Origin of the sequence: Janthinobacterium sp. DSP2-3-3 (assembly GCF_049897325.1) — a bacterium.
In the GTDB taxonomy this organism is placed as follows: Bacteria; Pseudomonadota; Gammaproteobacteria; order Burkholderiales; family Burkholderiaceae_D; genus Janthinobacterium.
The window spans coordinates 1-109223 of record NZ_JAFCWA010000001.1; the positions used below are offsets into that span (position 1 = coordinate 1).

120 protein-coding genes, 2 tRNA genes and 2 pseudogenes (1 of these 124 running past the window's edge) are annotated in these 109223 nt (G+C 61.6%); 48 read left to right on the top strand and 76 right to left on the bottom strand.

Going from position 1 to position 109223, the window contains the following annotated elements; translation table 11 throughout:
• The 6 genes from ACP7DE_RS00005 to ACP7DE_RS00030 form a co-directional block, all read right to left on the bottom strand.
• A partial coding sequence (locus ACP7DE_RS00005; RefSeq protein ID WP_426070162.1) for a hypothetical protein occupies window positions 1-1446 on the bottom strand: 1446 nt, incomplete at its 3' end.
• Complete coding sequence (locus ACP7DE_RS00010; RefSeq protein ID WP_426070163.1) at window positions 1443-2915, bottom strand: hypothetical protein; 1473 nt, start codon at window positions 2913-2915, stop codon at window positions 1443-1445. The genes ACP7DE_RS00010 and ACP7DE_RS00005, both read right to left, overlap by 4 nt.
• Entirely contained in the window at window positions 2912-8581 is a 5670-nt protein-coding gene (locus ACP7DE_RS00015) for a hypothetical protein (RefSeq protein ID WP_426070164.1), read from the bottom strand. Before ACP7DE_RS00015 ends, ACP7DE_RS00010 begins: the two co-directional genes overlap by 4 nt.
• 431 nt (window positions 8582-9012) lie before the next feature.
• Window positions 9013-9642, bottom strand: coding sequence for a hypothetical protein (locus ACP7DE_RS00020; RefSeq protein WP_426070165.1), 630 nt, complete (start codon window positions 9640-9642; stop codon window positions 9013-9015).
• Window positions 9639-10646 (bottom strand): BRO-N domain-containing protein, encoded by a 1008-nt coding sequence (locus tag ACP7DE_RS00025; RefSeq protein ID WP_426070166.1) that lies wholly within the window; start codon window positions 10644-10646, stop codon window positions 9639-9641. Before ACP7DE_RS00025 ends, ACP7DE_RS00020 begins: the two co-directional genes overlap by 4 nt.
• A gap of 68 nt (window positions 10647-10714) precedes the next feature.
• Window positions 10715-10879 (bottom strand): Arc family DNA-binding protein, encoded by a 165-nt coding sequence (locus tag ACP7DE_RS00030; RefSeq protein ID WP_426070167.1) that lies wholly within the window; start codon window positions 10877-10879, stop codon window positions 10715-10717.
• Window positions 10880-10969: 90 nt separating this feature from the next.
• Here ACP7DE_RS00030 and ACP7DE_RS00035 point away from each other — a divergent pair, with 90 nt between their 5' ends.
• On the top strand, window positions 10970-11431 hold the full coding sequence (locus ACP7DE_RS00035; RefSeq protein WP_426070168.1) for an Arc family DNA-binding protein: 462 nt from the start codon (window positions 10970-10972) through the stop codon (window positions 11429-11431).
• A 125-nt stretch (window positions 11432-11556) separates the two neighbouring features.
• Here the strand turns inward: ACP7DE_RS00035 and ACP7DE_RS00040 are convergent, their stop codons facing one another.
• The 35 genes from ACP7DE_RS00040 to ACP7DE_RS00210 form a co-directional block, all read right to left on the bottom strand.
• Entirely contained in the window at window positions 11557-12003 is a 447-nt protein-coding gene (locus tag ACP7DE_RS00040; RefSeq protein WP_426070856.1) for a phage tail assembly chaperone, read from the bottom strand.
• Window positions 11901-12368: a hypothetical protein gene (locus ACP7DE_RS00045; protein ID WP_426070169.1), complete on the bottom strand. Its 468-nt coding sequence runs from the start codon at window positions 12366-12368 to the stop codon at window positions 11901-11903. The genes ACP7DE_RS00040 and ACP7DE_RS00045 overlap by 103 nt, the downstream gene beginning before the upstream one ends.
• A gap of 130 nt (window positions 12369-12498) precedes the next feature.
• Window positions 12499-13701 carry a phage tail tube protein gene (locus tag ACP7DE_RS00050; RefSeq protein ID WP_426070170.1) on the bottom strand — a complete coding sequence of 401 codons (1203 nt, stop codon included), beginning with the start codon at window positions 13699-13701 and terminating at the stop codon, window positions 12499-12501.
• A gap of 59 nt (window positions 13702-13760) precedes the next feature.
• Entirely contained in the window at window positions 13761-14162 is a 402-nt protein-coding gene (locus ACP7DE_RS00055; RefSeq protein ID WP_426070171.1) for a DUF4128 domain-containing protein, read from the bottom strand.
• Window positions 14159-14653 (bottom strand): hypothetical protein, encoded by a 495-nt coding sequence (locus tag ACP7DE_RS00060; protein WP_426070172.1) that lies wholly within the window; start codon window positions 14651-14653, stop codon window positions 14159-14161. The genes ACP7DE_RS00055 and ACP7DE_RS00060 overlap by 4 nt, the downstream gene beginning before the upstream one ends.
• Window positions 14643-15386 carry a GIY-YIG nuclease family protein gene (locus ACP7DE_RS00065; protein WP_426070173.1) on the bottom strand — a complete coding sequence of 248 codons (744 nt, stop codon included), beginning with the start codon at window positions 15384-15386 and terminating at the stop codon, window positions 14643-14645. Before ACP7DE_RS00065 ends, ACP7DE_RS00060 begins: the two co-directional genes overlap by 11 nt.
• A 102-nt stretch (window positions 15387-15488) precedes the next feature.
• Window positions 15489-15863 (bottom strand): hypothetical protein, encoded by a 375-nt coding sequence (locus ACP7DE_RS00070; protein ID WP_426070174.1) that lies wholly within the window; start codon window positions 15861-15863, stop codon window positions 15489-15491.
• 3 nt (window positions 15864-15866) lie between these two features.
• The gene (locus ACP7DE_RS00075; protein ID WP_426070175.1) at window positions 15867-16238 is read right to left on the bottom strand and encodes a hypothetical protein; all 372 of its coding nucleotides are present in this window, start codon (window positions 16236-16238) and stop codon (window positions 15867-15869) included.
• Window positions 16235-16747 carry a DnaT-like ssDNA-binding protein gene (locus ACP7DE_RS00080; protein ID WP_426070176.1) on the bottom strand — a complete coding sequence of 171 codons (513 nt, stop codon included), beginning with the start codon at window positions 16745-16747 and terminating at the stop codon, window positions 16235-16237. The genes ACP7DE_RS00075 and ACP7DE_RS00080 overlap by 4 nt, the downstream gene beginning before the upstream one ends.
• Window positions 16748-16807: 60 nt before the next feature.
• Window positions 16808-18256 carry an SGNH/GDSL hydrolase family protein gene (locus ACP7DE_RS00085; RefSeq protein WP_426070177.1) on the bottom strand — a complete coding sequence of 483 codons (1449 nt, stop codon included), beginning with the start codon at window positions 18254-18256 and terminating at the stop codon, window positions 16808-16810.
• 62 nt (window positions 18257-18318) lie between these two features.
• Window positions 18319-18693 carry a hypothetical protein gene (locus tag ACP7DE_RS00090; RefSeq protein WP_426070178.1) on the bottom strand — a complete coding sequence of 125 codons (375 nt, stop codon included), beginning with the start codon at window positions 18691-18693 and terminating at the stop codon, window positions 18319-18321.
• Between the two features lie 72 nt (window positions 18694-18765).
• The gene (locus tag ACP7DE_RS00095) at window positions 18766-19938 is read right to left on the bottom strand and encodes a P22 phage major capsid protein family protein (RefSeq protein ID WP_426070179.1); all 1173 of its coding nucleotides are present in this window, start codon (window positions 19936-19938) and stop codon (window positions 18766-18768) included.
• A 161-nt stretch (window positions 19939-20099) separates the two neighbouring features.
• The gene (locus ACP7DE_RS00100; protein WP_426070180.1) at window positions 20100-20909 is read right to left on the bottom strand and encodes a DUF6651 domain-containing protein; all 810 of its coding nucleotides are present in this window, start codon (window positions 20907-20909) and stop codon (window positions 20100-20102) included.
• 124 nt (window positions 20910-21033) lie between these two features.
• Window positions 21034-22119 carry a hypothetical protein gene (locus tag ACP7DE_RS00105; RefSeq protein WP_426070181.1) on the bottom strand — a complete coding sequence of 362 codons (1086 nt, stop codon included), beginning with the start codon at window positions 22117-22119 and terminating at the stop codon, window positions 21034-21036.
• Window positions 22120-23484: a DUF4055 domain-containing protein gene (locus ACP7DE_RS00110; protein WP_426070182.1), complete on the bottom strand. Its 1365-nt coding sequence runs from the start codon at window positions 23482-23484 to the stop codon at window positions 22120-22122.
• A 14-nt stretch (window positions 23485-23498) separates the two neighbouring features.
• Window positions 23499-24824 (bottom strand): hypothetical protein, encoded by a 1326-nt coding sequence (locus tag ACP7DE_RS00115; protein WP_426070183.1) that lies wholly within the window; start codon window positions 24822-24824, stop codon window positions 23499-23501.
• Complete coding sequence (locus ACP7DE_RS00120; protein ID WP_426070184.1) at window positions 24793-25269, bottom strand: DUF2280 domain-containing protein; 477 nt, start codon at window positions 25267-25269, stop codon at window positions 24793-24795. The genes ACP7DE_RS00115 and ACP7DE_RS00120 overlap by 32 nt, the downstream gene beginning before the upstream one ends.
• 32 nt (window positions 25270-25301) lie before the next feature.
• Window positions 25302-25952 carry a putative metallopeptidase gene (locus ACP7DE_RS00125; RefSeq protein ID WP_426070185.1) on the bottom strand — a complete coding sequence of 217 codons (651 nt, stop codon included), beginning with the start codon at window positions 25950-25952 and terminating at the stop codon, window positions 25302-25304.
• Window positions 25953-26047: 95 nt separating this feature from the next.
• Entirely contained in the window at window positions 26048-26293 is a 246-nt protein-coding gene (locus ACP7DE_RS00130; RefSeq protein ID WP_426070186.1) for a hypothetical protein, read from the bottom strand.
• Between the two features lie 136 nt (window positions 26294-26429).
• On the bottom strand, window positions 26430-26576 hold the full coding sequence (locus tag ACP7DE_RS00135) for a hypothetical protein (protein ID WP_426070187.1): 147 nt from the start codon (window positions 26574-26576) through the stop codon (window positions 26430-26432).
• A gap of 77 nt (window positions 26577-26653) precedes the next feature.
• Window positions 26654-26728, bottom strand: a tRNA-Gly gene (locus tag ACP7DE_RS00140).
• A gap of 271 nt (window positions 26729-26999) precedes the next feature.
• The gene (locus tag ACP7DE_RS00145) at window positions 27000-27257 is read right to left on the bottom strand and encodes a hypothetical protein (protein WP_426070188.1); all 258 of its coding nucleotides are present in this window, start codon (window positions 27255-27257) and stop codon (window positions 27000-27002) included.
• 181 nt (window positions 27258-27438) lie between these two features.
• The gene (locus ACP7DE_RS00150; protein ID WP_426070189.1) at window positions 27439-27969 is read right to left on the bottom strand and encodes a hypothetical protein; all 531 of its coding nucleotides are present in this window, start codon (window positions 27967-27969) and stop codon (window positions 27439-27441) included.
• A gap of 77 nt (window positions 27970-28046) precedes the next feature.
• Window positions 28047-28472 (bottom strand): hypothetical protein, encoded by a 426-nt coding sequence (locus tag ACP7DE_RS00155; RefSeq protein ID WP_426070190.1) that lies wholly within the window; start codon window positions 28470-28472, stop codon window positions 28047-28049.
• Window positions 28472-28804 carry a DUF1064 domain-containing protein gene (locus ACP7DE_RS00160; protein WP_426070191.1) on the bottom strand — a complete coding sequence of 111 codons (333 nt, stop codon included), beginning with the start codon at window positions 28802-28804 and terminating at the stop codon, window positions 28472-28474. Before ACP7DE_RS00160 ends, ACP7DE_RS00155 begins: the two co-directional genes overlap by 1 nt.
• An 11-nt stretch (window positions 28805-28815) precedes the next feature.
• Entirely contained in the window at window positions 28816-29175 is a 360-nt protein-coding gene (locus tag ACP7DE_RS00165; protein ID WP_426070192.1) for a hypothetical protein, read from the bottom strand.
• A 36-nt stretch (window positions 29176-29211) separates the two neighbouring features.
• Window positions 29212-30105, bottom strand: a complete 894-nt coding sequence (locus ACP7DE_RS00170; RefSeq protein ID WP_426070193.1) for an ATP-binding protein — start codon at window positions 30103-30105, stop codon at window positions 29212-29214.
• A complete protein-coding gene (locus tag ACP7DE_RS00175) occupies window positions 30047-30862 on the bottom strand; it encodes a YdaU family protein (RefSeq protein WP_426070194.1) in 816 nt (271 codons plus the stop codon). The genes ACP7DE_RS00170 and ACP7DE_RS00175 overlap by 59 nt, the downstream gene beginning before the upstream one ends.
• Window positions 30859-30990: a hypothetical protein gene (locus ACP7DE_RS00180; RefSeq protein ID WP_426070195.1), complete on the bottom strand. Its 132-nt coding sequence runs from the start codon at window positions 30988-30990 to the stop codon at window positions 30859-30861. Before ACP7DE_RS00180 ends, ACP7DE_RS00175 begins: the two co-directional genes overlap by 4 nt.
• Complete coding sequence (locus tag ACP7DE_RS00185) at window positions 30987-32174, bottom strand: DNA-methyltransferase (RefSeq protein WP_426070196.1); 1188 nt, start codon at window positions 32172-32174, stop codon at window positions 30987-30989. The genes ACP7DE_RS00180 and ACP7DE_RS00185 overlap by 4 nt, the downstream gene beginning before the upstream one ends.
• Window positions 32171-32620, bottom strand: coding sequence for a nuclease domain-containing protein (locus tag ACP7DE_RS00190; RefSeq protein ID WP_426070197.1), 450 nt, complete (start codon window positions 32618-32620; stop codon window positions 32171-32173). The genes ACP7DE_RS00185 and ACP7DE_RS00190 overlap by 4 nt, the downstream gene beginning before the upstream one ends.
• A gap of 280 nt (window positions 32621-32900) precedes the next feature.
• On the bottom strand, window positions 32901-33806 hold the full coding sequence (locus ACP7DE_RS00195) for a phosphoadenosine phosphosulfate reductase family protein (protein WP_426070198.1): 906 nt from the start codon (window positions 33804-33806) through the stop codon (window positions 32901-32903).
• Complete coding sequence (locus tag ACP7DE_RS00200) at window positions 33803-34105, bottom strand: hypothetical protein (RefSeq protein WP_426070199.1); 303 nt, start codon at window positions 34103-34105, stop codon at window positions 33803-33805. The genes ACP7DE_RS00195 and ACP7DE_RS00200 overlap by 4 nt, the downstream gene beginning before the upstream one ends.
• A complete protein-coding gene (locus tag ACP7DE_RS00205; RefSeq protein ID WP_426070200.1) occupies window positions 34102-34809 on the bottom strand; it encodes a hypothetical protein in 708 nt (235 codons plus the stop codon). The genes ACP7DE_RS00200 and ACP7DE_RS00205 overlap by 4 nt, the downstream gene beginning before the upstream one ends.
• Entirely contained in the window at window positions 34806-36956 is a 2151-nt protein-coding gene (locus tag ACP7DE_RS00210; protein ID WP_426070201.1) for a DNA cytosine methyltransferase, read from the bottom strand. The genes ACP7DE_RS00205 and ACP7DE_RS00210 overlap by 4 nt, the downstream gene beginning before the upstream one ends.
• Window positions 36957-36991: 35 nt before the next feature.
• Between ACP7DE_RS00210 and ACP7DE_RS00215 the strand changes: the two genes are divergently transcribed.
• Window positions 36992-37597, top strand: coding sequence for a hypothetical protein (locus tag ACP7DE_RS00215; protein ID WP_426070202.1), 606 nt, complete (start codon window positions 36992-36994; stop codon window positions 37595-37597).
• Between the two features lie 47 nt (window positions 37598-37644).
• On the opposite strand, the gene ACP7DE_RS00220 is transcribed toward ACP7DE_RS00215, so the two are convergent.
• The 8 genes and pseudogenes from ACP7DE_RS00220 to ACP7DE_RS00255 form a co-directional block, all read right to left on the bottom strand.
• Window positions 37645-38049: a hypothetical protein gene (locus tag ACP7DE_RS00220; RefSeq protein WP_426070203.1), complete on the bottom strand. Its 405-nt coding sequence runs from the start codon at window positions 38047-38049 to the stop codon at window positions 37645-37647.
• Entirely contained in the window at window positions 38046-38846 is an 801-nt protein-coding gene (locus tag ACP7DE_RS00225; RefSeq protein WP_426070204.1) for a KilA-N domain-containing protein, read from the bottom strand. The genes ACP7DE_RS00220 and ACP7DE_RS00225 overlap by 4 nt, the downstream gene beginning before the upstream one ends.
• Window positions 38847-38873: 27 nt before the next feature.
• On the bottom strand, window positions 38874-39038 hold the full coding sequence (locus ACP7DE_RS00230) for a hypothetical protein (protein WP_426070205.1): 165 nt from the start codon (window positions 39036-39038) through the stop codon (window positions 38874-38876).
• A 20-nt stretch (window positions 39039-39058) separates the two neighbouring features.
• Window positions 39059-39301 (bottom strand): annotated as a pseudogene (locus ACP7DE_RS00235) (helix-turn-helix domain-containing protein); the annotation flags it as partial.
• 76 nt (window positions 39302-39377) lie between these two features.
• A complete protein-coding gene (locus ACP7DE_RS00240; RefSeq protein WP_426070206.1) occupies window positions 39378-39593 on the bottom strand; it encodes a hypothetical protein in 216 nt (71 codons plus the stop codon).
• Window positions 39594-39610: 17 nt separating this feature from the next.
• Window positions 39611-39901, bottom strand: coding sequence for a hypothetical protein (locus ACP7DE_RS00245; RefSeq protein WP_426070207.1), 291 nt, complete (start codon window positions 39899-39901; stop codon window positions 39611-39613).
• Window positions 39902-39971: 70 nt separating this feature from the next.
• Window positions 39972-40109 (bottom strand): hypothetical protein, encoded by a 138-nt coding sequence (locus ACP7DE_RS00250; protein WP_426070208.1) that lies wholly within the window; start codon window positions 40107-40109, stop codon window positions 39972-39974.
• Entirely contained in the window at window positions 40106-40318 is a 213-nt protein-coding gene (locus ACP7DE_RS00255) for a hypothetical protein (RefSeq protein WP_426070209.1), read from the bottom strand. Before ACP7DE_RS00255 ends, ACP7DE_RS00250 begins: the two co-directional genes overlap by 4 nt.
• 45 nt (window positions 40319-40363) lie before the next feature.
• Here ACP7DE_RS00255 and ACP7DE_RS00260 point away from each other — a divergent pair, with 45 nt between their 5' ends.
• The 34 genes and pseudogenes from ACP7DE_RS00260 (at window position 40364) to ACP7DE_RS00425 (ending at window position 63873) form a co-directional block, all read left to right on the top strand.
• The gene (locus ACP7DE_RS00260; protein WP_426070210.1) at window positions 40364-41125 is read left to right on the top strand and encodes a S24 family peptidase; all 762 of its coding nucleotides are present in this window, start codon (window positions 40364-40366) and stop codon (window positions 41123-41125) included.
• On the top strand, window positions 41122-41433 hold the full coding sequence (locus tag ACP7DE_RS00265; RefSeq protein ID WP_426070211.1) for a hypothetical protein: 312 nt from the start codon (window positions 41122-41124) through the stop codon (window positions 41431-41433). Before ACP7DE_RS00260 ends, ACP7DE_RS00265 begins: the two co-directional genes overlap by 4 nt.
• Complete coding sequence (locus ACP7DE_RS00270; protein WP_426070212.1) at window positions 41430-41912, top strand: hypothetical protein; 483 nt, start codon at window positions 41430-41432, stop codon at window positions 41910-41912. The genes ACP7DE_RS00265 and ACP7DE_RS00270 overlap by 4 nt, the downstream gene beginning before the upstream one ends.
• Window positions 41913-42027: 115 nt before the next feature.
• Window positions 42028-42345 carry a hypothetical protein gene (locus ACP7DE_RS00275; RefSeq protein ID WP_133250785.1) on the top strand — a complete coding sequence of 106 codons (318 nt, stop codon included), beginning with the start codon at window positions 42028-42030 and terminating at the stop codon, window positions 42343-42345.
• On the top strand, window positions 42342-42941 hold the full coding sequence (locus ACP7DE_RS00280) for a hypothetical protein (protein WP_116744710.1): 600 nt from the start codon (window positions 42342-42344) through the stop codon (window positions 42939-42941). Before ACP7DE_RS00275 ends, ACP7DE_RS00280 begins: the two co-directional genes overlap by 4 nt.
• 86 nt (window positions 42942-43027) lie before the next feature.
• Window positions 43028-43306 carry a hypothetical protein gene (locus ACP7DE_RS00285; protein ID WP_426070213.1) on the top strand — a complete coding sequence of 93 codons (279 nt, stop codon included), beginning with the start codon at window positions 43028-43030 and terminating at the stop codon, window positions 43304-43306.
• A 161-nt stretch (window positions 43307-43467) separates the two neighbouring features.
• A complete protein-coding gene (locus ACP7DE_RS00290; protein ID WP_426070214.1) occupies window positions 43468-43650 on the top strand; it encodes a hypothetical protein in 183 nt (60 codons plus the stop codon).
• 91 nt (window positions 43651-43741) lie between these two features.
• Window positions 43742-44014 carry a hypothetical protein gene (locus ACP7DE_RS00295; protein ID WP_426070215.1) on the top strand — a complete coding sequence of 91 codons (273 nt, stop codon included), beginning with the start codon at window positions 43742-43744 and terminating at the stop codon, window positions 44012-44014.
• Between the two features lie 44 nt (window positions 44015-44058).
• Complete coding sequence (locus tag ACP7DE_RS00300; protein WP_426070216.1) at window positions 44059-44580, top strand: HNH endonuclease; 522 nt, start codon at window positions 44059-44061, stop codon at window positions 44578-44580.
• A gap of 148 nt (window positions 44581-44728) precedes the next feature.
• Window positions 44729-44908 carry a hypothetical protein gene (locus ACP7DE_RS00305; RefSeq protein ID WP_426070217.1) on the top strand — a complete coding sequence of 60 codons (180 nt, stop codon included), beginning with the start codon at window positions 44729-44731 and terminating at the stop codon, window positions 44906-44908.
• Window positions 44909-45143: 235 nt separating this feature from the next.
• The gene (locus tag ACP7DE_RS00310) at window positions 45144-45458 is read left to right on the top strand and encodes a hypothetical protein (RefSeq protein ID WP_426070218.1); all 315 of its coding nucleotides are present in this window, start codon (window positions 45144-45146) and stop codon (window positions 45456-45458) included.
• Window positions 45455-45586, top strand: coding sequence for a hypothetical protein (locus ACP7DE_RS00315; RefSeq protein ID WP_426070219.1), 132 nt, complete (start codon window positions 45455-45457; stop codon window positions 45584-45586). The genes ACP7DE_RS00310 and ACP7DE_RS00315 overlap by 4 nt, the downstream gene beginning before the upstream one ends.
• On the top strand, window positions 45583-45828 hold the full coding sequence (locus ACP7DE_RS00320) for a hypothetical protein (RefSeq protein WP_426070220.1): 246 nt from the start codon (window positions 45583-45585) through the stop codon (window positions 45826-45828). Before ACP7DE_RS00315 ends, ACP7DE_RS00320 begins: the two co-directional genes overlap by 4 nt.
• A gap of 112 nt (window positions 45829-45940) precedes the next feature.
• The gene (locus ACP7DE_RS00325; RefSeq protein ID WP_426070221.1) at window positions 45941-47062 is read left to right on the top strand and encodes a RecT family recombinase; all 1122 of its coding nucleotides are present in this window, start codon (window positions 45941-45943) and stop codon (window positions 47060-47062) included.
• On the top strand, window positions 47059-47706 hold the full coding sequence (locus tag ACP7DE_RS00330; protein ID WP_426070222.1) for a lambda exonuclease family protein: 648 nt from the start codon (window positions 47059-47061) through the stop codon (window positions 47704-47706). Before ACP7DE_RS00325 ends, ACP7DE_RS00330 begins: the two co-directional genes overlap by 4 nt.
• On the top strand, window positions 47703-48974 hold the full coding sequence (locus tag ACP7DE_RS00335) for a hypothetical protein (RefSeq protein WP_426070223.1): 1272 nt from the start codon (window positions 47703-47705) through the stop codon (window positions 48972-48974). Before ACP7DE_RS00330 ends, ACP7DE_RS00335 begins: the two co-directional genes overlap by 4 nt.
• A 30-nt stretch (window positions 48975-49004) precedes the next feature.
• Entirely contained in the window at window positions 49005-49715 is a 711-nt protein-coding gene (locus ACP7DE_RS00340) for a KTSC domain-containing protein (RefSeq protein ID WP_426070224.1), read from the top strand.
• Entirely contained in the window at window positions 49712-49960 is a 249-nt protein-coding gene (locus tag ACP7DE_RS00345) for a hypothetical protein (protein ID WP_426070225.1), read from the top strand. Before ACP7DE_RS00340 ends, ACP7DE_RS00345 begins: the two co-directional genes overlap by 4 nt.
• Window positions 49957-50592: a hypothetical protein gene (locus ACP7DE_RS00350; protein ID WP_426070226.1), complete on the top strand. Its 636-nt coding sequence runs from the start codon at window positions 49957-49959 to the stop codon at window positions 50590-50592. Before ACP7DE_RS00345 ends, ACP7DE_RS00350 begins: the two co-directional genes overlap by 4 nt.
• 28 nt (window positions 50593-50620) lie before the next feature.
• Complete coding sequence (locus ACP7DE_RS00355; RefSeq protein WP_099376061.1) at window positions 50621-51034, top strand: recombination protein NinB; 414 nt, start codon at window positions 50621-50623, stop codon at window positions 51032-51034.
• 9 nt (window positions 51035-51043) lie between these two features.
• Window positions 51044-51934, top strand: a pseudogene (locus ACP7DE_RS00360) (recombination-associated protein RdgC); the annotation flags it as partial.
• Window positions 51935-52204: 270 nt separating this feature from the next.
• On the top strand, window positions 52205-52513 hold the full coding sequence (locus tag ACP7DE_RS00365) for a DNA translocase FtsK (RefSeq protein WP_426070857.1): 309 nt from the start codon (window positions 52205-52207) through the stop codon (window positions 52511-52513).
• Window positions 52510-52770 (top strand): hypothetical protein, encoded by a 261-nt coding sequence (locus tag ACP7DE_RS00370; protein WP_426070227.1) that lies wholly within the window; start codon window positions 52510-52512, stop codon window positions 52768-52770. Before ACP7DE_RS00365 ends, ACP7DE_RS00370 begins: the two co-directional genes overlap by 4 nt.
• A complete protein-coding gene (locus ACP7DE_RS00375; protein WP_426070228.1) occupies window positions 52767-53087 on the top strand; it encodes a hypothetical protein in 321 nt (106 codons plus the stop codon). The genes ACP7DE_RS00370 and ACP7DE_RS00375 overlap by 4 nt, the downstream gene beginning before the upstream one ends.
• Entirely contained in the window at window positions 53084-53698 is a 615-nt protein-coding gene (locus ACP7DE_RS00380) for a hypothetical protein (protein WP_426070229.1), read from the top strand. Before ACP7DE_RS00375 ends, ACP7DE_RS00380 begins: the two co-directional genes overlap by 4 nt.
• The gene (locus ACP7DE_RS00385) at window positions 53623-54333 is read left to right on the top strand and encodes a hypothetical protein (RefSeq protein WP_426070230.1); all 711 of its coding nucleotides are present in this window, start codon (window positions 53623-53625) and stop codon (window positions 54331-54333) included. The genes ACP7DE_RS00380 and ACP7DE_RS00385 overlap by 76 nt, the downstream gene beginning before the upstream one ends.
• A complete protein-coding gene (locus ACP7DE_RS00390; protein WP_426070231.1) occupies window positions 54330-54452 on the top strand; it encodes a hypothetical protein in 123 nt (40 codons plus the stop codon). Before ACP7DE_RS00385 ends, ACP7DE_RS00390 begins: the two co-directional genes overlap by 4 nt.
• 9 nt (window positions 54453-54461) lie before the next feature.
• Window positions 54462-54683 (top strand): hypothetical protein, encoded by a 222-nt coding sequence (locus tag ACP7DE_RS00395; protein WP_426070232.1) that lies wholly within the window; start codon window positions 54462-54464, stop codon window positions 54681-54683.
• A gap of 101 nt (window positions 54684-54784) precedes the next feature.
• Window positions 54785-55027: a hypothetical protein gene (locus ACP7DE_RS00400; protein WP_426070233.1), complete on the top strand. Its 243-nt coding sequence runs from the start codon at window positions 54785-54787 to the stop codon at window positions 55025-55027.
• Window positions 55024-56667: a hypothetical protein gene (locus ACP7DE_RS00405; RefSeq protein WP_426070234.1), complete on the top strand. Its 1644-nt coding sequence runs from the start codon at window positions 55024-55026 to the stop codon at window positions 56665-56667. Before ACP7DE_RS00400 ends, ACP7DE_RS00405 begins: the two co-directional genes overlap by 4 nt.
• Entirely contained in the window at window positions 56664-56945 is a 282-nt protein-coding gene (locus tag ACP7DE_RS00410; protein WP_426070235.1) for a DUF4224 domain-containing protein, read from the top strand. Before ACP7DE_RS00405 ends, ACP7DE_RS00410 begins: the two co-directional genes overlap by 4 nt.
• Before the next feature lie 33 nt (window positions 56946-56978).
• The gene (locus ACP7DE_RS00415; protein ID WP_426070236.1) at window positions 56979-58058 is read left to right on the top strand and encodes a tyrosine-type recombinase/integrase; all 1080 of its coding nucleotides are present in this window, start codon (window positions 56979-56981) and stop codon (window positions 58056-58058) included.
• Between the two features lie 117 nt (window positions 58059-58175).
• Window positions 58176-58270: transfer RNA gene (locus ACP7DE_RS00420), tRNA-Leu, on the top strand.
• Between the two features lie 560 nt (window positions 58271-58830).
• Window positions 58831-63873: a diguanylate cyclase domain-containing protein gene (locus ACP7DE_RS00425; protein ID WP_426070237.1), complete on the top strand. Its 5043-nt coding sequence runs from the start codon at window positions 58831-58833 to the stop codon at window positions 63871-63873.
• Window positions 63874-63916: 43 nt separating this feature from the next.
• On the opposite strand, the gene ACP7DE_RS00430 is transcribed toward ACP7DE_RS00425, so the two are convergent.
• From ACP7DE_RS00430 to ACP7DE_RS00505, 16 genes are all read right to left on the bottom strand, one after another.
• A complete protein-coding gene (locus tag ACP7DE_RS00430; protein WP_426070238.1) occupies window positions 63917-65416 on the bottom strand; it encodes a nucleobase:cation symporter-2 family protein in 1500 nt (499 codons plus the stop codon).
• Window positions 65417-65889: 473 nt separating this feature from the next.
• Window positions 65890-66012 (bottom strand): hypothetical protein, encoded by a 123-nt coding sequence (locus ACP7DE_RS00435; RefSeq protein WP_426070239.1) that lies wholly within the window; start codon window positions 66010-66012, stop codon window positions 65890-65892.
• 209 nt (window positions 66013-66221) lie between these two features.
• Window positions 66222-66572: a hypothetical protein gene (locus ACP7DE_RS00440; RefSeq protein WP_426070240.1), complete on the bottom strand. Its 351-nt coding sequence runs from the start codon at window positions 66570-66572 to the stop codon at window positions 66222-66224.
• On the bottom strand, window positions 66569-67066 hold the full coding sequence (locus ACP7DE_RS00445) for a glycoside hydrolase family 19 protein (protein ID WP_426070858.1): 498 nt from the start codon (window positions 67064-67066) through the stop codon (window positions 66569-66571). The genes ACP7DE_RS00440 and ACP7DE_RS00445 overlap by 4 nt, the downstream gene beginning before the upstream one ends.
• 14 nt (window positions 67067-67080) lie before the next feature.
• Window positions 67081-67509, bottom strand: a complete 429-nt coding sequence (locus ACP7DE_RS00450; protein ID WP_426070241.1) for a hypothetical protein — start codon at window positions 67507-67509, stop codon at window positions 67081-67083.
• 67 nt (window positions 67510-67576) lie between these two features.
• Entirely contained in the window at window positions 67577-69409 is a 1833-nt protein-coding gene (locus tag ACP7DE_RS00455) for a hypothetical protein (RefSeq protein WP_426070242.1), read from the bottom strand.
• Window positions 69409-70239, bottom strand: a complete 831-nt coding sequence (locus tag ACP7DE_RS00460; protein ID WP_426070243.1) for a hypothetical protein — start codon at window positions 70237-70239, stop codon at window positions 69409-69411. The genes ACP7DE_RS00455 and ACP7DE_RS00460 overlap by 1 nt, the downstream gene beginning before the upstream one ends.
• Window positions 70236-70724 carry a DUF4376 domain-containing protein gene (locus tag ACP7DE_RS00465; protein WP_426070244.1) on the bottom strand — a complete coding sequence of 163 codons (489 nt, stop codon included), beginning with the start codon at window positions 70722-70724 and terminating at the stop codon, window positions 70236-70238. Before ACP7DE_RS00465 ends, ACP7DE_RS00460 begins: the two co-directional genes overlap by 4 nt.
• The gene (locus ACP7DE_RS00470; protein WP_426070245.1) at window positions 70724-72652 is read right to left on the bottom strand and encodes a hypothetical protein; all 1929 of its coding nucleotides are present in this window, start codon (window positions 72650-72652) and stop codon (window positions 70724-70726) included. Before ACP7DE_RS00470 ends, ACP7DE_RS00465 begins: the two co-directional genes overlap by 1 nt.
• The gene (locus tag ACP7DE_RS00475) at window positions 72649-74118 is read right to left on the bottom strand and encodes a hypothetical protein (RefSeq protein ID WP_426070246.1); all 1470 of its coding nucleotides are present in this window, start codon (window positions 74116-74118) and stop codon (window positions 72649-72651) included. The genes ACP7DE_RS00470 and ACP7DE_RS00475 overlap by 4 nt, the downstream gene beginning before the upstream one ends.
• A complete protein-coding gene (locus ACP7DE_RS00480; protein ID WP_426070247.1) occupies window positions 74115-78707 on the bottom strand; it encodes a phage tail length tape measure family protein in 4593 nt (1530 codons plus the stop codon). Before ACP7DE_RS00480 ends, ACP7DE_RS00475 begins: the two co-directional genes overlap by 4 nt.
• Before the next feature lie 51 nt (window positions 78708-78758).
• On the bottom strand, window positions 78759-78998 hold the full coding sequence (locus ACP7DE_RS00485; RefSeq protein ID WP_426070248.1) for a phage tail assembly chaperone: 240 nt from the start codon (window positions 78996-78998) through the stop codon (window positions 78759-78761).
• Between the two features lie 104 nt (window positions 78999-79102).
• A complete protein-coding gene (locus ACP7DE_RS00490) occupies window positions 79103-79546 on the bottom strand; it encodes a hypothetical protein (protein WP_426070249.1) in 444 nt (147 codons plus the stop codon).
• An 84-nt stretch (window positions 79547-79630) separates the two neighbouring features.
• The gene (locus ACP7DE_RS00495; RefSeq protein ID WP_426070250.1) at window positions 79631-80836 is read right to left on the bottom strand and encodes a phage tail tube protein; all 1206 of its coding nucleotides are present in this window, start codon (window positions 80834-80836) and stop codon (window positions 79631-79633) included.
• A gap of 342 nt (window positions 80837-81178) precedes the next feature.
• Window positions 81179-81721 carry a hypothetical protein gene (locus ACP7DE_RS00500; RefSeq protein ID WP_426070251.1) on the bottom strand — a complete coding sequence of 181 codons (543 nt, stop codon included), beginning with the start codon at window positions 81719-81721 and terminating at the stop codon, window positions 81179-81181.
• Window positions 81722-81745: 24 nt separating this feature from the next.
• Window positions 81746-82159, bottom strand: coding sequence for a hypothetical protein (locus ACP7DE_RS00505; protein WP_426070252.1), 414 nt, complete (start codon window positions 82157-82159; stop codon window positions 81746-81748).
• 149 nt (window positions 82160-82308) lie between these two features.
• Between ACP7DE_RS00505 and ACP7DE_RS00510 the strand changes: the two genes are divergently transcribed.
• A complete protein-coding gene (locus ACP7DE_RS00510; protein ID WP_426070253.1) occupies window positions 82309-83022 on the top strand; it encodes a S24 family peptidase in 714 nt (237 codons plus the stop codon).
• Between the two features lie 44 nt (window positions 83023-83066).
• On the opposite strand, the gene ACP7DE_RS00515 is transcribed toward ACP7DE_RS00510, so the two are convergent.
• The 9 genes from ACP7DE_RS00515 to ACP7DE_RS00555 all read right to left on the bottom strand — a co-directional run bounded on the left by ACP7DE_RS00515 (window position 83067) and on the right by ACP7DE_RS00555 (window position 95001).
• Window positions 83067-84953 carry a propionate--CoA ligase gene (locus ACP7DE_RS00515; protein ID WP_426070254.1) on the bottom strand — a complete coding sequence of 629 codons (1887 nt, stop codon included), beginning with the start codon at window positions 84951-84953 and terminating at the stop codon, window positions 83067-83069.
• Between the two features lie 103 nt (window positions 84954-85056).
• Window positions 85057-86289: a hypothetical protein gene (locus tag ACP7DE_RS00520; RefSeq protein WP_426070255.1), complete on the bottom strand. Its 1233-nt coding sequence runs from the start codon at window positions 86287-86289 to the stop codon at window positions 85057-85059.
• 9 nt (window positions 86290-86298) lie between these two features.
• Window positions 86299-87855 (bottom strand): MBOAT family O-acyltransferase, encoded by a 1557-nt coding sequence (locus tag ACP7DE_RS00525; protein ID WP_426070256.1) that lies wholly within the window; start codon window positions 87853-87855, stop codon window positions 86299-86301.
• A 174-nt stretch (window positions 87856-88029) separates the two neighbouring features.
• Complete coding sequence (prpF, locus tag ACP7DE_RS00530; RefSeq protein WP_426070257.1) at window positions 88030-89220, bottom strand: 2-methylaconitate cis-trans isomerase PrpF; 1191 nt, start codon at window positions 89218-89220, stop codon at window positions 88030-88032.
• Between the two features lie 61 nt (window positions 89221-89281).
• Complete coding sequence (acnD, locus tag ACP7DE_RS00535) at window positions 89282-91876, bottom strand: Fe/S-dependent 2-methylisocitrate dehydratase AcnD (protein WP_426070859.1); 2595 nt, start codon at window positions 91874-91876, stop codon at window positions 89282-89284.
• 23 nt (window positions 91877-91899) lie between these two features.
• Window positions 91900-93054: a bifunctional 2-methylcitrate synthase/citrate synthase gene (gene prpC, locus ACP7DE_RS00540; RefSeq protein WP_426070258.1), complete on the bottom strand. Its 1155-nt coding sequence runs from the start codon at window positions 93052-93054 to the stop codon at window positions 91900-91902.
• 69 nt (window positions 93055-93123) lie between these two features.
• On the bottom strand, window positions 93124-94011 hold the full coding sequence (gene prpB / locus ACP7DE_RS00545; protein ID WP_071076691.1) for a methylisocitrate lyase: 888 nt from the start codon (window positions 94009-94011) through the stop codon (window positions 93124-93126).
• Window positions 94012-94392: 381 nt separating this feature from the next.
• Complete coding sequence (locus tag ACP7DE_RS00550) at window positions 94393-94641, bottom strand: hypothetical protein (RefSeq protein WP_426070259.1); 249 nt, start codon at window positions 94639-94641, stop codon at window positions 94393-94395.
• A 123-nt stretch (window positions 94642-94764) separates the two neighbouring features.
• On the bottom strand, window positions 94765-95001 hold the full coding sequence (locus ACP7DE_RS00555; protein WP_426070260.1) for a hypothetical protein: 237 nt from the start codon (window positions 94999-95001) through the stop codon (window positions 94765-94767).
• 188 nt (window positions 95002-95189) lie between these two features.
• Here ACP7DE_RS00555 and ACP7DE_RS00560 point away from each other — a divergent pair, with 188 nt between their 5' ends.
• The 3 genes from ACP7DE_RS00560 (at window position 95190) to ACP7DE_RS00570 (ending at window position 97951) form a co-directional block, all read left to right on the top strand.
• The gene (locus ACP7DE_RS00560) at window positions 95190-96047 is read left to right on the top strand and encodes an MBL fold metallo-hydrolase (RefSeq protein WP_426070261.1); all 858 of its coding nucleotides are present in this window, start codon (window positions 95190-95192) and stop codon (window positions 96045-96047) included.
• A 141-nt stretch (window positions 96048-96188) separates the two neighbouring features.
• Window positions 96189-97631, top strand: a complete 1443-nt coding sequence (locus ACP7DE_RS00565) for a T6SS effector phospholipase Tle3 domain-containing protein (protein ID WP_426070262.1) — start codon at window positions 96189-96191, stop codon at window positions 97629-97631.
• Window positions 97616-97951 (top strand): hypothetical protein, encoded by a 336-nt coding sequence (locus ACP7DE_RS00570; protein ID WP_426070263.1) that lies wholly within the window; start codon window positions 97616-97618, stop codon window positions 97949-97951. The genes ACP7DE_RS00565 and ACP7DE_RS00570 overlap by 16 nt, the downstream gene beginning before the upstream one ends.
• Before the next feature lie 16 nt (window positions 97952-97967).
• Here the strand turns inward: ACP7DE_RS00570 and ACP7DE_RS00575 are convergent, their stop codons facing one another.
• Complete coding sequence (locus ACP7DE_RS00575; protein ID WP_426070264.1) at window positions 97968-99416, bottom strand: M20/M25/M40 family metallo-hydrolase; 1449 nt, start codon at window positions 99414-99416, stop codon at window positions 97968-97970.
• 174 nt (window positions 99417-99590) lie between these two features.
• On the opposite strand from ACP7DE_RS00575, the gene ACP7DE_RS00580 reads away from it, so the two are divergent.
• The 3 genes from ACP7DE_RS00580 (at window position 99591) to ACP7DE_RS00590 (ending at window position 101823) form a co-directional block, all read left to right on the top strand.
• Entirely contained in the window at window positions 99591-100133 is a 543-nt protein-coding gene (locus tag ACP7DE_RS00580) for a GNAT family N-acetyltransferase (protein ID WP_426070265.1), read from the top strand.
• A gap of 122 nt (window positions 100134-100255) precedes the next feature.
• Window positions 100256-100729: a glycine zipper domain-containing protein gene (locus tag ACP7DE_RS00585; RefSeq protein WP_426070266.1), complete on the top strand. Its 474-nt coding sequence runs from the start codon at window positions 100256-100258 to the stop codon at window positions 100727-100729.
• Between the two features lie 143 nt (window positions 100730-100872).
• Window positions 100873-101823 carry a PP2C family protein-serine/threonine phosphatase gene (locus tag ACP7DE_RS00590; RefSeq protein WP_426070267.1) on the top strand — a complete coding sequence of 317 codons (951 nt, stop codon included), beginning with the start codon at window positions 100873-100875 and terminating at the stop codon, window positions 101821-101823.
• Here the strand turns inward: ACP7DE_RS00590 and ACP7DE_RS00595 are convergent.
• Window positions 101804-102223, bottom strand: coding sequence for a DUF2177 family protein (locus ACP7DE_RS00595; protein WP_426070268.1), 420 nt, complete (start codon window positions 102221-102223; stop codon window positions 101804-101806). The genes ACP7DE_RS00590 and ACP7DE_RS00595 overlap by 20 nt on opposite strands.
• Before the next feature lie 346 nt (window positions 102224-102569).
• Between ACP7DE_RS00595 and ACP7DE_RS00600 the strand changes: the two genes are divergently transcribed.
• The 5 genes from ACP7DE_RS00600 to ACP7DE_RS00620 all read left to right on the top strand — a co-directional run.
• Window positions 102570-104138: an FHA domain-containing protein gene (locus tag ACP7DE_RS00600; protein ID WP_426070269.1), complete on the top strand. Its 1569-nt coding sequence runs from the start codon at window positions 102570-102572 to the stop codon at window positions 104136-104138.
• 392 nt (window positions 104139-104530) lie between these two features.
• Window positions 104531-105133, top strand: coding sequence for a metal-dependent hydrolase (locus ACP7DE_RS00605; RefSeq protein WP_426070270.1), 603 nt, complete (start codon window positions 104531-104533; stop codon window positions 105131-105133).
• 138 nt (window positions 105134-105271) lie between these two features.
• The gene (locus ACP7DE_RS00610) at window positions 105272-105748 is read left to right on the top strand and encodes a sigma-70 family RNA polymerase sigma factor (RefSeq protein WP_426070860.1); all 477 of its coding nucleotides are present in this window, start codon (window positions 105272-105274) and stop codon (window positions 105746-105748) included.
• Window positions 105748-106710 (top strand): FecR domain-containing protein, encoded by a 963-nt coding sequence (locus ACP7DE_RS00615; RefSeq protein WP_426070271.1) that lies wholly within the window; start codon window positions 105748-105750, stop codon window positions 106708-106710. The genes ACP7DE_RS00610 and ACP7DE_RS00615 overlap by 1 nt, the downstream gene beginning before the upstream one ends.
• A gap of 115 nt (window positions 106711-106825) precedes the next feature.
• On the top strand, window positions 106826-109223 hold the 5' portion of the coding sequence (locus ACP7DE_RS00620; RefSeq protein WP_426070272.1) for a TonB-dependent siderophore receptor. The gene runs 80 nt beyond the window's last position; only the first 2398 of its 2478 coding nucleotides appear in the window; its start codon is at window positions 106826-106828; its stop codon lies off the right edge, out of view.

A 109223-nucleotide genomic window follows, 5' to 3' on the forward strand; every position in this document is an offset into this window, starting at 1 on the left:
TCGAATTCCCTCCCTCGGATTCAGCGAGGTGTATGAGCCAACCGAAAGAATTGCCGGGCCAACCATACCCATCGTTACCAGCGGCTCAACTCCGTTGCCCCCCACATCGCCATACAAAATCAACTGGTTCTTATTACTCTCATTCAATGCAATGCGCTCGCCGCTCGCGGCCGTCTGCACCAGTCCTCCGGTGATGGTCGTGCCCAAAATCGTCACGCCGCTGATCGTTCCTGCCGTCATATTGCCGAAATTGGCACTGAGGGCCGACAGACTGCCCACCTTCAGGTTCGACAGGTACGGCACGCCCCATACCGTATTGACCCCATCGTAGATGCCCACCGACTGAAACCATGCCTGGCCGGCCGCCGGTGCGGTCGTCGGCTGCGCCACCCAGGCGCGTGTCTCGCCCCATGTGCCGATAGCCGGATAGGCGGTGCCGGCGCGGGATGCCGTCGCCGGCGTGAGGTTGAGCGTAAAGGCATCCGCCAGTGTGTAGGCGATAGCGACCGATGCGCCCGGCGTCCCGTTCGTTCCTGCATAGCCGATTGCCGCCACCGATGCGGTTGACCAGTTGATCGGCGAGGTGGTGGCGCCGGTGCCGTCGACCAGATTGACCGCGCCTTCGTACAGCGTATATCCCAGCGCTGGCGCCGCCGGCTTGGTCGCGCTCCAGCCCGTCACCGGCACGGTGTTGTAACTGGCTGTTGCCCACGTCCAGATCGCGCTGCCCGTGATCGTCGGCGCGCTCGTCGCCCATTGGTAAGCGCGCGCGGTTCCACTCTTCACACCCGGCACACCCTGCGGCCCGACAGCGCCATTCACCGCAATCGAGGCAATGGCGGCGGTCGCATAGCCGACCGTCGATACAGCGGTATCCCCCGCGACGGTCAACACCCGCGTTGCAGTGAATAATTGCAGCCCAGGCGTGCCAGGATTGGCCGGGACCGACACCGACCAGCCATCACTGACGGAATAAGCCGAATTAATGCCGGTGGCCCAAGTGAATTTCGTCACACCGTCTGGCACCGCTGGTACCGTCGCCGCCCACTGGTACAGATATGCCGTTGCAGTTTTGCTTCCGGCCGCCCCCGTTACTCCATCGAAAGCCTTAGAAATGACCCGGCTTTGCGTGTACGTCACACCATCATGGGAGATTTGTGCGGTCACGGTCACGGAATTCGCACCCATCGCCGTGAACGCCAGGCTGCGGGCGTTACCCGTGCCCGTCAACACGCTGCCGTCGGTGGCGCTCCAGATGACGACGCCCGGAATACCGATCAGCTGCGCGCGCAAAATGATGGCCTCCGGCGAGCCGATGCCGGTCTCCGTCACACGGAAGGCCTGCGTATCTGCCTGCAAAATCAACGCCTTGCCGGCACTGGGATCAATATTGCGCGGCACCGTGCCTTGCAACATCGCATCACGATCATTCAACACAATGCTCATACGAGAATCCCCACTTTGCAATGCGCGCTTTCCCAGTTCGGCGCCAGGGAAATCACGATCCCAGGCACACCGGCTTCCATTCCAAAGCGCTGGTTATAGATCACGATGGGCTGGCCCAGCTCCAGCATCAGCATTTCCGGCAGCCCCTCGAACTCGTAGACCATGCGCGGTGACGACCACAAGGCCAACTGGCGCGCCGCTTCGGCTTCCGCATCAACGCGGCGCAGCAGCATCGTGTCTTGCTGGGCTGGATCGAGCGTCTGACGATAAATGGTCTGCGCCGAGGCGTTCGTACTTGTCGCTGTCAGCCATTCAGTCGCGAACAATTCCTTGTGCTGGGCGGGGATCGACGTTTGCAGGCCTGGCTGCACGGTCCAATTTTTGCAGAAACCCAGCTTGACAGCCGCAACGACCTCGGGACGCACAGTCGGCTCCAGGGTATAGCCCACAATATGTGCCGGCCGGATCTCGGTCGGCGTGCCAGGGGCCGGCAGCGCAATCTGGATCAGGCGCAGCTGGCCAAGCCGTGACAGCGCCATCTGCGCGCCGACGCTGGCCGTAAGCGACTGGCAGGCGCTGATCACATTGGTGCGGCCTTGCAGGTACAGGCCGACGGGCTGCTGGTGCGCCGCGTCGAATGCCGCCAGGCTGGCGATATCCAGATCGGCGCTGGTGAACCTGTCGGCCGCGCTGCCGTACCCCGTGACCAGGCGCTTCACCAGCGCCGCGATGGTGTTAACGTAGGCGCCCGGCTTGTCTCCCTGTACCGATACGGTGATGGCGCCGACCGGGTTGGCATTGAGCGTCAATTTCCCTGTGCTGTTGACCGCCACGGCCGCCACTGGCAGGCCGTTGTCACGCACCTCGAAAATACTCTCGCACGCACCGTCATGCACCTGATACTGCAGCATGACCGGATCGACCAGCAAGGGCGTGATGTTGTGCACCTCGCCAAAGGACAGCGGCAAAACGGCGTCGGCATTCAGCGAGCTGGCCAACTTGCTTTCAGTGGCCGGCGCGTTGAGGCGCTGCATCTTATCGCGCAGCTTCAGGGCAAGCATGTCGCGCCCCTTCGGTGCGATATCAGCCACGATGCCGTTAAAGATCATGCGGAAGTCCGCCCTTGGCCAGCGCGGATCACCTATCCATGCCCGCACCGGCCGGTTCGTCCAGACGCTGCCGGCACCGAGCCAGCCGTCACGCTCGCCATTGGCGTTGCTCAACTCAATATCCCCGGTAGAGAGGCTGGCCTCGCCATCGAGCGACAGCTGTTCGCTGAACTGGACGCCCGTCGACACGATGGGCTCATAGGCGAGGTTGGACGGCGTGTCGGCCGGACCAGTGACGAAGACGCCAGTGGAAAAATACTTGGTCGTCTCCACACCCGAGACGCGCACGGCCACCTCGATCAGAACCAGTGGAATCGCCAGCGGGTTTTTCAGCCAGGCCAAGAAATTTACATCGTTCATGCTAATTTAGCCCTCATCTTTTCCGCATAAATTGGTGCCATTGCCGCAGATTTGGCACCGGCCACTTGCTTGTTGGCGGCTTTGTCCGACGCATCGTAATTTCCCAGAATGATGTCGCCGGTTTGCCTGGCCTGATCGGCACGTAAGCCCCTGAGCTCTTCGCGCGTTGCCTTGTTCTCTTCGCGCAGGGCGCGGATCTCGGCCACGAGAGCGTCCGTATTCCCGCCGCCCTGACTTGGCGCACCACCAAAATAGCGGCGCATGGCGGCCGCCGCTGCGGCGTCCACCACCACCTCGCCCTGGTGCAACTCGGCCGCATAGCCGTTGAACGGCACACTGACCAGGCCGCCGGCATGGGAGCCATCGAACGGCACCCCCAAGCGAGTAGCCACACCCATCGCCGCCCGCAGCCCGGCGATGGCCTGTGCCACCGTCAGCACGCTGGCATTGACCGTGATCAGGCCCGACACCTGGGCCTTGAGCGCGTCCAGGCTGGCCTGCTGCATGTTGACCTGCGCAGCCGCATACTTCAGCGCCTCAGCATTGGCCGCCTGCACCAGCGCGTAATCTGCCGCATACTTTGTGCTACTCGCATTCACCAGCTGGGATGCCGCCAGGAATGCCTGCTCTGCGGCCGACAGGCCCGATTGCGCTTCCGCATCCCCACCCCTGGCTGCCGCCAGCGTTTTCTCGAATTGCGCCCTTGCCTCGGCATATTTCTGCTCTGGCGTCAGGGTGGAGAGATTGCCAAGGGCGAGACCGGCGCTCATGCTATTGAGGCTCGAAACCCAGTTCTTCACCTTATCGAGCGCACTTTGCGCCGCCGAGCTTTCGGCTTGGTAGGCGCTGGTCAACGCATCCTTGGCGGTCACCAAGCTCTTTGCCGCCGCATCACGTGCGGCCGCCGCCGCTTTTTCCGCCTGCACCTGATCGAACAGTGCGCGGTTGACTGCGGCGATGCTGGAGCGCTGGATGGCCAGCAGTTCCGATTCGCTTTTGGTCAATTCGTTCAGCTGCTGCTGCAGGTCGCGGTGCTCGCTGGCGATTTCGCTGGCAGTTTTCGCCACGGCAGCAAAGTCGCCGGTTGCCGCCGCCAGCTCAGCCGCGTAGTCAGCGGCCTTCTTGAATGGTTCCGCAATGGCGATCAACTGCGAATACATCGCCTGGCCGGCTGCCGTGTTCAGGTCCTGCGCCAGCACGAGCGCTTTGAACTGATCGACCGTGGTCACGCCCGAAGCCCCAAGCTTGCCCATGGCATCGTTCACCGATTTCGTGATCGGTGCCATGCGCTCCGCTTCCGACAGAAAGTTTTCGACGAAGAAGCCGGTACCGCTGGTCAGCTTGTCAAGGCCGCCGGCCGCCGCGATCAGGCTTTCGCTCAGCGCCACAGCGCCCAGGCCTGTGGTATTGAAGGACTTGCCCAGCACGGCCAGCACGTCGGACACCTGCATGTAGTCGTTGGTGACACGCACCAGCGTCTCCAAGTAGCCCTCGCCCACGGCCTGATATTCCTGCAGGCCAGCCACGCCAAACTTGGCCATGTCGTCGCCGAGCTTGGAAAATGCTGTTTCCAGCGCTTTCTGCTGCTCTTCGCCGGACAGGCCCTTCAAGCTGATCCTGCCCAGATCGATTACAAACGAATTAAGCCGAGCGTTGAATGCTGCACCACCCATCCCCAACGCATCGGCAGCATTGCGGATGGTCTGCCCCATGCTGCTGATGATCATGGTGAACTGGTTATTCATTTCCCCCGATAGCGCGGCGGTTCGTGTGCTGTCCTTGTCCTTATAGGTGATACCGAATGCCTTTTTCTTCGTGTTGACATCGGCATAGGCCTGGGCCGTGAAGCCTAGTGCATCGACATTCCCCAATGACATGGCTTTTCCGGTAATGCCTTGGTCCTTGATTGATGTCGATGTACCGAACAACTTCGACACGACACCTCCGAGCACGGATCCAAGCACTGCGCCAATGGCAAGGCCAAGCGGACCACCAATGGCCGCCATGCCCATCCCCAGATACGTTCCGAGTGCAGCACCGCCGACACCGCCGGCTACCGCGCCGGTAACAGTGCCCAGGGTTCCACCAAGCACCTTCGTACCGGTTTGCACGCCAGCAGCTGCGCCGCCACCTTCGGCAACGACGCCGGAGCGCGCCAGCAGGCTAGACAAATTGCCAATGCCGGACACCATCTTCCTCAGCGACGAATCCATAGAAATGGTGTGCGCCAGGCCCAGGCCGGAGTTTTTCTCCATGATGGCCAGGCTGTGCGCGATAGATTCGGATTTCGCGGACGAGTCGCCCAGCACCGAACCGGTACCAGTGGCCGTTTGGCGCTGCTGAGTCAGGCTAATCGATGATCCGCCGCCCCCGCCACTGGCCAGGCCGATGGCAGCAAGCATGGCAGCCACAATGCCGACCGCAACCAGATTGCCAGGGAATGGCACGGCGATAGCGCCGGCCATGGCAGTCGTCGCCAGGGCGCCTTGCTTCACGCCCTCTGCGGCCACGGTAACTGGCACGGTCGCTACGGTTGCGGTCATCTCGGCGGCTTTTGCCGTGACAAACAGCCCGGTGAATGCGGTAAGCAGGCCACTTTTAGTAAACATGCTCTGGACGGCCATAGCCATTTCATACGCGCGGTACGCTTTCTCGACGCCCTCCATGGCCTTGTAACCAGCCGAGTTCTCTTTGAAAAATCCCTTGGCCGCACTGGCCATGTCGCCGTAGCTCTTGACCTGCGCTTGGGCACCCTGCTGCGCGGCAGCGGCTTGGGCCTTGGCGACTTTGGTCGGCTCGCCATAGGCATCCTTAGTGGCGGCGGCCAACTGGGCAGCGATCGCCTGCTGTTGCATGGCATAACCGGACAATGCGGTCGTCAGCCCACCGATGGCAGTGCCGACCGCGCCGAACGACGCGGCCATACCTTGCGCCGCCGACTTCGTTGCGGTGTCAACAGCCGTCAGGATGTCCAGTAGCTCTTTGGCCTTGGCCACGTCGCCGCCCTGCTCTTGCGTCGAAGCCTTGCCTTGCACAATGCCTAAGCGTTTCATCGCATCAATCTTGCGATTGATGCCATCAATGACTTTCTCGTTGCCCTCGAAACTTGCATGAGCAGCTTTTTGCTCTTCAAGGTCGGCGACAGCCAAAGCGGTCTTTTGCGCCGGCAACAAGCCGTAGGTACGAATTTGCTCCTCAACAGCGGCAACCTGGGCGTTAATGGCCGCGATTTCCTTGTTTGCAGCATCGGATGCGGCGGTGGCGATCGCTGCTTGGCGCAAGCGCTCCTCTTCGTCCCGACGGAAGCTCTCGTCAAAGAAGGCTTTCTCGGCCGCGTCACGTTTTCCGAGGATCTCGTTGATCTGCTTTTCGTGTTTCGCAGCCTCGCCGTTGGTGCGGCTGTTGTGGCTGGTCAACGCATCGAGCTCCAGGTCATACGCGTCAATCTGGGCTTCATATGTTTTGGTTGCATACGAGCGCTTGTTCTCGTATGCCTGTTGAACTGACAACTCTCCGCCCTTCAGATACATATCGTCAAGTTTGCCCAATTCATCGTAATGCGCCTTGGCTACCGCAGCCACTTTCTCATACTGCTTGATCTGGTCGGCGAGATGCGTGTTTTCGACCTGGTCGGCCTTTGGCTTTGGCTCGCGGCCTTCGGTGTCGCGGTAGGTGGGCGTGCCGGTAAAGGTGGCGTAGTGCAGAGCGACGACTTTCTTGCGCGCCTCCTCTTGCGCTGCCGCTCCTTTGTTGAGCGATTTCATCAAAATATCGGTGGCGGCCTTGCTGTACTGCTCCGTCACTTTCAATTTTGCATCGGCCTCATCCTTGCGCTTCGTGAGCTGAATGGCAGCTCGTTCTTCATAAGCTTTTTGAAACTTATCTTCACCTGCGAGGATCTTGTCCTTCGTATCGCCAAGCAGTTTAGCGTTAGCCTCCATTGCCGCTTGCATCTTTTTATATGCATTAATTTGGCCTGTAATGCTAAAACCTGCCTCCGAGCGATCAATCGTGTATTGGGTATGAATGTCAGAAGCTTTGCTGGCATATGCACCAGCTGCACCCAACAGCTTCATTGCCGAAAATGCATTGTTGACGTTGTCGGCGACTACAACGAACACCTGGGCAAGCGTGGTACCCCACTCATGCAGCTGATTATTCCGCGACATTTCACTAACCTCGCCATTTGCGTCTTTGAGGCCTTTGGTCAACGCCATCACGGAAACAGTCAAGACTTCAAGCCCGATCTCGCCTAGGGTTGTTTTCAGATCTTGCGTATAGCGCTGCATCGACGTGATCTGCTTGCTCGCGGTGTCCATAGCTGCAGTGTATGTCCCGTGAATATCGGCGAGTCTTTCGAGTACTGCACCAGTCCGGGCCTGGACGCGCTCGTTCTCCGTAAGTTCCTTGGTTGACTTGCCAAGTGAATCGGCCATTTGCCTATATGCTGTCTGGAGATTCACATTAATGCCCAGATTGCGAAGAATCAGGACATTGCCGCGAGCAATACCGTTGACCATACGGTCAAACGCTTCCGATGAATTGATGTGTCCAATAACTGCGGCGTCCTGCGCACCACGCGCCAGCGCTGTCGCGTGCTTTAGATCGACGTGCGCCTGGACTAACTTAATTGCTGATTCGCGCGACTCGGTCATGGTAATGCCTTGGGCTGCGATCGCTTCGGTGGCGGTGATCATTTGCGTTTTGGTGTAACCGGCATTCCGGCCAACAACCTCCATCACCACGCCAAGCGTCTCGTAGCGGGCGGCCAGCATTGTCGAATCCTTAACGTATTCAGCCACTTTTAACGCGGCGTAGGCTTTCACCAGGAAGCCCAGCGCGTCACTCAATGTGAAGGCAGCACGTTCTTGTTCACGCTTTGCCGCCGCCGCCGCGCGGCTGGCTTCGGTGGCCGCCCGCGTTTGATCCTCAAACTGCTTCAGCTTGGCGATGAGCTTTTCGGTTTCCAGCGTCACACCCAGCTCGGCCGCCTGATAGGCGAGCAGTTGCGAGCGGCTCATCCCCAGCACAGCGACCTGGTCACGCAGCTTATCGACAAACAGCTGCTGCCCGAGCGTCATTTGCGTTGTTGTGTTGCCCAGCGCGACATTCGCTTGAGCGGTCGCTCGCGCTTGCTCAGCCTGCGCGCGCATGATTTTGGACGTGTCATCCATCTGTCCATTGCTGACAGCCGACCGCTGGCCGGTGCGCTGGGCAGCATCGCCAAGGGCCTCCACGCTTTTGGCGGCATCGCCACCACGGCGCCACACACCCGCTGACGCATTGGTAAAGCCATCCAGCGCGCTCGCGCCCTCAGCTGATGTCGAACGCACGCGCACGGCTGCCGCGCTCAGCGTATCGACAGACGCGGTGGTGCCGGCCACTTTTTGAGCTGCGCGCACGCCAGCCTCGCCGACAGCATCGACAGCTGCGGCGCTTTCTGCGACCTTGGTCTTGGCGGCTGCATTGGCTTCGCCCAATTTGTCGACCGCAGCCGTGGCGCCAGCGGTCTTTTGCTCGACGCGAACCGCCGCCTCTCCGAGAGAATCCAGTGCTTTGCTGCCATCTACCACTTGGCGCGTGTCGATGGATAAGCCTAGTTGAGCAATATCAGGCATGTTTGTCCCATAAAAAAACCGCCCAAAGGCGGCAATGTCCAAAAACAAGAAAGGCCCCTTGCGGGGCCTGCTGGTGCTATTTTTTTTTGGCGACTAGCCTGCCTAGCGCCCTACCAAACTTTTCTGCGCTTGAGTAACCGCGATGCGGCACCTGGGCGGAGTATCCGACCTCCGACGCCAACTTGGTACCGATTGGAGTGCTAATCGGAACGATATTTTTGCTCCCGCATACAGGGCAGCCATCGTAGCGAGAAGTAAGGCGCCAGATCGAGTAAATTAATCCAGGAATCAAAAAACAAATCCACAAAATTATTTCTATAAAAATAGATCCCTTTGTGAATCGCTTCGGGTCATCAACCGTGCCGCAATCTTTGCAAATCTGGTGCATTTCTTTCCCCAAGTCTATTATTGGAGAGATATTACACCAGCACCAATAGCCGCCGGCATTTCTGCGGGCAGCTGATTTCATTCCAAATTACTCACTCTAGCTTTTCAGGCGGATCATCCAGGTTGAGCTTCAGTTGAAGCTCTTCGCCAAAAACCTCGCGCATTCCCTTTTCCAGCAATGCTCGATCTTGGGGTGTTGCGCTGCCATCCCCAATTCGCTCACAAATTGGTATCGCATTATCTAGTCGCTCCAGCGTCATGTCACGGTAATGTTTGGTTCCCGCGATAGCGTTGTTGATCTTATGGGCTGCCGAGAACAGCATGCCCGTGTGGCTGACCAAATTCAGGGCCGCGTGATGCAACGGTAGTCGGTCACGGTGGCCGCTCAGCCTAGCACGCGATAGCTCGGCTTCCAGGGCAACCATTCTGTCCCAAACTTTGGCCTGCAACTGGTAGCTGTAGCTCATGGCCATCAGACAGGCCTCGCGCTTCGGGAAGTAGAAGCACGGTCGGTCCTGGCCATTGCCGCCGCGATAGACGCCCGAAAATTTTTGGGCGTCTACTTTGCCAAGCACCTTCGATACTTTTGCCATCAAACTATCATGCCGAAGCTCGACAAACGGCTTTTCCTCCGTCGCGCGTTCCTTGCGATCTGCGTTGATGAAGTCCACCATCTCCAAGCTGGACATGGTGGGCTCGAAATCGCGGATTGGACCGCTCATGCCGGCACTCCCATCGCTGCGAGCTGGGCGCTATACACGTCACGCTCCAGTGGGCTTCTTCGATTCGGTGACCGGTCGAACAGAACCCCGAGGCCGCATTCGCGCTTGTAGGCCTCCAGCTCACTGGTCAACGCAATGAGCCGCTGCTGCCAATTATCCATCCGGATTTGAGCGCGAAGGTAGCGCTCCAGCCCTTCCCGCATCGCAGTCACACGAATTCGTGCACCTGAAACATCATGACCGTCGCGCGCCAACTGGTCCAGCAACTCCACCTCCAGGGCGCGATTACGCGGGTCCATCAGAACCTTCGGCGACAGCATGCCGTCACCGAAGCGCTCGTCGCGGTCATGCGGATCGGCTGCCGCAATCGGATAGTGGTAGTTGGCCGGTTGCGCCTGCTCTTCGTCAACAATTTCCCACGTAGTGGGAACGGTTTCCATGAATTCGCGGGCAACTGGAAACTGATCGGCGCGCAGGTCTTCGATGGCCTCGACATTGAATTTGCGCAACAGGGCCGACGTCATATTGCGGAACGTAGGTTCAATCACCTTTCCACGATTCATCATGTCGGGAATTTCGTTGACCCTCTCCATGACGCGACGCTGGCAAATCTCTTTCAGTACTGCCAGTTGATCGCCTGCGATGCGCGCCGGCGCCGCAGCTTGGCGCTGGCGCTCGATCTCCGCGTCCAGGATGTTCAGCACCCACACGCGGAAAGCCTTTGCGGTGTCAGTCCTGGCAAACATGGCCAGCAGGTGCGCGCCGCGAAGACTGAAGATGCGTACGGATTGCTTGCCGCCCGCCGTCGCCAGCTTGACCACTTTGGTCATGGTGGCAGTGAATTCATCAGTGTGACTCTTGAAAATCTGCGAGAGCGCGCTTCCCTTCTTCGCATATCCAAGCGCTTGCTCAATTTCCGACATGCGAAGCCAGATTTGTCCGGCGCGAGAGAGTGGTTTAAGTGCAGCACCTTGAAACGACAAGGTCATCATGTTAGTATTCATTTCAGTTTCCTTCTTCTAGTTGGGAATCTAAGCCCTGACCCATGCTTGCCGGCTGGTCGGGGCTTTTCTTATTGTGCTGTCGATATCTTTTGCAGGTCTAGATTCTTACTTTCTTCCAGTCGCTTTACCAGTTCTGCATTCAAGCTACGCCGATTGTTCAGGGCTTGGCGGCTAAGCCAGTCCTTTAAATCAGGCGGAATTCGAATCCCGAAGGGGTTAATTGGCAATGCCATTCCTGCTCCTTTCGCTTAAGTGATTACATGCTGTAATCATTACAGCATGTAACTATCATGTCAAGCTGTTTTTCATTACACTATGAAGCTATGGCTAATACACTCAAAACCCGTCAAAGCACAACGCACATCGCCCCCTTCGGTGTCCGAATGCAACCCGAGCTAAAGCTGCAGCTTGAAGAGGCCGCAAGAGCATCTGGTCGCTCGCTCAATAGCGAGATCGTCGCGCGTTTGGAACGATCGCTTAGCCCGGTATCTCCCGAGGAGGGCGTGCTCGCCGCGATACGATCGCTTATGGAGTACGGAAAGAAATTCGATACTGACGTCTCGGTTAACATGTCCAAACCACCTGAGAAAATCCTTGCGACGGCGATAAAGAATGGCAACTTGCCAGCGGATGCGACGTTAGCCGATCTAAGTGATCCCACTGCAGCGCTCGAACGCTTGGCGCAAACAAAAAGTGCGTCTGAAGGGTCCTCTGATTCAGAAGACCCTTTGCCGACGAAACGTGTGGCGCACACCCCTCAAAAAAAATCCAAAAAGGTTAGATAAACTAACCCGAAGGTATCCCCAAATCGAGGATGCCTTCCTTTCCCCGCCATCATGGAACTACTCGCTTCCCGAGTCACCCATCGCAAATGCGCACCCCCTGTGGTTGACAGCCAGCCCAGCGAGAACTACGGCTTCTTATTCTGGTGATAAATGAACAGCGCATCGAGGCGATCGATCACACCTTCTTCGAACGGGTCAAAGCGGACGCCGTGGCGCACCTGCCAGGCCAATATCTCTGCGCTGGTCAGCGCGTTCACGGCCATGCCGCACTGGCGCTTCTGGTTCAGCTGGGTGAACCAGGTCCAGATATAGGCCAGCTCGGGCGGCAACTGTGGCACCGCCGGCGCCTCGGGCGCCCGATAAAGCGGGTTCTGCCGGGCGGTGTCCAGGTGATCGCCCTTGGCGTTGCCATCGCCTGCCGCTGCCGCTCGATCAAACAGATGATCGGCGTACAGCAGCAGGGCCTGGGTCAGACCTTCAAAAAACTGGCGTCGTTTTCCAGGGCGGTCGTAACGCGATCCTGCCAGGTCGGGTACTTGTCGAACGCCGCGGCGATCATTTCCTTGTCGAATGCGGCCGGTGCGCCATTGCTGGTGAAGCCGTACCAGTCGACAGCCACGGCCAGCGCCAGACGCTTCTGGTTGTCATCGATCACATACACCAGCTGATCTGCGCCTTCGTCGGTGGAAGCGTCGATGGCCGTCTTGCGCTTGGCGGACTTCTTGTAACCTTCAGCGCGCACAGCATGGCTTTCCTTGCGGTACTCGTCGGAATTTTTGCCGACGATACGGATGCCGGCCACGGCCTCGCCATCGGCGTCGAAGATCACGGGTACGTCGAAGGTGACGCGCGCGGCCGGCGCCGACAGGTTGGCGATGTCGAAGCCGGCGACTGCGAGGGTTTGAGCGATGTTCAGGGATGCGTTGGTGGTGTTCATGAGTAGTGCCTTTCGTGGGTTTTGATAAGTGCCCGTGCCGGCCGCCGCGCCCACGAAGGCGACAGCGACCGGTCGGTGCTGGGGTTGGCTTGCGCCAAAAAAGAAGCCCTGCGCGTGGCAGGGCAATGGGTTACAGACTGGTGTCCTGGAAGGTGACGGTGGTCGCCTCGTGCTGCGCGTCGGCGCCCTGGTAGCGCAGGATGTCGAAAGCGCAAGTAATAATCTTGTTTTTCTCGCCATCATCGACCTTGGCCGAGGTGATCTTGATGCGGCCCATGGCAATCGTCATGACCTCGGCCAGCGCTGCCGTGCTAGCCGCCATGGCGTAGGCCAGCGACAGTTCGACTTCCTGCTTGAAGTAGTCGATATATGCCGAATCCTGCATCAGCACCGTGAACTGGCCGCTGCCCAGCACCTTGCCGCGCGAGGCGGCCGTGGCGAATTTCGAACCAATGACCGGATCGATCTTGACCTGGCCATCGAGGGACAGCGACATGCCGGTGCAAATTTGCGACGGGATGCCGGCAACCGACAGCATCGCGGTGGCGCCTGAGAACTTGCCGGTACCGGGCGTGGCGGCGGGCGCCGCGAAGTACGCCGCTGGCGTGGTCGCGCCTTCCAGCTTGCCCATCAGGGTGAAGTCCATGCTCGTGATGCCGTTCGGCTGCACGGCGATATCGACCTTGCTGACCAACTGGTCGATGAAGCAGCGATTCACAGCGATGCCCGGATCCTGCACTTCCGCGGTGAACCAGTCCGTGGTGTGCCCGGACAGCGGCGTGAAGCTGCGCTTGCCGGTTGCGGTCACGGTCACCGGGTCGCCTTCGACCTTCACCGCCATGGTGCTGCCATCCATGAACTGGCCCGTCAGCTTCAGCGCGGTGGCCGAAGTGACGAAGAAGTTCTTGCCGTTGTTGGCAACGCCTGTGGTGGTGAAGCCGCCGATGCGCACGACGGTACCGGCGCGGTGGCCGTCAGTCAGGAACGAGCCGGTACTGCGCGTCAGGCCAGTTGCACCCGATGCGACGGTGTTTTGTGCCGTGGTGACGCCGCCGGCCGTGAAGTCACGTCGCAGCAGCGCGGCCAGCAGCACGGCGTAGGTACCGCAACTGGCTTCGCCCTTGATGGCGCCGGAGGTGCGGAAGTTGCCTAGGCGCGTATCGCTTTGCTGCTGGCTTGGGTCGATCTCGGCTGAACTGTACTTGTCAGCGTCCGTGTCGAACGTCGCGGTCACGCGCGGATAGAGGCGGCCGGCGGCGGCCAGCGCCTTCGTGCCTTCCGCTGTTTGCTTGCCGATAACGAGCAGGCTGTCGATGCCGTTTGCAGTGGTCATGATGGGATTGCCTTTCTTTGGTCGAAAAAAAAGACCGCCGAGGCGATCTGTGTGGGGTGTTACAGGTTGCAGAAATACCGGATCTTCACAGGAACCATCCAGCGGTCGCCGTCCTCGCGGCCGTCGGCGATTTCAGGCGTGCGCTCGATCTGGACGTCAATGCCGCCCTTGGTGAAACTGGCGCCGCGCCGGAAAAGCGCCGCGATCATTTCAGCACGCGCGCCGGCGGCAGCACTGCCCTGCCCAGGTGGATACATCAAGCTGACCTGGAAGATGCCCCGCTCTTGGCGCGAGCCATCGCCCATAGAATGATTGTCTGGCGCCGCTGGCAGCAAATAGGCCGCTTGATACGGCCGGCCGGTGACCGGCGTGTACGGTACGTTCTGCCATGCGGTGTCGAAGGCCGGCGCGAGGCTGGCCAGGGCCGCCTCCAGCGCAGCGCGTATTGTTGGTTGACTCATAATTTATAGGTCGAATAGCCTTGTGAAAACTCGTTTGCGGTGGTCCCGTCGCGCACCCCATTCACCGCGTTGTCCACGATAGTATGGAATTCCACGACCGTCAGGGCAACGACGCCGACGGGCGCTTGGCGGGACCAGCCCTCCTCGATGCGCTTCGCATAAGGAAGATTGTTCACGAGGTAGATCACGTCGCCCGCCTTCGCAGCGCTGATCGTGCTACCGTGCGCGGCGATAGTGGCGCTACCGTCTTTGTCGATCAGGTCGCGCACGCCAGCAGATGGCGAGCCGATAGAAATAGCCCATGCACCACGAAACCTGCCGCCAGCATAGCCAGGAGGAGCTGGGCGCTGCCAATATTTGGCATCACCAACTGGCGATCTCTGGACAATCTTTTCGTCGATTTTCATTACCGTTGCACGCACCACCAAGTCAGCATTGGCCTTGGTTTTTGCAATAAATTCAGCAATTTGCAGGGAGAAGCTACTGGACATTTGGTGCTCCCGGTAAAGTGTTTGATATATTGGCTTGGGCAGCTTTCCTTCTGGCCCAGCCCTCTTTTTTTGACGCTGACATTTTTGCAATTGACTCCGCTGTGTGCGGCCTTCTCGGCCGGCCACGCAAAGATGCTGCAATTTTCTCGCGCTGCTCCAATGACATATTTACCGCAAGCGCTGCTAGTTTGGCCTTGGTTTCGGCGCTGTGAGTCTTCCCGATTTGAGCTGCCGACTGCCTCGCTCTCGTTTCCAGTGTTCGCTTCTGCCCCGAGTTAAGTTTTGCAATCCGATCGCGCACCTCGCGAGATACAGCTCTACCGCTCGCAGATAGTTTCACCCTAGTCTCAGGCGACATTACCCGCCCCATGGCTGATGCTGACATCTTTGCGCGAGACTCATCTGAAAATCTGCGCCCGATGCAATTTCCTGCGGTCGGGCACATGTTGTAGCCCGCCTTGAATGTGTTCAGTAAATCAATCCAGTGTTGTTCGCGCTGCACTAAATTTGACAAATCGGTCACGACTTCAATGACGGAGAAGACAAGGCTGCCTTCTCCATATTTCAACCATGCCGCTTGAAGCTTTTTATTTTCGTGACATTTGCGGCGTAAGGTGGTCAGGTGGGCGTTCCAGCGAGTTTTGAATTTGACAGCGCTGCCCACATATATCTTGCCATTGGCGGTATTGGTAATTTTATAAATGCCGGATTGCGCTAAAATAGCGTCAGCCATGATGACTCCCTGATCGAGTTGTTTGGTTAGAGCCGGACCGGTGTTAGCGCACCCGTTCGGCTCGTCTATTTTACCCTCAAATACTGTACGTTAATACAGCCATCACACACCCCGCAATTGCAAAGTAAATAACAGACTAATATCAACCGGCTGCAGGTCGCCGACATTGGCAATGGTGTAGGCCGCGCCCCCGAACAGCACTAAGTCGGACGCCGTTGGCGCCGGCATTCGCGCGCCGTTGCGCTGCAGCGGCGACAGCAGCAGCTTCTGGTCGCCCGCCTGGATCAGCGTGCCGTCGATGTACTCGGCCTCGTAGGCGATCTTCACGCCCGTTCCCTGGTAGTCGGTGGTGGTGACCGGCGCAGCGCCCAGGTCAGGATCGTACACGCCTGTCACGACCTGGCGCAGCACCACGATGCCGCCCTTGCGGCGCAGCGATTGGTCGGCGCGCGCGGCGGTTTTGGCATAATCGGGCATAGCCTATGGCGCTTTCAAGTAGTCATACGGCGGCGTCTCCACGAAGCGCACGGCCTTGATCGTGGTCTTGCCGTCGATCAGGGCACGCAACACGCGATGCCAGCCGTCCATGATGAAGCCCTGCTGGCACATGATGATCGGGTGGCTGGTGTCGACGTCCAGCGCGCGCCGCACGTGATGCGCGATGCCGTAGGCCGATCCGACTGCCGGCCAGACTTCCGATCCACTGTAGATTGCGGCCAGCGGCAAGTCGAAGGGAACGAGATCCTTGGCGCGCGCGATCAGATTGGTAACGATCCATGCCTTGTCGCCATCGCGGTAGGCGTTGTCGGCAACGAAGAAGCCGTCGATCTTCACTGCTGGATATGCGCTCATGCTCGTGTCACCTTGATCGAATTGCCGCCACCGGCCGAGCCGAAGTATGGCGCCAGGAGTGCGTCCACGGCCACGAAGCGCTCGCGCGCGTCCGTGGTGTTCTGGAAGTACTCCGTTTCCAGTGGGCCGGTCTTGTCTTTCTTGATCGCGTTCGAGCCAGTGTCGAGGTCCGGCAGCAGATCCTCGCCGCTGCCAGCGCGCACGGCCAGGTCGATGCAGGCATTGACCACGTCCGGCGGCACGATGGTGCTGGGCACGATAAAGCCGTCGACCACCACGTTGTAACGTGGCCAGTCCAGCGCCTGGCGCTGATAAACGCGACGGCCAGCCCAGCGTGTGCGGTAAGTGGCCATGAACAGCGTAGCCTTGCGCAGAGCGATTTCCTTATCAGCCTCAGCCAGCGCCGCCCAGGCTGTCAGGCCCAGGCTGGCGCAACGCGCGTCTGCAGCAGCGATGCTGGCGTAGGATTCAGCGTCGGACAGGCCGGCGCCGGTTTCAGTGATGAGCATGGATACCCTAATTAATAACAGCCACTTGCTGCACAGAAGTTTTCAGAAGCAGGCTTTTTCTTATGCCGCAAGCAATACTGCGCCATCAATCTGGGCCTGATCTGCCATCGCCACACCATTCTGATGCAGGGTGTCTGCATATAAGCCTAGTGGATTGGCAAGCTCATACGAGCCGAAACGTGATGCGTGATCAATAAGCGGCAAGCCCTTTGCCAGTGCAATGCTAGTGATTGCATCCCAGTACGGCTGGACCAGAGGCGGCGCCGCTCTTGGCCAGGATGCCAGGCTCGCTGGTAAAAATGTGCTGAGAATGCAATTGCTCCCACCTGTCTGCAGGTTGTCCACAATGGTGGTGAGGCGCTGCGAGTACGTGGCCAGGGCCATCGCACTGTTGGCATCGTTGACGCCGATATCGAGAATCACGACGTCGGGGGTCGTCACGCCAAGCTTGAATGGCTGCGTGCCCTCCCATGGATAGGTGTTGTAGATCAGGTTGGCCACTCCGCCGCCCGAATTTCCGAGAGTCCAAACCGAAATCTTTGGCATCGTCGAGTCATAGCAATCGCAGCCATAAACGAACACGCCAGAGCCCAGCGCCACGGGCGTGAACGTGATGGTATTCGCGCCGCGCGGAAACGTCACGGTCTCCTTCTTGATGCTCTGTGCCACGTTGGCATCTATGGTCTTAATGACATTGCCACCCACGCTGATCGTGAATGAGCCGAAGCCAGGACGGGTCAAGTAATAGACATCCGCCGTGTCGGTCGGGTTATCGGGAGTGAACGTCATTGCATTCAACGTTGTCAGGTTCGAGAACGCGATGCCAAAACCCGTCCACTGCACGACGTTGAAAGCGCCGCTGTTGGTCCAGCCCGCCCCCATGGTGATGCGTGGATCGTATTGGGGCGCAGTGGCGCCTACCGAATTGATATTGCCGTCGCAGAAGAAACTGTCGGTATGGGAAGGCAGACCACGCGCATTCAGAAACGCAGCGAGCTGCGCCGCCCTGTTCTTTGCGCGGGCCCCGACAAAATTGGCGGTGCCAGCCGCACCGAAACCTGTAGTACGAGAATCCCCCATCAGGGCGACGACGCCACGGCCGGACTTCGACAGCACGCGCGCTTTAGCAGCGCACCATTTCCGCATTCGAGCGGGATTGAAATTCAAGACCCCGGCCGGGCCCGTTGCTGGCAGCAGCGCGCCAGCACTGTCAGCAAGCCCTGCCACATTTTTTACAACGCGCGGCGCGCCCAACACCGCTGCCATCATCGACGCATCCACACTCCCCGCCGAACAAGTCACCAGAAAGCGCTGCTCACCGGCATACGGCCCGATGGGCGCCAGCGCGCCAGCGCCGATGGTCCACGATTGCAGCGAGTTCGTCCCACCCAGCACTGGATCGAGGCGATACACCACGCCAGCATTGCCGGGGCCGCCGCTGACGTTCAATACTTGGCCCTCGGGCAAAGCGATGGTTTGCGGCGTGCCGCCGGCAGTGATAGTGGGCATATTGGCTTTCGGGAGTGCGGTGTATGGAATGCCCCGATGTGCGGGGCGGCGCTGGCCAGGGATTACGCCTTGGCGGCTTTTGCGGGCTTTTCGGCCGTGGCCGTGGCTGGTGCAACTTGCGACTGGGCAGCGGCGGCAGTGGCATCCTTGGCGGCCTGGAGGCTTGCAGCTTCGTCGCGCAAGCGCTGCGCTTCGGCCTCGTTGGCCTGGGCCTGTTCGGCGACGCGATACGTCTCAGCCGCCAGCTCGCGCTCGCGTTCCAGCAGCTGATCACGGGCGGCCAGCAGTTCGGCCATCGTCGGCGCGCGCTCGGTAGGCGCGCCCAGGTCCTGGTCGCCGTACAGCTCGTGCACATCGGGGTTGAAGTCGGATTTATTGATGACGACGAACGGGCCCTGCGTGTGCGGGTCCGTCGATACGATTTTGAGGGTATCCATGGTGAAGTCCAGGTGATGCCCGGCAGCACCTCAGTGCTGGCCGGGCCAGGTTGATGATTAGCCCAGCAGCGCTTACGCGCCGATCAGAATGCCCATGTGGCGTGGCGCCACTGCTTTCACACCCCAGGCCAAGTTGACCTCGTAGCGGACCTGGCGCTTCTGCTTGTAGATGCAGAACTCGTAGGTGATGCCGGAAACCGGGTCGGTCACCATCATCACGTCATCGGCCGAGTCGCCTTCATCCGGCATGGCCGGCGCGCGGCAGGCCAGCTGGATGGCCGAGCGGTGGAAGAACATGTTGCGGGTGGTGACTGCAATCACGGTGATTGCAGTGGCTGCGGCAGGGATTGCCTTGCGCAGGCCCGGCTCGGCCAGCACGATGGTGCCGCCGTTCGAGGTATCAGCATCGCCAGCCGCCAACAGGTACTTGTTGTCGGCATCGCCAGCGAATGTCACGATGTCACCCGTGATGTAGGCGCCGGTACCAGCAGCAGCCAGGTTGATCACCGTGGCACCAACGGCATAGCCGGCAGCATTGGTGGTCGATGCAGCCGCAGTGCCGGCAGGGACCAGCGAGCGGATCTGGCCCGAATTGTGGATGTCCCAGCCTTCAACCTGGCCGATGATGCCACGACGCAGCAATTCATCGCTATTCGCTTCGTTCGCCTTGAACAGGCCGGACTGCTTGCCGCGGATGTTCGAGATCGCGGACGAGCCCAGAACCATTTGGCGGTCGGTCAGTGGCGCGCCATTGTCGTCCAGGATGCGCAGCGGATTCGAGAAATCGGTGAAGTCGGCCGCCGTGCCGAACGGGGTCACGTTGGCAGTACCGTAGGCGCGCGAGGCATAGATGTGCAACGCAGCCAGATCGGCCTCGACTTCATTGCCCAGCGTGCGCAGCGCCTGGGTAATGCGCTGCGCGTTGATATCGCCCAGCGTGCCGGCGTTGTTCAAGCCGCGATTTTCTTCGCCCGTGATGCCAAATGGCACCGAGCGCGCCTTCTGGATTGTCATGTCAACGTAGTTGATGGTCTGATTCGGCGTATCGGGAGCATAAGCTCCTGGCGTCAAATCTTCGGCGACCATAGGGCCGACGGATGGCGAACGCACGGTTTCATTGATTGCCGCACGCTCAGCATTGGAGTCGCGCGATACTGCTGGAATCATGCCGATCTGCTCGCGCGAGATTACCTCCATCGCGTTGTAGATAGTCGGCAGCAAGCCGTTCAGGGTAAGAGTGCCCATTGTCGTAAAGCCTTTCAAAAATGAAGAAGGCCCGCGAAAGCGAGCCATTGAGGGGTGATTTGAGTTTTAGAACTGAGAGGCCATCCAGCCCAAAGCACCCTTCCGACATCCATCGAAAAGGCACGTGTAGGGCGTCAAGGCGACGCCCTGAATTGCGAACTTTAACCGGCGACCGTTACGCCACCTTTCATCGCTGCTGCGCGATCCTGGACGCCCATCGCCTCGAATTGAGCGCGGGAGATTTGCTTGGCACCTGCGCCGCCGCCATTACCGCCGTGGGCGCCGCCGCCCGAGGCGCCAGAACCTTTCAGGATCTGGTCCTTGAACGGGCAAGCCTGCACCAGTTGCGCTAAGCCTTCATCGAAATCAGCGACTTCGCCTGGACGGGTCGGAGAGAAAATCTTATTGCCCGCAGCGTCGTACGGCACCATCTTGCCGTCCTCGACCTTGAAATGGCTGCCGAAATAGGCTTTTGCCATCTCGGTCGGGATCGCCAGGCGGCTCGGGTGCTTGTCGTCGGTCAGCAGCTTCGAGCTGGCGAAGCCGCCGCCGATCATGTGGGTGTTCAATTCGTTGGTGCGTTTATCCAGCTGTGCGGTCAATTCCTGCAACTGAGTAGCGCTCGCCTTGGCCTGCGCGGCGACCTGCTCCTGAGCGGTCTTCGCCGCCGCATCCTGGATTTCCTTGACCTGGGCGGCGGTTTTCAGCTCGCCGGAACTGAGGCTCTTGACCGTATTCAACGCGGCCAGAGCGGCCACGCCGTCTTCGATGCCGTCGAACGACTTCAGGCGCTGCTCGGCAGCTTCCTTGGCCTCGCGGTGCGTCTTGGCCTCGCCGTTCAGGCGGGTGATTGTGCCCAGCGTGGTATCCGCGTCGAATGGCGCTTCCGTACCGTTGGGATGAATAAAGATCGGCAGCTTCTTCTCGCCGTCGATTGCAATGGTTCCGTCTGCGTTGTATTTGAATGGCATGGTCGTTCTTTCCGGGCATCCGCCCTATCGATGGCCTTCCGGCCGTGCGCCGCGTCGCGTCCGCTTGCAGCAATGAAAAAAGGCCACATGGTTGCCCGTGCGGCCTTCCTTGGTAATAAAACGTTTACTTGTACTTCGCCTGCAGTTCTTCCAGGGTCAACTTGCGCCCCTTGAGATTCATCAGGTCATTCAGCGTGATCTTGCCCGCCTCGTACATCTCGGCGCGGCCCGGGCCCAGGTACTCAGCCCGCCAGGCCTTGTCCTTGCTGGCCAGGAAGCTGGCAAAGTTCATCTTGCTGCTGACCGCGCCGCCGTCGCTGGGGCGCATGCTGTCGCCCGGCTCGTCCAGTTCAATGCCCAGTTCGGCGAAGGTCTTGGTGCGCGTGCTGAGCGTGCAGCGGCAACTGAAATGAATGGCGCCAGGTCCGCCCGCCCACTCGTGGGTGTGGTTAATCGGCTCCTGATCGTGCAACGAGTATTCGTGCAGGTCGCGCATGGCGCACAGCAGGCAGGTATGCGAGTCGAGCGTCGACAGCCAGACCAAGCACTCGATCAAATCGCTGTTCTGCTGGAACGAAGCCAGGCGCGCTGCGTTGGCCACGGCCTGCACCGAACTGTGCACCAGCGCGCGGGCGTTTGCTTCGGACGTCTTCAGGATGCCGGGCATGGCCTCCGCATCGCCGCCGGTGGCCTTGGCACTGGTACCGACGACGCGCGCAACGATCTGCGAAGTCGTTTCCCCCTGCGCGGCACCGAGCCGCACCTGGTTGGCGAATCGAAATTGCGTGTCGAGTGCCTGACGCTTCCACCAACTGGCTGACGAGGCGCCCTTGATCAGGGTGTCGCCGACCAGCTTTTCGAGGTAGGTGGCCGGCGGCAATTTGGCGCCTAACTCAATCTTGAGGCCCTGCGTCAGCACCTTGGCCGTGTAGTCCGCCTCGATGCGGGTCATGCCCAATAGGTTGCGCATGGCTTCCGCTTCCACGCCGCTGTAATGGGAAGCAATGACAGCGTTCGACTCACGCAGCAGCGCGGCCATACGCTGCTTGCCGTAGCTCGAAACCTCACCCTCGCCCAGCTTGGCGGCCAGTTCCTTCGACATGGCGCCCATCAGCGCCACAATCTTGCCCTGCACGTCCGCAGAGAAACGCAGCAGATTCAGGGAGTGCACGAGAAACATCTCGGCGATCCACTCTTCGAGCGCGCCCATCTATCCCCCCGGCAGGTCAGGCGGTGCCGATTGGATGCGCTCCTGCTCATCCTCCCACTTCAGGTCTGGCGACACGATGCCGCGGCGTTGCAGTTCATTGAAGTAGGTTTCGGCAGAGATTTTGCCGCCGGTGGCACTCTTGAACAGCAGTTCGGCACTGGCCTCGGCGAGCGATGCGGCGCCGAAATCCTTAAAAATGGTGATGTGGCCGCCTTCGGCTTCACCCACCCATTCAGCCATAAACTGAAGGGCCTGGTCGCCGGCGTCCTCGACGTTGCCCGCGATCTTCTGCAGCGCGCATGCGCCCTGCTCGTTATCTGCCAGGGTTTGCGATTCCGTCACGTTGCCCGGTTTGATCACCAGCAGCTCAGCGCCGGCCTGGCGCATCCGGTCTTCCAGGTCGAGGATGGACAAGCGGCCAGCCTCGATGGCCTTGCCGCCGTGCTCTACGAATTTCAGGTCGCCCTCTGGCGATTCGGTCTTGACCGCGCTACCGGCGCCGACGGTGATGCCGCCCTCGCCCAGCATCTTGGCAAACAGGATCGGCACGCGCGCGACATGCAAAATGTTCTGCTGGTCGCTCTTGCTCTGCCAGTGTTCGACGTTGCTGTGCGCCAGCTCGAGTAGCGGCGGCGTGGCCTGCATGTAGCCCAGGCGTTTGCCGTAGACGGGCACGAAGGGGATGATTTTCAGGCTGGTGACGCCCTCTTCGTACAACGCCCACTCCTTCTTGCTGCCGGTTTCACTTTGGCGCCAGGTCTGCCATGTGCCGCGCCCGAGGACGCGCACCTGCTCGATTTCCTTGGTGTCGAAGTCGCCATTCGGCTCGGACACGCTTTCCAGTAGCCGCAACTGGGTCAGCCCATCAAGGCTGGTCGCATTCTTCGGCAGCCAGCCCAGGACGTTTTGCACATGCACCTGAACGAAGTACGGACGCACGCCAGCGGCCTGCTCGTCTGCCTTCGTGACCAGGTTGCCAGCCTTGGGGAAGTCGACCAGGATGCCCGAGAAGCCGAAGCCCATGGCCTCCTGGGTGATCTCCGACAGGAAGCTATGCAAATCGCGGCCGGACAGGTCGACATTTTGCAACCAAGGCTTGAGCCGTTCCGGCACGTCCTCGCCCAGCGTCACCGGCTTGCTGAACGGCTTGGCCGACAGCACATCGATGGTGCGGGCGTAGGCCGGGAACAACGTAGCGACGGCCAGGCGCAGATCGTAGCTTTCGCTGTCCTCGCCTGGCCACTGCGGCAAATACTTCTTGCCAGCCGCCCGCATGGTCTTCGTGCCGCCCAGCAGCGCGGCGATCAGCGCGCAATCCTCGTTCAGCTTTGCGGCTTCGGCTGATTGTGTGCGTACATCGGTCATGGAAATCCTTGTTGTTACATGCGCAGCGGCGCCGTGGTCGTCGTGCGACTCGTCACTGGCCAGCGCTTGGTGATGAAGTAGCCGCCGGCATCATTGGCGTGGTCAAAGCCACCTTTCTTGTCCGGTTCGCCCTTATCGTCGTAGATTTGGCGCTCCAGACTTAGCGTGTACTTCTGACACTTATTCGTGTTGACCAGCATGCGGCGCTGGTCGTAGGTGTTACACAGCATGGCGTTAACGCTGTTGATGCGGTCTTTCACGGCCGGATTGGCATGGTCGACCACCACCGTGAAGCCGGCGGCGCGCAGCAGCGACAGGTCCGACTCGCTGGCGCCACTGCTCTTGCGGTTCTGGCCGGACGCATCCGGATAAATCGTTATCAGATGCTGCTGGCCAGTTTGCTTGTACCGGCCCTTGATCTTTTCAATCATGGCCGGCGTGTCGAACACTTCCATGAACTCATCGACAGCGCGCGGAAGGTCGTCGCGGATCACGAAAACCACCGCCGCGCCTTTGCCAACGTTGAAGTCCATGCCGATGTGCAGCGCATCGCCCGGTTTGACTGTGTCGTCGGTATGGTTGCGCCGACGGTCGAAGCAGTAATAGATGACGCCCTGGTAGTTCTCGAAGCTGGCCAGGTACTCTTGGCGGAACGTGCGGGGGTCCATCTTGCGCCGCGCGGCTTCGATCTCTTCGGCCGGCACGTTGCCGCCGTCGACCGACGTGTACAGCCAGCTCTTGTGGTCAGGCTCACGGCCCTGGCCATCAAGGTAGCTGTCATAGCAATGGTTGAAGCCTTTCGGCGTGCCGATGCGCAGCGCGTGGCCGCCGACCCGCTCCTCGCCGTTGATGACGAAGCGGCAGGTCGACAGCATCGGCCGCAGCACTTCTTCCCACGCCGCGTACACGCAGTCGGCCCATTCATCAACCAGCGCGAAGAACAGGCCGGAGCCGCGCAGGTTGTCGTAGGCGTCCAGGCCGACGATGCGGATGACGTGGCCAGCCTTGGTGGTGATCGAGCATTCCGTCTCGTTCGGCTTCCCGGCGCGCCAGCTGGGCGGGATCGCCTGCTTGAGGCGCTTCCAGAACACGCGCTTCGCCTGCTTGAAAGTCGGCGCGCAATACCAGATCTCGTCCTCAGTACTGACGCCCCACTCGGCAGCCAGGCGCGCAGCACGGCGAATCTCAGCCTTGCCCAGGAACGTCTTACCGAAGCGACGGCCGCAAACCGCGTCGCGGAACCGAGCCTTCTTTTGCCATCCCCAGCAGTAAATATTCGCCTGTTTCGGCGTCAGCGCGACGGGTCCTTCAGAGAATCGGGCTGTCGGGGAGGTCTTCATCGGGCTTCAATATGTATTCAGGTGTGGACGGCATGCCTTCGCCGGTATCACCTGGTGCTTTCGGCGCGTCGAGGCGGCGGTTCACGTAGACGTCGCCGACTTCCTCGGCTGCCAGCTTGATAATCTGGATGGCCAAGGGAATATTGCCCTTGTCCTCAGCCTTGCCGGCCATTCGGTCAAGCGCTCGCAATCGGCCGGCGCGGCTCGCAATCCCGATGTCGGCAGTCTCCTCGCGGAAGCGCTTGCGCGTGTCCTCGAACAGCGTGCGCCATTTGATATTGAGCGACCGGCCGGCGTACTTCGTAGGGTCGTATGTCTCGCACTGCTGGCGCGTCACATCGAGCTTGAATTGCTCCTTGACCGATGCGACGACCTGAGACGGTTTGTCGAAGCACGCCAGCGCCTGCACGATGAAGGCTTTCACGTCATCCTTGAGTGCCGCCATGGGGGTTGCCTTCCGTCAAGGGGCCGTCAATGTCAAGCCGCCTTCAGCAGACAGGTCCCGCACGCCCTCGCAATATTGATCTTTGCCACTTCTGGCGTGTTATTTGCTGCCGCGACAAGGGCGGCCAGCGTGCCGTCGGGATGGCCTACGCCGTAACGTCGCACGATGCCCACAAACTCTTCCACATCGTGTCCTCGAATCGCCAGCTTCGGAAAGCCATCCTTGGTGAAGGCTGGCGAGCCGTACTCGTCACGCTCCTGACCGATGTGCATCAGCTCGTGCTCGACCAAGGCGCAGAACTCGACGTCGCTGCAGGTTAGGCAGTAACTGGCGTCCAAGGTGATCAGGTATTCCGGGACCGCGCCGAACCAGTCGGCCATCTGCTGTTGCTGGCGGCCCTTTTGCCACGGCCCACAGCGGAACGTCACTTCTTCGCACTGGCCAAGCACGGTGCGGCCGGCCTTCACGAAGCCTTCCGGCGCCCACAGGAACTGAATATTGCAAGACTCCAGGTGCGCGTGGTCTTCGTTGTAAAGCGCGCCGCCTTCGGTGAGGATGGTTGCGCGCGCCCACTTGAGCACCTCGGGCGCGGGCACGTAACGGTTGTTCAGCGGGTCGGCGAACTCAGGCGATGGCATCGGGCGCGCTGACGTGGACGCTGCGGAATTTCGGTTTTTCTTCATTCCGATCTACTAGATGTAGTGTTTGACAGCAATTCTGTCCGTCTCAGCCCGGTGATTTTTGATACTTTCGCTCGCGACCTACTAAATGTAGTGTCTCACGCGCCTTCGATGCTTAAATTGACTGGCGGCATACTCGCGCCCAGCACCCACAGCGCGATAGAACCGCCAGCGCTCAGCACGGCAAGTTCCTCGGCGTTCGGGCGCCAGTACGACACCACGGCAGGCAGATCGCCGACGTGCGTGCGCGTGATCGGCAGCGTGCTGCATGGGAGTTCGCCCTGGTCCCAGCCAGCAGGCGCGCCGAGCACGCTGTTGTTCGACGGGTGTTGGATTTTTTGCATATCGGCTTTCGTTGTGTCACCGCCCGTGCAAGCAGGGCCGCGATGAATTGCGGTGGAGCCTCTTGGCCATGATGCGTCGGTGACTGCGCCCGTTTTTCAAAGCCCTGCCACTGGAGCGCACTGGCAGTTGCAAGTGTCAGGTGGTCCAGACGTGCAGCGCCGGCTTGGCCATCGCCCACAACCAGGGCCAGACCAGCAGCATAAGTGCGACGATAGCGCCGCCGATCAGCGCGCCCGCCAAGACGAGGCCCACGATCATGCGGCCGATATCGAAGTTGAACATGCTGCACCTCATATAGAAAAGCCGCCAGCGCAGTGATGCGGCTGGCGGCGAAACCCGGCGTGCCGGGCAAGGAGAACTGGAGCGGGTGGCGGGCCTCGAACCCGCGTCGCCGGCTTGGAAGGCCAGCGCTCTACCACTTGAGCTACACCCGCGTATCTGGTTGCCGGTTACAGCGTCCGGCGCCGAATGGCCGCGACTACAACGCGCGTCGGCTGGGTGATGCTTATCCTGCTCGTGGTTTTAGGCTGATTGATGTGCTAAGGCCTCGCCAGTGCCAAACTACCCGCTGCGCCGATGGCTAAATGCGCGGTAAGTCGCCTTCACATTTGCGCCGTGCGGCGCTGGGGCTGGATTCTTCGCTACTTCATGGCGCACCTCCTTTTCAGGCCTGCGGCGGCATGACCGCGCGCGCATCCGGTCAGTTCAGTTTCTTTCGTCGCGTTCGGCGCGCGTCTGGCGCTCGGCCACCACAAGGGCGATGCCGAGCTGGCGCCGAATCTCGTCATTCGTTGGCGGAGGCTCCACCACCTCGGGCGTGCCGCAGTCCAGGTGGGCGCGGGCCAGGTGGTGCAGTGATTTAGTGATGTGCGCCATGCCGGCCTCGAAAAGTGAATCGCCAATGCAAAAAGCCGACTCAAGGTCGGCTTCTATCTGCTCCAGCGCTATCTGCGAAGTGAGCAATATCTACGATTTTCAGGGCGAGCAGGTCCGGCGCTGGGTCGGGGTGCTGCCGCAAGTTCCGGGTATGGGCGCCCTGGCTTTCGCCATGCGTAACGATTCCGGAAGAATTTTACTGAAAATCTAGTTAGGCATTAACTATACACGAAATACTGTGTTTACAACCAGTGTGCACGAATATTTTTCAGTCTGTCGTGCGCAACTTCGAGTTAGCCCTGCGCGCGTGGCTGTCGTACATCGCGGTCAGCTCGCTCACCATGTCGAGCACGAGCCTCTTCTCATACTCACGCATCCCAATGATCTCGCTGATGCCGGAGCCTTTGCAGGCCGAACACTGGCGGTTGCCCAGTAGCGCGGTGACGCCGGTGCCCGCGCATTTCTTGCAATGACTATCGAGCCAGTGCGCCAGCGAGGACTCGGCCACGCGCTTGTACAGGCCATGCGCGATCTGGATGTCCTCGCTCTTCACCCAGTACCGAGCCCTGCCCTTTTCGATCACGGCCGCCGTCCAGATGCGCAGCAGCTGCGCCAGGTTCTGCTGGTTGCCCTCGAACATGCGGTTCAGCGTGCCGTCGGCGTACTTCACGCGGCACAGCAGCGCGCCGATGTCGCCGGCCAGCGCCGCGGCGGCCAGCGGGTCCGTCTGGTGGTGCAGAGCATCGTCCATCAGGTTGCTCGAACCTATCGATGCGATGTAGCGGTCTGTAAAGCCCATGTCTTGCCTTTCATTTTGTATGTCAACGTTAACACCCTTTTTTGAATTCGGCCAGCCCTGCCAATCTCTTGCGCCACTCATACCCGCAGCACGCCGGTCCGGTTGAATTCGCGCACGGCCGCCAGCGACGCGCGCGCAATCTCGACGTTCGACACGCCGCGCAGGAAGACCATCGTCTTGCCGACGCCCTCGCGCAGCACGCGCATTTCATCGCCGTTGACGCCGAAGGTGCCCGTGCGCTGGGCGCGTGCCTGGATTTCGGCAATCGCCTCGACCATGGCCTGGGCCACCGGCAGGATGGCATGGCCAGCTGGCGCAATGCGGCGCGCCATGTCGGCGTTGCTCAGCAGGTCGTAGACATGCTGCTCCTGGAAGTGGCCCTTGCCCATGGCCTCGCTGGCCTGGAAGCCTGGCATTTCGAAGGCAAGGTCTGCGCGCAGGCCCGCAGGCAGCACGGCCGGCTTCGGAATGTACCGCTTGCGCGGCTTCTTGTTCGCGCCCATCAAAACTCCTCAACTTTCCATCCGCCGCCCGCCTTCTTCGGCAGCGCCTGCACGGCGACGAAGCGCAGCGGGTACATGTCGGCCGCGATTTTGATCTTCGCGCGCGCATCCTCCTGCCAGTGCCCTTTCACTTCGTGCGCCTCCAGCGCGCCGTCGACCAGCAGCACGGCAAAATCTGGTGTGTAAAAAGTGTTGTCGGCAAGTCGGAATTTCAGGCCTTCGAACTTGTACCAGGCCACATCGCCAGCGGCCTTGCGCAGCTCCAGCGTCTGCGCATACGCGGCCTCGGTCTTGTTCATGGCGCCGACCTTGAGGCGGCCCAGCGCTTGCAAGCCACGGGCCATCATGCGCAGCCCACCAGCTCGGCGACGGCGCGCACCACGGCCGCACGCGCAGCCGCATCGGGCGTACTGAAGTCGGCCAGCAGCACGGGGAACTCCTCGTACATATCGTTTCGGTTGATGATCGCAACCACATCCCGTCCGCCATACGTCCACTCCAAATCGACGCGGTATTCAACTACCAGCGGGCCGGCAGCGGTCCAGTCGCCCATCCAGTCCGGCACCATCGCCTGGCCACGGCTTTCGGCCGCGCCCGCTGGCGGCATGCCGACCAGGGCGCCGCCCACTTCGATCAGGTTGGACCAGCCAAGCAGCTCGGCCAGGCGTTTGTTTGCTGCGATTTCGTTTTCTTGATTTTTCATTTGAAGCCTTTTAAGCCGTTTTTTCTGATGGGTACGTCACTTCGTAGCGGCCATGGCCCTTGCGCAGTGCGGAGGTGCCTCTGGCAAATCCTGAGCGGCATTCGCAGCCTGGACGCTCGGGCGTTTCCCCCTGTGCGACTCCCAATCGAAGACAACCAGCCTGCCGCCGCCCTCGCGCAATCGGTCAAACGCGCGCTCGCCCAGGAACTGCTCCAGGCCGGCGGCGTCCAGGTTGCTGATGACGATGGTTGGGCGCGCCGCCTCGTAGCGCCCGTTGATGATTTCGAACAGGATCAGCTTTTCCGTGTCGCTGCCGTGCTGCACGCCCACTTCGTCGAGGATCAGCAGATCAGGCTCGACCAGGTCGCGGATGGCCTGTGCCTCGGTGCGCCCAGCGCCCTTTGCGTAGGTTTCCTTGACGGAGCGCACCGCGCGCATTACCGACGTGAACACAGCTTGGCAGCCGTGGCCCATGATGTGATGGGCAATGCCCACGGCCAGATGGGTTTTCCCGGTACCGACATCCCCAGCGAAGATCAGGCACGCGCCAGTGGCCCGGGCGTCTTCGAAGTTCTCGGCGTACCTGGTGGCCACGGCCAGCGCGCGCTCGGCGCCAGGGCAATCCGGCCGGTACGATTCGAGGCGGCGATCAGCAAAACGCTCGGGAATAGCGGCACGGCCGAGCTTTGCGCTCCATTCGCGCGCTTTGAGCTCCTGGCGCCACGCGGCGCGCTGCTCGGCCTCGCGCACTTGGTCCTCGACGTTCATGCAATCCGGGCAGCCGGACCAGGCGCCGCGAATCAGCATGGCCGTGTACTCGCCGTGCATCGGGCACCGCTCGATCTGCGCGCTGGCGTAGCGCTTCTTGCCTTCAAAAGGTGCCATCTGCCCCAACGCCCTTGTGGTAATCCTGCTTGCCAAAGTTTCCATGGGTGACGCCTTTCTGTGTTTGCGTTGCGCCGACTGCCCAGTCGGCCTTGTAGTGCTCGCCTGGCCCGAAGAACGTGGCCGGTTGTTTCGTGAATTGCGGCTCGGTGCGCGAGAGCAGCACGTAGTTCGCATACCGTTGAACGCCAGCAAGGAGCGCTTCGGCCGGTACGCCCTCCTTCCGGCGGGCCGTCCAGCCCTTGTACGAATCCTTTTTGCTTGCACCGGGGCGCGGCGGGTACGCTTGCCAGGCGGCTTCGAATTCTTCGGGGTAAGGCTCGGGAGGCGAAGCCGACGAAGGTTTTAGGTTTACTGGTTTATGGTTATTGGTTATTGGTTCTTGGTTAGTTTTTGATCCGGTTTCAGCTGGGTTGCCAGTAGCATCCGAATCAGAACCAGATGGAAACCCGCTGGGTTCTTGATTGGTTGCAGCTTGCTTGCGGGGGCGACCACCCAGCTTTCCATTTGCTTTCGCTGTTTCCGCCTTGATGCGATAGTCCGCAATCACCTGCTCACAGACCTCGTGGCGGTAGCCGTCATCAGTTTTTATGAACTTGAAGCGCAGTAGTCGCTCGACAATCGCGCGCTCATCCGCCGTCTCGACGCCCAAGGCGTCGCACAGCAAATCGATATCGAGCGGCAGTTGCGCCTCGACGTCGTAGTAGACGTCCATCATGTCGCGGTAAATCCAGCGCGCCTGGCGGGACATGTTCACCGTCCCGGAGCGGAAGTCGCCGATGTGGAAGGGGTAATAATTCAAGGCCGAGCCTCCTGCGCACGCACCGCGCCGAACAGCGCAGCCACCAGCGGATCACCCACGGCGCCCGCCTTGCGGATCCCGTACTTGCTGCGCCAGTGCCGCTTAATGGTGGACTGTGTTTTGCTCATACTGCTTCCATTTCGAATATTGTGATTTGCCGAGGGTCGACCTCAGGAATCAGTGACAAGCGCGCTTCGCCAACACGAGGCGCAGGCGTGCCAACCATCACCTGGACGTCTGCGAGCAAGCTCGACTCCCCCTGGATGCGCTTGCGGGCGATCTCGGCATAGGCCTGGTTTAGTTCTATGCCGATGCAATCGCGTTGCAGCCGATCTGCGACAAGGCCAGTGGTGCCAGCGCCGAAGAACGGATCCAGCACCGTTCCACCAGGTGGGCAGCCTGCGCGAATGCAGTTTTCCGGCAACTCAGGCGGGAACGTGGCGAAGTGCGCTTCGGCGAACGAATGCGTCGCCATGGTCCAGACGCTGCGCTTGTTGCGCATATCTGGGCGGGCGGCGGGATCCTCGCGGAAGCCGGCGCCGCCGCCCATGCGCGCAGCCGTGCGCAAGCCCTGCTCGTCGCGCCCGCCGTCCTTGTTGCACGCCATGACGCGGCCACGTTGACGCACATCGGCATCGGTGCCATGACCAAACCCGACGCCGCGTGCTGTGCGCTTCTGCGGCTTCTGGCCCGGCACGTCGTAATCCTTGGTGCCGAAGCTGTTTCTCGGGTGGTCTGCGGCGCCGGCGGCCGGCTCCTTAATTGCCTCAGCATCATAGAAATACTTCTCGCTCTTGCTGAGCAGGAATATGTATTCGTGTGACTTGGTGCAGCGGTCGCGCACAGATTCGGGCATCGGGTTCGGCTTGCTCCAGACAATGTCCTGGCGCACCCACCAGCCGGCGTCCTGCAGCGCAATCGCAAGCCGGTGCGGCATCATGCAAAGGTCCTTGTGCTTGAAGCCCAGGGGAATGCTGTTGGAACGGCGGGCATGCGCCGTGCGCACAGCCACGTGCGGATTGTTGCCCTTGTGGCCGCCAGCGCCTGCTGGGCCGTTTGGCTTGCTGGCGTAGCTGTCGCCCATATTGATCCAGCAGGTGCCGTCAGCACGCAGCACGCGGCGCGCCTCGCTAAAAACGTCGACCATCACCTCGATAAATTCCGCCGGGGTGGCTTCCAGGCCGATCTGGCCGTCGACGCCGTAGTCGCGCAATCCCCAATATGGCGGACTGGTGACGATGCAGTGCACGGATTCGGCCGGCAGCGCGCGCAGCTGCTCTCGCACGTCGCCAATCATTATTGTTACGGTCATAAGAGTCCCTCAGCTTTCAGGATTTCGTGTGTAGTGCTGACGGCCGCGCGGAAGGCAGCCTCCAGGCCGGCCATCGACAGATCAGCTGGACGCGTGCGCCGGCCGTCGAGCACGTCGTGGCAGGCGCTGCAGCCGAACGCCGCGGCGGTGTCTGGCGTTTTCAGGCCCATACCCTTCCCGTCCGCCAGGAAGTTCGAATGGCAAAGCACAGTGGTATCAGGGTCGAAGTTGCAGACGGCCAGGCGCAGCGTGCAGTCCTGGCCGCGCGCGGCGCGCCGAATTGGTGTCATCTTCGGGCCCTTGGCCTTCAACTTCGCCTTCCGCGGCGGCGCCTTGCGCTCGGCCGCAGCCACACGCAGGATCCCGGTGCTGCTCGACGGCACCTTCTGCTTGAATGCGGTGCGCTTCAGGCCGGCGCCTGGTTTGAGGGGTGAGCGGCGCATCATGTTAGGATTGCCTTCCCAACAACAGTGAAGGAGTTGAAATGGCCGAGCCGTTTGAATACAAGGGTTGCAAAATCGAAATTAGCTCGTACCAGCACACGTGGGGCTCGTACAAAGACCAGTGGAGTGGCAACACGCATATCTGGTACGAGGGCGAACGAACCCCGTACAGTGCTACCGTTGACAACTCCTTTGATACCAGCGCTGAGGCAGAATCCAATGCAACCAGGGTTGCGCGAAAGTGGATCGACGAGCACCCGACTCGGGATTTCGGACTGTAATTTCACGCCGGCACCTCCGCCGGCTGCTTCGCCCGCTCAATGGCGCTCACCACCGACACTCCGGTCACCTGCTCGATCGTGAGTCGCCCCTTCGTCTTACTCGGCATGAGCATGACTTGCCCGGTACTGCGCTCCAGCTCGACGTATTTGCGGTACAGCGTCGGGTTCAGCTTGGCGGCGGTGGTCAAGTCGGCTTTGTTCGACATGATGCAAAAGCAGCACGAGAACCGCGACATGCCGGCGGCGTACACCCAATGCGGCGCTTGGCCGGCGGCCGCTATGCGCCCAAATACCTCGACGGTGGTCCAGCCGTGGATCGGCAGCCAGTCGTACCATTCGCGGCCAGCCTTGCTGTTGCCTTCGTGGCGCTTGAATGGCGTCAATTTCGAACGGCCCGGCGATTCCTCGGCGCGCATGCCCAAACAGTTGACGACCAGGCCGCAGCCAGCAGCCATAGCTGCGGGCCTTCCATACATATTCAGGGTGTGCGTGCCACGAGGCACGCCAATGAAATCGGCTACGCGATCCTCGACCAACCCACGAATGGTGCGCTCGATCGGCCCGCGCTTGAGATCACTGGTGCACTGGCGCATCGAAGGTGAAGGGAACATGCCGCGCTCCTCGATCATTTGCAGCAGGCCGCGCCGCGAGCGACAAACGTGCAGCGGCTCGCCGGCGGTCGTCGCTTTGATCTGGTCGACCGCGCCCGGCCATTCGACCTCGCCCAGGTCGGCGTGCACGATGACGCGCTGCGCCGCCGGCACCAGGTCGCGCAGCAGCAGGTACATGGCCTGGCTGTCCTTGCCGCCGCTGTGATTAATCACGAAGATGGCGCCGCGCGCGATCAGGTCGATGATTTGCTCGGGTACCTGCGCGATGCCGGCCGCGAATAATTCAGCCTGGTTCATGTCGTACTCCCAGCGCTCCGGATGGCGCGCCGCGCCAGCCGCGCAGCGTGGGCCTCCCGCATAGTGCCCGCCGTGCCTTCCAGCGCGGTGCCGAAGTGCGCCTTGTACGCGTCGCGGCCGGCAAGCGTCGCGGCCTTCCAGCCGTCCTCAAGCTTGTTGACGATCGACACGGCCAGGCCGCGATCGATCAGACTGTCGCGCGCAGATTTACTCGGCTCGTAACCATGCGATAAAGGGCCGCATTCGATGAGGGCGACAAGGGTGTCGACCTCGGCGCCGGTAAGGGTCAGTTCGCTCACGATTCATCCTCCATCGCGCGCTTGATGCCAGCGCCATCGAGGCCAGCAGCCCGGCAACCCAGGCGAGTAGCGTGGAAGTAGGCATTCGTGTCGCTTTCGTGGCCGGCAGTGGCCAGGCCTGCATCAACCAGGCGCTGCATCGCCTCCCGCGCAGCGCCGGAAATGTTCGCGCAATAGTAGTTGCGATAGCCCCAGCGATTCTTCGGCTTGCCCTGTACGGCGCCCAGCATGTGCTGCAGCTTGGCGAAATCGCCGGGCATGATTGCGTCGCGGACGGCCGCCAGCGCGCAGGCGGCGCATTTGCCATGCTGGGCCAGCTGCTTGGCGGTGCTGGCTTTGCCGCAGGCACAGACCTTGCGGATCAGCGAATAAGCGGGCGTGGCTTGGTTTGCCAAGTGGTGGCGGGTAATCTGAGCTGGATTGGTAATCATGTTACGATGTCCTTTTAATAATTCGAGGTCGAAATGATTGATAGCATCCCGCATCGATCTTTTGTAATCCTGTCCGATGTTCACGAAGTCAAAACTGACGGCAAGCCGATGTTTTTGAGCGTCGTAGGCGTGCAGCCGAACTTCGGTGGTGCGCCTATTCGTATTCCCGGCGCGCTTCCTTCGCCAACTCGTAAAGAGGCTCTCACTTGCGGCCAAGATGCGGGCAAACGCTGGATAAATCGATGGTTGGGCCCGGAGGCCTGATAGATTCATGCCACTCTCGCAATCTCGCCCTCATGGGCGAAGTTGGCGAGGATCAGCGCCTTGGCCATGGGCGGGCAGACCGAATTGCCGCACATGCGCACCTGGGCGCTCTTCGTCAGTTTCAGGCCCTGGGCCGGGTCGTCGCCAATGATGTAATCGTCGGGGAAACCCTGGGCCCGGAACAGCTCGCGCGGCTGCAGCATGCGCAGGCCGATATCTACGATCTGGTAATCCTGGCCGCGGATCGTCACCAGACCAAAGCGGTCGCGGCTTGTGACTGTGGCCAGCGGCCCGTCGATCTCAGGCGCCTGATCCGTGCCGTAATAGCTCAGCAGGAACGCGCGCACCTCGGCGTGGTGCTGGCCGCCGGCGCTAACCGTGCCCAAGGGCTCGTCGGTACCAGCTGCCGTGCTTGTGCCGCGCAGCTTGATGAGATTGCTGGTAAGCAGCGCATGCCGGCTTGTCGCCGTCACCGTCTTGATCGGCTCGCCCGCCGGCGATGCACGAGATTCGTCACCCTTCTGCGTGTAAAGGGCTTCAATGTGTGCCGTGACTATGCCCAGCGCATGCGGCGCGCCAGCCGGTTTTTCCTTCGGTCCGGCCGTGATCGTCGGCACCGGTTCCGTCATTGCGCTGCCGGTGGCGCCAGTACGGAACTTGGTAATGTGCGCCGACACCATGCTGAAATGGCCGCCCTTGACCTGGGCGCAGATGGTGCGCAGCGGCTCGTCGGCAGGCATCACGCGCTGATTGCTCGCGTTTGCGTGCTCGGTCAAGAACGCCGTCACCAGTGCCGCATCTGCCTTTGAGGTCGCGGTAGCCGTCGGCTCATCCACGCCGCGCGGGCGGCTTTGTCCGGCACGGCCGCCGACACCACTCAACAATGCGGATACCAGCGCATGTTTGCTCTCGCCCACCACTGTGCCCAGCGGCTTCTCAATGTCAAGCGCGCGCGGCACTTGCGCGGCATGCACCAGATCAATGCGCTCTTCTTCCCCGCAACATGGACACTCGGCAGGCGCCAAACCACCTACACCAGTCGCATGCTGATCATTGAAGCTATTGCCGCACTCCTTGCAGCGGTAAAGCGCGGGCCGCTCGCCATACCCGACCTGCACCAGCGTCGCCACGCCGAGCGCCTTCTCGCCACGGTGCGCGCCGGTGATGGTGCGGAACGGTTCGCCGATGGATTCGCTGCGGTCGCTGCCTTGGTGCGTGACTGGCACGATGGTTGGCGCCACGACAGCAAAGCCCGGCGCACTGGTGATAGTGCGCAGCGGTTCGGCCCTCTCCCACACGTTCGGGGCCCTGCCGGTCGTTTTGCTGTTGGCAGTGTTCACGATGAACGGATCTTCTGCATCGACCACATAGCGCATAATGCCCTTGGCGATGCGGCGCAGCGTGGCTGGCGCCAGCGGCCGGTCGCGCGTAAAAATGCTCGGGCACGGAATCGAGAAATCAATGCACTCGGCCGCAGTGCGGTACGGAAGCAACCTGCCGGCGCGCACGCCGATGCTGTCTGGCGCACCATGGGTTGGTTCTGGCCACTTAATGGCAATGCCATCGCGGCGCGCCACCAGGAAGAAGCGCTTGCGGATGGTGGGCGTGTCGTGGTCGCAGCCGCGCATTTCGCGGTAGTCGACGGCATAGCCGTGGGCGCGCAGCTGGCGGATGAAGCTGTCGAAGGTCTTGCCCTTCTTGGCCGGGTCCGGCTTGGCGGTGCCGTCAGCTTCGACCAGCAGTGGGCCCCACGTCTTAAATTCCTCGACGTTTTCCAGCATGATGACGCGCGGCTTGCACTTTGCCGCCCAGCGCAGCGTCACCCAGGCCAGACCACGGATGCGCTTTTCGACGGGCTTGCCGCCCTTGGCTTTGCTGAAATGCTTGCAATCGGGGCTGAGCCAGACCAGGCCCACCGGACGATTGTTCGTGACCTTGATCGGGTCGACGTCCCAGACGCTCTCGCACAGGTGCGTGGTGTGCGGGTGGTTCGCCGCGTGCATCGCCAGCGCCTCGGGGTCGTGGTTGATGGCGATATCGACCGGGCGGCCGAATGCCTGCTCCAGGCCGGTGCTGGTCCCGCCACCACCGGCGAAGTTGTCGATGATCAGTTCGCTGCCGAGGTCGAGAGAAAGGGTAAAGTTGTCGCGCCTCATGCTATGATTCCTTTCAAACAACTTTGACTGCTCTCATGAAGAAAACTTATGCACTTCTTGCTATCGCACTCATCGGAGGTTCGGTGGCTATTGCGATCATTGGCAACCGGGCGGGCCTGACAAACGAGACTTGGCCGGGATGGGTCCAGGCGATCGGATCTATTGCAGCATTGGGAGTCGCAATTTTCGTAATGAGTCGACAAAATAGGCATGCTGCTCGGCTCTTGATTAACGCAGATAAACGAGCGATGCTGCGACGGGCTGACGCAACGGCCGCAGTAGTAGATCGCGCCATGAATCGACTGCAGCACTTTTGTAAATTGATTACGGACAGTCTGGCGGCAGGGGAAGAAAAAAAAATTCGGTCTGCGATTGTCACTTCGCAATTTGCACTTCAGGAGGAGCAAAGTGCAACGCGCTCCATTTCGGCGCAGGAGTTGGGATCCTACAAAATGGTAAGCGGTTTGAGCATAATTGTGCAAAACCTCGGTACATTTGATAAGTGGGCCGAAGTCTTGCTCCATCAAACAACACTTCCCTCCGCAGCAGAAATTCAAGGGATTTTGACACAGACGATTTCGAATTGCGAAAATGCCAAGACCACCTTTTTCGAAGGCGTTGAAGCCCTCAAAGCTGAGTAACCGCACCAGTTCACTTTTCGTGGACCTTTGACCTTGAAGCGCGCGCTTCATGGGCGCACCTCCGCAGCTGGCCGGCGAACGATCACAACAGGCGTTACGCCCACCGTGCCGCGAAAGTGCGGCGTGGCGACCTGGCCGGACTGATCCCGCTCGGCACCAAGCAGCGCCGCGCGCGAGGCGTCTTTCAGCACGTAGCGAATACCCACCAGGCGTACATTGCCCTGGATGAAGCGCGAGAAAATCATGCGCAGGCGGTGCTCCATGCCAGCCTCTTCAATATCGAAGCCCGCGAGCTCGCAGATTTGGTAGAAGGTGCCGGGCCCGGCCAGAAGCGCCTGCAGCAACACATACGAGCGGGAACCCTGTTTAGGGAGCGTGACGCCAGAACGGCGGCGCTTCGTCTTGTTTACGCCAAAAGTCGGGCGCGCGCGATTGTCAACTTGGCCAGTCACAATGCCACCTCCGCCAGGACGGAGTCGCGCCACTTCACTTGCTGGATGGGCGTGCCGCTGGAGTGCGCCTTGCCGGTGTCCATCACATATGCATGCTCCCTGCCCTTCTCCGTCGGCACCCAATGCCCTGCAACACTCTCTTGCAGGCCGGCCTGCACAAGCAGCTGGTTGAAGGCCTTGGCGCTCTTGACGAAGCGGCTGCCCAGCTCCGTCGGCGTGTAATAAATCTCCTGGCTGGGCGTGGCCAGGTGCGTGCGATCCATCAGCTGCAGCATGTTGACGCCGGTCAGCGCGACCGTGCCCTGGTTCGCGCTGATGGCAGCGGCGTTCTTGTCGAGGCCGATCAGGCGCGCGATGCCGAAGATGGCGCGGAACTCCTTGGCGGGCGAGATTGCGCTGGGCTTCGGCGTGGCGACTGGTGCCTGGCCGGTGGCCACGGAGTGGAACGTTTTATATACTTGAACTTCAAACTCAGGGTCGATCCATGCCGCATAGCGCAGCACAATTAATTCCACGCCATAGCTCCCCTGTCTTGGGCCGCCACGAATCGTTTCGACCGATGCTATATTCGTAGCATCGCTCAAAATTTGTGCAAACGCCTCGACACCTGGGCTTTTGAGGAAATTCCCTGGGCGGTGCGAATCGGTTGCCTTGCCGCTTGCCATTGCGGCCTTGTGAAGGTCGTTGAGACAAAAGCGACCAGCCTGATCGGTAGTGATCACCGTGTCTGCGATGTTGATGCTTTTCTGTTGTACAATTTGGTCCATAAATTCTTTCGCGGATTTATAGCGTTTCAAGGAAGCCCGCCTGCCAGCGGGCTTTTTTCATTTCTGGCCTTGCAGTTCTTGCAGCATTTCTTCGTAGTGCTGGCGCGTCCGCACATGGCCGGGGTCGATCGCCAGTTCGCGCTCGACGTGCTCTTGCTGCTGGGCGCCCTGCTCGGCCTGCGCCGGCGCGCCGCCTTCCGGTTGCATCGTCGCCCAGGTCAAGCTGCCACCTCAGCGCGCGCGATGCGCTTGAGCTCGCTGATCGACACGTCGAACACCTCGTGCATGCGAATCAGCAGCGAGGCGCCGATTGGCAGACGGCCGTGGCGAATCTTGGAAATCACTGGCGGCGCCACTTCCAGCGCGCGGGCCAGGGCGGCGTCGTTCTTCATGCCAGGCTTATCCAGCAGCATGTCGAGCAGATCGTTATTGCCGGCATGGTTGTCCAGCGAGCGGTACGGCGATACGGTTGTTGTTTGCGTCATGTCATATTCCTTATTGATGGTGATTAAAGTGGCCTTTTCGGGCCATGCAATGCTCTAGCTGTCGGGTGCGGGTCCGTTATGGTGGCTCGCGCCGCGGCACCTCATATTTCTTCGCCACCCTGTCGGTGGCATCGCGCCATTTCTGGCGCGCTTCCTTGTGCGCGGCTTTCGCGGCACTCTCGCCCTCCCCGTCCTTGGCGCCCTGCAGGTCTTTCTCGGCCTGGCGGTAGATCATCGAACGCTGGAAGACCAGCTCCTTATCCTCGGCTGTCACATCGGCTTGTTTATTCAATAGCTGCCTCCATGCCGTTAAACCCGCATCCGCACGACGCGTGGTACAACGCCAAAGCACGGGCGCGGCGCCGGAAAAACCTGGGCCCTGTTATTTACTGATTTAGGCCTAGTCCCGCTGGAAAACGGCGGCGTATCATTCCGTTTCGGCCTGGCGTCCAGGTGATTGCGGATGATCACGATCGTGCATTCGTTCAGTACATCGCTGACGGTCTTGCGCATCGCAGTGCATGCGGCTTGCAAGGCATCCTTGTTCTCGTCGGTGATGTAGCCCTTGACGAGCGCGGTGCGTTTTTGCTTCTGTTTCATGGTTTTCTCCTGGTGGTCGGTGTTACAGGGTTTGGGTACAGCGAAATACAGGCTGGTACTTGGTGCTGTTTTACGGTGGGCGCTCGCAGGCTGGCAATGCGCACTCCTCAAGCGGCACGCCGCAAGGCATCTGGTGCGGTTCGAGCAGCGGGATGCGCACGAAGTCGTCTGCCAGGCGCGGCGGGAAAATGAGGATCAGGCGGATCATGCCGCGACCGTTTCTGACGCGCCCCATACGTCAGGGCGCAACTCGCTCAGGCTCAACATGACTTCGGCGGCAACGAGTTTCTGGCAGAGTTTCGTGCTCGGGCGCCGATGCCTGCCGCCGATCAAGTAGAGGTAAGCAACCGAAGTTCCTGCGGCATCAGCTAACGCCTGACGGTCGCAAGGCGCGGCTTGCTTGAGGTAATTTTTCATATCCATTCCGCGACTTTACCATAAAGATAAACTTTCTGCGGCAATTTGTTTATCTTTTTGGTTGTTTATCTTTTTGTTAAATTAGAAGACCATCACGCGATGACAAGAGAAGAAATCAGACGAGAGAACGCCCGCGCCCTTGCCGACCTTGCAGGCGGCCAGGTGGAATTAGGGCGCGCCCTCAATATGGTCCCGTCGCAGGTAAGTCAAATAATTGGCAAGACGCCAATCAAAAACATCGGCAACTCAATCGCCAAGCGTATTGAGCAGGCTTTCGAGAAGCCAACTGGCTGGCTTGATGTGAGGCACGCAGTGGATCAGGACGACGAACCTGTCGACGCGCCTGGCGCGCGGCCGGTGACTGATGATGATGATATGGCCCCTGTTATGGTCGCCATACGCATGGTTCCCGAGCATTTACGGGCAGGAATTACCGGCTTCGAAGCAGATAGCGTTTTTGATGACGTCGGGCATTTACACGTCCCTCGCCAGTGGCTCGAAGAAAACGACCTCACTACGCACCAGCTGCTCGCGATCAAAGTGAAGGGCGAAAGCATGGTGCCGATGATGTACGAAGGCGACGTGGCTGTCGTCAATACAAAAGATACGAGCCGTGTGAGTGGCGGCGTTTTCGCACTGAATTACAAGGGGGAGTCGGTTGTCAAGCGCCTGCGCTACGAGCGGCGCGAATGGTATCTGGCGTCCGAGAACCCTGATTTCCAACAAGAGCCGTGCCGTACCGGCGACTGCAAGGTAATCGGCCGCGTTGTCCGTTTCGAGCCACGTAATTTCAAGGATCGACTGTGAGTCCCCCTCTTGGCAGCCGCGATGCGGCGCGGCCGACGATCTTCAAGGTTATTTTCCCTGGTCTTGTGGCAGCTGTAACGGCGCTGCTTTTCTTTGGGTATTGGTCGTTGCACCGTGAGCCGGTCGGCGCAACTCCCAGTCGCCTGCAAGTAGACGCCCAAGAGAAATCCGCAGCCAAGGATGCGGTTGAGCTTTGCTGGGGCCGTGCTAAAGCGTTGCCATCGGGCTCGGTCGAAGCACAAATTGCCCGGGATGCATGCCAGCAGATGCAGGCACAGTACGAGCAAACTTACCGACTGGCGCCATGATTCCCAGATTACTTTTTCTCTTACCCGCTCTGGCGCTCGCGCCCGCTGCCTACGCCGAGACATGGCAATGCACCGATACAGCAACTGGCCGCGCCTACACCGTCAGCCAGGCCGTGCCGGCTGACGCGTGCAAGCTGGTCAGTAGCATAAAGAATCCGCACTTCACAGGCCCAGCGGTTAGCGAGCAGCCGGTCCCTGTATCCATGCGTAGGCCGCAGTCCTGCAACAAGGAGGCTGCCCAGGACGTGCAGTTCGCAATCCGCAAACTCGCCGGCTGGCACATCGAGGGCGATCATCTGACCGTGCACTGGACGTATGCCATCGAAAAGCAACCCGAGGCGAAGCGCCTGCAGATGGTCACGACCTATGCTGATATGGATGCATGCCTGGGTGGCACTGCCCGCGAGATCATGTTCTACCGCAAAGGTAGGCTGATAGGACTTGCTTCGCCGGCGTCGGGTGTGAGGCTGATTAAATGATCTCTTAAAAATTGCATTAAATTCGTAGGTATGAGCATCTAACAATAGTGTAATCGCGATTTCAAGAAATTTAACAATTCTCAATTTCGCGTTGAGGAAATGGATCGGAACTTATATGAGCGAAGAAAAAAGTGGGCCAGCAGAATCTGGAAAGCTCAATTTTGCAGATGTTACTGAAGATGACTTCAAATTATTTTTACAAGAAAGAGTTAAAAGCCACGCTTGTCCTTCTTGTGGCACAAATGGCTGGGGAATTTTATCAGCGCCAAATATGAATTTTGGATTGATCGCTCTTTCGAAGAGTGGGGCGTTTTCAATCCCGCCTCCAAACATTCCCACTATGGGGGTTGCTTGCAACAACTGTGGCTACATTCGTCAGCATGCATTGGGCATCATCGTTCAGTGGAAGGCCGCCAAGAAAGTCGCCACATGACATACACTGTACGGACAGATGAGATCCTTCGAACCATATACCAGAATCCTTCTTCAAATGATGTACACTTCGAAGAAACAGGGTTCCGACTGATTGACATTGAGGCAACCGCGAATCATGAGAAGAAAGACACTATGAGCGCGACAACAGATAAGGATTACATTGACGCCCGACTGAAAGCGATGAGTGACAGCCTCGATCAGCGGCTGGAGACGGCTGCGGCCAAGTCGGATGGAAGACTGGAAGTCATTGAGACTCGGATGGATGCCCGAATCGCGTCTCTGGACGTGAAACTTACCACTGGCATGGCGGCCATGGATGCCAAGTTCGATGCAAATTTCGCGCGCTTTGAGTCACTACTTCACAAAACGACGGCGGATATACATAAGGCCACCACGGATACTCTCTCCAGAGTCATCGCCATCGTGTCTGGCCTGGTTGGTGTTGGGATTGCCGTAATAGTGCTGGTAATTAACAATATGGCGCCGAAGCCCGCGTCAGTTGCGCCAGCGCCGGTCGTGATCTACGCACAACCAGCGCCGCCGACCACTACCGCCCCGCCTCAAGTGCTTCCGGCGCCTGCTGCCAAGCCCTGAATATCAGCCCGCCTCGCGCGGGCTTTTTAATACCCTTGCATTTCCAACCACTTCCATATTGGCAACATTCAACGCATAATGCATTTATGCAACTATGCGCCGCCATCATCAAGATCAAGCAAGTCCAGTTGGCCGTGGTCCAGGTCGAGCCAGAACATACCTGGCCGTCTACTGGCCCGGCCGCACTGCTCCACGCGCAAAGGTTCTTCCCCACCCTTCCCATCTTGCTGCTGGCGCCGCGCGTCGGTGGCTTTTCGCACAGCTACTCAACGTTCGACATCGCACCGCTGATCAAGCAGATCAACGCTGACGAAATCGAGTGGCAGGCCTACCGGTCGCCACCGCCACCCGAACTACCCTTCTAAGCACCAACGCCAGCCTCGACGTTTCGAGGCTTTTTTTCGTCCATCGATTTGCCAAAAGCTGCGCCAAAAATAAATAATTAATCTTTTTGGTAAATTATGCTTGCTGCGTGTTTATCTTTTTGGTAAAGTAACTCCATCGAAAGCAAATACAGGAGTACGACATGTCCCGCACCCAAGCAATCGCACTGATCAAGGCCAATGCCGCCAAAGGCGACATCAAGGCATGCACCCGCCTCTTCGTGGAAAACCGCATCAGCCGTGCCGTGTATGACCAAGCTGTGGCCGACGGTCGCTCGCTGGGTGCTTTCGTTGCGAAGCGTTATGCAGCCAGGAGCGCAGCATGAGCCCCGCCGAACTTGCAGCACTCGAAGCGGTCCTCATCGCCCACGGCGAAGTGATCCCGGCAATCGCAATCCCAGAGCGCGGCTAATCGCCATGAGCGCCCGCGACCACGACGCCGCCCAGCTGCAGGCCGAGCTGGCCCAGGCCACGACCACGGTGCCGGCCCCGCGCTTTCACTTCGACGTGACGATTCGCTTCACGGACGGCACGTACCGCAACAAGGTCCGCGCCCGCAACAAAAGTGTGGCGCATGCCATGGCCCTGACGGATGCGCGAATGGCGTCGCCCTGCAACACCTTTTACGGCAAGGAGCTCGGCCACCTGGTCGAGCTGGCCAAACCAGTTCAGCGGTCGCCCGCGCCGTAGTTCAAGGCGGGACAGGACTCATAAACATAGATGGATTTTTACCAATGCTCACTATCTCGATTGACTACCTGCGTTCCGAAATCGAATACGCCCCGGAAACCGGACTGCTGACCTGGAAGAAAACCTCCAAGAACAAAGTTCGGCAGCGCGGCTCGCCGTGCGGGAGACTCGACAGGGATGGTTATCGCATTTTGAACATTGACAACCACTCTCATTTGGCGCACCGCCTGGCATGGGCGATTCATTTTGGCGAGTTCCCAACGCTGAGCATGGATCACATAAATGGTGTGAGAGACGACAACCGAATTGTGAATCTTCGTCTGGCAACTCATGCACAGAACATTGCAAACACAACCGTCAAGGCGGCATCTGGCCTCAAAGGCGTGACGGAGCGCCGCAATGGCAGTTGGCAGGCCCAAATCAAGATCGGCGGCGTCAATCACTACCTTGGCTGCCACAAGACACGTGAACTGGCTGCTCAGGCTTACGAGATTGCGGCAAAAGCAGCATTCGGTGAGTTTCGATTTAGCAATCGTCCCTCCCCAGTAACGGGTTCTCTGCAGTAAGCGGTCGTCGGGTGCTGCAACCATCCGGCTAGTCCTGGTCAGGCAAAAGAACCGACCCAGTGGGATCTGAAATGCCCCGATTGATCTTCGTGAGGATCAGGCGCCCGGGGAAGCCCGGCGCCACAACCAACCTTGAAGGAAATACAGCATGTCGAATTTCAAAAAAGATCAGAAGGTGAATGTGAAGGGCACGAAGACCGACCCGGCAGCGCGCCCTGGCAAGTTCGTGCAGACGCACCCAGGCGCGCGCGGCGACTTCCTGGAAGTGCTGCTGGACGGCTCGACGCAAAGCCAGCGCTTCCGCCCTTCGCAGGTGTCGGCAGCCTAATTTCACCCCGGCCAGTCGCCCTGGCCCGTTTCGCCGGCGTAACCGGCGGCCAAGACATGACCATCGAATCTGCCGGGGTGATTGCCGAGCGGGTACGGCCAGATTAATCACCTGGTGTCGGCGTCCAAAGAGGGATTCTCGATGGTCATGTGTTGGCGGCCCACCAGCCGCAGGAATCACACGCCCGACGGATTGACCGGGTCGTCAACAGCCAATTAACCAGAGGAGCAGAACAATGAATTGCGACTGCGTCAAAAGAATCGAAACGAACCTGCCCAGCTCGCCATTCATCGTGGCCAAGGCCGGCAGCGACATCAAAGTCGAATGCCAAGCCACCGGCTTTGCCATGACGGACGACATGGGGCTGCTCAGCACGATCAACATCCCGTTTCGCATCCGTGGCACGGGCAAGGGCTTTACCAGCGCCAAGGGCAAGGAAATGCCGTGCGTCGCCAGCCACTGCCCGTTCTGCGGCCGCACGACTGGCCGCTACGTGGTCGGCGAAGACGCCGGCATCGCTGCCGCAATGCATCCAGCAGGTGCAGCATGAGCTACATCATCACCATCCGCACCGCCGACGGCGTGCATAGCTATCCCGCTATTGGCGATCTCGGCGCCTTGCAAAACGCGGCCTACGACGACGGCGCCCTGGGCGTGACGGCGATGGTGCGCAAATGATCGCCCTTTTCCACCGCCTGCTGGCCGCCCACCGCCACTACCAGGCGCAGCACCAGCACCGCATGAACAAGATGCGCCTGGCCGGCGTGCGCCGCGAGCTGGCCGGGCTGGAAGAAATGCGCAAGGAGCTGATCACCGCGCAGATCGAAGCGCTGATCGACCTGGACGCATCCGCCGCGCGCGTTCAGCGCCTGGGCCGCGCCCACCGGGAGGCGCAGTGGACGTCGTCAGCCAAGCCGTGATGGACGTGGCCAGCCAGGCCCTGCGCAACTGGCATGCCGGCCACGCCATCGTCTACGCCGTCCGCTTGGCGCTGTTGAAGGCAGAAATCATAAAACTCACAAGGAAAAAGTCATGAACGCAGTAACGCAAGAAAGCCACACCGCCATGCAAACAACGCAGTACGAACAAGGCGACCTGCCCGTGGTGTCCACCAGCAGCGCCTCGCTGATTCTGGACAGCGCAAGTATGGACAGCATGATGCGCTTGGCCGACATCATGGCCAAAGGCCGCGCCACTATCCCGGAACACTTGCGCGGTAGCCCGGCCGACTGCGCCGCCGTCATCATGCAGGCCATCCAGTGGCGCATGAACCCGTTCGCCGTCGCGCAGAAAACCCACCTGGTGAACGGCGCCCTTGGCTATGAAGCCCAGCTGGTCAATGCCGTGATCCAGTCCAGCGGCGTGACTGAAGACCGCTTCAGCTACGAGTGGTACGGTCCATGGGAAAAAATTATCGGAAAGACCAAAGTAATTACCGTGCCAGCCAAGGGCGACAAAAAGGAATATCAGTTCCGCGTGCCTGATTACGGTATGGAGTCCGAGGTCGGCCTGGGTGTCCGCGTCTCTTCGACACTCAAGGGTGAGATCGTGCCACGCGTGCTTGACCTGCTCCTGGTTCAGGCGAGCGTGCGCAATTCCCCTCTGTGGGCCAGCGACCCCAAACAACAACTTGCCTATCTGGCAGTCAAGCGTTGGTCGCGTCTTTATGCACCCGACGTAATCCTGGGTGTCTACACGCCAGACGAGCTGGACGAAGGCAACCGCGAGGCGCGCGATATTACGCCGGGTACCGGAGGCATGCGCGCACCAGCGCCAGCACAGGCATCGCAAGCATTGATCGACGCGGCCGAAGCTGCCGCAGGCAAAGGTGTAGCAGCCTATCAAAAATTCTGGACTGAAACCGGCGTGCCAAATCGGAAAGCCCTGGCTTCCGATCACGAAAGCCTGAAAGCAAAAGCTGTGGCTGCTGATCAAAGTCGTACGGTTGATGCGGCGCCGGTGTCCAGTGCAACGCCTTCCCCGCTCTCGCCTGAAATGGAAGAGTTGGCTGCCGACCTTGGCGCAGTCGCTGACGAGGGTCTAGAAGCATTTGTTGGCGCTTGGGATCGGCTCTCCAAGACCACGCAGGACAAGCTGGCCGGCACCTACCCTGCAATGAAGGCACGCGCAGAAGCTGTCGAGGCGTCCAAATGATCATCCTTTCCTGCGATCAAGGAAGCCCCGAATGGCATGCTGCCCGAGCCGGGGTAATCACCGCCAGCATGTTCGTGGTGGCGCGCGCCAAGCTGAAATCGGGTGCAAACAAAGGCCAGCCCACGTCAGCGGCCAATGATTACGCCTTCCGCCTGGCTATCGAGCGCATCAGCGGCATGCCGCTCGATGAAGGATTCGAAACCTATGCCATGCGACGCGGCCATGACCTGGAGCCAGCCGCGCGCCATGAGCACGAGGTGCAAAGCGGTCACGTTGTTGAGCGCGCTGGCTTTGTCCTTACCGAAGATCGCTTGTTTGGCGCCAGTGCGGACGGGCTGATTGGCGATGACGGCGGCAGCGAATACAAATGCCTGATTTCACCCGAACGCCTCCGCGATGTTCTGATAAACGGCGATTTCAGCGAGTTCATGGACCAGGTGCAGGGCTGCATGTGGATCACCGGTCGCCGCTGGTGGGATTTTTGTCTGTACTGCCCCGCCTTGGCCCCGGTCGGCAAAGAACTGTGGTACCGCCGGGTCGAGCGCGACGACGCTTTCATCGACGCGATGGTGCTCGATCTGGTTGGGTTTGAAAAACTGGTTACTGAAAACGAAACAATTTTACGAATGAAGGAGGCAGCATGATCACCGAAACCACCCAGGCCACGCCGGCCACCACCGCCCTCACTCTGCCGCAGCGCGCAGCCGTCGCGCTGGGCGCCGTGGACTACGAGGCAAAAATCAAGGAACAGGTTGCCGCCTCGACCGATATCACCGCCGTCATCGATCCCGCCGGCCGCGAGCAGGCACACCGCATCGGCATGAACCTGCTGAGACTGCGCACCGGCATCAAGGCCGTCGGCGAGGCTGCACGCAAAGACGCGACAGACTTCAGCAAGGCGGTGATTGCAAAGGAAAAAGACCTGATTGCGCTGATCACGCCAGAAGAAAATCGCGTGTTCGAGCTGCGCGACGCCTACGACACCAAGGTTGAGGCCGAAAAGCAAGCTGCTATTGCGAAGGAGCGCGAACGCATTACTGCGATCCAGGCTGATATTGCGGCGATCCATGATACGCCGCTGGAACTAGTGGGCAAGTCCGCTTCCGATATTCAGGCGGCCGCAGCAACTGTGGCTGCCATCGTTGTGGACAAGGCGCGCTTTGCCGAATTCGAGAAAGACGCTGCCAAGGTCGTTGCCGAAGTGAGCGTAAAGCTGGCCAGCCTGCACGCCGCAGCATTGGCCAACGAAGAAGAAGCCGCCCGCATTGCCGCCGAGCGCGCCGAACTAGCCCAGCTGCGCGAAGCGGCTGCCGAGGCCCGGCGCATCGCCCACGTGGAAGCTGAGCGTATCGCTGCCGAACGCCAAGCCGAAGACGACCGCCGCACGGCGCTGGTCGCCGAGCAGGAAGCCGAGGCGCTGCGCCAACGCGAGGCCCAGGCCGCTGAATTGAAAAAGCAGGCAGACGCCCAAGCCGAGCAGAACCGGCTGGAGCAAGCGGCAATCGCACGCCAGCGCCAGGAACTGCTGGACATGCAAACCGCTGCAGCAGAAGCCGCACGGCTGGCCCAGGTCGACGCCGACCGATTGGCCAATGAAGCTGTGCAAGCCGAGCAAGCCGCACAGCTCGCCGTGGCGCGCGCCGCCGAGCAAGCCGCCCAGGTTGCCGCCCCTGCGCCCTCCGCTCCTATCGGCATCCGCCGCGCGCCCGCCACCATCGCGCCGGCCGCGAGCCGCCCAGCGCCAGCACCTGACCTGCTCGACGACGCCGCCGATGACCTCTACCCATCCGACAGCGACATCCTCGATGTGATGTTCGAGCAGTTCGGCCTGATGGCGGCCGAGGCCATCGACCGCTTGGCCAAGTTCGACTTTGCCGCCGCGCGCGCCGGCCTGGTCGCCGAAGCCGCATAAACACCGCCCACCCACCACCAGGAGAAATCTATGAATACAGCACTCGCAGCACCACAAATCACCCTGCAAGCCATCCAATCCTCGCAGATTGCCGCCATCGGCCACTGCCCGGCGACCGAGACCCTGGCCGTGCAGTTCTTCCGCAAGGGCGCGCCGGCGGACGTTTATCACTACGCCAACGTCACGGCCAGCGAATACGCGGCCTTCGCCAGCGCCGAGTCCATCGGCAAGCATTTTTACGCGCACATCAAGCCTCATGCCGACAAACACCCGTACACGAACATGGGCACGCCAGCCGTCGAGCTTGCGCCGGTCAAGCTGAGCAAGGAACTGCTGGCCGGCCTGCTGACGGGGCGTGAATACGGTAGCGAAATGGCGAAGGAAGAAGAGCAGCAGGCCAAGGCGGCCGGCCTGATCGTGATCTTTGGCGCCCGCGATGACCTGATGGAGTTTCGCGGCTTCGTGAACGACGAGCGCGACGCGCCGACCGTGGCGCTGATCGATGCCAAGGGGCTGCTGCCGTTCCGCGAGGATATCGAGCACGACGACGAAGTACTCAAGGACTATTTTGCCCGGGCGCCGCAGGTGCGCGCCGTGGATGCGCTTTGGAGCGATGAAGATGGCTACACATGGACTTACCGCACCGACGTGCCGCACGCCACCTTCGAAATCGTGGAAGACGGCGAGCCGTACTGCCGCGGCATCGTGATCGACGTGGCCGACCTGGGCGGTGCAGCGTGACCGGCCGCGCCGAGCGCCAGGCACAGGCTACCGCAAAGCTCCAGGCCGCATGCGACAAGTTCAACGCTGCGCACCAGGTCGGCGCCGCCGTCAGCGTCGAGCTGGATGGAGGCGAAATCCGCGAGACGATCACCGTCAGCGAGGCGCAGGTGCTCAGCGGCCACACCGCAGTCATCTGGCTGGATGGCATTCGCGGCTGCTATGACCTGGACCGCGTGACGGCTTTGAAGGCGGCAAAAGCATGAGCGCCACCTCCCCCGAAGAGCAATTCCTTCGCGACGTCGCCGAACACACGATGACCGTGATCCGCGAAGACGGCGTGAGCCGACATATCCGGTTCGCCAAGCCAGGCACGAGCTGCATGCACTTCGACCTGATCACCTGGCCGGGCTACCTTTGCTACACCGGCGACATGGGAACCTACGTGTTTCAGCGATTGACCGACATGTTCGAGTTCTTCCGTACTGATCGGGACTACAAAAAACGCAACGGCGCCAAATTGGCGGTCAACCTCTCGTACTGGGGCGAAAAGCTTCAGGCGACAGATCGCGACGGCTACCGAAATTATTCGGCCGAGAAGTTCAAGACGAATGTAATGGACTGGATTGAGCAGCGGGGGCTGACTGGAAAGCTCGGGCACGGCCTGCGCGATGAGCTTCAATCCGAAGTGCTGGACCATGCGGATGATGGCGCCGACGCAGCCTACCGTGCGGTAATGGACTTTGTCTGGAACGGGAAGCGCGTTTTCCCCGACTTTTACGAGGTAGACAGCGAGGATTACTCGCACCGTTTCGTCTGGTGCTGCTACGCGCTGGCCTGGGGCATCGAGCAATACGACGCGGCCAAGCAGTCGGCGGCAGAGGCGGTGCCAGCATGATGGCGCGGCGCGCCGCAGGAGCACCGCCATGACGAAACAGACCTACTTCCTCGTGCACGACGAGGCGCGGCGCCGGGCGGTTGAATTCGCCAAGACCGCGCCGCCCGGCTGGATGGTGGTGTTTTCCGAGCCGAAGAAGAAGCGCGCCCAGGAAGAAAAGTACCACGCGATGATCGGCGAGATCGCCAAACAGGTGGAGCACATTGGGCGCAAGTGGGATGCGGACGATATGAAGCGGCTGCTGGTGGACGAGTTTGCCGACGAAATGCGTCTCGCCGGCACGCCGCTGCACCACGACGGTCGTGTGACGCCCAGCTTCGACGGGCGCCGGATCGTGCAGCTGGGCGTCCAGACCAGCGACTTCTACGTGAAGGAAGCCGCGCAGTTCATTGAATTTTTGTATGCCTTCGGTGCCGCGCGCGGCGTCGTGTTCTCAGAATAAGGAAGCGCCATGTTTTTCAAGAATTTGCAGATTTACCGCTTGCCCGCCCCTTGGGCAATGACGGCCGACACGCTCGAACAAGCGCTGGCGTCGCAACAGTTCACGCCGGCCACCAGCATGGACCTGGTACGCCAGGGCTGGGCCGCACCTCGCGGCGCCGGCGCGCCGCTGGTGCACGCCGTCGGCGGCCAGTTCCTGCTGCAGCTGAAAACCGAGAAGAAGCTGCTGCCGTCGACCGTGGTCAACCAGGTGGCGGCCTCCCGCGCGCTGGAAATGGAAGAAGCCCAGGGCTTCGCGCCCGGCAAGAAGGCCATGAAGGAACTGAAAGAGCGCGTCACCGACGAGCTGCTGCCGCGCGCATTCGCCATTCTCAGCACCACGGCCGTGTGGATCGATCCGGTGAATGGCTGGCTGGTGGTGGACGCGGCCAGCCCGGCTAAGGCCGACGAAGTCGTCAAGCTGCTGCTGAAATCCGTCGACAAGCTGCCGCTGGAAAGCCTGCGCGTGCAGCGCTCGCCGGTAGGAGTGATGACGGAATGGCTGCAGGCGGGCGAATCCCTGACCGGCTTCACGGTCGACCAGGACGCGATCATGCGCGCCACCGGCGAGAGCAAGGCCCAGGTGGCCTACAAGCGCCACACCCTGGAAGCGGACGATATCCGCCGCCACATAGCCGCCGGCAAGCAGTGCACCCGACTGGCCATGACCTGGAGCGACAAGATCAGCTTCGTGCTGGACGAGTCGCTGGCCATCAAGTCCGTGAAGCCGCTGGAAATTATCAAGGAAAGCGCCACGCGCAACGACGACGAACGCTTCGACAGCGATTTTGCGCTGATGTCGGGCGAGCTGGCCAAGATGCTGGCTGATCTGGTTGAGGCGCTGGGTGGCGAGGCCTACGTGGAGATGCAGGCGCCGGGCCCGGCTGCTGCCGGCCAGCAGAAGATCGAGAGCGCCGTGAACTTGACTGCCGATCTGTACAAGCTTCGCGCCCGTTACCGCGATGTGCTCAACGAGCTGTATGAAAGCACCGTGCAGCCGGCCGTTGCCCGCGTGCGCGAGCACATGGCGGAAACCGCCGAGAGCGCGATTAAATCCGCGCTGACGCTGGCTAAGGAGCTTCCTGGCGGCTCTCAATCCGCCGACCTGCTGCTGGTAGCCGCCGCTGAGATCATGGAACCGAGCCCACGGCCAGCAGCGGGCGATGCCCCTGTCCGCCAGCAGCGACCGGTGCCGCACCTGAATGGCGAAGCGGCAGGCGCCGTGCTGCCCGGCGACGGCAGTGCGACCGATCCGCTATACGACCAGGCCGTCGAGTTGGTGCGCAGCCGGCAGCGCGCATCGATATCCCTAGTGCAACGGTATTTGGGCATTGGCTACAACCGTGCGGCCCGGCTGATCGAGGCGATGGAAGCCGCCAGCGTGGTCAAGGTTACGCAGGGCAACTATACGGTGGCGGCCGTGATGGGAGCGGCAACATGATCGGCCCAGGCGGCTACATGGCGGCACCAAAGTCGGCTGAACGGCCAGCCTACAACACGGCGCCGATCCGTTGCGGCAGGATGAAATGCAAGTGGCGCGGCTACGAGGGCGAGATGACCAGCGTGCAAAGCAAGAAGTTCGGCCCAGGCGTGACGGCCAAGGTTTGCCCGGTCTGCGGCACGCATGGGTACTACCACATGACGCAGGGCGAAATAGCGGCGTGGGAACGCCGGAAGCGCGCAGGAGGCGCCACATGATCAACCGCCTCTACACCGTAAGCGCCACCGTAACGGCAGTCGTTGTCGCGCCCAGCGTGAGCGAAGCTGAGAAATTGTTTCAAGCAGGCTTCGCCGAAATCATCGCAGACAGCCAGCACAACGGCTATGTCGACGATGAAGTTCGCTCCGAGGATGACCTGCCGGAAGACTGGACCGTCGATTGCCTGCCGTACGGCCCACGCGGGAATGAGCTGACCATCGGCGATTTCCTGGACGTGCTGCCGCCGCTGGTGGTGCGCGATACGAAAACCGTCGATATGTTTGCTGCCACGCTGGCCGCTGGAGAAAAATCATGAAAGAGCGCCCCATCCTCATGAACGGTGCCATGGTGCGCGCCGTGCTCGACGGCAGCAAGACGCAGACGCGCCGGGTCATCAAGCCGCAGCCGCAAATGGTCACCGACAGGCATATCGAGCCGTGGCAGGGCGATCCGGCCGCACTCCTTTCCCTGCTGGCGGAATCGGGCCGAAAATGCCCATACGGCCAGGCTGGCGACCGCATTTGGGTGCGCGAGACGTTTTGCATGGACGATAACGGACATGAGGAATGGCCGATCTTCCGCGCCGATGGCGCTGAGCTTCCACAACGGCAGCCGACACGAAAACCAGCGCGCTGGACGCCCAGCATCCACATGCCGCGCTGGGCAAGCCGCATCCTGCTGGAGATCGTGTCGGTGCGCGTCGAGCGCCTGCAGGACATCAGCGACGCCGACATTGTTGCCGAGGGCATTGATATGGAAGCGCTGGCCGAATCGCAGGATCGCTACGACATCGTGTGCAAAGGGACTGACACCAGCGGTCGCGCAACCGAGCGCTCGGCCTGGCGCGACCTGTGGGAATCGACCGGCGGCTGCTGGGATTCGAATCCGTGGTGCTGGGCCATCACCTTCAAGCGGGTTACGCGATGAAGCGCCTGCTTGCCTATGAAGTCCGCGAACCCGGCGAGGGCCATTGCGTCATCACCTTTGCAACCAACAGCGCTACAGCACGGCGCGAAGGTGGGAATGAGCTGGACTGCTCCTTCAACGAAGTCGAATCCTGCAACCGCCGCCCGCAGTTCGATCAGTACGCGCCCGGCCCTGTGCCGCACGCGGTCCTAATCGAACATGGCTGGTGGTTCGAGTGCAACCACTGCAGCCGGCGCGTCACCGAAACCATGCAGCAGGAAGCCGAGGACGAATGTGAAGAGCACGAACACCTGGAAGTTGTCACGAATGGTAATGCCGTCTACTGCAGCTACAGCTGCGTGATGGGGGAGTTTGTCGAGCAGCGCGCCCGCAAGGCCGCACAGGCGGCCCTGATCGAGTTCTTTGCGGTCACATATCCGGACTGCAAGATCGGCAGCATCTGGGTAAGCCGCGCGCCGCTGCAGGGGCCGGACAGGCTCGGACATGCCCAGGCGCTCCTCTACTTCAGGTTTCCAGGGGCGCAGCACGACGCCACCTTTACGTTCGGCGAAGACTGCATGCGCATCTCGCCTGATGACAGGCCAGCTTTCTACGCCTGGCGCGGCATCAAGATGCCCACCACGGAGGCAGTATGACCGACAACGACGAAGTGCCGAACAGCGAGCGCAGCCCCGGCGCCGCGCGCGTGGCGGCGGCCCTGATCCTGATTTACGTGGCGGCGACCCTGGCGGGCATCCTGGCCGCGACAACCTGAAAGGTAAATATGAGCAAGCTTATTGAATGGGCGCCAGTCGTGCGCGATGCCGAGGGCTGGTACTCGCATCCAGATATGCCAGAGTTCAACGAGGATCAAAAAGCGGAGTATCGCGCCTGGCTGGCTGCGCAAGGCCTGGAAACTGCTTATGCCACTTTGTGCGGCGAGGATGATAAGCATCCGGCCTATATCGTTTACTTCGACCAGGCTGGAACGGACGTCTCCAACTGACATCCGGAAGAACCGGCAGGTGATGGCTGGTTCACGCTATCTATTCACGACTCCGATGATGGCACGTACTGGGTATGGGGCCGTCGCATGCCGGCGGCGTAATGAGCGGCCGCAGCCCAACGCCCGCGCCGGAAACCCCGGCCGAGGCAGCCTACAAGCTGGACCGGGCCGTGCTGCGCGCGATCCACACCTGCCAGCCCGTGCTTTTCGAGGGCAAGCAGCACCACTTGCGCGGCATGAGCACCCAGGTGCTGGGCGGCGGCGTGTCGTCCGTGATTTACCTGATGGGCGACGCGACACCGCGCGAGCCAAGTGAGATAACCTTTTTGGAGCATGCAGAATGAACAACAACGCTAGTATTGACGCGCTGGAGCAAGGTGGCCCCCTTTCGGTCGCCGTAACGCCGCAGCATCTGGCCGTGCCGGACGGCTGGAAGCTGGTGCCGGTTGAACCGACGCCTGAGATCATCGCTGGCGCCGCAATCGCATCCTGGCCAACCGCAACGCTTGCCGATATCGACCTGGCACGCCAGGCTGCGCCGCTCGTCTTGATGCAGATGGACATGGCACCGGGCACGACCGTCGATGCGTTGGCTGGCATGCTGGCTACGATGGCGCCGGCATATCGCGCCATGCTGGCGGCAGCGCCGGCGGCTCCAGCACAAGAGCAGCTGGCGGCTCCCGACGATTCATTCCAGAGCCGCGGGCAGCCTTGGATGATGGAGTGCTTCGGTGCCGCAATCTCCGCCGACGGCGCTGAGCGCAATCACCGCTTCCTGGAGGAATCGCTGGAACTGGTGCAGGCGTGCGGCTGCACGGCCAGCGAAGCGCACCAACTGGTCGACTATGTGTACGGCCGCCCGGTCGGCGAGCGCGCGCAGGAAGTCGGTGGCGTTATGGTCACGCTGGCCGCGCTGTGCCTGGCCCAAGGCCTGGACATGCACGCCGCTGGCGAGACGGAACTGGCCAGGATCTGGACGAAGGTCGAGGCGATCCGCGCCAAGCAAGCGGCAAAGCCGAAACATTCACCGCTGCCGGCTGCTGCGCCTCAGCCGATCATCGGGCGGCTGATGGATCAAATCTCGGCGCTGCCTGTCCTGTGGGGCTTGAATGAGCCAGGCGCGCTGCTGCGCAACAGCGACGTGTTCCGCGTACTGGTTGCTGCTGGCCGCGAGCAAGCTAGCCAAGAAGCCGTTCTGGTGCAGTATATCCCTTCGAATTTCACCACGCACCGCAGCGCCTGGCGCGATGCCATCAGCGAATGCATCAATGTGGAGCAAGTTGCCGGCAATGCCAATCAGGCCGCATATTGGCAGCATGAACTGGCCGCGTTTGATCGATCATTTGACCGCTTGTTGGCTGGCGAGGTCAGGCAGGCCGCCCCAGTACAGAGGCAAGAGCCGGTGGCGTGGCGCAGGATGGCCAAGCATGCTTGGGAGTATCGCACCAGTCCACCGACTGAGAAGATGAAAGGCCAGGGCTGGTTGCCGTTGGCCGACGCCGCCCCGGTGCAGCCCGTGGCCGTGCCAGTAGCGATGGAGAACGTGGACGTCTGCGCCGAAATTCGCGCGCTGTGCAGCGCCTGCGGTGGCACAGGCGACGTGCATCGTGCTGACGGTGAATGGCTGGGCGAATGCACTTGCGTGCATGCCCCGCGCCAACGACAAGAACTGCAAGCCCTGGGCGCACACCCAGCGCCATGCGCGCGCAACTGCGAAGCGCCGGCATTCCAAAGCCTGGTGCGGGAGCGCAACGCTCGCATTGCGGAGTTGGAAGCCCAGCTCGTGCGCCGCCGCGCCCCGCTCTCCCCTGAGACGCAGCAGGCCATCGCGGTCGCGCGCGCCGCTGGCCAAACCATCACGGCGACACCGGCCGGCCTGGTCTTCATGAATGATGGCGCCGAGCCTGGCACTAGCGAACTGGATTGCCCTGCTTGCGGCGGCAGCGGGCATGCCGGAGACGTAGCGGCCAGGAGCGCACCATGAACATGAGCGATGCTGAGGAGGTTGTTCGACTCGTCGAGGAGCTGGAATCGAGGAAGCATAAACCTTTACCAGCATTCTTGGGAGCTGATGACGTTGTGACGCTCACGGGCAGGAAGATCAAGCGCCTCCAGGTTGAGGCGCTGCGTAATATGGGCATTCCCTTTTTTGTCAATGCCATAGGCCGCCCAGTGGTAGCGCGCACGGTGGTGGAAGGCAAGGCAGCGGCAGCGCCCCAAGAGAAACCCGCCTGGCAGCCGCCAGGATTGCGAAAGAAATAGACGATGGGCAGAGTACCAACAAAGAATAAGAACTTGCCTACAGGCATGCGAGCCCGTCATCGCGGAAAGGTGACGTACTACTTTTTAGACACGGGCGAAAAGCCGAGAAGAGAACTTGCTCTGGGAAAGGATTATGTAGAGGCAGTGCGCAAATGGGGTCAGCTGACGGCAAGCTCCGTACCATCCGTTTCTCGCCCGAATTTTCGCATGGTGGCGCAGCGCTACATCTGCGAGGTCATGCATAAAAAGGGGAAGGAAACGCAACGCAAGAATATGAACGAACTGGCGAACTTGCGCAAATTCTTCGATGACCCTCGGGAGCCTATGGAATCCATACGCCCGGTCATGGTGCGCCAATATCTGCAATGGCGGACCGCTGGCATTGTAGAAGAAGTAAAGCTAAAGAATGCTGCGCGCGCAGAGGAAGGCTTGCCGGTCAAGGAAATGACCGGTAAAGAAGGCCAGGTTGCCGCGAACCGCGACAAGGCATTGCTGTCGCACATTTGGAATTTTGCCCGAGGCGCCGGCCTGACAAACCTGGCAAACCCCTGCGCCGGCATTATGGGATACAAGGAAGATGGGCGTGATGTGTATGTCGATGACGAGATTTTCGACGCTGTCTACGCCGCTGCGGGGCCTGGGCTGCGCGATGCACTGGATCTGGCGTATCTGACTGGCCAGCGGCCAGCGGACGCCTTGAAACTGACCCGCACGCACGTCAAGGACGGCGCGCTGGAGATTAGTCAGAACAAAACCAAGAAGAAACTGCGTGTCGAAATCATCGGCGAACTCGCTACCGTCATGGCGCGTATCGACCGGCGCCCGGCAATGGGTGTGGCGCTCATAAACAATGAGCAAGGCGAGAAAATGACCACATACATGCTGCGCTACGCGTTTGAAAGCGCACGGGCCAAAGCGGCCGCAGCGCATCCTAAGATCGAGGCCGCCATTCGCAATTTCCAGTTTCGCGACTTACGCGCCAAGGCAGGTACGGATACCGAGCAAGAGCGAGGGATCGAAGCCGCTCAGGCCCAGCTAGGACATTCTACGTCCACGATGACAGCACACTATGTGCGCCATCGCCGCGGCAAATTGGTAAAGCCAACGAAGTAGTGAGAGATGGGCGGGCACCACCGCCACTGGATGCCGGAATCGTTCCGCAAACATGAGTTAGGCCCAGCAATAATGCGGCTTCCAGAGGCGTGCGCAAATAATTTTGCGGAACGAAAAGCGCGGGTAAGTCTTTGATTTATATGATTTTCGCTACTGACTTAAAATCTCCCGCCTGTAAGGGCGTGCCGGTTCGATTCCGGCTCCGGGCACCAGCGCACAGAATTCAGAAACATCAGAAAAGCCATTAAACCCAATATAATCAACGGGTTAATGGCTTTTTTTACGCCTTGATATTTCTATTAACCCATATTAAACCCGACAAAAACCAGTAACGATTACGCCAGATTGACGCCATGATTACGCCTCAGCAAGGGAGATGCATGGCGTCACTCAGGAAACGGGTTGGTGGCGGACGGGGACTGACCTTCCACGACAGCCGGCATGCGGCCATCGTGCGATTGGCCAAAAAAATTTAACGTGCTGGACCTGGCGCGCATGGTCGGCCACAGGGATTTGCATAGGCTTCAGATACCGGGGGATGGCGTACCTAGTGCGCCGTTATGCTCGTTATCGCGTTTCCAGGTTGCGCCATTGCCGCATCCACTCATCGCTCCCCCTCCGTGCCCGGCACCGCCGACATTTTTGCAACAACACCCATCGCGCCTCTCGCTTCGCCGCGACTTCCTACTGATATAATACTTACAATGAAGTAAGACTTCGAAATGTGCGCCTCAAGGCTCCCGCAACCGTCTGTGTACCGCTAGCCTAGCCCATGAGCTCCCTTTTCGACCACGAGATCATCAAACAGCTGCACAGCGGTGGCCGCTCGCAGGTGTATCGCGCCAGGGCTGCCGATGGCACCGCACTGATCGTCAAGAAGCCTAATCAGCAGTTCCCTTCCTTTCAGCAACTGGCACAATTCAAGCGCGAGTATGCGATCGCGCGCCGCTGCCGCCATCCTGGCGTGGTGCATCCGCTTGCACTGCAGCTGCACGGCGGGCGCTGGACGATGCTCCAGGAAGATACCGGTGGCCAGGCGCTCGACCAGATTGTGCGCGCGCAGGTGGCGGCGCGCAGCACGCCGGCGCAGCCCGCGTTGGCGTTGGACGACTTTTTCGACATCGCGCTGCAGCTGTGTGCGGCGCTGGAGGAAGTCCATCGTCATGGCGTGATCCACAAGGATATCAATCCCTCCAATCTGGTATGGAATGCCGACCGGCGTGTGCTGCAGCTGATCGATTTCGGCATTGCCTGCGAACTGCCATACGAAAGCCATGGCATCGTCAATCTCCAGTCACTGGAAGGTACGCTGCGCTACATGGCGCCGGAACAGACCGGGCGCATGAATCGGCGGGTCGACTGGCGCGCCGATTTCTATGCGCTCGGCGCCACCCTGTACGAACTGCTGGCCGGCCAGGCGCCATTCGAGGCGGGCGACGAGATGGAACTCGTGCATTGCCACATTGCCCGCAGTCCCGACTGGTCGCATCCGGCGCTCGCAGGCTTGCCTGGCCAGCTGCTGGCTATCATCCAGCGCCTGCTGGAAAAAAATGCCGATCAACGCTACCAGAGCCTGCAAGGCTTGCGCAGCGACCTCGAAGCATGCCGCGCAAACAAGCCGGCGCAGGCGCTCAAGCTGTCCGACCACAACGGCCGCTTCCTTGTGCCACAAACGCTGCATGGGCGAGAGGATGCCATCTCCGTGCTGCTGGCGGCGTTTGAGCGCAGTGCGACCGGCACCTGCGAAATGCTGCTGGTGGCCGGCCACTCGGGCATCGGCAAGTCGGCGGTCGTCAACGAGGTACAGAAGCCGATCATTGCCCGGCGCGGCTGTTTCCTGTCTGGCAAGTTTGACCTGCTCCAGCGCGACATACCCTATGCCTCGCTGATCCAGGCCTTCCAGGGGCTGGTGCAGCAGTTGCTGGGCCAGCCCGAAGAAACGCTGCGGCGGTGGTCCGGAAAACTGCACGCCGCCCTGGGCAGCGGCATCGGCGTGCTGGTCGAACTGATTCCCCAACTGGCCTTGATCGTCGGCCCCACCGAGGCGATGCCCGCGTCGTCGCCGGTACAGGCCCAGCGCCGCCTGGACCGGCTTTTCCCCCGCTTCGTCGAAGTCTTCGCCTGCGCCGGGCATCCGCTGGTACTGTTCCTGGACGACCTGCAATGGGCCGATACGGCCACGCTGCGGATGATCGAACTGCTCATGCTCTCCTGCGACAAGTGCTGCCTGCTGTTCATCGGCGCGTACCGCGACAACGAAGTGGGCGCCGCGCATCCACTCATCGCGCTGCGCGACAAGCTGCGCGCGCGCGAGGTGCGCCTGTCGACGCTGTTACTGAGCCCCCTGAGCGAGCCGCAGGTTGCGCAAATGGTGTCGGCTACCGTGCGCATGGCGGCACCTGACTGCGCGTCCCTGACCCGCATTTGCTACCGCAAGACGGCTGGCAATCCATTTTTCCTCAGCCAGTTCCTGGCCTCGCTCAATGAAACGGGCCATTTGCGCTACCGAGCCGTAGCCGATTGCTGGGACTGGGACCTGCCCGCGATACGACAGGCCAGGTACACGGACAACGTGGTCGAGGTGCTGCTGGAGAAAATCCACCGCCTGCCCACGGCAACGCAACACCTGCTGCAACTGGCAGCCTCCAGCGGCAACCGCTTTACGCTCGACACACTGGCGCTGGCAGTGGACCGCGCGCCCCGGCACACGCAGCAAGTCTTGTGGCCAGCGCTCCATGCAGGGCTGATCCAGCCGCTCGACGAACGCTATAAATACGTCAACGGCGACACCCGCGCCGGCCAAAGCGGCGTCAATTACCGCTTCCTGCACGACCGCGTGCAGCAGGCAGCCTACCTGGTCGCCGATGCTGGTACCCGCGCGGCCAACCACCTTCGCATCGGCCGCCTGCTACTGCGGCATGCAACACCGGAGCGTCAGGACGGGACACTGTTTGACATCGTCGAACAGCTCAACGCCGGCCGTGCGCTGCTCGACGATGCGGGCGAGCGCGTGCAGTTGGCGGGGCTCAATCTCCAGGCCGGCGTCAAGGCACGGCGCTCTGCCGCGTTCCAGGCCACGCTGGAGCACATGCGAATTGGTCTCGGCCTGCTGCCGGCAGAGGCATGGAACGTCCACGCCGACCTCTGGCTTGACCTGCAGCTCGGCGCGGCCGAAGCGGCTTACCTGTGCGGCCAGTTCGATGCCGCCGAGGCGATCTATCCGCTGGTGCGCGCCCGCACCTTGAGCCCGCTACTGCAGGTACGCTGCATTGCCATCCAGGCCCACCAGTACCAGTTACAGGGCCGCCTGCTAGAGGCCATCGCCGTGCAGCGCGAAGGCTTGGCGCAGTTGGACATCGCCATTCCGCATGACGTGGCGCAGATGAAAGCGCGCTTCGACGATATCCTCGCCGACATCGGGTGCCTGCATGGCGCGCAGACGCCCGGCACGTTGCTGGCGGCCGGCGACATGTGCGAGCCGGACGCGGTGGCCGCGATGCAGATGATGCAGGGCCTGTGGATGGCCAGCTATTACGCCGGCCAGCAAGATCTCAGCGCGCTGATGGTGGTATCGATGACGCGCCTGTCCATGCAACGGGGGAACAGCGATTTCAGCGCCGTCGCCTATGTCGGCTACGCGATGATGCTTGCGCTGTACGGCGGCGACGTTGCGCGCGGCTACGACTTCGGCGCGATGGCGATGGCGCTGGCCAGGCGGCGTGCCAATCTGCAGACGCGCACACTCACGGGCCTGATGTTCGGTGCGCTCATCAGTCACTGGACGCAGCCGCTGCGCAGCTCCGATGCCCTGTACGAAGAAGCCTTTGGCTGGGCACTGGAAATCGCCGATTTCGTGCAGGTTGGCGTGGTGGTCGCCGTGCGCGCCACCGAACGGATGATCCTCGGCGACTACTTGCCGCATCTGATGCACGACATCGAGCACGACCTGGCACTGATGCGCGCCAACGGCCAGCAGGCGATGGCCGATTGCTGCATCGCCGCCGCGATCCAGCCAATCAAATGCCTGATGGGTCTCCTGCCACGTCACGACAGCTACGATGATGCGACGTTCAGCGAGGCGCGTTTCCTCGAACAGTATGGCGACTCGCAGCTGTATCGCGCCTACTATTTACAAGGGAAAATCCGCAACGCCTACCTGTTCGACGGCGCCGACGCCGAGCTGTTGGCCGGCCAGCTCGGCATCGTCACCCAAATCATGCGCGGCCAGGCCAAGGTTGCCGAGTCGAGCTTCTACGCCGCGCTGATATGGATCCGCGCCTTGCGGCGCGACCGGGCGCGCCCCGATGCGGGCGATGTCCTGGCCGTGATCGACGCACTGCAGGCGCGCCTTGACGACTGGGCCAGTGAGGGCTCGGACAATAGCGGTGCCAAACATCTGCTGGTGATGGCCGAGATGGCACGCTACCGGGACGATCTGCAGCTGGCCACGCGCCATTATCGGCAGGCGATGGACGCCGCCGGCCTGGCAGGCTACGTCAACGTGCAAGCGCTGGGCAATGAGCTGTGCGGCGAATGCTGGTTCGAGCAGGGCCACACGCGTGTGGCCGCCGTCTTCATTCAGGACGCCATCGCGCACTACGGCCAGTGGGGTGCAGAGGCCAAGGTGACGCAACTGCGGGCGCGCCACGCCGCGCTGCTGCCAAGGATGGCTGGCCGCGCCACGCTGTCGCATGTGGGGCCTCACACGCACGGCAGTGCCGCACTCGACCTGGTGTCGCTGCTGAAAGCGGCGCAGATCCTGTCGAACGAAGTCGGCTTGCGCAATGTCCTGACGCGCCTGATTTCCATCGTGTGCGAAAACGCTGGCGGGCAGGTAGCGCGTCTGCTGCTACTGTCCGAAGGCAGCTACCAGCTGGAGGCCAATATCGATGGCGATGGCGTCACCGTCCTGCAAGCGCGCCGGCTCGACCTGAATGCCGCCAGCGACCCGCAATTCCCGCTATCGCTGCTGCGCTACGTGATCCGCACTGGCGTGGAGGTGATCGAAGACAGCATCACGGGCGTCTCGCGCTTCGCCGCCGACCCGTATGTGCAGCTGCAGCGGCCGCGTGCCGTCATGTGCCTGCCGATCCGGCACGGCGGCCAGATCGACGGCATCCTGTACTTCGAGAATCGGCTTGCAGAAGCCTCGTTCACGCAGGAACGCGTAGCGTTTCTGCGCATGCTCGGTGTACAGGCGATGATCTCGATCTCCAGCGCCAGGCTGCATGACAGCCTGGAGCGACGCGTTGCCGAACGCACGGAACAGCTGGAAGACGCCAACCGCAAACTGGCAACCTTGTCCATCACCGACGGCCTGACGGGCCTTTCGAACCGGCGCCATTTCGACGACGTGCTGCGCACCGAATGTGCGCGTGCCACGCGCGTCGGCCAGCCGCTGGCCGTCATCATGCTCGATGTCGACTACTTCAAACGCTTCAACGACCGGCATGGCCACCAGGCCGGTGACGCATGCCTGATCCGTGTCGCGCATGCGCTGGCGGCCGGCATGCGGCGCGCGGGCGACCTGACGGCGCGCTACGGCGGCGAAGAGTTTTCAATCGTGCTGCCGAACACCGGCGCAGACGAGGCGCGCCAGATCGGCGAAGCGCTGCGACGCGCCATCGCAGAGCTGGACATCGACCATACGCGAGCGGATGCGCAACAGGTGACGATCAGCGTCGGCATCGCGGTCCAGTCGGCGCCGGGCGCCGCCGACCCTGACGTCCTGTTGCGCCTGGCCGATGCCGCGCTGTACCAGGCCAAGGATGCGGGGCGCAATTGCGTGGTCCTCAAGGTGCTGTCGCCTGGCTGATCCGCACACGCCGCGCGCAGCGTTCAAGGCGATGGGCGGCGCCTCAATCGCTGCCATGACTGTTCTCGCGCGCCTGGTCCCTCGCCACCTCCTTTGAAGCCAGGCCATTGAAGAACAAATTGAGCAGCACGGCAACGATGGCGGCCAGCAGGATGCCGCTGTGCAGCAACGGCGACAGGGCCTTGGGCATGTGTTGCGCATATTGCTCGGCCACCAGCGGCAGCATGCCGAAGCCGATCGACAGGGCCACGATGAACAGGTTGTTGCGGTTGCTCTTGTAGTCGACGCCGGCGAGAATGCGGATGCCGGTGGCGGCGACCATGCCGAACATCACCAGCCCTGCCCCGCCCAGCACGAACGCCGGCACGGACTCGGCCGTTTGCGCGATCTTCGGGATCACGCCCATGACCAGCAGGATGATGCCGGCCGCTACGCACACCCAGCGGCTGCGCACGCCCGTGACGCCCACCAGGCCCACGTTTTGCGAGAACGATGTGTACGGGAAGGTATTGAAAATGCCGCCGATCAAGGTGCCCAAGCCATCGACGCGCAAGCCGCGACTGATATCGTCCTGCGTGATGCGCTTGTCCGTCATTTCGCCCAGCGCCAAAAACATGCCCAGCGATTCGATCATGACGACAATCATCACCAGACTCATGGTCACGATGGCGACTACGTCGAAGGTCGGCATGCCGAACTGGAATGGCGTGACGATGGCAAAAGCCTTGGCGCTGGCCACCTTGGCGAAATCGGCCTTGCCCAGCGCAAACGACAGGGCCGTGCCAGCGATGATGCCGATCAATACCGCGATATTCGACAGGAAGCCGCGGCCATACTTGGCCACCAGCAAGATGACGGCCAGCACGAAGCCGGCGATGCCCAGGTTATCCAGCGCGCCGTAGCCGGGGTTGGCAATCAGGGGCACGGGACCGGCCAGCGCAGGCAAGCCGGCCGCAGTGGCGGCAGCGGCCATCTGGAGGAAGGCGGGATCGGCAATTTGCGCCATGGCGGGCGGCCCACCCATGGCCCAGTTCACGCCCACGCGCATCAGCGACATGCCGATCACGGCGATGATACTGCCAGTGACCACGGGCGGAAACAGGGTCAGCAGACGGCTGATGAAGGGCGCGATCAACATGGAGACGACGCCGGCGCCGATGACGGCACCAAAGATGCCGGTGATGCCCAGGGACGGGTTGTTCGCCATGGCCAGCATGGGACTGACGGCGGCAAAGGTCACGCCCATCATCACGGGCAGGCGGATGCCGAAGTATTTGCCTATGCCCAAGGACTGAATCAAGGTCACCAGGCCGCAGCAGAACAGGTCGGCACTGATCAATGCCGCCACCTGCTCGGGCGGCAGCTTGAGTGCACGCCCGACGATCAGCGGCACGGCAATGGCACCCGCATACATGACAAGCACATGCTGCAAGCCCAGGGTGAACAGCTTGCCAACTGGCAGGATTTCATCCACGGGCGATGGCGCTGCAGGCGTTGTGCCGGGCACGCTGCGGTGGATGGATTTCAGACGGGGAGTGGCCATTTACGCTCCATTTCCCGGGTTACCGCGGCCCCGATGGGCGCAGGTGAAAGGGAAAAGCAAGAGAGAAACGGGACGACAGAAACACACTGGCGACGGATGATGCATGCGAAGCTCCTTGGATAGGACGACCAAGGTATGCCATGCACGCTTCGTGCCAGCGACGATTGTATACAGGAATTGTGCCGAAATACCATCGCGTTCGTCAAAATCGGGCGCCCGCCACGCTGCGCTGCACCGTTTTCTGACGCGCCACCAGGCGACCGCACCAGAAGGCAGCATGGAAAACGGCATCGGAGCATGGCATGGTGAGGCAGCATCCGGATCGGGCACTCTGGCGCGGCGAGCGCCATCAAGCGACGCCCCAGGGGATTATGCGCAACGCAAGCCGGCCGAAAATCAACTGCAAAACGTCAGAAAAGCGTCAGAAAAACGGCAACGAAACAGCAGCAGACGTCGTTGAGCACTGGTCTACGTTAACTGCCGGCACAGCCAACCATCAGCGCTTCCAGCTGCAGCACATAGGCCGTGCGCAAGTGTTCGCGCGCCAGCAAGGCTTGCACTTGCGCAAAAATGCCGTGCTGCGGCACGGCTGGCAAAAGTGGCGCCGCAGGGCGAACGGCGATACAGGGCACGCCGATGGCCAGCCTTTCCGCTGCAGCTTGCAACCTTGGCCCACCTGCCGCGCAGCCCCCCAGCAGACCAGCCACCATGCAGACCAGTGAACAGGCCAATGAACACGCCCGTGAGCAAGCCCGCAAGTAGCCCCAAACCCTTGGCGGCGCTAGCGTACTCGTCATTGCCGCGCTCATGGCGTCCCGCCAGCGGTGCTTCCGGCCGTTTCACGGGCGATCAGCGCCTCTGCCGCGCGGCACGCATTACCTTCAGGCTGCAATGCCAGGATGCGCGCCGCAGCCGCTTGTGCGTCGGCCTGACCAGCCTGCGCTGTGGCCAAAGCCTGCCGGGCCCGCACCGACCGGCGTACGCCCTCCTCCCGCAGTGCATTCAGCGCCTGGTCCTGGCGCCGCAACACGCCCTGCACCTCCTGCACTTGCGCTGCGCACGCGGCACGGCCTGCCTCATGTCCCCAGCGCTGCGCGCAAAACACGGCTGCCCCCAGCAACAGCAGCATCGCCAGAATGCTCAACGGCGGCTTCATACCAACACCTTGCGCGCTGCCTGGTACAAGGCCAGACGCTCGGCCAGGCCGTTCACGCCACCATTGATGCGACGCGTTACGCGCTCCTGGTCGCCCGCATCGGCCAGGCGGTTCAAGCCGCGCGATTGCCAGAACCAGCCCGCCGAGCGACACGCGAAAGTCGCCGCCTCCAGCAACTGCGGCGCCGCTAGCAAGTCCAGGCCCAACGCCACGCCGCACGCCGCATAGTTGGCGCGCCCTGTCACCTGCAGCAAGCCACGCCCCTTGAAGCGCACGCCATCGCCGGCAATCACATTGCCCAAGTCCGCCCGTCCTTCATAGGCCGCGCCGCTGGCCAGCTCGCGCACATAGCGCAACTGGCCCGATTCGTGGCCCACCTGTGCCAGGAACGCCGCCTGGCGCAGCGGTGTATCGATGCCGAACTCGGCCATCGCCGCAGTCAGTGGCGCCAGGAACAGCGTAGCGCGGCGGCCGGCCAACGGCATGATCTGCATCAATTGCGCGCCTGTCACAGCATGCCCCGCACATCCTTGACGGCAGCGGCCGCGTCAACCGCCAGTTCGCCGATATCCTTGCCGCGCCGCTTGTCGAACCAGCGCACGCACGCGCCCAGTACCCACCAGGCGGGCAAACCCGCCGCCACCATCAGCGGCGCGGCAATGAAGAGGAAGCCCGTGGCCGGGTCGCCGCCATACAGACCCGCCACGGTCTTCGCGCTGTCAAACAGGCTGGGCCACCAGGACAGCACGGCGGCCACCAGCAAGGGGCCGAGAAACGTGGAAATGATGATGCTGGAGCATAAACGGATAAATGCCTCCTTGGTCGATTGGGGCCACATGAACATGAAGCCCAGCGACGTGGCAGCGGCGCCAGCCAGCACGGGCACGCCAAACAGTTTGATCAATGCGCCGCCGGCGGCGGTGGTTTCGAGGGCCATGGTTGCCTTTCAGGTGGTGGAAATGAAAAAACCCGCCGAAGCGGGTTGAAGGTGGACAACTGTTTGGCTACACGGCCTTGACCATCACATAGGCCCTGCCGTCCGGCTCAATCGAAATCACGCGGCCGAGGGCGTGCAAGTACTGCTTCATGGTGAGATCGTCCTCGTGCACGGCGATGCCCTGAATACCAGCACCATCCTGCACCGGCACGATGTAATCGCCAGGCTGGGCGCCCAGCACGTTGACCGGCACGCGGCCGGCGATGGCTATGCGGTCGACCTTCTGGCGCTCGACTTCCAGCGCCGCGTCGAAGGTGGCCATGACCTCGGCGTCCTGCTGCACGGCGATGTTGTGGGCGGCAAGCGCGGCGGTGTAGGTGGCCTGCTTTTCTGCCCACTCGTCATCGGTGTCACCTGCCTCCGTTACCACGTCCTCATATTCCGGTGGATTGATGCCGGGTACCGGCTGCTGCGTGACCACGTCTTCACGGCGCAGGGGCTGGGTCGGCGCTGCTCCAGCCTGGGCAGACGGACGCGGCCCCACGTCGTCGGCCCAGGAATCGCCACCGACAAAAGATGGGGCCGTCGATTTGATCGAGAACATGACGGCATCGCCCCACTTGTCCGTGATCTTGTTGTCGGTGGTGATGCCGACTATTTGACCAGGGGCGACGATACCGCACATGAGGCATTTGAAAATGTATTCCGCATAATCGTTGCCCATGGTATTAACCGTACCACGGGCATTTACACTCCGCCCTGTGACAGTGTTCGCACTCAAAATTAGGGCGGCATTCGTTAAATTCCCGTAGTTGCCATCACACTTCCTGAATCCCCCAGCTTGATTTACGGTCAGGATATCCTGGCCCTGTCCGCCAGGCATGTCAATAACATGGTGTACCGCATGACTTTCCGTCCCAGCCTTAAGTGAGGAAATATAGACTGAACCCGTCCCTTTCACCGCGAGAAAATCGCCACTCCATTGATTTGACTGTGTGTCATATGCTCTGAGAGCCATCCTGTAGCTTTCTTTGTACAGGTTGCTTGGTGTCCCATTGCTATTGCCTGCAGATGTGAACCAGCTGAAGCAGCCGGGGTAGGTAGTTCCAGATACGCCACCAACTCCAATTCGTAGGCTATCCCGCTCCTGCCCAGCCGCCATGCTAACGCCGCCACAAATCAAGTGCGACGTAGTAATCGACCCGTCACCTACCCCAAGTAATTCATTGACTAGTAGCCCCTTGCCTGTAGCGGGGGTGCGCCACCGTGGCGCAATGTGGATTGGGTTTCCCGGCCCTGTCGCCGAATCAAATACTACCGTTCCCGCTGGTGTCGAGTTAGTTTCAACAGGCAATGCATACGTCGTTGTGTTTATCCCAGTCAAATCGAATGACATAGTTGAAAAAACACTACTATCAAAAAAAGCATAAACGTCATGCTTTCCGTCGGCACGTCTTACGACCATGATGCGAGATTGCCAAATTATTGGACCTTCAATGTGCCAGTCCACATAGAACCCCTCGCGCACACCCATGAATATAGTGAAGGGGCTTGAACTAGATGCGGTCCAGTTATTGTTAAACACACCACGAATAAGCAGGTTTGCATTTGCTCCCACATTTGACTCGCCAATCGTAGCAATAAGTATCCAGCGAGTGATCCCAGCACCATTAGTCGCGTAGTTATAGCCGTATTTGGCGGTGGTGCTTACCCCGAAAGCAATATCCGTTCTGAGGGGGAGCCCAGGATCAAGCCACTCCGGCGTGATCTTTCCATTCGGCCCGCCAAGCGGCGACCGCCCGACGGCTGGCGCATACGACGCCACCACGGCGCCCCGTCCAGCCAGCTCGTTCAAGCGCTGGATCGCATCCTTCTGACCATAGTAAAAAAAATCACCCATTACAGCTCCTCAATTTCAATGTTGGTGGCATAAGCCTGGAAAGACGGTGTGGTGATGGCGGCCAGATTGGCCAGGCGCCCATACACCTGGTGCGCCTGCTCCAGCTCGACGTCGTCGCTATCCGGATACAGGCTGACGAAAAGCGGGCGCGACAGACCGTTGCCGCGCACGATGCGCCACAGTTCGGCACGGTCCAACGGCGTCATGTGATCAAGCGTCAGCGACAGCTTGCGGTACATCGCACCCCGCTCCACCTTCTGTTCGCCAGCACCGTTGCGGTATTGGCTGCTGGTATCGACTGTCGTGATACCAGCGCCATACGCAGCGTTCTGCTCGGGACTCCAGTAAGCCCCTGCAACCAGCCGCACGGCCTCGATATAGCCGGCAGGATTGTCCGGGTCGGCCAGGTCGATCACCAGCTTCCTGATGCTGCGCATCTGGAACCAGCACCGCGCATACGTACCGCCGCCGTAACTGTAGGCATTCAAGCCTAGCGGCAATGCGCCCCAATCCCACATGCCCAGTCGCGCATACTCGCACGCCGGCATGACGCCACTATCGATGGCTGGCACAGTATCGCCAGGCTCGATATAGCTGCGGACGCGGATAGTTGCCCCTGGGGTCAGGTTGCAAAACGGCAGGGTTACGCCACCGACAATTTCCGGCGACGGCCACGTCGCCGTGATGGTCTGCAACGTTCCAATTGAACGCAGCACCATGGACTTTCCTTCCCGCTGCAGATTGCCCGGTCCCAGCGCACCGGCCTGGCTCGATGCCGTCAACACTGCGCGGTCGGCGGCGTTGTCGTAGATGATGCGCAAGTTGCTCATGCGCCCCCCTGCACTGGCCAAACGATCGCATCGAGCGCTTCGAAGGAAGTGGCAGCAGCGATCTGCCCGCGCAACTGAAGGCAAATGGCGAACGCCCCGGTAACGTGCGCGCCCAGCGCGGCGCCAACGGCGATCATGCCAGCCGCATCGAGCGGCACGTGGGTGTTATCCGACAAGGTCCAGTCGATGCTGTATGGCTGGCCGGCAGCCTGCGCCATCAAGGCCAGCTGCGTGGCACCAACAATGCGATCCTTGTCTGCCTGGTACATGACACCGCAGCACACAAAATCCGCGGCCTCGGCAAGGGAACGCGCCTGCTTGATGCGCGTCCAAGTACGCGCCTTGACACTATCGAGCGTTCTTGTGTCTATCCACATGTCTGCCTGCGCATCGTATTCGTGGTTCTCGCTGGGCTGGGGTACTATCGTCTTTCCTGTGCGCTCGTTTGTTTGAGTACCATCACTGTTAACGATGATTGTTTCCATTAAAAATTCCTTGCGATCACAGTCGCCTGACATTGTTTAAGATAAAGCTTCCTCATATCGGCAGCCCAGTAGGAGGCGTCGGTCGCAGAAACGCCAAACCGCACCGTGCTATCCGGACTGACCTGAATCATTATTCCGTAGCCCGTCGCTACAGGAGCATCACCACGCTGCCGTTCCTGGACACCGCTCAGCCATTCCCACGCCCCTTCATTGATGCGGTACCAGATGCTCAACTGGTCATCCACGACCGCCGTGCAAATGATCGAAAAAAACACAGCGCCAGAGCGGATACGGCGCTCGGCAGGCCAATCTGGAGCGTTATGCTTGAACAGAACTTCCGGAGACGAAAATACAACGGCGGAACTGACCGACAATTTTTCAACAAACACTCCAGACGCGGACGACTGTAGCGAGACCAAAGGATAATCCGGCTCGAAAAACGCAGTTGCTGTGGCTGCTGTACCGACTGATACGCGTGCCGACGAGAGATCACCTGAAAATGTGCCACCCTTCGCATACACCATTCCAGTGAACGTGGCAGCGCCGTTCGCGATTCTCAATCCTGGAGCACGGATCTCGCCGTCTGCATCAATTTGAAGGTATGACCCCAGGTAATAATTTCCCATCCGAAGTCCTGCAGAACTGAGGTGATACCCGATGCCTCCATTTGCCGGCCAGGCATAGTCAGAATGAGGATATCCGCTGCCACCATGCAGCACTCCGCTGTAGATATCGCCGGACGTTATACTCCCAAGGTTCGCAGTGAATGCCGACACTCTGTCGACTGCCAGTGCCTTTGCGGCCACCGACCCATCCACCAGCAGATTGCCATTCAACACAGTGCCCAACTCCAGCCAGGCACCATCAACATAAAACTTCGTCACCGCATGCGCGGCGTCATACAGCGTAACCGTGTCGCGATTAATCGGCGCGCCATAACCTGCACGCCCCAGCTCATACACGGCCGAAGCATCCGACCAGGTCGAATAGCCAGGCGCCGTCACCGTCACCGTGCCGCGCTGGCCCGTCGCGCCATCGGCGGCCAAGCGCGCAGCGACGGCCCACTCGCCGGGAGCGATATCGTCAGTCGCCGTGCGCGACGCAGCCGTGGCGCCGGAGGTGAACAGGTACGCACCGCCCGCCGACGGCACCTGGGCCGACCAGCCATTGTTCAGGCCAGTCAGCGCGCCGCTGGCAAACGTGAAGGTGCATGCCGCGCTCGGCAGCGCTGGCGCAATATTGGTGGCGCCACGCTGGTAGATGCGCACGGGCGCCACGTTCAAACCATCGGTGCCGTCCTTGGCCAATTGCACCGCCGCCGACCACTCATTAGCGGCGATGTTGTCCGTGGCATTGCGCGAACTGGCGGCGGCCACACGCACGTACAGCGGCGCCGTGCCGGCCGGGATATTTTTCGACCAACCATTGGCCAGATCGTTGCCGGCCGGCGTCGTGATCGCGGCCGTGGCAAAGGTAAAAATCACGTCGCCCGGCGTATCGGCTGGCGCAGCGGCCGCACGCTTGTAGGCGAAGGCCTGGCCCGTGTTCAATCCCGCCAGGCCCGTCTCGCCGGCGGCGCCGTCGAAGACCTTGCTGACCATGTAATTGGCGAGGTAATCGACGCCGAATTCACGGATGCGTGCCTGCACCAGGGCAGTGTCCGTACTCATGCTGGCAAAATCGACCGTGGCCACGTTGCCGTTCACCCGCAACGCCGTGCCTGCGGATACGGAAAACACGATATCGCCCACCACATTGACCGGCTTGGCGGTAATGGCTATCGAGCCGGGTGCTCCCTCGCCGGCGCTATTGACGCGAAAGACGGGCGTGCTGGCGGCCATCAGGATCGCCTTGCCATCGGCTATGGTGCTGAAGCGCTCCGCCGTCGCCTGCAGCAGCCTGTCGCGCTCCCCCACAATCGCGCTCATACGAGCACCCCCACAGTCACTCTGCCCGTCAGCCAGAAACGCGATAGCATCACCACCACTCCCGGCACGCCTTCTTGCAAGCCAAAGCGCTCAGCGCGCAGTTGTACGGGCTGCCCCAGTTCCAGCATCATCATCTCGGGTTCTCCATCGAATTCATACATGGTGCGCGGCACCTTGCTCAAGGCCAGGCGCCGCTGCGCTTCCGTGCGGGCATCGGCCCGCGTCTTCAGGCACGTATCGATCTGCACCGGGTCGTCGCTCAGGCGGTAACGCGTGCGCACCGCCGCGTCGACCACCGTTTCCGTCAGCCATTCCGTGGCGTACCAATCCGCATGCGCGGGCGGAATGCTGGTCGTCAGGCCAGCCTGCAACGTCCAGTTCCGGTCGAAACCGATCTTCACGGCCGCCGTCACGGGCAGGCGCTGCGCGGGACGCAGCGAGCGTTCGCGCATCTGCTCCGGACCGATTTCCACCGGCACGCCGGCGGCAGGCAACGCGATCTGCACCAGGCGCAGCTGGCCAGTGCGCGACATGATCGCCTGGGCACCCACGCTGGCCGCCAGTTGCTGGATGGCCTGCGCCTGGTTCGTGCGGTCCGCAACATACAGCCCCACCGGCTGCGGATGGGACGCGTCGAAGGCGGCCAGGTTGTCCAGGTCCAGGTCGGCCGTGGTAAAACGGTCGGCCGCCTTGCCGTAGGTGGTGGCGATGCGCTGCACCAGCGGCGCGATGCGCGGCGCAAAACCGCCGCCCTTGTCGCCCTGTACGCTGGCCGTGATCGTGGTGGAAAACGGATCGGTGGTCAGGTTGAAGCGGCCCGCCTGGTCATTCAAGGCCACGGCAATCGGCTTGCCGTTGGTGCGCACTTCGAACGTCGATTCGACCGCGCCGAGAAAACCGTATTCCAAAGTGGCGGGATTGGTCAGCAAGGGCGCCACGTTGTGGCACTCGCCGAAGGGAATCGGCAGGATGGCGTCTTTGTTCGGCGTCGTGCCACCCAGCTTGGCTTCGGAGATCGGCGTATTCAGGCGTTGCAGCTTGTCGCGCAGTACCAGGTTAACCGACTCGCGCCCCGCACTGGCCACGTCGGCGATGATGCCGTCGAAGACCAGCTGAAAGTCGGCACGCGGCCAGGAGGGATCGCCGGCCCAAGCCTTGATCGGCCGGTTCATCCAGACGTCGCCCAGCCAGCCATCCAGAGCGCCATCGGCGTTATCAAGTTCAATATCGCCGCCCGACAGCCCCGCCTCGCCGGACAGGCTGACCTGTTCCGTGAAGGCCAGGCCGCCCTTGGCCAGCGGCTGGTACGCGGTATTGGCCGGCAACTCATCCGGCCGGGTAACGTAAGGCCGCGAAGCGATATACCGCGTCACCTCGCTACCGGCCACATTCACTTGCGCCTCGATCAGCACCATGCGGATGGCCGACGGGTTTTGCAGCCATTCCTGAAATTGTGCAGCGGTCATGCGTACTCTCCTTTCACTGCGTTGGCCCAGGCGGATGCCCTGGACGATTTGTCCACGCCATCGACCACCGTCCTGGCGGCGTTGGCGTTCGATTCAAAGGTGGCCTGGATGGTGGCGCCCGTTTGCGCCCGCTGATCGGCGCGCAAGCCTTCCAGTTCCACGCGCATGGCCTGGTTGTCTTCGCGCAGGCCGCGGATTTCGGCGACAAGAACCTCGGAACCGACGTTCGCCGACGACGAGTAGCGCACGGGGTCGAAGACAGCCGCCGCGACCGGGGTTGTCATCGCCGCCAGTGCAGCGACCACTGGAGGATTGCTGAACTGCACACCCAGGTCCACAGCACCGCCCATCGCCGCCCGCAGGCCGGCAATGGCCTGCGCCACCGTCAGCACGCTGTCGTTAATCGTGATCAAGCCCGATACCTGGGCATTGAGCGCGTCCAGGCTGGCCTGCTGCACGTCGACCTGCGCGGCGGCCCATTTCAACGCTTCCTTGTTCGCTGCCACCACGCGGGCATAGTCCGCGGCATAACGGGCATCGGAAGCGTTGACCACTTGCGATGCCGTCAAAAAGGCCTGCTCGGCGGCGGACAGCCCTGATTGCGCCGTCGTGTCACCCGCATTCGCGGCCGCCAGGGTTTTCTCGAACTGGGCGCGCGCTTCAGCGTACTTCTGCTCCGGCGTCAGCGTTGACTGGGCGCCCAAAGCCATGCTGGAATTGAGCCCGTTCAAGGTGGTCACCCACGATTTCGACTTCTCCAGCGCCGACTTGGCCGCCGCCGATTCCGTCTCGTAGGCTTTAGCCAGAGCATCCTTCGCGCTGGTTACCGCCTTGACGGCCTGGATCTGGTCGAACAATCCCCGGTTGCCGTCGGCAATGCCGGCGCGCTGGGCAGCCAGCAACTGCGCTTCGCTGTGTGTCAGCTGGTTCAACTGCTGTTGCAGGTCCCTGCGTTCGCTGGCGATGTCGCTGGCTGTCTTGCTCACTTCAGCCAGTTCACCCGTCGTGGTGGCCAGGTCGGCCGCATAGTCGGCAGCCTTCTTGAACGGTTCGGCGATGGCAAGCAACTGGACATACATGTTCTGGCCGGCGACCGTGTTCAAGTCCTGCGCCAGCACCAGCGCCTTGAATTGCTCGCTCGTTGTCACGCCGGATTGCCCCATCGCCGCCATGGCGCTGCGCACCGACTTGGTGACCGGGTCCATCTGCTCGGCCTCGCTCAGGAAATTCTGCACGAAGAAGCTGGTGCCGCTGGTCAGGGTATCGAGGTCGCCCGCCGCGTTAATCAGGCTTTCGCTCAGCGCCACGGCGGAAAGGCCGGAAGTGTTGAACGACTTGCCCAACACGCCCAGCACGTCCGACACCTGCATGTAGTTGTTGGCCACACGCGCCAATGTTTCCAGGTAGCCCTCGCCCACGGCCTGGTATTTTTCCAGGCCGCCCACGCCGAACTTCGCCATGTCGTCGCCCAGCTTGGAAAAGGCCGCTTCCAGGGCCTTTTGCATTTCCTCGCCCTTCAGGTCCTTCAGGCTGATCTTGCCCAGGCTGACGACGAAGGAATTCAAGCGCGTCGTGAAGGCATCGCCGCCCATACCCAGGGAGTCGGCTGCCGCCACGATGCTCGTGCGCAGGCCGAGAACAATTTTCGTGAACTGGTCATTCGTTTCCGCGCCCATGGCCGTGAGACTCGTAGACTTCTTGTCGCTGGAAAACCAGCCGCCGGACTTCTTGATATCGACATAGGAATTCACGTCAAAGCGCTTAGTATCAAGGTCGCCCAGACGCGACGAATTGGTGACTATCCCCACATCCTGCACCGTGGTCTTGCCGCCAAAAATGCTGCTGACGACATTGCCGATGAAGCCCCCGCTGGAGCTACCCTTGGTTCCCAATGCGGACGTCAGGATGTCCGAGCGCACCAGCAAGCTGCCCAAGCCGCCGATGCCCGAAACGATCTGCTTGAGCGAGACCACCATCGACGAGGAATACACCAGGCCCAGGCCGGAGTTTTTCTCCATGATTTCCAGGCTCTTGGGGATCGACTCCGATTTCGCGGATGAATCACCGAGCACCGTGCCAGTGCCGTTGGCGGCCTGGCGATCCTTGGCCGTCGTGTCGACGCCGCCACCGCCGCCGCTGAAGGCGCCGCCCAGCACGGCGGCAATCGCCGCTGCCGCTGCCGCATAGCCCCACGGTCCCATTGAACTCATGAAGGACATGAACACGCCGGGTACCTTGGCCGCATTCTGCGCGGTCTGGCCGGCCATCACTGCACCCGTCTCTGTCGCCTGCCCGACGACCACGCCAGCGGCAGACGAGCCCGATACAAACAGACTGGTCGCCAGTTTTTGCAATTGGCCGGCTATTTCCACCGCGCGAAACGCTTTTTCGGCTCCTTCCATCAACTTGTAGCCAGTACTGTTTTCTTTGAAAAAGCCCTTGGCGGCCCCGGCCATGTCCCGGTAACCCTTGATCTGCGCCTGCGCGCCATCCTCGCGGGCCTTGGCATGCGCAGCGTCTTTCTTGGGTTCGTCGTTGCCAGCGTCCTTGAGCCCTTCGCTCAGGGTGCGTTGAACGTCGCGCTGGGCCTTCTGATAATCGGCAAAGGCCGTGCCCAACTTGCCGACCGCAGCCCCTGCCTTGCCGAAGGCTTTTTCCAGCGCGTCGCCCATGGCCTTGGCGCCATCGACCGTGTCTTTCCACGTTTTTTCATCCGCCGCCTTGGCATCGGCACGGTTCTTGGTCTCTTTTGCCTTGGCCTCCTCGTCGCGCTTCTTCGCTGCCGCTTCCTTCTCCTGGCGCGCCGCTTCCTCCAGTTGCGCCAGATCGGCGTTGACTTGCTGCTGCACGCGCAGCTGCGCAGTGCCCGCCTCTGCGATCTTGTTGACGTTTTCCTGACGGCCTTGCGCCGTTTTCGCCTGAAAACCTTTTAATACGTCGGCTTGCTGCTGGTAGGCCGCCACCTCGGCGGCGCCACGCGCGCTAATGGCCATGCGACGGCTCGCAAAAAACTCGTCCTCGCTCAAGGCGCCGCCCTTGCGGCGCGCTTCATCGAGCTTGGCCTGCTGGTCATAACCTTCGGTCTTGATGCGCAATGCGGTTTGGATCGATTGCAACTCACCTGCCAGCACGGCATCACGGGGATCGGAACCTGCCTCTGGAGGTGCTGCAGTCCTGGCAGGTGCGGCAGTCCGGGAAGGTGCCGCAAACGAGGCTCGCATATTCTGCCGCAGCTCTTTCTCCTTTTCGGGAGAGAAGGGAACACCGGCGGCCCTGGCATTGGCCAGGGTCTCCTCAAGCTGTTTGATTTCCGCTGTTTCGCGCTGCGCCCTGGTGACATAGCGCTTTTGCAACTCGTCCAGCTCCTTGACCGCCTGCTTGCCCTCGGCATTGCGTTTCGATTCCGCCTGATCGGCCTTCGCCTTTGCCTCGAGCTGCGTCTGCTTGTTCATTGCCACAGCCAGGGCCTTGGCCTGCTCCTGCTCGAACTGCTGCATCTGCTCGCCCGTCAGGCGTGCCCCCGGATGCGTACCCGGAACCAACTGGCCCGTGCGGCGTACTTCGGCCGTACGTTTCTTGATTTTCTCGATCTCGTCCTCCGGCGTCTCTTCGCGTCCGATGGAACGCATGCCATCCATGAAACTGGACCAGAGATTTTTGCTACCTTGCAGCAAGGTACCGATCATGCTGAGCTTTTCAGCGCGTTTTTGCAGGCCTGCATTGATCAAGTCACTCGCCATGACCATGGCCTCTTGCGTCTTGCCTTCTTTTTCCAGGGCGGCGATATGCGCGTACTGGGCGCCTGTCAAGATGTTGTAGTTTTTATCGTGCGTGTCGACCCAGTTGGTCACGCCATCGGCCATCGTCGCGAAGTCGGCCGCCACGGCACCGGCCGATTGGCCATTCATTTGCGCCATGGTAACGGCGGCCGCCCCCACGGAATTGAGCGCTTCGCTGGTGAACTGGCCCGTTTCCACCAGGGTCTGCAAGACCACGCGGGTATCGCCCAGGCCGCCTTGACTGGCATCGGAGACCGACGCCACCATGGTGTTGAACTGGCCTTCCGTGATGCCGGCGGCATTGCCGGTCAGCTCCAGGGCACGGGAAAACTTGTCCGATTCCAGCTGACCCTGCACGAAGGCCTCGGCCACGAACGCCGCCACGTCGGCCGCCATCTGCAGCGCCAGCAGCGGCCCCGCGCCCAGGCGTTTCATGGCCAGTTCCGTCAAGCCGGTGGCATTGGCCATCTCTCCCAGGCCATCCTTGATCTGCCCGATGTCGGCGTTCAAACCGCCTTCGCCAATCTTGGCGGAAGCCTTGGCAAAGCCATCGACCGCGGTCATGCCCTTGAACATGGCATCCGCAGCGGCGCTGCTTTCGTCACCAAGTACTTTGGAAGCGTCTGCCGCCGCGCGTGCCGCTTCGGCCTGCGCGCGCACCCGTGGTTCGAAGTTGCGAAACTTGGTACTGGCCTCCTCGACTTGATCGCCTGTCTGTTTACTAGCGGCCGCCAGGTCATTCACTGCCTGCGTTCCCGCCTTGATTTCCGCCGCATTCACGGCAATTTTTAACTCTGTTATCTCTGGCATGGTTGGCCCATAAAAAAGGCCGCGCATGGCGGCCGGGTTGGAAAATGCGGGTCAGCCTGCCGCATGCTGGTGCGACAGGAAGAGCGCGTCGAGCTGGTCCAGCAACTGGTGCTCGAACGGCTCGATGGCGATGCCGTGGCGCGCCTGCCATGCGAGGATTTCCGTGCTGGCGATGGGGTTGACGGCCATGCCGTTCTGCCGCTTGCGGTTTAATTGCGCAAACCATTCCCATACGTGGGCCAGCTCGAACGGCATGGGCGGCTTCGCCTCTTCGGGCGGCGCGCGGTACAACGGATGGCGCCGGGCGGCGTCGATATGCTCGCCCTTGGCATGGCCATCGGCCGCCCGCGCCCCGCGCTCGAACTGGTGCCCGGCGTAGCGCAGCAGGCTGGCCGTCAGAGTTTCAAAAAATTCGACTCGTTTTCCAGCGCCGTGGTGACCTTTTCCTGCCAGGTCGGGTATTTTTCAAAGGCGGCTTCCAGCAGCGCCGGATCGAGCGGCACGGGTGCGCTGTTGCTGGTGAAGCCGTACCAGCCCGTGACCACGGCCAGCGCCAGGCGCTTCTGGTTGCCGTCGATGGCTTGCACCAGCAGTTCCGCGCCTTCGTCAGTGGAGGCGTCGATGGCCGTCTTGCGGCGCGCCGATTTCTTGTAGCCTTCTGCGCGCACGGCGTTGTTGGCCACGCGATACTGCTCGCTGTTCTTGCCGACGATGGTCAAACCAGCCACCGCTTCGCCGTCCGCGTCGAAAATGACGGGCACGTCGAAGGTCACGGGGGTGGTAGCCGCATGGATGTTGCCGATGTCGAAACCTGCCTGGATTTTTTGTGCGTTGTTCATGTGTACTGCTTTCTGAATGAATTCAAATGGGGTAAGAGCTAAAAAGGCCGCCATCACGGCGGCCCCAGTGCAAATGTCAGCCGCTTACAGCGCGCTGTCCTGAATGGTCAAGGTGGTCGCCTCGTGCTGCGCATCGGTGCCCTTGTAGCGCAGGACGTCAAAGGCGCAGGTGACGATCTTGTTTTTCTCGCCGTCGTCGATCTTGGCCGAGGTGATCTTGATGCGGCCCATGGCCAGCGCCAGCACGTCTGCTGCCGGCGCCGTGCCCGACGCCATGGCGTAGGCCAACGGGATTTCCGTCTCAGACTTGAAGTAGTCAAGGTAGGTGGCGTCTTGCAACAGCACCGTGAACTGGCCCGAGCCCATCACTTTGCCGCGCGAGGCGGCCGTGGCGTACTTCGAACCGATCACCGGGTCAACCTTGACCTGGCCGTCCAGCGAGACGGACATGCCGGTGCAGATCTGCGACGGGATGCCATTCACCGACAGCATCGCCGTGGCGCCCGAAAACTTGCCGGAGCCAGGCGCGGCCAGCGGCGTGGGGAAGTACGGCACGGCCGTGGTCGGGCCTTCCGCCTTGCCCATCAGGGTGAAGTCCAGGCTGGTAATGCCGTTCGGCTGCACGGCGATATCCATCTTGCTGACCAGCTGGTCGACGAAGCTGCGGTGCACGCCGATCTTCGGGTCCTGCACTTCGGCCGTAAACCAGTCGGTGGTATGACCCGTCAACGGGGTGAAGCTGCGCTTGCCCACTGCCGCCACGCCGACCGAGTCGCCGGCCGCCTTGACGATCATCGCCGAGCCATCCATGAACTGGCCATTCAGGTTGGTCGCCGTCACCGAGGTGACGAAGAAGTTCTTCGCGTTGTTGGCGGCGGCCGGCGCCGTCATGCCGGTGATGCGCACCACGCTGCCGGCGCGGAAACCTTCTGCCAGCCAGGAGCCGGCGCTGCGCGTCAGGCCCGTGGCGGCGGCAGCGATGGTGGTTTGCGCGGCAGCGACGCCGCCTGCCGTGAAATCGCGGCGCAGCAGCGCAGCCATCAGCGGCGCATACGTGCCGCACGCCGCTTCGGCCTTGATGGCACCCGTGGTGCGGAAGTTGCCCAGACGGGTATCGCCCTGCTGCTGGCTGGCGTCGATTTCGGCACTCGCGTATTTGTCCGCTTCCGTGTCGAAAGTGGCGGTGACGCGGGGGTAAATCTGGCCGGCGCCGGCGGCTGCCTTGCTGCCTTCCGCGCTTTGTTTGCTGATAACGATCAAGCTGTCGATGCCGTTTGCTGTCGATGCCATAAGTAATACCTTTCGTGGGATGAAAAAAAAGACCGCATATGCGGTCTTGAGGGGGAACTGCCAAGTATCAGGAAAATAAAACCCGCGCGCGGTGAGGCGGCGGGCTGGCGTCCGGATGGCACGGGGCCATACCGGGCGGAAGATGGGTGAATGCGGCCATGAAGGCGGTTCGCTGCGCTGATTTCCCCTATCGGTGTCGCGCCTTGAGCGCGTCTATTACGAGTGGAGAAGCATGTGGTGTACTGCGGTGTTGCCGGTGTTTCCGGTGTTTCTATTACTGCGTGATCGAGACTCTATTCTAGGGGTGTTTTTTCCAGCATCGGGCATATTGCAAAAAACTTTTTAGTGACCGAGGCGACGCATGGCGCGGGCGCCGTGCGACTGGAAGATGCCTTCCAGTTCGCTGACCATGTCCTTGATGCGTTCGAGCTCGAAGCCGCCGGAGCAGCTGATGGCCGCTTCGCCGGCGCCGTGACAAGCCTGGCAGACAACAGGCGCGCAGGCCCGCATGGCAGCGACGACGCCCGTGCCGTGGCAGACCTTGCATTTGCTGTCGAGCCAATGCGCGAGCGACGCTTCGGCCACGCGGCGGTACAAGGTATTGGCCGCCTGCGCATCCCAGGCCGTATGCGTCTTGACCCAGCGCCGCGCACGGCCTTTCTGCGTCACGGCCGTCGTCCAGGCGCGCAGCAACTGCGCCAGGTTGCCCGCATTGCCCTCGAATAGACGGCTGACGGTACCGTCCGCGTATTTGACGCGGCACAGCAAGGCGCCCATGTCGCCGGCCAGCGCGGCCGCCGCGATGACATCCAGGTCGTGGTGGACGGCATCGTCGCGCAAATTCTGCGATGACAGCGATGCGATGTATTTTTCTGCAAACCCCATGATTTCTCCTCTTTGATTCTTGTCTTAGTTTTCTTGCGCCGGTCCGAACAGGGCCGCCACCAGCGGATCGCGGCGCGCCACACCGCGTGGCCAGCTGGCCGTGCGACGCACTTGCGGCGGCAGTTCGGCCCAGCCGTCGACCTCCTCGTCCTGTTCGCCCAGCGCATACAGGGCGGCCCGCTGGCGCCCCGGTTCCGTGCAGTGGCGTTGCGCCAGGTGGATCTGTCCCATGCCGCACATGTGGCGCAAATAGCGGCTCATGGTGCCCGCATCGAGTCCCAGCAAGGCGGACAATTGCGCCGCGCTGGCCTGGCCTTGCTCGCCCACATACTGCACGATGCGGGCGATATGCAACTGCGACTTCTTGCTGCGCCCCTGTAGCTGGCGCCCCTGCCGTGACACCGCCCTGCTTTCTACCAACTGACTGCTGTTCAACATCTGCCTGACCTCCCGTGGTGTCACCAAGCGGCAAACGCTGTAGTGCGTTTGCGACAGGCAACGAGTGGACTTTATCAATCGCTAATGTTAAAGTCAAGCATTTGGTAATTTATCAAACGGTAAATTTCAGGTTTAATGTGGAGATGAATATGTATCAATACAGACGCGACCGCCTGCTGGCCCTGATCCGCGAGCACTACGACAACACGCGCAAGAAAATTTCCGACGTCAGCGGCTGGAGCGAGGCGCGCATCTCGCAAATCCTCTCGCCCACCTACCGCGAGGGACGCGCCTTCAGTGAAAAAATCGCGCGCAAGCTGGAAGCGGACCTGCAACTGGACAGCATGTACTTCGACCAGGGTGCGGCGCCCGACCAGGCGGCGCTGGCGGCGCGTGCGCTGGGTGACGTGCGGCCGGTGGTGGTGGTCGATGGAGAGGATGAGCGCTTCTACCCGATCCGCAAGGTCAAACTGCGCCTGTCGGCCGGCATCACGGGCTTTGCGATCGAACCGGAAACGCACGACGGCAGCACCATCAGCGTGCCGCGCAGCTGGGTCGAGCGCAATGGCTACCACCCTGAAAAACTGGTGGCGATCAAGGTCAAGGGCGAGAGCATGGAGCCGGCCCTGTACGAGGACGACGTGGTAATCATCAATACGGCCGACAACCGACCGGCAGATGGCATTGTGTTTGCCATCAATTACGAAGGTGAACCGGTGGTCAAGCGCATGGCGCGCGATATCGGCGAATGGTGGCTGACCTCGGACAACCCGGACCAGCGCAAATACCACCGCAAGCTGTGTCGCGGCAATGAATGCCTGATCGTGGGCAGGGTCGTGCGCAAGGAAAGCGACCGCATTTGAGAGCGAAGTTTATCGATTGATAAACTTCGCTGCCATCCTGGCGCTTAAGCCAATGCTGCCTGGATCTGCTGCAGCGATGCCGGATCGTCCATCGACGTCAGGTCGCCCGGGCTGCGGCCTTCGCAGATGGCCTGGATCGAGCGGCGCAGCAGCTTGCCCGAACGCGTCTTCGGCAACTGTGACACGAACAACACGCGCGCGGGCCGCGCCACGGCGCCCAGTTGGCGGTCGACCACGGCCATCACTTCGCGTTCCAGGACCGCTTTTGCTTCGACACTGTCGAAGCCCTGCGGGTTCTTCAGGATCACGAAAGCCATCGCCACCTGGCCTTTGAGCTTGTCTTCCACGCCCACCACCGCGACCTCCGACACGTTCGGATGGCTGGAGATACTTTCCTCGATTTCGCGCGTGCCCAGGCGGTGGCCGGCCACGTTGATCACGTCATCGGTGCGGCCCAGGATGAAGTAATAGCCGTCCGCGTCGCGCACGCCCCAGTCGAAGGTGGAATACACTTGCCGGCCGCTGAAGGTAGACCAGTAGGTGTCGACGAAACGCTCGTCATCGCCGTACACGGTCTGCATGCAGCCCGGTGGCAGCGGGCCTTCCAGCACCAGCACGCCCTTCTCGTTGGCGCCGCACTCATCGCCTGTCGCTTCGTTGAGCAGCTTGACCTGGTAGCCGTACATGGCCATACCCGGGCTGCCCAGGCGCGTCGGCGTATCGGCCACGCCTTTCGCCACCGAGAGGATCGGCCAGCCCGTCTCCGTCTGCCAGTAGTTGTCGATGATGTCCACTTTGAGTTCATCGGCGATCCATTGCGAGGTGGTTTCATCGAGCGGTTCGCCCGCCAGATACAGCGCCTTCAGGGAAGACAGGTCGTGCTTGCGCATCAATTCCACCGGGTGCTTGCGCAGCACGCGGATCGCCGTTGGCGCCGAAAACATGCGCGTGACCTTGTATTTTTCGACGATGCTCCACCAGATGCCCGCATCGGGACAAATCGGCAAACCCTCGTACAAGATGGTGGCCATGCCGGCAATCAGCGGGCCATACACGATGTAGGAATGGCCCACCACCCAGCCGATATCCGAGGTGGCGAAGAAGGTTTCACCGGCCTTGCCGCAGAAGTTGTACTGCATCGACGACGCCAGCGCCACCGCATAGCCGCCCACGTCGCGCTGCACGCCCTTCGGCTTGCCCGTCGTGCCCGAGGTATACAGCACATACGACGGCTCGTTCGATTCGAGCCAGGTGACGGGCACCTGCGCGTCCAGGTGCTGCTCGCGCAGGGTCGCATAATCGACATCGCGGCCCGGCGTCAATTCCATCGGCACGAGATGGCGGTCGACCAGCAGCACCTGCTGCGGCTTGTGCGCGGCGATGCGGATGGCTTCGTCGAGCAGCGGCTTGTAGGCAATCGCCTTGCCATTGCGCGAACCGGCATCAGCGGAAAACACTAGCTTGGGCTGCGCATCGTCGATGCGGCTGGCCAGGCTGTTGGCGGCAAAACCGCCGAACACCACGGAATGCACGGCGCCGATGCGGGCGCACGCGAGCATGGCGAAGGCCGCTTCGGCGATCATCGGCATATAAATCAAGACGCGGTCGCCCTTGACCACGCCCAGCGACTGCAAGATGGCGGCGCAGCGCTCCACTTCGCGCTGCAGTTCGCGAAAACTGTAGGTGCGCTCGGTATTGGTCTCGGTGGAAATGGCGATCAGCGCGGCGGCATCGCCCTGGCTGCCCACCCAACGGTCAACGGCGTTGTGGCACAAATTGGTGGTGCCGCCGACGAACCATTTGGCGAACGGCGGACGGGAATAATCAAGCACTTGCGAAAACGGGGTATGCCAATCGATCTTTTCCGCTTCCTCGCGCCAAAAAGCGTCTGGCGTGTCGATCGAGCGTTGATAAAATGCTGCGAAATTCATGTCTCCTCCGGTATGCGTGCAATCTGTATCGGGCCTGGGCGAACCGGCCTGGGCGCCGCTTATGTGTACCACCTGTGTACCATCTGCCTGCGTATTGCTTCCTTTATCTGCGTACGGGTGCGTCCTCCAATGATTTTTCAAACAGTTTTTCCGAGAACTCGAACATCTCCGGCTGCGCCGCCATGCAGGCGCTGCGCTCGGCGGCAATCCTGTCGCGATTCGCGGCCAGCGTGGCGCTGGTCAGCGGCATGCCAAACTGGTTGGCGTACGACGCGCTGTCCTTTTGCGTCATCACCCGCTGCATCACAATGTCGCCCAGTGCCTTCTTGAAGTGCCCTGCTTCCCAATACCAGCGCGTGCTGGCGTGGCGCTGTTGTTGCGTGGGAATCGCCTCGCAGTTGTAAGGGCCAAAGCCACTGAAATCGGTCACGCTGATGCTGGCCGATGGATTTTGTTTTTTGACGGCGTCGACTTCCAGCACGACTTGCTGTTTCCACGCCTCGAACAGGGGCCACAGGCCAGCCGATTCAAACATGGCGAGAATCTGCGCGTGATAGGGATAGACCACCAGCTTGATATCGGCCTGCGTGGCCGCCATCGCCAGCAGGAAGGTACGCAAGGCTAGCAAGTCTTCAGTGGCGAGGCCACTCTTCGATTTCCGCTTGAAACTGGCGGCACTTTCCTGTGCCCGCTGGCGAAACAGCTTGTGGTAGCCATCGTGGCGCACATACGCGCCATACTCGAGCAAGGGGTTGAAACCATCAGGCGACAACGTCGCCGCCTCGCCGTCGTGCTGGATGCGCAGGGTATGCGCAGCATCGCGCATGGACGCCAACGAAAAAAGCGTGTCGAAACGCCAGAATGCGCGCCCTTGCGCAGGCGCCGCCGCAGTCGCCGCAGGTGCAGGCAACGCCGCAACCGGATTGAGAAAATCGATGAACTCCATGCCCACGATGACCGTGTGCGGCTTGACGCCAGCCTGCAGCAATTGCGCGAACTGGCTGGCGGACGTGGCCAGGCCTGTGCCGGGAATCGCCAGGTTATAACCGGCGCCGCCCAGCGGGGCAAAAGCGCTGGCGCGCGGATCGAAGCCGATCTCGGCGCGGGAGTTCCCCAGGATGATGAATTGCGGCCGCAGGCGCAGCGCATGTTCCTGCTTGATCTGGCTTTGATAGCGGGTCAATCCCGGCTTGACGGCATTGAAATGCTCGCGGCGCACGATTTCGTACACACCATAAGGATCGACGATGAGCACAAAGACACAGACGATGATGGCGCCCGACACCAGCAAGAGCAGCAGCGTAAGCAGATAAAACCTGAACGGGGAACGTGTCATGGTCGCCCCTTAAAACTGAAAGTACAGGAATTCGGCGGGCCGGTTCAAGGCCAGCATGCTCGCCAGCGCCAGCGCGGCAATGACGGCCGCCCACGCGGGCGACGCGCGCCAGGTCAGCCGCCGCAAGACGCCCAACCCGCCCTGACCTGCAGCGGCCTGGGCTTGCGAGAAATCCAGCGCCGGCCCGAAGCGCCGCATGATTTGCTGCGTATTGGGCATGCCGAAAACCAGCCCGGCCGCCAGCGCGATCCATGTCCAGTTTTCCATGAAGGCCGTGCCGCCTCCCAGATAAAAGGATACGCCCATCGAAGCCAGCATGGGCTGCACAGGCAGCAGATAGGGAATCAGTGCATCGGGCAAGGCCATGCCAAAGCCACCGGCCATGCCTTTCAGTATCGTCAGGGCGCTGGCCACATCGGGCGCGCGGAAGAAAACCCAGGCAATGCAAACGGCTGTAAAAGTAAGCAAAGTCGCCACGACATTGCCGGCACGCGTACCGGACGGCAGGCGAAGCGTGCGCGCCACCGTGCTCCAGCCCTTGTGGACGCCCAGGTAAGCGCCGTGCAGCGCCCCCCATACGAGAAAATTCCACCCGGCGCCATGCCACAAGCCGCCCAGCACCATGGTGATCATCAGGTTCAGGTAGCGCCGCACGGGGCCGCAGCGGTTGCCGCCCAGCGGGATATACAAGTAGTCGCGCAGGAAGCGCGACAGAGTCATGTGCCAGCGGCGCCAGAATTGCGCGATATTGCGCGATTTATACGGCGAATCGAAGTTCAAAGGCAGGCGCACGCCGAACAGGCGCGACAAGCCGATGGCCATGTCGGAATAAGCGGAGAAGTCGAAATACAGCTGGAAGGTGTACGCCAAAACCCCGCCCCAGGCGACCAGCAGCGAGGGGGTGGCAGGGTTATTGAACAGCGGCGCCGCATATGGGCCGATATTGTCGGCAATCAACACTTTTTTTGCCAGGCCGATGAAAAAGATGGTGCTGCCGATGGCGACATTCCTGGCCGAGAGGCGAAAGATGCGCCGGTCCGCGAACTGCGGCATCATTTCCTTGTGGTGCAGTACGGGGCCGGCAATCAGATGGGGGAAGTACGTGACAAACAGCAGATAGTGGACAAAACGGCTTTCCTGCGCCTTGCCCCGATAGGTATCGACCAGAAAAGCAATCTGGGTGAACGTAAAAAACGAGATCCCGATGGGCAGCACCACGTGCAGGGCGGGCAGTGGCTGCGCCAGCAGCTCCGCCAGGCTGGCAACAACAAACCCCGCATATTTGTAATAGGCGAGCAGGCCCAGGTTGGCGGCAATGGCCGCCATCAACAGGCCCTTGCGATGGATGCTGCGTCTTGGCCCAAGCAGGGCTGCGCAGCCGTAATTGAAGATGACAGAGCCGAGCAGCAGCGGCAGATAGCGGTAATCCCACCAGCCATAGAAGAACAGCGATGCCACCGCCAGCCAGGCGGCCGCTCCTAGCTGGCTACGCCGTCCCAGGATGAAAAATCCGGCCACCGTGATGGGCAAATAGGCAAACAGGAAGACATAGGAGTTGAATAGCATCAGTTCACCAGTCAGAAGGATGGCAGGCCGCTAACGCACCCTGCACGCTGCACGCTGACGCGTATCGCGGCTGGCGCCTCGCCATTTTCCTTGTCGCTCAATTTCATTGCTAGCAGAAATATCAACTTATCTGCAATGCATCTGCCCATTTGGCCAGGCAGCGTCGTGTTCAGACTAAAACGCGTCGCCGGGAACGCGTACCACCCCTTCCATCAGCACGCGCGCGCTGCGGCTCATGATGGCCTTCGTGACGCTCCATTGGCCATCGAGCAGCGCCGCTTCCGCGCCCACCATCAGGGTACCGGACGGGTGGCCGAAGCGCACGGAGTTGCGGGAACCGCCGCCCGCCGCCAAGTTCACCAGGGTGCCGGGAATGGCCGCCGCCGTGCCGATGGCGACAGCCGCCGTGCCCATCATGGCGTGGTGCAGCTTGCCCATGGACATGGCGCGCACCAGCAGGTCGATCTCACCCGCTTCCACCCGCTTGCCGCTGGACGAGACATAGCTGGCCGGCTTGGCGACAAAGGCCACTTTCGGCGTGTGCTGGCGCTTCGCCGCTTCATCCAGGTGGGTGATGAGGCCCATGCGCAGGGCGCCGTACGCGCGGATGGTTTCGAAGCGGCCCAGCGCGGCAGGATCGCCATTGATGGCATCCTGCAATTCCGTGCCCGTGTAGCCGATGGCATGCGCATCGACAAAAATCGTCGGGATGCCGGCGTTGATCATCGTGACTTTCAACACACCGATGCCAGGCACGTCGAGGTCATCGACCAAATTACCGGTAGGGAACATGGCCCCGCCGCCACCCTCTTCCTCGGCAGCCGGGTCGAGGAATTCCAGTTTCACTTCGGCGGCCGGGAAAGTCACGCCATCGAGCTCGAAGTCGCCCGTTTCCTGCACTTCGCCATGCGTCACGGGGACGTGGGCGATGATGGTTTTGCCGATATTGGCTTGCCAGATGCGCACCGTGGCCACGCCGTCGCGCGGCACGCGCGCAGCGTCGACCAGGCCGCTGGCAATGGCGAACGAGCCGACGGCCGCCGACAGGTTGCCGCAATTGCCGCTCCAGTCGACAAACGGCTCGTCGATGGAAACCTGGCCGAACAGATAGTCGACGTCATGCTCCGGCTTGGCGCTTTTTGCCAGTATCACCGTCTTGCTGGTGCTGGACGTGGCGCCGCCCATGCCGTCGATCTGCTTGCCGTATGGGTCGGGGCTGCCGATCACGCGCAGCAGCAAGGCATCGCGCGCCGCGCCCGGCACTCGCGCGCTGGCGGGCAAATCCTGCAGGCGAAAGAACACACCCTTGCTGGTGCCGCCACGCATATAGGTGGCGGGGATTTTCATTTGGGGTACGTGGGTCATAGGATTTCCTGAAAAGCCGGGCAGCGCGCGCCTGCACGTCACCCGGTGAATGACGAGCTGCTTACGCTGCCTTGGATGATTCGAGGAAGTCTTGCGCGAAGCGTTGAAGAACGCCGCCCGCCTCATAGATCGACACCTCTTCCGCCGTATCGAGGCGGCAGGTGACGGGCACTTCGAGCGTTTCGCCGTTCTTGCGGTGAATGAGCAAAGTCAGGCTGGAGCGCGGCGTGCGCTGGCCCACGACGTCATAGGTTTCACTGCCGTCCAGGCCCAGGGTCTTGCGGTTCACGCCAGGTAGAAATTCCAGCGGCAACACGCCCATGCCCACCAGGTTGGTGCGGTGGATGCGCTCGAACCCTTCGGCCACGATGGCTTCCACGCCGGCCAGGCGCACGCCCTTGGCGGCCCAGTCGCGCGAAGAACCCTGGCCATAGTCGGCGCCAGCGATGATGATCAAGGGCTGCTTGCGCTCCATGTACACTTCGATGGCTTCCCACATGCGCGAGATGGTGCCTTCCGGCTCGATGCGCGTGAGCGAGCCGGCCTTCACCTTGCCATCCTCGATCACCATTTCGTTTTTCAGGGTCGGGTTGGCAAACGTGGCGCGCTGCGCCGTCAAATGGTCGCCCCGGTGCGTGGCGTAGGAATTGAAGTCTTCCTCGGGTAAACCCATCTTCGCCAGATATTCGCCGGCCGCGCTATCGAGCATGATGGCGTTCGATGGCGACAAATGGTCGGTCGTGATGTTGTCGCCCAGGACGGCCAGCGGACGCATGCCTTTCAATGGGCGTGCGCCGGCCAGCGCGCCTTCCCAGTATGGCGGACGGCGGATGTACGTGGTATTCGGACGCCAATCGTACAGGGGGCTGACCTTGATGCCGTCGTCCACCTGTGCGGCAAACATGGGGATGTACACCTTGCGGAACTGCTCCGGCTTGACGCTGGAAGCGACGATGGCGTCGATTTCCTCGTCGGACGGCCAGATATCCTTCAACTGAATAGTCTTGCCATCCGGGGCGATGCCCAGCACGTCCTTTTCGATGTCAAAGCGGATGGTGCCGGCTATCGCGTAGGCCACCACCAGCGGCGGCGAGGCGAGAAAAGCCTGTTTCGCGTACGGGTGGATGCGGCCGTCGAAGTTGCGGTTGCCCGACAAAACGGCCGTGGCGTACAGGTCGCGCGACACCACTTCATCCTGGATGACAGGATCGAGCGCACCCGACATGCCGTTGCACGAAGTGCAGGCAAACGCCACCACGCCGAAGCCCAGCTGCTCCAGCTCGGTCATCAGGCCCGCTTCCTGCAGATACAGTTCCACGGTTTTCGAGCCCGGTGCCAGAGACGATTTCACCCACGGCTTGCGCGTCAGGCCCAGGCGGTTCGCATTGCGCGCGATCAAACCGGCGGCGATCATGTTGCGCGGGTTGTTCGTATTGGTGCAACTGGTGATGGCCGCGATGATGACGGCGCCGTCCGGCATCTTGCCCGGTTCGTTTTCCACCACGCCGGAAATCCCCCGCGCGGCCAGTTCCGACGTCGGCACGCGGTTGTGCGGATTCGACGGCCCCGCGATATTGCGCACGACGGACGACAGGTCAAACGTCAGCACGCGCTCGTACTGCGCGTCGACCAGGCTGTCGGCCCACAGGCCAGTCTCTTTCGCATACAGCTCCACCAGCTTCACCAGCTCGTCGTCGCGGCCCGTCAGTTTCAAATACTTGATGGTTTGCGCGTCGATGTAGAACATGGCGGCCGTGGCGCCAAATTCCGGCGCCATGTTGGAAATCGTGGCACGGTCGCCCAAGGTCAGATGCGACGCTCCCTCGCCGTAGAATTCCAGGTAGGACGAGACGACCTTCTGCTTGCGCAAAAATTCCGTCAGCGCCAGCACCGTGTCGGTGGCCGTGATGCCCGGCTGTGGTTTACCCGTCAGCTTGACGCCGATGATGTCGGGCAAACGCATCCACGAGGCGCGGCCCAGCATCACGCTTTCCGCTTCCAGGCCGCCCACGCCGATGGCGATCACGCCCAGCGCGTCGACCATTGGCGTATGCGAATCCGTGCCCACCAGCGTATCGGGATAGGCCACGCCATCCTGCACCTGGATCACCGGCGACATGCGCTCAAGGTTAATCTGGTGCAAGATGCCGTTGCCCGGCGGGATCACGTCGACATTTTTAAATGCCTTTTTGGTCCAGTCGATGAAGTCGAAACGGTCTTCGTTGCGGCGGTCTTCGATGGCGCGGTTCTTGGCGAAGGCGTCGGGATCGAAACCGCCGCATTCGACGGCCAGCGAATGGTCGACGACCAGCTGCGTCGGCACGACGGGATTGACCAGGGCCGGGTCGCCGCCCTGAGCCGCGATGGCGTCGCGCAAGCCTGCCAGGTCCACCAGGGCCGTCTGGCCCAGGATGTCATGGCAGACGACGCGGGCCGGGAACCATGGAAAATCGAGGTCGCGGCGACGTTCGATGAACTGGCTCAGGGAAGCGTTCAAGGTCGCCGGGTCGCAGCGGCGCACGAGGTTTTCGGCCAGCACGCGCGAGGTGTAGGGCAAGGTGGCGTAGGCGCCTGGCTGGATCGCATCGACGGCGGCACGCGTGTCGAAATAGTCTAGCTGGGTGCCCGGCAAGGGTTTGCGGTGCAAGGTGTTCATCGGGGTAGTCATTACTGAGCTCATTATTTGCGATCCTTGATCGGCACAAATTCCAGATCTTCCGGGCCGACATAGTTGGCGCTCGGACGGATGATCTTATTGTCGATGCGCTGCTCGATGATATGGGCGGCCCAGCCAGAGGTACGCGAAATGACGAACAGCGGCGTAAACATCGCCGTCGGCACGCCCATCATGTGGTACGACACGGCCGAGAACCAATCCAGGTTCGGGAACATGTTCTTGATTTCCCACATGACCGATTCCAGGCGCTCGGCGATGTCGAACATTTTCGTGGAGCCGGCTTCCAGCGACAGCGAACGGGCCACTTCCTTGATGACTTTATTGCGCGGGTCGGAAATCGTGTAGACGGGGTGGCCGAAGCCGATCACCACTTCCTTGTTGGACACGCGCTCGCGGATATCCGCTTCCGCTTCGTCGGCATTGTCATAGCGCTTCTGGATGTCCAGCGCCACTTCGTTCGCGCCGCCGTGTTTCGGGCCGCGCAGTGCGCCGATGGCGCCCGTGATGGCCGAATGGATGTCGGAACCCGTGCCGGCGATGACGCGGCTGGTGAAGGTCGAGGCGTTGAATTCGTGTTCCGCGTACAGGATCAGCGACGTGTGCATGGCTTTTTCCCATGACGCCGACGGCTTTTCGCCGTGCAGCAGGTGCAGGAAGTGGCCGCCGATCGAGTCGTCGTCCGTTTCCACTTCGATGCGCTTGCCGTTATGGCTGTAGTGGTACCAATACAGCAGCATGGAGCCAAACGACGCCATCAGGCGGTCGGCGATGTCGCGCGCACCCGGCGCGTTATGGTCGTCTTTTTCCGGCAAGGTGCAGCCCAGAACGGAGACGCCCGTGCGCATCACGTCCATCGGGTGGGCGGCGGCTGGCAGCGCTTCCAGGGCTGACTTGACAGCCGACGGCAAGCCGCGCAAGGACTTCAATTTGGCCTTGTAGCCTTTCAGTTCGGCCGCCGTGGGCAGCTTGCCGTGCACCAGCAGGTAGGCGATTTCCTCGAATTCGCAGCTGTCGGCCACGTCCAGGATGTCATAGCCGCGGTAGTGCAAATCGTTGCCGGTCTTGCCGACCGAGCACAGCGCCGTGTTGCCGGCGGTAACGCCGGACAGGGCGACGGATTTTTTAGGCTTGAAAGTAGCGACTTGCGGTGCGGTCATTGTGTTCTCCAGATTGAATAGTCTCGGGTGCGTCACTGCGGGACCGGCATGCGGTCCCTGCTTCTTTACTTATTTCTTTTGCGCGGCGAACAGCGCATCGAGCTTTTGCTCGAAGTCGTGGTAATTGATCGATTCATACAGCTCCATGCGCGTCTGCATGGTGTCGACGACATTCTTTTGCGTGCCGTCGCGGCGCAGCGCCCGGTAGACATTGTCGGCAGCCTTGTTCATGGCGCGGAAGGCCGACAGCGGATACAGGGCCAGGCCCACGTGGGCGCTGCGCAGTTCGTCCAGCGTGAACAGCGGCGTGGAACCAAATTCTGTAATATTGGCCAGGATAGGCACATTGACGGCCTTGGCGAACGTGGCGTACATCTCCAGGTCCGTGATCGCTTCCGGGAAGATCATGTCGGCGCCCGCCTCGACGCAGGCGACGGCGCGTTCCAGTGCCGCTTCCAGGCCATCGACGGCCAGCGCATCGGTGCGCGCCATGATGACAAAGTTCGGGTCCGTGCGCGCATCGACGGCCGCCTTGATGCGGTCGACCATTTCTTCCTTGCTCACGATTTCTTTGCCCGGACGGTGGCCGCAGCGCTTGGCGCCCACCTGGTCTTCGATGTGCAGGCCGGCAGCGCCGAACTTGATCATCGATTTCACGGTGCGCGCCACATTGAAGGCGGACGAACCGAAGCCCGTGTCGGCATCGACCAGCAGCGGCAAGTCGCACACGTCGGTGATGCGACGGATATCGGTCAGCACGTCATCCAGGCTGGAAATGCCCAGATCGGGCAAGCCCAGCGAACCGGCCGCGACACCGCCACCGGACAGGTAGATGGCTTTATAACCGGCGCGCTTGGCCAGCAAGGCGTGGTTGGCATTGATGGCGCCGACGACTTGCAACGGGGATTCTTCCTGGACGGCCTTGCGGAATGCGGCACCTGCAGAGTATTGAGTCATGTGTTCACCTTATGGGATTCGGGTCGTCCCGAATGTTTCATGGACTTGCTATGAGCATCAGTAGTGCAAATGCCGTGCCAGCACCCTGCACCTGCCCGCAAAGTGCGCTACGGCACAGTGTAATGCGAGGGAAATGGCCAGGCAGCGGCGTGGCGCGCACTGTCACGCAAGGGGACAGCGATGTCACGCCCGATGGTCGCAATGTTTCAATTACGTTTCAATTGCGTTTCAACTATTTCATATGAAACATCATATTGAAACATGCAACAGGCCGGGGATTTGGCTGACTGGGCGCAGACCTTGTTTCGCGCCAAACGCAAGACGCAAAACGCAAAACAGCCGGCGGGCGCCGGCTGCAGGAACACAATGAGACTGAAAAAACTAGGCCAGGCGCACCAGCGGGTTGGCGATGATGTTGTCGATCTGACGCACGGCTTCTTCGCAGGCGGCGGCAATCGCGCCATCCTCGTCGTCGCGCACGAATTGCATGGTCGAGCCTTCAAACACTTCCAGTCCTTCCGCGGTGGCGCGTTCGATGTCGCAACTGGCCGACCATTTGCCATCGGCGGTGGGCACGGCCAGGGGAACGATTTCCCAGCCTTTATAGTGAATTTTAGAACTGTTTTCCATGGGGTGCCTCCTTGTGACTGATTCAATAGTGGAAATCGTAGCATGAAGCGCGGCCGCCAGCGACGTGTTTCACGCGCCAGCGCACGGTCAGGCTGACTTTCGGGCTAAACGATTTACGCTGGTTCAAGGACGCAGCAGATTATCCACTTCCGTCCTGGCCACTTCCAGGCCGGCCGTGCAAGCCGTCTCGGGCGCCGCATAGCCGCCCAGGGTGCGGCTGCGCGTGATCGCTTGCGCCGCGCTCTCGCCCTCGCGCTGCAGGCGGTAGGTAAAATCCCATAAATCGTCGTTATCCTTTTGCGGGGTCACCGAAATCGTAAAACCGCGGTACTGTTCGCTGCGTGCAGTGATATCGTTCATGAATTCCTCCTTGGAAGAATGAGGTTACCACGCAGCAAGCGCCAGAGCGCGCACGACTGTGACCGGCGCATGCGTGCTTGCTTATCTGTTTTTCGCATGTTCAATGTCAACTCTCAACATTTTTTTAGCGCGCACTGGCGATATAATGCCTTTCCCTGTCCGTTCCTTACCCGTCCCTTGCCGCCGTGATGACCCCACAAATCCAAGCTTTCTTCGACCCCGCCACCGCCACCGTCACGTATGTCGTCTACGCAGCGGATGGCCAGGACTGTGCCATCATCGATTCCGTGCTCGACTACGATCCCAAGGCGGGCCGTACTTCGACCACGTCGGCTGACAAGGTGGTCGCCTTCGTGCGCGAACACGGCTTGCAGTGCCGCTGGCTGCTGGAAACCCATGCGCATGCCGACCACCTGTCCGCCGCGCCCTACCTGCAGCAGCAGCTGGGCGGCGACGTGGCCATCGGCGCCGCGATCCGGACGGTGCAGCAGGCGTTCGCCGCCGTCTACCACCAGGATGACGCCAAGGCCGACGGCTCGCAGTTCGACCAACTGTTCGCGCCCGACCAGGTGTTTCATATTGGCAAGTTGGAAGTGCGCGCCCTGCACGTTCCCGGCCATACGCCGGCCGACCTGGCTTACCAGATCGGCGACGCAGTCTTCGTCGGCGACACCCTGTTCATGCCGGACGTGGGTTCGGCCCGCTGCGACTTTCCAGGCGGCTCCGCGTCCCTGCTGTACCGCTCCGCGCAGCGCCTGCTGGCGCTGCCGCCGCAGACGCGGCTGTTCATGTGCCACGACTACCCACCCAACGGCCGCGCGCCGCGCTGGGAAGTGACGGTGGCCGAACAGCGTGCCGGCAACATCCACTTGCGCGACGGCATCACGGAAGAACAATTCGTGGCCATGCGCACGGGCCGCGACGCCACCCTGGAGATGCCGACCCTGATCCTGCCCGCCATCCAGGTCAACATCAACGCGGGCAAGCTGCCCGAGCCGGAAGACAACGGCGTACGCTACCTGAAGATACCGCTGAACGCGATCTGATTCCCCCGGCACGCCCCCCGCCGCTCCTCCTTTCTTGACACCACGCAAGTCCCGCTTCAGGCAATCCGCATATAGTGCAGATTGCCTGAGCTTGCTTGGGCGCAGCTGTTTCTGCTTTCCCATCCTGGAGGGAGCACCCGCATGTCGCCCGACCCTACGCTCGATACCAATTGCATCCTGCTCGCCGAAGCCGAAGGCACGACCTTGTTCAGCCATGCGTTGCTCAAGGCCGTCACGCGCTTGCCGCGTCCCGGCATCATCATCTTTGTGCACGGCGTCAATTCCGACGGCGAATGGTATGACCAGACCGAACAAGGCCTGTGCGACGGCCTGAATACCCGCCTGAAGCGCCGCCATGAAGACTTGGTGATACCTGGCCCGGCCGCCGGGCAGATGCAGGCCGCCACTTACGCACGCGAATTGACGGATGACGGCTTCCTCAATCCCAAGCGCAACGCCACTACCTTCTTGCTGGCCGACCATGGCAATTCACCCGTGATCCGCTTTCGCTGGGGCTACAAGGCCAACGGCGAAGAGTTGCAGGCATTTGGCGACGGCATCTATCTCAACGAAAAGAATTACTGGGGCGGCGGGCCGTTCGCCAACGGTTGCAGCGCCCTGCCTGACCTATGGGGCCAGGGCTTGTCCGAAGAACTGTTCCTGTGGATGCATATCCAGCACATGAACCCGACGAATGACCGGCAAGTGTATGCCTGCCCGCCGCGCCCGTATTTCGTGTTTGCCGCCTGGCGCCTGGCGCGGCTCGTGCAATCGATCAGGGCGTGCCAGCAGGATGCGGCCTTTGTCGACGAGTTCAGCGCCAATCGCAAGCCTGAACGCAAGGACAGCTATACGGCCGCCTTCGACCGCGCAGACTACGGCTTGCATGGTTCCACCTATGGCAGGGTCACCCTGTATTTCAATCCGCACGACCAGGTGATTTCCGCCACGCCCGTCCAAGGCATAGGCTGGCGCGGCATGCCGGCGCAGGAAATTGCCGATACGGGCGGCGACGGCGTCTTCACCCAGCGCGTGTTTGCGCAAAATCACCTTGTCGGCCAGGAAAATGAAAAGGACTACGATATCTGGCAGCGCAATGGCCAGCCCTTGACACCGGACAGCATCGATTTCTGGTACCCGCATTCGTTGGTCGCCGAGTACTCGATCGAAAAGGGCATGCGGGCCAGCAGAGGCATAGGGCGCAAGATACTGACCTTTTTGTTCGCGCCCATCGTCATCATTCTCGCCAAGACTGCCGGCACGCGCATCAACGCCCTGCCGCCCAAGGCCTGGTTGCTGTCGATGAAGGCACCCAAGCTGCCCGAGGCATTCCTGCCGCGTTCGAAGCGCTTTGCCGACACCGGCGAACAATTTGACGAGGACTGCGATGCCCCGGCCGACTCCCTGCACAAGGACCGCGCCGCCGAAGCCGATGACGCGTATGCGCCTTACCGTTCCCAGGGCAAGGGCGATGCGCAAGCCGAGGCGGCAAGACGGAGACCGATATTGGCTACGTCATCCACGACGCCAGCAAGACCCTGCCCACCTCCTCCGACCGGCTGGGCCAGTTGGCGCAGGCGCTGACCCTGGAAGTGCCGGACTTCGAATTCCTGCCACAGACTTTCAATACGCCGGCCCTGCTGGGCGAGATGGGCGCCGGCACGGCGCTGACCAACGTGGCCCTGGGCATCGCCCATGCGAACCATGTCGGCAAGCCCGTGCTGGTGGCGGGCACCAGCGATCCTGACAGCGTCACGGGCGTGCTGGTCGCGCCGCCGAGCACGGTGCGCCCCATAGCCCACGACAAGCCGTGGTTGCGCGCGCGCGGCGAAAACAATGCCTATTTGCCGTGGTGGGGCATCCGCCACGATGCGGCGGCTGATATGCAGGGTTACTCGAAGTGAAGAGGCAAGCGCCCCCTTACTCCGACTGCTCCGGCGCGCGCCCGATCTCGCCGTCGATATTGGCCAGGAACCAGGCCAGCGACGACATCAGCGCCACGTTGCGCTTCAGGTTATCAGGGTTGACCTTGTCCAGCGTGTCGGCCGGCGTATGGTGATAGTGGAAGTAACTGTGGCTGTCGACCAGCGGCTCGAAACTGGGCACGCCGCCCGTTTCCAGGCGGTGCAAGTCGCCCGTGCCCAGCGCGTCGCGTCGCGTGAACGCGTGCGCGCCCATGGGCTGCAGGGCGGCACGCAGCGGGGCGAAGAGTTTTTCCGACTTCGGTCCCACGCTGGCGAGGATGCCGAACGGGCGCCCGGCGCCGCTGTCCATCTCGATGGCCGCATATTGCTTGCCCAGCGCCTGCTTGTGGGCCTCGAAATACGCCTGACCGCCGCGCCCGCCGTTTTCCTCGTTCATCCAGGCGATCACGCGGATGGTGCGGCGCGGGTGGTAATCGAGCTTTTTCAGGGTTTCCAGCACGCCCATGGCCGCCACCACGCCGGCGCCGTCGTCGTGCGCGCCCGTAGCCAGGTCCCATGAATCGAGGTGGCCCGAGACCACCACCACTTCGTCAGCCTTGTCCGTGCCCGGCCAGTCGGCGATCACGTTGTAGCTGTCCGCGTCCGGCAGGTTTTGCGGCGTCAGGGTCAAGTGCATTTTCATCGGCCCACGCGCAGCCAGGCGGCCCATCAGCAAGGCGTCTTCCACCGTGACGGCGGCGGCGGGAATGCGTTTATTGTCGTCCAAGCCCGTGGCGCCCGCGTGTGGAATGCGAAAATCGGCGCCACCGACCGAACGCACCAGCGCGGCAGCCGCCCCCAGGTCGGCCGCCGTCTTCGGACCAAGGAAGCGCGCGCGCGAGCCCTGGCCATAGGTGACGCCGGCCAGGCCGCGCTCGGCCATCTCCTGGTCGAACGGCGTATCGATCAACACGATGGCGCCCTTCACTTCCGACGCGCGCGCCTTGAGTTCTTCCAGGCTCTTGACGATGATGAGGGACGCCGTCAGGCCGGCAGCCGGGGTGGCGCCCGAGCCGCCCAGGGCGGTCAGCACCACGCGCTGCGACACGCCCTGCGGACGGCCCGCGTAATCGACGATTTCCGCCGTTTCCACGCCGCGCACCCAGTGCGGCACTTTCACCGGCTGCAAGGTGACTTTCGCGCCCAGCTGGCGCATGGTGTCGGCTACCTGCTGCACGGCGGCGGCGGCGCCGGCGGAACCGGACAGGCGCGGGCCGATCAAATCCGTCATGTCGGCCAGGCGGGCATACGCCCAGTCGCTTTGCAGCGCCGTGTCGCGCACCTGCGTCAGCGCCTGCGGCGTATTGCCTGGCGCGGCGGCAAAGGCGCCGGCGCTGACAATGCAGCCTAGGGCAAGGGATAAAGCGGAACGGCGCAGTGGCGCGCCGGTCAGGATGGTATGCATATGAATTGAGTTCCAGTCAACAAGGTCGAAGCGGGTGCGCCGTGGCCATTGGGCAAGGCGCGGCGTTCTACGATAGCGTATTTATTCTGGCGTTGCAGCAACTTTACGGGAGCGATTGCCTATTTCCCCCATAGTCGATTACCATGCAGATCGTGATCGCTACCGGATACCGCCATGCTCAAGGGAACTCTTTGCACCATACGGCATTTGACCGCCGCCGACCTGAATACCTATATCGCGCTGACCAATGATCTGCCCGCGCGCAATGAGTTCTTTTCCATGCATTTCAAATCGCCCGAAGCGATTCGGCGCGAATTCATGCAGACGGGCCTGGTCACGGAGGATAGTGAACTGTTTCTGATTGAAGACCATCATCAGCACATCATCGGGTCGATCACGCACTTCAAGGGCCGCACCCCGGCTTGCCGCGAAATCGGCTACCGCCTGTTCGACCCCAAGTGGGGCGGGCGCGGTTACGGTGGCGAGGCGACGCGCCTGGTGGTCGACTACCTGTTCAAGGCCTATCCCTACCACCGCCTGGAATTGCTGATGGACCCGCAAAATACGGCTTCCGAGCGCATCGCGCAAAGGTGCGGCTTTACAGAGGAAGGCGTGAAGCGCCAGGCCTTTTTCATCAATGGCGTCATGCGTGACGTCAAAATGTATAGCCTGCTGCGTCCGGAATGGCAAGCGCATGCGCCTAGCGTGTTCGGCTGAAAACTGTTACCACGCCGCCCTGATTGTAATAAGTTGTATTAGACGTGGAACAAGCGGTGGGCAGCGGATATAGTCCAGTTCATGCAGATCATTGTGATCTCGCCGGAATGGAAGGAAATGCCATGTTGAACAAGAAACTCCTGGGTGCGGTAATGGTAGCGGCAGTGGCTGTGTCTTCGGCAGCAGTCGCCGGTGACCGCGACTTCAATACCGTTGCAGGCGCCGTCGTCGGAGCGGCTATTGGCAATAGCACCGGTGGCCGTAACGGCGCAATCGTCGGTGGCGTGCTTGGCGCCGCCGTCGGCAACAGCATCAGCACGAATGAGCGCTCTTACGACCGTGGCGGCTATCGCGGCGGTTACCGTGAAACGTATTATCAGCCCGCACCACAGCCCGTCTATTACCAGCCTGCGCCTCAGCCCGTTTACTACCAGCCTGCGCCGCAGCCTGTGTATTACGCACCGCCACCGCGCTACTACGGCCCGCCGGCTGTCGTCTACGTGCAACCGGGCCGCGGCTACTACCGCGACCATGGCCGCCGCGACTACTATGACCGCGGCCGCGGCCACGGTCATGGCTGGGGCCATCGCCGCTGATCGGCACCCGCCACCCTCTAAAACCTGCGCCAGCCTGCTGCCGCAGGTTTTTTTATGCGACAAGCAAGGTATCACCGACGCACAATTTCGGCTAAGCTGTCCCCCATGATCAACATTGCTGACCGCCTGGACCGCTCCAACCGATGCATTTACTCAAAGACGCGCTAGACTTCGGCCCCTGGCTTGATGCCGCCGCCGGCAGCAGCGTGGGTGCCGGCACCGTGCCGCGGCGCGAAAACCAGGATAACTTTCTGCTGATCGATGCCAGCGGTCATGCCGTCTGCCTGTCGCGGCAGGCACCGTTCCACTGCCAGGTACCGGGCTGGCCGCCCGGCCATGTGCGCGCCGCCGTGCTCGACGGCATGGGCGGTCACGGCCAAGGGCGCGAGGCGGCGGAAGCGGCCGTGCAAGGCTTGCTGGCTGTACCGGCCTGCCTCGACACGGCCAGCCTGGCAGCCAGGCTCGACGCCTTGCACACGCGCTTGCAGGACGGTTTCGCCAGGGACGCGCCAGCCCAGGCGCGTCCGCCCGGCACCACCCTGACCTTGCTGGAAGTGCCACCCGGCGAAGCGCCGCTGCTGTATCACGTGGGCGATTCGCGCCTGTATGAACTGGTCGACGGCGCGGCCAGCGTCCTGACCGTCGACCACGTGCCGGCCACCGTGTATGCCATGCGCGGCGCGCTCGACGAAACGCGCTGGCGCGCCGCCGTGCATGGCGAGCACCATCCGCAAATCTCGCAGGCATTCATTTTAGGCAACGCCATCAGTGACAGCTTGCAGCTCGACAAACCGCTGCGCGGCCTCGATGCATCCACCTTGCCGCCTTTCCTGGCGCACCTGGGAGACCGCCGCGTGCTGCGTGTGCGCCCTGGCGCCCATTATTTGCTGGCCAGCGACGGCTTCTGGGCCTGCGAGGATCCGCTGGCACTTACGGGCCGTTGGCCCGCCTTGTGTGCCGGCAAGACTGCGGCACAGGCTGTCAGCGCCCTGTTTGACGACTTCCTCGCCCACCCACCAAAGGGCTTGCACAGCGACAACATTACCTTGCTGGTGCTACGCTTCGATGCGGCGTTCACCGCCCCAGGCGGCTAGCTGTCCAATAGCCGGCCGTCGCCGACACGGCCGACAGCACGCTACCCCAAGCCATGTCGATCACCGTCAGGGTCAGCGGCCAATCACGCAAGGTCGCATAGTTACTCAGATCATAGGTGCCGTAGGCAAGCAACCCCAGCAGCGCGCCCAGCGCTGCCGCCGTGCGCCCGCGACGCGCGCGCAGTCCGGGCAAAATGGCAAAGACCAGCAGTCCCGCCACGTACAGCAGATAAAACAGCGTGGCCGGCGCCCAGCGCGGCGTGTCCGCCAGCAACGGCCCCAGCGCCGCGGCGTACACGGACTTCATCAGTACCGCCAGCCACAAAGCATCGATGGATAGAAACACACACAAGGTGGCGCCATAGGCTATGGCAAGCTGAAGCGGGCGTTGGGCAGGCATGGTCATCTCTCGGCGTCAGGCAGCGTTAGGGGAACAGTTGCGCCAGCATAATGCAAAACGCCTGCAGGCCCGCATAGCGGACGTAAAAATACGTCACCGGCGCGCACGCGCATTGATGGGAGTGCAATTTCATGAAATATCAAAAAAACATATCCATAAAGATATAAAATATGTTTTATGGCAATAGTTTCCATGACATATAGGGCGAGGTGTGACCAGGGACATGAATTTGGGCAAAAAGAGCACATTCCGGCGCTGCGAAAGTTGCCAAGCAGGCGCAAAAGCGCGTAAGCTCTTAGGCAGAACAGAGGGCAAAATATCCCCGCTCGATTCGAGTCAGAATGTCATGAAAAAATGCAGCAACCCGGAGCACCCGCACTGTACGTTCTGGGTCTTGCCTGGGGATACAGTCTGTGCGGGCAACCACCCGCAAGCGATGACTGCTCCCAGCAGCTACGACCTGTTGACCGCACTGCGCAGCGCCCGTTCCGAGCCATCGGCAACGGCGCTTTCGCACGCCCCGGCCCATGACGCTGCCTTCCAAGCCGTGACCGGCCCTGTGCCGGTCTCCGCCGCGCCCCTGGCATTCACGCCAGTCCCCGTTGCCTCGCCAGCAGTTCCCCCCGTCTACCAGCCGGTGCAAGCCCATCTGCACATCAGCGGCTTCGATCCCCGTGCGGCAGGCGGGCGCCAGACATTGAAAATGGAATTGCGCGGCATGAGCGCCGCCTGCGCGCCACAGCTGACCTTGCGCCTGCGCTCGGACTTGATACCGCGCGGCGCCGTCCAGCATGATTTCGTGCGCACCACGCGCGGCGACTGGCGGCCCGTGTTTGTCGAGTTCTCCTCGCGCAACAAGGAACACGGGCAATACCAGATCGACGTCGAAGTCCACAGCCACCTCGATGGTGCCGTGGCGCAGAAATGGGTATGCACCTTCGTCATCTTGGTGCCGCGCCGCGACGCCACCCTGACGGAAATCCACCAGATATTCCTCAGCACGCACAAGAATGTGCGCGTGATGGCCGACGACGCCTCAATCGCGCGCGTGACTGGGGGCGACGGCTGCAACCTCGACGTGACGGCGCGCAATGCCGGCATTGCCCACGTGGATTTATCAGCGCCGCAAGGCAAGATAGACATGGGTTTTACCACCATCGCCTGGGATGAGGAGTTGATCGAAGTCGACCTGCCCGCCGCCAGCCACTGCCATCCGCACCCGAGCCAGGCTGCCTGTCTCGTCAATGCGGCGCCGGAAGCGGGCGAACAGCGCCAGATTCGCCTGTTCGCGCTGGAAGAATGCATGCTGGGCCGTTTCGAACTGGTGGACCCGGAAGCCGATGTGCTGCTCAGCCATTTCAGTCCCGATGGCCAGGACAACAACGGCTTGACGCGTCGCCTGTCGGGCCGCCATGCCATTATCCGGCGCAGCCAGCAAGGCTTTGAAATCGAGGATGTGTCGCGCTATGGCGTGCTGCTCGACGGCGTGTGGCCCGGCAAGCACAAGCCCGTCGCCCTGCGTCTGGGCATGCGCATCGAATTGTCTGCCAGCATCAAGGGCATCGTCGTGCTCAGCGTCACGGCCCTGCTCGCGCACGGCGTGATCCTACACCGCATCGACCACGGTGCCCGCGCCGAATGCTTTTACCTGCTGCTGCCCGACACCCAGCCCACGCCGGCAAGCCACCTTGCCACGCCGCAGGCCAGCTGCCTGCCCGTGCTCTTCCACCGCAACGGCGGCTTCTGGCACCTGGACACCGCCAGCGGCAAGGAAACCGCTCTTGCCCCCGCCACTGCTCTGGATAAACTCAGCGGCTTCGCGCGGCACAACCGCTTCGCCAGCGAACCGTATCCGGAATGCTGGATCATCCGCACCGAGGGTGCTGCCCTTTGCGATAACGCCCTGACCGCCTGACACAACGACGCCTCGCACCTCCCTGCTCGCTAGCGGGGAACGAGCACAAGAAAAATCATCGACAGGCCGAGTATAAACACCGCTTCCAGCGTAAACACGATGGCGGGAATCTGTAATTCGCGCGGGATTTTCATGGCAATACCTCTTCAAATCATGCGACTGCTTTCAGCATAGCGCCCCCTGCGCCAATTGCATTATCAGCCGCACAACACACTTGACCGGTCAGCATGACATGCCGAGTTCGCTGGCAAGACTATCGTGACACATAATTTAACAAATTATCGCCAGATATTCTGCAAATAGCACCCCTCCACGCCCTTGAATACTGTATATTCATCCAGTTAATATCCCTCGCATTTCACAAAGCGCCCGCATGGCGTTTTACATTTTCTATGGCTTCCAACAAAGCGCATCATGCGACCGGTTGGGCTGCCGGCGTGATCGCCGCAGCCCTGGTCGCACACGCTGGCGCCGGTGGCCCCTATCAAGTGCTGAGCATGCTCGCCTTTGTCATGGGGGCGCTGGGCGGCACGGCGCCGGACTGGCTGGAAGTGGCCTGGTGGGCGCGCACGCACCGGCTGTGGATCACGCACCGCACGTGGACCCACTGGGGCCTGGCCTGGATTGCCCTGCTCGTCTACACCTATCTGCAATTGCCGCACCACCTTTGGGCGCCGCCCCTGTTCGGCTTTGCGGCGGGCGGCATCATGCATTTGCTGGCCGACTGGCCCAATCCGCTGGGCGTGCCGTGGATTTTCCGCCGCCACTCGCTGCGCTGGTGGAAAAGCGGCCGCCACGACATCATCGTCATCATCGCCGCCTGGCTGGCCGCCACCGTCGTGGCCGACCACGTGTTTTTCGATGGCATCCACCTGCGGCGCACCCTGTTGGCGCTCGACAGCCTGCTGCACTGGTCGGCTTGCGCACTCCAGACGGCATGGGCAAATCTGCAACAGTGGCAGCTGCGCTGGCGCCTGGGCGGCGACGCCAATTGACGCCGGCGGCGCGGCAATGTGATAATGAGTATCATTCTCAAACAGCCCAGCCAGCCGGCGCCCCGCGTTCCGTCAGCCCAGCTCATCCCTTGCCTGGAGATCGCAGTGAGCACCGTCAGTCCCGTCCATGCCATCCACATGAAGAATCTGTACAGCGAGCATCACGGCTGGCTGTATGGCTGGCTGCGCGGCAAGCTGGGCAACCGCGCCGAGGCGGCCGACCTGGCGCAAGACACCTTTTTGCGCCTGCTGGGCAAGCGCGACGCAGCGCCCCTGCGCGAGCCGCGCGGCTACCTGGCGACGATTGCGCGCGGTTTGCTGATCGACCGCTACCGGCGCCAGGCGCTGGAACACGCCTACCTGGAAGCGCTGGCGCAGCAAGCGGAACCGACCATGATCTGCGTCGAAACGCATGCCATCATCATCGAAACCCTGCTGGCCGTCGACCGCCTGCTCGACCGCCTGGGCGCGCGCACGCGGGCCATCTTCCTGCTGGCGCAAATCGAAGAGCTCAGCTATGTGGACATCAGCCGGCGCCTGGGCGTATCCCTGCCAACCGTCAAGAAGCACCTGGTGCGCGCCTACACGGAATGCCTGATGCTGGCGGCCGGCTGATGCTCGGCCCCTCCCCTTCCATTCCCATCGCCCGCAGCATACTGGCCGCCGCTGCCCACTGGCATGTGGAAATCCAATGCGGCAGCGCCGACCCTGCCGCCCTGCAGGTATGGCGCGACGCCAGCGCCGAGCATGAACGGGCCTGGGACTTGCTGCAGCGCATGGACGGCCAGTTGGGCACGATACCTGCAGCGCTGGCGATTCCCGCGCTACAGGCGGCGCAGCAGCGCCGGCGCGCGGCCTCCAAGATACTCGCGCTGCTGGTGGCGGCCGGCGGCGGCATCGCGCTGGGCCAGACAGGCCTGCAGTCCGCACCCTGGCAAGCCTGGACGGCATCGCTGCGCACGGCGCCGGGCCAGCGCCGCCACGTCACGCTGGCCGATAGCGGGCGCATGGAGGTAAATACGGATAGCGCCCTGGATGTCGCTTACAGTGCCACGCAGCGTCGGATCCGCCTGCACCAGGGCGAAATCATGATCACGACGGCGCCCGATCCGCGCCCCTTCCTGGTCGACACCCCGCACGGCGTGATCCGCGCGCTGGGCACGCGCTTCGGCATACGCTGCGACGACGATGACAGCGTCGTCAGCGTCTTCGAGCACGCCGTGGAAGTGCGCTGCGCTGCGCGTCCGGATGCCGTGCGCCGCCTGGAAGCGGGGCAGCAACTGCGCTTTGGCGACACCGGCTTGGAAGCCGTGCTGGCCATGCCCGCGCATCAGGACAGCTGGCTGCGCGGCATGCTGGTGGCCGCCGACTGGCCGCTGCAACAACTGGTGCAGGAGCTGGCGCGCTACCGGCGCGGACGCCTCGTTTGCGACGCCAAGGTGGCGCAGCGTCCCGTCACAGGCACCTACCGCCTCGACGATATCGACGCCGTGCTGGAAAGCCTGTGTGCCTCGCACGGGCTGCAAGTGACGTACTTCACGCGCTACTGGGCCACGGTGTCGGCCCGGCCGGCATAATTATTTTCAGTTTTTTTGCGCCAAGGGTTGGTGTTTCGATGCGCTGCTTCGGCTTGATAGATAAGAAGCCAATTCATCCGCCATTTTCTTATCCCTTAGAGCAGAAAGACCGAGCATGCAGCTGACCACCCCCGTACTCCATCCCGCCGCGCGCGCCATCCGCCTGGCCGTCATCGCCATGGCGTGCGCCGCCCCCGCCGCCTTCATCGCCGCACCCGCCCTGGCACAGGGCCAGGCTGCCGCTGCAGCACCGCAAGGCTACGCCGTGCAAGCCGGCCCGTTGGCCACCGCCCTTAACGATTTTGCCGTCGCCGCCGGCGTCAGCCTGTCGACCGATCCCGCGCAGACGCGGGGCCTGCGTTCGCCCGGCGTGCGCGGCAGCTTCAACGTCAACCAAGGTTTTTCCCAGGTGCTGGCCGGCAGCGGCCTGGAAGCGGTGCAGTTGCCGAACGGCGCCTACGTGCTGCGCCAGGCGGCGCCATCCTCCGCCTCGGCTGCCGACGTGGAAAAGACCATGGCGCCCGTGACGGTCAGCGCCAGCATGGAGCGCGACCCTGTCAGTGAACACAGCAACTCGTACGCGGCGCGCGCCGTCACCGTCGGCAAGGGCGTGCAAACCCTGCGCGAAATCCCACAATCCGTCAGTGTCGTCACGCGCCAGAAAATGGACGACCAAAACCTCAACACCATCGATGCCGTACTGGCCAATACCACCGGCATCACCATGTACGACAGCCCCATGGGCGGACGCTACGTATATTCGCGCGGCTTCATGGTCGAGACCTACCAGTTCGATGGCGTTAACCGCGCCATGTACTACCCGCAGGCAAACAGCTTTACCAGCAATACGGCCATGCTGGATCGCGTGGAAATCGTGCGTGGCGCCACAGGCCTGCTGCAGGGCACGGGCTCGCCGGGCGCCGCCATCAACATGGTGCGCAAGCGCCCGCTGGCAGAAAAGCAGGTGCAACTGGCGCTCAGCGCGGGCCGCTGGAACGACGTGCGCGGCGAAATCGACGTCACTGGTCCCTTGAACGAATCGGGCAGCATCCGTGGCCGCGCCGTGGCCGCGCACGACCAGCGAGACTATTTTTATGACGTGGCCGACAGCCGCACCGACGTGCTGTACGGCGTGCTGGAATTCGATCTGGCTCCGGGCAGCAAGCTGACGACGGGCGCCAGCCATGAAAAACTGCACTCGACGCCGTTTTTCTCCGGCATGCCCCGCTACCTCGATGGCAGCGACCCGAAACTTCCCCGCTCGACCTTCCTCGGCGCCGACTGGAACCACTGGGACAGCCGCCAGACGGCCGTCTTCGCCGAATTCGAACACCGCTTCGACGCCGACTGGGCCCTCAAGGCCAGCGCCAACTACACGCGCGAGCGGCATGACGTGAAATACATGTTCAGCCAGGGCGCGCTCAATCCCGCCACCCTGGCCGGCATGATGATGTATGGCGGCGTGTTCGACTACGGTAGCACCAACAAGGGCATCGACCTGTCGCTCGACGGCAAATTCAACGCCTTCGGACGGCGCCACGGCTTCAGCGCCGGCATCAGCACGAACCGGCTGGAAAGCGACAGCGATTTCAGTCTGGCCCTGCTGCAGCAAGCGAACAATCCGCTGCGGCCAAATCACGGCGTGGCCGAACCGAGCGATGCCTGGTTCCGCGAGAACAGCTACCGGGGCGATCCCAGCGTAACAAAAATGACGCAGACGGGTGCCTACGGCGTCGCCCGTTTCAGCGTCAGCGACCCGCTCACCGTGGTGGCAGGCGCGCGCGTGTCGAACTACAAATGGAGCAGCGTGTACCGCGACACGGGCGAAGTGTATCTCGATCCGTACCGCGAAAACGGCGTCGTCACGCCGTATGGCGGCGTTATCTACGCGTTTGACAAGCGCTGGTCCGGCTACGCCAGCGTCTCCGACATCTTCCAGCCGCAAAACCAGCGCACGGCCGAAGGCGCCCTGCTCGACCCGCTGAAGGGCCGCAACCTGGAAGTGGGCGTGAAAGGCGAACTGTTCGACGGCAAGGTCAATACCTCGCTGTCGCTGTTCCGCATCGAGCAGCGCAACCGCGCCGAGGCCGACCTGGTCAATATCTGTACCAGTGGCACGGAGTGTTATTTCTCGACGGGCAAGGTGCGCAGCGAAGGCGTCGATGCGGAAATCAGCGGCGAAGTGGCGCCGGGCTGGCAGGTGTTCGCCGGCTATACCCTGAACAACTTCAAGTACCTGGACCAGACGTCGATTGTGGGCGTGATGTTCGCCAGCACCTACTCGCCGCGCCACATGCTGCGCGCGTGGAGCGACTATCGCCTGTCCGGCGCCCTGCAAAAGTGGAGCGTGGGCGGCGGCGTGAACTTTCAGACGGAGAGCTCGCGCACCACGCGCGACGTGAAGGTGGCGCAAGGTGCGTACGCCTTGTGGAGCGCGCGCGCCGCCTACCAGATCGACCGCAACTGGACTGCATCGCTGTCCGTGACGAACTTGCTCGACAAGCGCTACTACC

What these genes read in the sequence shown, in the direction of transcription:
- ACP7DE_RS00170 (WP_426070193.1), bottom strand. Translation starts at nt 30,105, where the DNA reads ATGGAAACTTTGGCAAGCAGGATTACCACAAGGGCGTTGGGGCAGATG.
- ACP7DE_RS00090 (WP_426070178.1), bottom strand. Translation starts at nt 18,693, where the DNA reads ATGGATACCCTCAAAATCGTATCGACGGACCCGCACACGCAGGGCCCG.
- ACP7DE_RS00455 (WP_426070242.1), bottom strand. Translation starts at nt 69,409, where the DNA reads ATGGGTGATTTTTTTTACTATGGTCAGAAGGATGCGATCCAGCGCTTG.
- ACP7DE_RS00580 (WP_426070265.1), top strand. Translation starts at nt 99,591, where the DNA reads ATGCTCAAGGGAACTCTTTGCACCATACGGCATTTGACCGCCGCCGAC.
- ACP7DE_RS00555 (WP_426070260.1), bottom strand. Translation starts at nt 95,001, where the DNA reads ATGAACGATATCACTGCACGCAGCGAACAGTACCGCGGTTTTACGATT.
- ACP7DE_RS00255 (WP_426070209.1), bottom strand. Translation starts at nt 40,318, where the DNA reads ATGAAAAATTACCTCAAGCAAGCCGCGCCTTGCGACCGTCAGGCGTTA.
- ACP7DE_RS00400 (WP_426070233.1), top strand. Translation starts at nt 54,785, where the DNA reads ATGAGCGGCCGCAGCCCAACGCCCGCGCCGGAAACCCCGGCCGAGGCA.
- ACP7DE_RS00030 (WP_426070167.1), bottom strand. Translation starts at nt 10,879, where the DNA reads ATGGCATTGCCAATTAACCCCTTCGGGATTCGAATTCCGCCTGATTTA.
- ACP7DE_RS00355 (WP_099376061.1), top strand. Translation starts at nt 50,621, where the DNA reads ATGACGAAACAGACCTACTTCCTCGTGCACGACGAGGCGCGGCGCCGG.
- ACP7DE_RS00020 (WP_426070165.1), bottom strand. Translation starts at nt 9,642, where the DNA reads ATGAGCGGTCCAATCCGCGATTTCGAGCCCACCATGTCCAGCTTGGAG.
- ACP7DE_RS00410 (WP_426070235.1), top strand. Translation starts at nt 56,664, where the DNA reads ATGAACATGAGCGATGCTGAGGAGGTTGTTCGACTCGTCGAGGAGCTG.
- ACP7DE_RS00515 (WP_426070254.1), bottom strand. Translation starts at nt 84,953, where the DNA reads ATGAATTTCGCAGCATTTTATCAACGCTCGATCGACACGCCAGACGCT.
- ACP7DE_RS00510 (WP_426070253.1), top strand. Translation starts at nt 82,309, where the DNA reads ATGTATCAATACAGACGCGACCGCCTGCTGGCCCTGATCCGCGAGCAC.
- ACP7DE_RS00275 (WP_133250785.1), top strand. Translation starts at nt 42,028, where the DNA reads ATGAGCGAAGAAAAAAGTGGGCCAGCAGAATCTGGAAAGCTCAATTTT.
- ACP7DE_RS00195 (WP_426070198.1), bottom strand. Translation starts at nt 33,806, where the DNA reads ATGAACCAGGCTGAATTATTCGCGGCCGGCATCGCGCAGGTACCCGAG.
- ACP7DE_RS00460 (WP_426070243.1), bottom strand. Translation starts at nt 70,239, where the DNA reads ATGAGCAACTTGCGCATCATCTACGACAACGCCGCCGACCGCGCAGTG.
- ACP7DE_RS00285 (WP_426070213.1), top strand. Translation starts at nt 43,028, where the DNA reads ATGCAACTATGCGCCGCCATCATCAAGATCAAGCAAGTCCAGTTGGCC.
- ACP7DE_RS00390 (WP_426070231.1), top strand. Translation starts at nt 54,330, where the DNA reads ATGACCGACAACGACGAAGTGCCGAACAGCGAGCGCAGCCCCGGCGCC.
- ACP7DE_RS00575 (WP_426070264.1), bottom strand. Translation starts at nt 99,416, where the DNA reads ATGCATACCATCCTGACCGGCGCGCCACTGCGCCGTTCCGCTTTATCC.
- ACP7DE_RS00600 (WP_426070269.1), top strand. Translation starts at nt 102,570, where the DNA reads ATGAAAAAATGCAGCAACCCGGAGCACCCGCACTGTACGTTCTGGGTC.
- ACP7DE_RS00065 (WP_426070173.1), bottom strand. Translation starts at nt 15,386, where the DNA reads ATGGCTGACGCTATTTTAGCGCAATCCGGCATTTATAAAATTACCAAT.
- ACP7DE_RS00350 (WP_426070226.1), top strand. Translation starts at nt 49,957, where the DNA reads ATGAGCGCCACCTCCCCCGAAGAGCAATTCCTTCGCGACGTCGCCGAA.
- prpF (WP_426070257.1), bottom strand. Translation starts at nt 89,220, where the DNA reads ATGACCCACGTACCCCAAATGAAAATCCCCGCCACCTATATGCGTGGC.
- ACP7DE_RS00070 (WP_426070174.1), bottom strand. Translation starts at nt 15,863, where the DNA reads ATGCCCGATTATGCCAAAACCGCCGCGCGCGCCGACCAATCGCTGCGC.
- prpC (WP_426070258.1), bottom strand. Translation starts at nt 93,054, where the DNA reads ATGACCGCACCGCAAGTCGCTACTTTCAAGCCTAAAAAATCCGTCGCC.
- ACP7DE_RS00135 (WP_426070187.1), bottom strand. Translation starts at nt 26,576, where the DNA reads ATGTTCAACTTCGATATCGGCCGCATGATCGTGGGCCTCGTCTTGGCG.
- ACP7DE_RS00125 (WP_426070185.1), bottom strand. Translation starts at nt 25,952, where the DNA reads ATGAAGAAAAACCGAAATTCCGCAGCGTCCACGTCAGCGCGCCCGATG.
- ACP7DE_RS00495 (WP_426070250.1), bottom strand. Translation starts at nt 80,836, where the DNA reads ATGGCATCGACAGCAAACGGCATCGACAGCTTGATCGTTATCAGCAAA.
- ACP7DE_RS00205 (WP_426070200.1), bottom strand. Translation starts at nt 34,809, where the DNA reads ATGAATCTATCAGGCCTCCGGGCCCAACCATCGATTTATCCAGCGTTT.
- ACP7DE_RS00395 (WP_426070232.1), top strand. Translation starts at nt 54,462, where the DNA reads ATGAGCAAGCTTATTGAATGGGCGCCAGTCGTGCGCGATGCCGAGGGC.
- ACP7DE_RS00280 (WP_116744710.1), top strand. Translation starts at nt 42,342, where the DNA reads ATGACATACACTGTACGGACAGATGAGATCCTTCGAACCATATACCAG.
- ACP7DE_RS00525 (WP_426070256.1), bottom strand. Translation starts at nt 87,855, where the DNA reads ATGCTATTCAACTCCTATGTCTTCCTGTTTGCCTATTTGCCCATCACG.
- ACP7DE_RS00480 (WP_426070247.1), bottom strand. Translation starts at nt 78,707, where the DNA reads ATGCCAGAGATAACAGAGTTAAAAATTGCCGTGAATGCGGCGGAAATC.
- ACP7DE_RS00565 (WP_426070262.1), top strand. Translation starts at nt 96,189, where the DNA reads ATGTCGCCCGACCCTACGCTCGATACCAATTGCATCCTGCTCGCCGAA.
- ACP7DE_RS00615 (WP_426070271.1), top strand. Translation starts at nt 105,748, where the DNA reads ATGCTCGGCCCCTCCCCTTCCATTCCCATCGCCCGCAGCATACTGGCC.
- acnD (WP_426070859.1), bottom strand. Translation starts at nt 91,876, where the DNA reads ATGAACACCTTGCACCGCAAACCCTTGCCGGGCACCCAGCTAGACTAT.
- ACP7DE_RS00310 (WP_426070218.1), top strand. Translation starts at nt 45,144, where the DNA reads ATGAATTGCGACTGCGTCAAAAGAATCGAAACGAACCTGCCCAGCTCG.
- ACP7DE_RS00370 (WP_426070227.1), top strand. Translation starts at nt 52,510, where the DNA reads ATGATCGGCCCAGGCGGCTACATGGCGGCACCAAAGTCGGCTGAACGG.
- ACP7DE_RS00155 (WP_426070190.1), bottom strand. Translation starts at nt 28,472, where the DNA reads ATGGGCGCGAACAAGAAGCCGCGCAAGCGGTACATTCCGAAGCCGGCC.
- ACP7DE_RS00430 (WP_426070238.1), bottom strand. Translation starts at nt 65,416, where the DNA reads ATGGCCACTCCCCGTCTGAAATCCATCCACCGCAGCGTGCCCGGCACA.
- ACP7DE_RS00045 (WP_426070169.1), bottom strand. Translation starts at nt 12,368, where the DNA reads ATGAACACCACCAACGCATCCCTGAACATCGCTCAAACCCTCGCAGTC.
- ACP7DE_RS00060 (WP_426070172.1), bottom strand. Translation starts at nt 14,653, where the DNA reads ATGTCCAGTAGCTTCTCCCTGCAAATTGCTGAATTTATTGCAAAAACC.
- ACP7DE_RS00035 (WP_426070168.1), top strand. Translation starts at nt 10,970, where the DNA reads ATGGCTAATACACTCAAAACCCGTCAAAGCACAACGCACATCGCCCCC.
- ACP7DE_RS00340 (WP_426070224.1), top strand. Translation starts at nt 49,005, where the DNA reads ATGAATACAGCACTCGCAGCACCACAAATCACCCTGCAAGCCATCCAA.
- ACP7DE_RS00320 (WP_426070220.1), top strand. Translation starts at nt 45,583, where the DNA reads ATGATCGCCCTTTTCCACCGCCTGCTGGCCGCCCACCGCCACTACCAG.
- ACP7DE_RS00190 (WP_426070197.1), bottom strand. Translation starts at nt 32,620, where the DNA reads ATGATGCGCCGCTCACCCCTCAAACCAGGCGCCGGCCTGAAGCGCACC.
- ACP7DE_RS00290 (WP_426070214.1), top strand. Translation starts at nt 43,468, where the DNA reads ATGTCCCGCACCCAAGCAATCGCACTGATCAAGGCCAATGCCGCCAAA.
- ACP7DE_RS00505 (WP_426070252.1), bottom strand. Translation starts at nt 82,159, where the DNA reads ATGTTGAACAGCAGTCAGTTGGTAGAAAGCAGGGCGGTGTCACGGCAG.
- ACP7DE_RS00050 (WP_426070170.1), bottom strand. Translation starts at nt 13,701, where the DNA reads ATGACCACTGCAAACGGCATCGACAGCCTGCTCGTTATCGGCAAGCAA.
- ACP7DE_RS00475 (WP_426070246.1), bottom strand. Translation starts at nt 74,118, where the DNA reads ATGACCGCTGCACAATTTCAGGAATGGCTGCAAAACCCGTCGGCCATC.
- ACP7DE_RS00085 (WP_426070177.1), bottom strand. Translation starts at nt 18,256, where the DNA reads ATGCCCACTATCACTGCCGGCGGCACGCCGCAAACCATCGCTTTGCCC.
- ACP7DE_RS00300 (WP_426070216.1), top strand. Translation starts at nt 44,059, where the DNA reads ATGCTCACTATCTCGATTGACTACCTGCGTTCCGAAATCGAATACGCC.
- ACP7DE_RS00335 (WP_426070223.1), top strand. Translation starts at nt 47,703, where the DNA reads ATGATCACCGAAACCACCCAGGCCACGCCGGCCACCACCGCCCTCACT.
- ACP7DE_RS00380 (WP_426070229.1), top strand. Translation starts at nt 53,084, where the DNA reads ATGAAAGAGCGCCCCATCCTCATGAACGGTGCCATGGTGCGCGCCGTG.
- ACP7DE_RS00550 (WP_426070259.1), bottom strand. Translation starts at nt 94,641, where the DNA reads ATGGAAAACAGTTCTAAAATTCACTATAAAGGCTGGGAAATCGTTCCC.
- ACP7DE_RS00450 (WP_426070241.1), bottom strand. Translation starts at nt 67,509, where the DNA reads ATGGCCCTCGAAACCACCGCCGCCGGCGGCGCATTGATCAAACTGTTT.
- ACP7DE_RS00215 (WP_426070202.1), top strand. Translation starts at nt 36,992, where the DNA reads ATGAAGAAAACTTATGCACTTCTTGCTATCGCACTCATCGGAGGTTCG.
- ACP7DE_RS00295 (WP_426070215.1), top strand. Translation starts at nt 43,742, where the DNA reads ATGAGCGCCCGCGACCACGACGCCGCCCAGCTGCAGGCCGAGCTGGCC.
- ACP7DE_RS00075 (WP_426070175.1), bottom strand. Translation starts at nt 16,238, where the DNA reads ATGAGCGCATATCCAGCAGTGAAGATCGACGGCTTCTTCGTTGCCGAC.
- ACP7DE_RS00610 (WP_426070860.1), top strand. Translation starts at nt 105,272, where the DNA reads ATGAAGAATCTGTACAGCGAGCATCACGGCTGGCTGTATGGCTGGCTG.
- ACP7DE_RS00110 (WP_426070182.1), bottom strand. Translation starts at nt 23,484, where the DNA reads ATGACCGATGTACGCACACAATCAGCCGAAGCCGCAAAGCTGAACGAG.
- ACP7DE_RS00130 (WP_426070186.1), bottom strand. Translation starts at nt 26,293, where the DNA reads ATGCAAAAAATCCAACACCCGTCGAACAACAGCGTGCTCGGCGCGCCT.
- ACP7DE_RS00250 (WP_426070208.1), bottom strand. Translation starts at nt 40,109, where the DNA reads ATGATCCGCCTGATCCTCATTTTCCCGCCGCGCCTGGCAGACGACTTC.
- ACP7DE_RS00405 (WP_426070234.1), top strand. Translation starts at nt 55,024, where the DNA reads ATGAACAACAACGCTAGTATTGACGCGCTGGAGCAAGGTGGCCCCCTT.
- ACP7DE_RS00055 (WP_426070171.1), bottom strand. Translation starts at nt 14,162, where the DNA reads ATGAGTCAACCAACAATACGCGCTGCGCTGGAGGCGGCCCTGGCCAGC.
- ACP7DE_RS00245 (WP_426070207.1), bottom strand. Translation starts at nt 39,901, where the DNA reads ATGAAACAGAAGCAAAAACGCACCGCGCTCGTCAAGGGCTACATCACC.
- ACP7DE_RS00165 (WP_426070192.1), bottom strand. Translation starts at nt 29,175, where the DNA reads ATGAAAAATCAAGAAAACGAAATCGCAGCAAACAAACGCCTGGCCGAG.
- ACP7DE_RS00440 (WP_426070240.1), bottom strand. Translation starts at nt 66,572, where the DNA reads ATGAAGCCGCCGTTGAGCATTCTGGCGATGCTGCTGTTGCTGGGGGCA.
- ACP7DE_RS00105 (WP_426070181.1), bottom strand. Translation starts at nt 22,119, where the DNA reads ATGGGCGCGCTCGAAGAGTGGATCGCCGAGATGTTTCTCGTGCACTCC.
- ACP7DE_RS00470 (WP_426070245.1), bottom strand. Translation starts at nt 72,652, where the DNA reads ATGAGCGCGATTGTGGGGGAGCGCGACAGGCTGCTGCAGGCGACGGCG.
- ACP7DE_RS00180 (WP_426070195.1), bottom strand. Translation starts at nt 30,990, where the DNA reads ATGAGCAAAACACAGTCCACCATTAAGCGGCACTGGCGCAGCAAGTAC.
- ACP7DE_RS00365 (WP_426070857.1), top strand. Translation starts at nt 52,205, where the DNA reads ATGGAACCGAGCCCACGGCCAGCAGCGGGCGATGCCCCTGTCCGCCAG.
- ACP7DE_RS00080 (WP_426070176.1), bottom strand. Translation starts at nt 16,747, where the DNA reads ATGCTCATCACTGAAACCGGCGCCGGCCTGTCCGACGCTGAATCCTAC.
- ACP7DE_RS00560 (WP_426070261.1), top strand. Translation starts at nt 95,190, where the DNA reads ATGACCCCACAAATCCAAGCTTTCTTCGACCCCGCCACCGCCACCGTC.
- ACP7DE_RS00150 (WP_426070189.1), bottom strand. Translation starts at nt 27,969, where the DNA reads ATGGGCTTTACAGACCGCTACATCGCATCGATAGGTTCGAGCAACCTG.
- ACP7DE_RS00115 (WP_426070183.1), bottom strand. Translation starts at nt 24,824, where the DNA reads ATGAAGACCTCCCCGACAGCCCGATTCTCTGAAGGACCCGTCGCGCTG.
- ACP7DE_RS00120 (WP_426070184.1), bottom strand. Translation starts at nt 25,269, where the DNA reads ATGGCGGCACTCAAGGATGACGTGAAAGCCTTCATCGTGCAGGCGCTG.
- ACP7DE_RS00375 (WP_426070228.1), top strand. Translation starts at nt 52,767, where the DNA reads ATGATCAACCGCCTCTACACCGTAAGCGCCACCGTAACGGCAGTCGTT.
- ACP7DE_RS00270 (WP_426070212.1), top strand. Translation starts at nt 41,430, where the DNA reads ATGATTCCCAGATTACTTTTTCTCTTACCCGCTCTGGCGCTCGCGCCC.
- ACP7DE_RS00465 (WP_426070244.1), bottom strand. Translation starts at nt 70,724, where the DNA reads ATGGAAACAATCATCGTTAACAGTGATGGTACTCAAACAAACGAGCGC.
- ACP7DE_RS00025 (WP_426070166.1), bottom strand. Translation starts at nt 10,646, where the DNA reads ATGAATACTAACATGATGACCTTGTCGTTTCAAGGTGCTGCACTTAAA.
- ACP7DE_RS00185 (WP_426070196.1), bottom strand. Translation starts at nt 32,174, where the DNA reads ATGACCGTAACAATAATGATTGGCGACGTGCGAGAGCAGCTGCGCGCG.
- ACP7DE_RS00425 (WP_426070237.1), top strand. Translation starts at nt 58,831, where the DNA reads ATGAGCTCCCTTTTCGACCACGAGATCATCAAACAGCTGCACAGCGGT.
- ACP7DE_RS00325 (WP_426070221.1), top strand. Translation starts at nt 45,941, where the DNA reads ATGAACGCAGTAACGCAAGAAAGCCACACCGCCATGCAAACAACGCAG.
- ACP7DE_RS00500 (WP_426070251.1), bottom strand. Translation starts at nt 81,721, where the DNA reads ATGGGGTTTGCAGAAAAATACATCGCATCGCTGTCATCGCAGAATTTG.
- ACP7DE_RS00305 (WP_426070217.1), top strand. Translation starts at nt 44,729, where the DNA reads ATGTCGAATTTCAAAAAAGATCAGAAGGTGAATGTGAAGGGCACGAAG.
- ACP7DE_RS00605 (WP_426070270.1), top strand. Translation starts at nt 104,531, where the DNA reads ATGGCTTCCAACAAAGCGCATCATGCGACCGGTTGGGCTGCCGGCGTG.
- ACP7DE_RS00095 (WP_426070179.1), bottom strand. Translation starts at nt 19,938, where the DNA reads ATGGGCACTCTTACCCTGAACGGCTTGCTGCCGACTATCTACAACGCG.
- ACP7DE_RS00520 (WP_426070255.1), bottom strand. Translation starts at nt 86,289, where the DNA reads ATGACACGTTCCCCGTTCAGGTTTTATCTGCTTACGCTGCTGCTCTTG.
- ACP7DE_RS00010 (WP_426070163.1), bottom strand. Translation starts at nt 2,915, where the DNA reads ATGAACGATGTAAATTTCTTGGCCTGGCTGAAAAACCCGCTGGCGATT.
- prpB (WP_071076691.1), bottom strand. Translation starts at nt 94,011, where the DNA reads ATGACTCAATACTCTGCAGGTGCCGCATTCCGCAAGGCCGTCCAGGAA.
- ACP7DE_RS00590 (WP_426070267.1), top strand. Translation starts at nt 100,873, where the DNA reads ATGCATTTACTCAAAGACGCGCTAGACTTCGGCCCCTGGCTTGATGCC.
- ACP7DE_RS00330 (WP_426070222.1), top strand. Translation starts at nt 47,059, where the DNA reads ATGATCATCCTTTCCTGCGATCAAGGAAGCCCCGAATGGCATGCTGCC.
- ACP7DE_RS00210 (WP_426070201.1), bottom strand. Translation starts at nt 36,956, where the DNA reads ATGAGGCGCGACAACTTTACCCTTTCTCTCGACCTCGGCAGCGAACTG.
- ACP7DE_RS00445 (WP_426070858.1), bottom strand. Translation starts at nt 67,066, where the DNA reads ATGCAGATCATGCCGTTGGCCGGCCGCCGCGCTACGCTGTTCCTGGCG.
- ACP7DE_RS00100 (WP_426070180.1), bottom strand. Translation starts at nt 20,909, where the DNA reads ATGCCATTCAAATACAACGCAGACGGAACCATTGCAATCGACGGCGAG.
- ACP7DE_RS00490 (WP_426070249.1), bottom strand. Translation starts at nt 79,546, where the DNA reads ATGAACAACGCACAAAAAATCCAGGCAGGTTTCGACATCGGCAACATC.
- ACP7DE_RS00585 (WP_426070266.1), top strand. Translation starts at nt 100,256, where the DNA reads ATGTTGAACAAGAAACTCCTGGGTGCGGTAATGGTAGCGGCAGTGGCT.
- ACP7DE_RS00595 (WP_426070268.1), bottom strand. Translation starts at nt 102,223, where the DNA reads ATGCCTGCCCAACGCCCGCTTCAGCTTGCCATAGCCTATGGCGCCACC.
- ACP7DE_RS00315 (WP_426070219.1), top strand. Translation starts at nt 45,455, where the DNA reads ATGAGCTACATCATCACCATCCGCACCGCCGACGGCGTGCATAGCTAT.